Source organism: Rhizobium sp. UBA1881 (assembly GCF_002338015.1).
Classification (GTDB): Bacteria; Pseudomonadota; Alphaproteobacteria; order Rhizobiales; family Rhizobiaceae; genus Rhizobium.
Window position 1 is genome coordinate 109,625 of record NZ_DDHH01000057.1, and the last position, 115,343, is coordinate 224,967.

At 61.3% G+C, this 115,343-nt stretch carries 87 protein-coding genes, 1 pseudogene and 1 riboswitch (2 of these 89 running past the window's edge); of the genes and pseudogenes, 36 read left to right on the top strand and 52 right to left on the bottom strand.

Features of this window, described 5'->3' with window-relative positions; translation table 11 throughout:
- Together B3605_RS05980 and B3605_RS05985 are read left to right on the top strand one after the other, a co-directional pair.
- On the top strand, nucleotides 1-13,139 hold the 3' portion of the coding sequence (locus B3605_RS05980; protein WP_296433290.1) for an Ig-like domain-containing protein. The gene continues 12,055 nt to the left of window position 1, outside the view; only the last 13,139 of its 25,194 coding nucleotides appear in the window; the start codon falls outside the window, past its left edge; the stop codon is at nucleotides 13,137-13,139.
- Between the two features lie 160 nt (nucleotides 13,140-13,299).
- Nucleotides 13,300-15,192, top strand: coding sequence for a diguanylate cyclase (locus tag B3605_RS05985; protein ID WP_113168259.1), 1,893 nt, complete (start codon nucleotides 13,300-13,302; stop codon nucleotides 15,190-15,192).
- Between the two features lie 230 nt (nucleotides 15,193-15,422).
- Here B3605_RS05985 and B3605_RS05990 read toward each other — a convergent pair whose 3' ends face one another.
- From B3605_RS05990 to B3605_RS06025, 8 genes are all read right to left on the bottom strand, one after another.
- Complete coding sequence (locus B3605_RS05990) at nucleotides 15,423-15,662, bottom strand: hypothetical protein (protein WP_112943403.1); 240 nt, start codon at nucleotides 15,660-15,662, stop codon at nucleotides 15,423-15,425.
- A 52-nt stretch (nucleotides 15,663-15,714) separates the two neighbouring features.
- Complete coding sequence (locus B3605_RS05995) at nucleotides 15,715-16,062, bottom strand: CAP-Gly domain protein (RefSeq protein WP_112436629.1); 348 nt, start codon at nucleotides 16,060-16,062, stop codon at nucleotides 15,715-15,717.
- A 22-nt stretch (nucleotides 16,063-16,084) separates the two neighbouring features.
- A complete protein-coding gene (locus B3605_RS06000; RefSeq protein WP_113168258.1) occupies nucleotides 16,085-16,408 on the bottom strand; it encodes a helix-turn-helix domain-containing protein in 324 nt (107 codons plus the stop codon).
- A 49-nt stretch (nucleotides 16,409-16,457) separates the two neighbouring features.
- Nucleotides 16,458-17,444, bottom strand: coding sequence for a Gfo/Idh/MocA family protein (locus tag B3605_RS06005; protein WP_113168257.1), 987 nt, complete (start codon nucleotides 17,442-17,444; stop codon nucleotides 16,458-16,460).
- Between the two features lie 367 nt (nucleotides 17,445-17,811).
- Complete coding sequence (locus B3605_RS06010; protein WP_113009151.1) at nucleotides 17,812-18,837, bottom strand: hydroxyacid dehydrogenase; 1,026 nt, start codon at nucleotides 18,835-18,837, stop codon at nucleotides 17,812-17,814.
- Nucleotides 18,838-19,006: 169 nt separating this feature from the next.
- On the bottom strand, nucleotides 19,007-20,149 hold the full coding sequence (locus B3605_RS06015; protein WP_113009007.1) for a M24 family metallopeptidase: 1,143 nt from the start codon (nucleotides 20,147-20,149) through the stop codon (nucleotides 19,007-19,009).
- Nucleotides 20,150-20,290: 141 nt separating this feature from the next.
- A complete protein-coding gene (locus B3605_RS06020; protein ID WP_296433391.1) occupies nucleotides 20,291-20,929 on the bottom strand; it encodes a response regulator transcription factor in 639 nt (212 codons plus the stop codon).
- Nucleotides 20,930-21,125: 196 nt separating this feature from the next.
- Nucleotides 21,126-21,674, bottom strand: coding sequence for a cupin domain-containing protein (locus tag B3605_RS06025; RefSeq protein WP_112943398.1), 549 nt, complete (start codon nucleotides 21,672-21,674; stop codon nucleotides 21,126-21,128).
- A gap of 149 nt (nucleotides 21,675-21,823) precedes the next feature.
- On the opposite strand from B3605_RS06025, the gene B3605_RS06030 reads away from it, so the two are divergent.
- Nucleotides 21,824-23,158, top strand: coding sequence for an aspartate aminotransferase family protein (locus B3605_RS06030; RefSeq protein ID WP_113168256.1), 1,335 nt, complete (start codon nucleotides 21,824-21,826; stop codon nucleotides 23,156-23,158).
- A gap of 50 nt (nucleotides 23,159-23,208) precedes the next feature.
- Here the strand turns inward: B3605_RS06030 and B3605_RS06035 are convergent, their stop codons facing one another.
- The 8 genes from B3605_RS06035 to B3605_RS06070 form a co-directional block, all read right to left on the bottom strand.
- A complete protein-coding gene (locus B3605_RS06035) occupies nucleotides 23,209-25,506 on the bottom strand; it encodes an FdhF/YdeP family oxidoreductase (protein ID WP_296433292.1) in 2,298 nt (765 codons plus the stop codon).
- Nucleotides 25,507-25,793: 287 nt separating this feature from the next.
- The gene (locus tag B3605_RS06040; protein ID WP_296433293.1) at nucleotides 25,794-26,699 is read right to left on the bottom strand and encodes a Hint domain-containing protein; all 906 of its coding nucleotides are present in this window, start codon (nucleotides 26,697-26,699) and stop codon (nucleotides 25,794-25,796) included.
- Nucleotides 26,700-27,061: 362 nt separating this feature from the next.
- Nucleotides 27,062-28,243 carry a DegT/DnrJ/EryC1/StrS family aminotransferase gene (locus B3605_RS06045; RefSeq protein WP_112943394.1) on the bottom strand — a complete coding sequence of 394 codons (1,182 nt, stop codon included), beginning with the start codon at nucleotides 28,241-28,243 and terminating at the stop codon, nucleotides 27,062-27,064.
- Entirely contained in the window at nucleotides 28,240-29,214 is a 975-nt protein-coding gene (locus B3605_RS06050) for an NAD-dependent epimerase/dehydratase family protein (protein ID WP_113009011.1), read from the bottom strand. Before B3605_RS06050 ends, B3605_RS06045 begins: the two co-directional genes overlap by 4 nt.
- 2 nt (nucleotides 29,215-29,216) lie before the next feature.
- Entirely contained in the window at nucleotides 29,217-29,927 is a 711-nt protein-coding gene (locus B3605_RS06055) for an acyltransferase (RefSeq protein ID WP_113009012.1), read from the bottom strand.
- Entirely contained in the window at nucleotides 29,917-31,023 is a 1,107-nt protein-coding gene (locus tag B3605_RS06060) for a DegT/DnrJ/EryC1/StrS family aminotransferase (RefSeq protein ID WP_113168253.1), read from the bottom strand. The genes B3605_RS06055 and B3605_RS06060 overlap by 11 nt, the downstream gene beginning before the upstream one ends.
- The gene (locus B3605_RS06065) at nucleotides 31,020-32,057 is read right to left on the bottom strand and encodes a Gfo/Idh/MocA family protein (protein WP_296433297.1); all 1,038 of its coding nucleotides are present in this window, start codon (nucleotides 32,055-32,057) and stop codon (nucleotides 31,020-31,022) included. Before B3605_RS06065 ends, B3605_RS06060 begins: the two co-directional genes overlap by 4 nt.
- Nucleotides 32,054-32,560 carry an acyltransferase gene (locus tag B3605_RS06070; RefSeq protein ID WP_112943389.1) on the bottom strand — a complete coding sequence of 169 codons (507 nt, stop codon included), beginning with the start codon at nucleotides 32,558-32,560 and terminating at the stop codon, nucleotides 32,054-32,056. Before B3605_RS06070 ends, B3605_RS06065 begins: the two co-directional genes overlap by 4 nt.
- Nucleotides 32,561-32,872: 312 nt before the next feature.
- Here B3605_RS06070 and B3605_RS06075 point away from each other — a divergent pair, with 312 nt between their 5' ends.
- The gene (locus tag B3605_RS06075) at nucleotides 32,873-34,165 is read left to right on the top strand and encodes a glycosyltransferase family 1 protein (protein ID WP_296433298.1); all 1,293 of its coding nucleotides are present in this window, start codon (nucleotides 32,873-32,875) and stop codon (nucleotides 34,163-34,165) included.
- Between the two features lie 23 nt (nucleotides 34,166-34,188).
- Nucleotides 34,189-35,166, top strand: a complete 978-nt coding sequence (locus B3605_RS06080) for a glycosyltransferase family 2 protein (protein WP_112943388.1) — start codon at nucleotides 34,189-34,191, stop codon at nucleotides 35,164-35,166.
- A 32-nt stretch (nucleotides 35,167-35,198) separates the two neighbouring features.
- Here B3605_RS06080 and B3605_RS06085 read toward each other — a convergent pair whose 3' ends face one another.
- The gene (locus B3605_RS06085; RefSeq protein ID WP_296433299.1) at nucleotides 35,199-36,410 is read right to left on the bottom strand and encodes a polymerase; all 1,212 of its coding nucleotides are present in this window, start codon (nucleotides 36,408-36,410) and stop codon (nucleotides 35,199-35,201) included.
- Between the two features lie 448 nt (nucleotides 36,411-36,858).
- Between B3605_RS06085 and B3605_RS06090 the strand changes: the two genes are divergently transcribed.
- Both B3605_RS06090 and B3605_RS06095 read left to right on the top strand, forming a co-directional pair.
- The gene (locus B3605_RS06090; protein WP_296433300.1) at nucleotides 36,859-38,343 is read left to right on the top strand and encodes a hypothetical protein; all 1,485 of its coding nucleotides are present in this window, start codon (nucleotides 36,859-36,861) and stop codon (nucleotides 38,341-38,343) included.
- A gap of 80 nt (nucleotides 38,344-38,423) precedes the next feature.
- Nucleotides 38,424-39,338, top strand: a complete 915-nt coding sequence (locus tag B3605_RS06095; protein ID WP_296433301.1) for a hypothetical protein — start codon at nucleotides 38,424-38,426, stop codon at nucleotides 39,336-39,338.
- Between the two features lie 152 nt (nucleotides 39,339-39,490).
- Here the strand turns inward: B3605_RS06095 and B3605_RS06100 are convergent, their stop codons facing one another.
- Genes B3605_RS06100 through B3605_RS06120 form a run of 5 tightly spaced genes read right to left on the bottom strand, consistent with a single transcriptional unit; the run spans nucleotide 39,491 to nucleotide 49,276 of the window.
- A complete protein-coding gene (locus tag B3605_RS06100) occupies nucleotides 39,491-40,894 on the bottom strand; it encodes an HlyD family type I secretion periplasmic adaptor subunit (protein ID WP_113168250.1) in 1,404 nt (467 codons plus the stop codon).
- Nucleotides 40,891-43,026, bottom strand: coding sequence for a peptidase domain-containing ABC transporter (locus B3605_RS06105; protein WP_289727785.1), 2,136 nt, complete (start codon nucleotides 43,024-43,026; stop codon nucleotides 40,891-40,893). The genes B3605_RS06100 and B3605_RS06105 overlap by 4 nt, the downstream gene beginning before the upstream one ends.
- A 31-nt stretch (nucleotides 43,027-43,057) precedes the next feature.
- Nucleotides 43,058-43,351, bottom strand: coding sequence for a hypothetical protein (locus B3605_RS06110; protein ID WP_112943385.1), 294 nt, complete (start codon nucleotides 43,349-43,351; stop codon nucleotides 43,058-43,060).
- A gap of 34 nt (nucleotides 43,352-43,385) precedes the next feature.
- The gene (locus tag B3605_RS06115; RefSeq protein WP_296433302.1) at nucleotides 43,386-44,603 is read right to left on the bottom strand and encodes a GTP-binding protein; all 1,218 of its coding nucleotides are present in this window, start codon (nucleotides 44,601-44,603) and stop codon (nucleotides 43,386-43,388) included.
- 8 nt (nucleotides 44,604-44,611) lie between these two features.
- Nucleotides 44,612-49,276, bottom strand: a complete 4,665-nt coding sequence (locus tag B3605_RS06120) for a DUF4082 domain-containing protein (protein WP_296433303.1) — start codon at nucleotides 49,274-49,276, stop codon at nucleotides 44,612-44,614.
- Between the two features lie 16 nt (nucleotides 49,277-49,292).
- Between B3605_RS06120 and B3605_RS06125 the strand changes: the two genes are divergently transcribed.
- Both B3605_RS06125 and B3605_RS06130 read left to right on the top strand, forming a co-directional pair.
- Complete coding sequence (locus tag B3605_RS06125; RefSeq protein WP_296433304.1) at nucleotides 49,293-49,730, top strand: hypothetical protein; 438 nt, start codon at nucleotides 49,293-49,295, stop codon at nucleotides 49,728-49,730.
- 426 nt (nucleotides 49,731-50,156) lie between these two features.
- On the top strand, nucleotides 50,157-51,215 hold the full coding sequence (locus B3605_RS06130; RefSeq protein ID WP_113168246.1) for a DNA topoisomerase IB: 1,059 nt from the start codon (nucleotides 50,157-50,159) through the stop codon (nucleotides 51,213-51,215).
- A gap of 42 nt (nucleotides 51,216-51,257) precedes the next feature.
- Here B3605_RS06130 and treZ read toward each other — a convergent pair whose 3' ends face one another.
- The 3 genes from treZ to B3605_RS06145 all read right to left on the bottom strand — a co-directional run bounded on the left by treZ (nucleotide 51,258) and on the right by B3605_RS06145 (nucleotide 56,478).
- Nucleotides 51,258-53,027, bottom strand: coding sequence for a malto-oligosyltrehalose trehalohydrolase (treZ, locus tag B3605_RS06135; RefSeq protein ID WP_296433392.1), 1,770 nt, complete (start codon nucleotides 53,025-53,027; stop codon nucleotides 51,258-51,260).
- A 123-nt stretch (nucleotides 53,028-53,150) separates the two neighbouring features.
- The gene (gene treY, locus B3605_RS06140) at nucleotides 53,151-55,616 is read right to left on the bottom strand and encodes a malto-oligosyltrehalose synthase (protein WP_113168244.1); all 2,466 of its coding nucleotides are present in this window, start codon (nucleotides 55,614-55,616) and stop codon (nucleotides 53,151-53,153) included.
- A gap of 85 nt (nucleotides 55,617-55,701) precedes the next feature.
- Nucleotides 55,702-56,478 (bottom strand): endonuclease/exonuclease/phosphatase family protein, encoded by a 777-nt coding sequence (locus tag B3605_RS06145; RefSeq protein ID WP_296433305.1) that lies wholly within the window; start codon nucleotides 56,476-56,478, stop codon nucleotides 55,702-55,704.
- A gap of 45 nt (nucleotides 56,479-56,523) precedes the next feature.
- Here B3605_RS06145 and B3605_RS06150 point away from each other — a divergent pair, with 45 nt between their 5' ends.
- Entirely contained in the window at nucleotides 56,524-57,495 is a 972-nt protein-coding gene (locus B3605_RS06150; protein WP_113168243.1) for a lysylphosphatidylglycerol synthase domain-containing protein, read from the top strand.
- On the opposite strand, the gene B3605_RS06155 is transcribed toward B3605_RS06150, so the two are convergent.
- Nucleotides 57,445-58,980: a phospholipase D-like domain-containing protein gene (locus tag B3605_RS06155; protein ID WP_296433306.1), complete on the bottom strand. Its 1,536-nt coding sequence runs from the start codon at nucleotides 58,978-58,980 to the stop codon at nucleotides 57,445-57,447. The two genes, B3605_RS06150 and B3605_RS06155, sit on opposite strands and share 51 nt — an antisense overlap.
- Nucleotides 58,981-59,170: 190 nt before the next feature.
- Between B3605_RS06155 and B3605_RS06160 the strand changes: the two genes are divergently transcribed.
- Together B3605_RS06160 and B3605_RS06165 are read left to right on the top strand one after the other, a co-directional pair.
- Nucleotides 59,171-59,428, top strand: coding sequence for a YMGG-like glycine zipper-containing protein (locus B3605_RS06160; RefSeq protein ID WP_111560741.1), 258 nt, complete (start codon nucleotides 59,171-59,173; stop codon nucleotides 59,426-59,428).
- Between the two features lie 161 nt (nucleotides 59,429-59,589).
- Nucleotides 59,590-60,117, top strand: a complete 528-nt coding sequence (locus B3605_RS06165; protein WP_183794315.1) for a hypothetical protein — start codon at nucleotides 59,590-59,592, stop codon at nucleotides 60,115-60,117.
- A gap of 72 nt (nucleotides 60,118-60,189) precedes the next feature.
- Here the strand turns inward: B3605_RS06165 and B3605_RS06170 are convergent, their stop codons facing one another.
- The 5 genes and pseudogenes from B3605_RS06170 to B3605_RS06190 all read right to left on the bottom strand — a co-directional run bounded on the left by B3605_RS06170 (nucleotide 60,190) and on the right by B3605_RS06190 (nucleotide 66,161).
- Nucleotides 60,190-61,704, bottom strand: a complete 1,515-nt coding sequence (locus B3605_RS06170) for an ABC transporter substrate-binding protein (protein ID WP_296433307.1) — start codon at nucleotides 61,702-61,704, stop codon at nucleotides 60,190-60,192.
- An 18-nt stretch (nucleotides 61,705-61,722) separates the two neighbouring features.
- Nucleotides 61,723-63,435 (bottom strand): dipeptide ABC transporter ATP-binding protein, encoded by a 1,713-nt coding sequence (locus tag B3605_RS06175; RefSeq protein WP_113168239.1) that lies wholly within the window; start codon nucleotides 63,433-63,435, stop codon nucleotides 61,723-61,725.
- Nucleotides 63,432-64,283, bottom strand: a complete 852-nt coding sequence (locus tag B3605_RS06180; RefSeq protein ID WP_112820095.1) for an ABC transporter permease — start codon at nucleotides 64,281-64,283, stop codon at nucleotides 63,432-63,434. Before B3605_RS06180 ends, B3605_RS06175 begins: the two co-directional genes overlap by 4 nt.
- Nucleotides 64,280-65,218 carry an ABC transporter permease gene (locus B3605_RS06185; RefSeq protein WP_113168238.1) on the bottom strand — a complete coding sequence of 313 codons (939 nt, stop codon included), beginning with the start codon at nucleotides 65,216-65,218 and terminating at the stop codon, nucleotides 64,280-64,282. The genes B3605_RS06180 and B3605_RS06185 overlap by 4 nt, the downstream gene beginning before the upstream one ends.
- A 51-nt stretch (nucleotides 65,219-65,269) precedes the next feature.
- Nucleotides 65,270-66,161, bottom strand: a pseudogene (locus B3605_RS06190) (proline iminopeptidase-family hydrolase).
- Between the two features lie 124 nt (nucleotides 66,162-66,285).
- Between B3605_RS06190 and B3605_RS06195 the strand changes: the two are divergent.
- The gene (locus B3605_RS06195; protein ID WP_112943372.1) at nucleotides 66,286-67,068 is read left to right on the top strand and encodes a helix-turn-helix transcriptional regulator; all 783 of its coding nucleotides are present in this window, start codon (nucleotides 66,286-66,288) and stop codon (nucleotides 67,066-67,068) included.
- Between the two features lie 53 nt (nucleotides 67,069-67,121).
- Entirely contained in the window at nucleotides 67,122-68,036 is a 915-nt protein-coding gene (locus tag B3605_RS06200) for a proline iminopeptidase-family hydrolase (RefSeq protein WP_162735404.1), read from the top strand.
- An 89-nt stretch (nucleotides 68,037-68,125) separates the two neighbouring features.
- Here B3605_RS06200 and B3605_RS06205 read toward each other — a convergent pair whose 3' ends face one another.
- Genes B3605_RS06205 through B3605_RS06225 form a run of 5 tightly spaced genes read right to left on the bottom strand, consistent with a single transcriptional unit; the run spans nucleotide 68,126 to nucleotide 73,013 of the window.
- Nucleotides 68,126-69,586, bottom strand: a complete 1,461-nt coding sequence (locus B3605_RS06205; protein WP_113168236.1) for an aldo/keto reductase — start codon at nucleotides 69,584-69,586, stop codon at nucleotides 68,126-68,128.
- A 4-nt stretch (nucleotides 69,587-69,590) separates the two neighbouring features.
- On the bottom strand, nucleotides 69,591-70,562 hold the full coding sequence (locus B3605_RS06210; protein WP_113168235.1) for a branched-chain amino acid ABC transporter permease: 972 nt from the start codon (nucleotides 70,560-70,562) through the stop codon (nucleotides 69,591-69,593).
- Entirely contained in the window at nucleotides 70,559-71,470 is a 912-nt protein-coding gene (locus B3605_RS06215) for a branched-chain amino acid ABC transporter permease (RefSeq protein WP_112943369.1), read from the bottom strand. Before B3605_RS06215 ends, B3605_RS06210 begins: the two co-directional genes overlap by 4 nt.
- On the bottom strand, nucleotides 71,467-72,207 hold the full coding sequence (locus B3605_RS06220) for an ABC transporter ATP-binding protein (RefSeq protein ID WP_113168234.1): 741 nt from the start codon (nucleotides 72,205-72,207) through the stop codon (nucleotides 71,467-71,469). Before B3605_RS06220 ends, B3605_RS06215 begins: the two co-directional genes overlap by 4 nt.
- Nucleotides 72,204-73,013, bottom strand: coding sequence for an ABC transporter ATP-binding protein (locus B3605_RS06225; protein WP_112943367.1), 810 nt, complete (start codon nucleotides 73,011-73,013; stop codon nucleotides 72,204-72,206). Before B3605_RS06225 ends, B3605_RS06220 begins: the two co-directional genes overlap by 4 nt.
- Nucleotides 73,014-73,113: 100 nt before the next feature.
- Here B3605_RS06225 and B3605_RS06230 point away from each other — a divergent pair, with 100 nt between their 5' ends.
- The 11 genes from B3605_RS06230 (at nucleotide 73,114) to eutC (ending at nucleotide 83,650) form a co-directional block, all read left to right on the top strand.
- Complete coding sequence (locus tag B3605_RS06230) at nucleotides 73,114-73,884, top strand: GntR family transcriptional regulator (protein WP_113168233.1); 771 nt, start codon at nucleotides 73,114-73,116, stop codon at nucleotides 73,882-73,884.
- A complete protein-coding gene (locus B3605_RS06235; RefSeq protein ID WP_112943365.1) occupies nucleotides 73,877-74,227 on the top strand; it encodes a TIGR04076 family protein in 351 nt (116 codons plus the stop codon). Before B3605_RS06230 ends, B3605_RS06235 begins: the two co-directional genes overlap by 8 nt.
- Before the next feature lie 10 nt (nucleotides 74,228-74,237).
- Nucleotides 74,238-75,290, top strand: a complete 1,053-nt coding sequence (locus B3605_RS06240; protein ID WP_296433321.1) for an aldo/keto reductase — start codon at nucleotides 74,238-74,240, stop codon at nucleotides 75,288-75,290.
- A gap of 23 nt (nucleotides 75,291-75,313) precedes the next feature.
- Complete coding sequence (locus B3605_RS06245) at nucleotides 75,314-76,546, top strand: ABC transporter substrate-binding protein (RefSeq protein WP_296433394.1); 1,233 nt, start codon at nucleotides 75,314-75,316, stop codon at nucleotides 76,544-76,546.
- A 117-nt stretch (nucleotides 76,547-76,663) separates the two neighbouring features.
- Complete coding sequence (locus B3605_RS06250) at nucleotides 76,664-77,050, top strand: c-type cytochrome (RefSeq protein ID WP_112820082.1); 387 nt, start codon at nucleotides 76,664-76,666, stop codon at nucleotides 77,048-77,050.
- A 48-nt stretch (nucleotides 77,051-77,098) separates the two neighbouring features.
- Nucleotides 77,099-77,337: riboswitch (cobalamin riboswitch) on the top strand.
- 245 nt (nucleotides 77,338-77,582) lie between these two features.
- The gene (locus tag B3605_RS06255) at nucleotides 77,583-78,614 is read left to right on the top strand and encodes an ABC transporter substrate-binding protein (protein WP_112820081.1); all 1,032 of its coding nucleotides are present in this window, start codon (nucleotides 77,583-77,585) and stop codon (nucleotides 78,612-78,614) included.
- 41 nt (nucleotides 78,615-78,655) lie between these two features.
- Nucleotides 78,656-79,651 (top strand): FecCD family ABC transporter permease, encoded by a 996-nt coding sequence (locus B3605_RS06260; RefSeq protein ID WP_409457173.1) that lies wholly within the window; start codon nucleotides 78,656-78,658, stop codon nucleotides 79,649-79,651.
- Complete coding sequence (locus tag B3605_RS06265) at nucleotides 79,648-80,418, top strand: ABC transporter ATP-binding protein (protein WP_113009038.1); 771 nt, start codon at nucleotides 79,648-79,650, stop codon at nucleotides 80,416-80,418. The genes B3605_RS06260 and B3605_RS06265 overlap by 4 nt, the downstream gene beginning before the upstream one ends.
- A gap of 12 nt (nucleotides 80,419-80,430) precedes the next feature.
- On the top strand, nucleotides 80,431-81,228 hold the full coding sequence (locus tag B3605_RS06270; protein ID WP_409457174.1) for a class I SAM-dependent methyltransferase: 798 nt from the start codon (nucleotides 80,431-80,433) through the stop codon (nucleotides 81,226-81,228).
- A gap of 258 nt (nucleotides 81,229-81,486) precedes the next feature.
- Nucleotides 81,487-82,872 (top strand): ethanolamine ammonia-lyase subunit EutB, encoded by a 1,386-nt coding sequence (locus B3605_RS06275; RefSeq protein ID WP_113168229.1) that lies wholly within the window; start codon nucleotides 81,487-81,489, stop codon nucleotides 82,870-82,872.
- Nucleotides 82,865-83,650: an ethanolamine ammonia-lyase subunit EutC gene (eutC, locus tag B3605_RS06280; RefSeq protein ID WP_113168228.1), complete on the top strand. Its 786-nt coding sequence runs from the start codon at nucleotides 82,865-82,867 to the stop codon at nucleotides 83,648-83,650. The genes B3605_RS06275 and eutC overlap by 8 nt, the downstream gene beginning before the upstream one ends.
- Before the next feature lie 6 nt (nucleotides 83,651-83,656).
- Here eutC and B3605_RS06285 read toward each other — a convergent pair whose 3' ends face one another.
- The 12 genes from B3605_RS06285 to B3605_RS06340 form a co-directional block, all read right to left on the bottom strand.
- Nucleotides 83,657-85,312, bottom strand: coding sequence for a GMC family oxidoreductase (locus B3605_RS06285; protein WP_113168227.1), 1,656 nt, complete (start codon nucleotides 85,310-85,312; stop codon nucleotides 83,657-83,659).
- Nucleotides 85,313-85,325: 13 nt separating this feature from the next.
- Nucleotides 85,326-86,105 (bottom strand): 3-ketoacyl-ACP reductase, encoded by a 780-nt coding sequence (locus tag B3605_RS06290; protein WP_112820068.1) that lies wholly within the window; start codon nucleotides 86,103-86,105, stop codon nucleotides 85,326-85,328.
- The gene (locus B3605_RS06295; RefSeq protein ID WP_296433332.1) at nucleotides 86,102-87,607 is read right to left on the bottom strand and encodes an FAD-dependent oxidoreductase; all 1,506 of its coding nucleotides are present in this window, start codon (nucleotides 87,605-87,607) and stop codon (nucleotides 86,102-86,104) included. Before B3605_RS06295 ends, B3605_RS06290 begins: the two co-directional genes overlap by 4 nt.
- 20 nt (nucleotides 87,608-87,627) lie before the next feature.
- Nucleotides 87,628-88,743, bottom strand: a complete 1,116-nt coding sequence (locus B3605_RS06300) for an ABC transporter ATP-binding protein (protein WP_112943352.1) — start codon at nucleotides 88,741-88,743, stop codon at nucleotides 87,628-87,630.
- Nucleotides 88,744-88,747: 4 nt separating this feature from the next.
- Complete coding sequence (locus B3605_RS06305) at nucleotides 88,748-89,683, bottom strand: carbohydrate ABC transporter permease (RefSeq protein ID WP_113168225.1); 936 nt, start codon at nucleotides 89,681-89,683, stop codon at nucleotides 88,748-88,750.
- A complete protein-coding gene (locus B3605_RS06310) occupies nucleotides 89,680-90,633 on the bottom strand; it encodes a carbohydrate ABC transporter permease (protein WP_112436635.1) in 954 nt (317 codons plus the stop codon). Before B3605_RS06310 ends, B3605_RS06305 begins: the two co-directional genes overlap by 4 nt.
- A gap of 85 nt (nucleotides 90,634-90,718) precedes the next feature.
- Nucleotides 90,719-91,981 carry an ABC transporter substrate-binding protein gene (locus B3605_RS06315; RefSeq protein ID WP_018896757.1) on the bottom strand — a complete coding sequence of 421 codons (1,263 nt, stop codon included), beginning with the start codon at nucleotides 91,979-91,981 and terminating at the stop codon, nucleotides 90,719-90,721.
- Nucleotides 91,982-92,085: 104 nt separating this feature from the next.
- Nucleotides 92,086-93,600, bottom strand: a complete 1,515-nt coding sequence (locus B3605_RS06320; RefSeq protein WP_296433338.1) for an aldehyde dehydrogenase family protein — start codon at nucleotides 93,598-93,600, stop codon at nucleotides 92,086-92,088.
- Nucleotides 93,594-94,373: an enoyl-CoA hydratase/isomerase family protein gene (locus B3605_RS06325; RefSeq protein ID WP_112943350.1), complete on the bottom strand. Its 780-nt coding sequence runs from the start codon at nucleotides 94,371-94,373 to the stop codon at nucleotides 93,594-93,596. Before B3605_RS06325 ends, B3605_RS06320 begins: the two co-directional genes overlap by 7 nt.
- Entirely contained in the window at nucleotides 94,366-95,979 is a 1,614-nt protein-coding gene (locus B3605_RS06330) for an acyl CoA:acetate/3-ketoacid CoA transferase (protein ID WP_113168223.1), read from the bottom strand. Before B3605_RS06330 ends, B3605_RS06325 begins: the two co-directional genes overlap by 8 nt.
- Before the next feature lie 5 nt (nucleotides 95,980-95,984).
- Nucleotides 95,985-96,989 carry a Gfo/Idh/MocA family protein gene (locus tag B3605_RS06335; protein ID WP_112943348.1) on the bottom strand — a complete coding sequence of 335 codons (1,005 nt, stop codon included), beginning with the start codon at nucleotides 96,987-96,989 and terminating at the stop codon, nucleotides 95,985-95,987.
- Nucleotides 96,986-98,032 carry a LacI family DNA-binding transcriptional regulator gene (locus tag B3605_RS06340; protein ID WP_112943347.1) on the bottom strand — a complete coding sequence of 349 codons (1,047 nt, stop codon included), beginning with the start codon at nucleotides 98,030-98,032 and terminating at the stop codon, nucleotides 96,986-96,988. The genes B3605_RS06335 and B3605_RS06340 overlap by 4 nt, the downstream gene beginning before the upstream one ends.
- A 75-nt stretch (nucleotides 98,033-98,107) precedes the next feature.
- Here B3605_RS06340 and B3605_RS06345 point away from each other — a divergent pair, with 75 nt between their 5' ends.
- Both B3605_RS06345 and B3605_RS06350 read left to right on the top strand, forming a co-directional pair.
- Nucleotides 98,108-98,293, top strand: a complete 186-nt coding sequence (locus B3605_RS06345; protein WP_296433342.1) for a hypothetical protein — start codon at nucleotides 98,108-98,110, stop codon at nucleotides 98,291-98,293.
- A 10-nt stretch (nucleotides 98,294-98,303) separates the two neighbouring features.
- A complete protein-coding gene (locus tag B3605_RS06350) occupies nucleotides 98,304-99,470 on the top strand; it encodes a dihydrodipicolinate synthase family protein (protein WP_113168220.1) in 1,167 nt (388 codons plus the stop codon).
- A 96-nt stretch (nucleotides 99,471-99,566) separates the two neighbouring features.
- Here the strand turns inward: B3605_RS06350 and B3605_RS06355 are convergent, their stop codons facing one another.
- Nucleotides 99,567-101,060, bottom strand: coding sequence for a DegQ family serine endoprotease (locus tag B3605_RS06355; protein WP_112943345.1), 1,494 nt, complete (start codon nucleotides 101,058-101,060; stop codon nucleotides 99,567-99,569).
- 513 nt (nucleotides 101,061-101,573) lie between these two features.
- Between B3605_RS06355 and B3605_RS06360 the strand changes: the two genes are divergently transcribed.
- The 3 genes from B3605_RS06360 to B3605_RS06370 all read left to right on the top strand — a co-directional run bounded on the left by B3605_RS06360 (nucleotide 101,574) and on the right by B3605_RS06370 (nucleotide 104,005).
- Nucleotides 101,574-102,365 carry a DeoR/GlpR family DNA-binding transcription regulator gene (locus B3605_RS06360; protein ID WP_112943344.1) on the top strand — a complete coding sequence of 264 codons (792 nt, stop codon included), beginning with the start codon at nucleotides 101,574-101,576 and terminating at the stop codon, nucleotides 102,363-102,365.
- Between the two features lie 39 nt (nucleotides 102,366-102,404).
- Nucleotides 102,405-102,863, top strand: a complete 459-nt coding sequence (locus B3605_RS06365; RefSeq protein WP_112943343.1) for a YbaK/EbsC family protein — start codon at nucleotides 102,405-102,407, stop codon at nucleotides 102,861-102,863.
- A 107-nt stretch (nucleotides 102,864-102,970) separates the two neighbouring features.
- Nucleotides 102,971-104,005, top strand: a complete 1,035-nt coding sequence (locus tag B3605_RS06370; RefSeq protein ID WP_113198568.1) for a Tim44 domain-containing protein — start codon at nucleotides 102,971-102,973, stop codon at nucleotides 104,003-104,005.
- A 24-nt stretch (nucleotides 104,006-104,029) separates the two neighbouring features.
- On the opposite strand, the gene B3605_RS06375 is transcribed toward B3605_RS06370, so the two are convergent.
- A complete protein-coding gene (locus tag B3605_RS06375) occupies nucleotides 104,030-104,701 on the bottom strand; it encodes a J domain-containing protein (RefSeq protein WP_112943599.1) in 672 nt (223 codons plus the stop codon).
- A gap of 349 nt (nucleotides 104,702-105,050) precedes the next feature.
- Here B3605_RS06375 and panC point away from each other — a divergent pair, with 349 nt between their 5' ends.
- The 5 genes from panC to B3605_RS06400 all read left to right on the top strand — a co-directional run bounded on the left by panC (nucleotide 105,051) and on the right by B3605_RS06400 (nucleotide 112,275).
- Nucleotides 105,051-105,920 carry a pantoate--beta-alanine ligase gene (panC, locus tag B3605_RS06380; protein WP_296433346.1) on the top strand — a complete coding sequence of 290 codons (870 nt, stop codon included), beginning with the start codon at nucleotides 105,051-105,053 and terminating at the stop codon, nucleotides 105,918-105,920.
- A complete protein-coding gene (panB, locus tag B3605_RS06385; protein WP_296433348.1) occupies nucleotides 105,920-106,741 on the top strand; it encodes a 3-methyl-2-oxobutanoate hydroxymethyltransferase in 822 nt (273 codons plus the stop codon). Before panC ends, panB begins: the two co-directional genes overlap by 1 nt.
- 304 nt (nucleotides 106,742-107,045) lie before the next feature.
- Nucleotides 107,046-108,119: an efflux RND transporter periplasmic adaptor subunit gene (locus tag B3605_RS06390; RefSeq protein ID WP_296433350.1), complete on the top strand. Its 1,074-nt coding sequence runs from the start codon at nucleotides 107,046-107,048 to the stop codon at nucleotides 108,117-108,119.
- Nucleotides 108,119-109,195: an efflux RND transporter periplasmic adaptor subunit gene (locus B3605_RS06395; protein WP_112943338.1), complete on the top strand. Its 1,077-nt coding sequence runs from the start codon at nucleotides 108,119-108,121 to the stop codon at nucleotides 109,193-109,195. Before B3605_RS06390 ends, B3605_RS06395 begins: the two co-directional genes overlap by 1 nt.
- Entirely contained in the window at nucleotides 109,192-112,275 is a 3,084-nt protein-coding gene (locus B3605_RS06400; RefSeq protein ID WP_113168216.1) for an efflux RND transporter permease subunit, read from the top strand. Before B3605_RS06395 ends, B3605_RS06400 begins: the two co-directional genes overlap by 4 nt.
- Here the strand turns inward: B3605_RS06400 and B3605_RS06405 are convergent, their stop codons facing one another.
- Both B3605_RS06405 and B3605_RS06410 read right to left on the bottom strand, forming a co-directional pair.
- The gene (locus B3605_RS06405; RefSeq protein WP_296433352.1) at nucleotides 112,276-113,484 is read right to left on the bottom strand and encodes a TIGR03862 family flavoprotein; all 1,209 of its coding nucleotides are present in this window, start codon (nucleotides 113,482-113,484) and stop codon (nucleotides 112,276-112,278) included.
- A gap of 140 nt (nucleotides 113,485-113,624) precedes the next feature.
- On the bottom strand, nucleotides 113,625-113,828 hold the full coding sequence (locus tag B3605_RS06410; protein WP_112943335.1) for a DUF2735 domain-containing protein: 204 nt from the start codon (nucleotides 113,826-113,828) through the stop codon (nucleotides 113,625-113,627).
- Nucleotides 113,829-114,309: 481 nt separating this feature from the next.
- On the opposite strand from B3605_RS06410, the gene B3605_RS06415 reads away from it, so the two are divergent.
- A protein-coding gene (locus B3605_RS06415) for a glutamine synthetase beta-grasp domain-containing protein (RefSeq protein WP_112820026.1) crosses the window boundary here: on the top strand, nucleotides 114,310-115,343 show its 5' portion. 7 nt of this gene lie beyond the right edge of the window; only the first 1,034 of its 1,041 coding nucleotides appear in the window; it begins with the start codon at nucleotides 114,310-114,312; its stop codon lies off the right edge, out of view.

The window sequence follows — 115,343 nt, forward strand, 5'->3', positions numbered from 1 at the left end:
TCACCGGCGGCAGCGTCAGGCTCAATGCGAACGGCACTCTGACCTTCACGCCGGCTGCCAACTACAACGGCACCCCATCCTTCACCTACACCATTTCAGACGGCAATGGCGGCACCGCGACGGCCACCGTCAATGGGACCGTCACGCCGGTCAACGACGCGCCCGTCGCCTCCGATACCACCGTCTCGGTCGATGAAGATGGGGTGATCTCAAGCACACTGCCGACGGCAACCGACGTCGACGGCGATGCGATCACCTATGCCGTCGGCAGTACCACGCCGGCCCATGGCACTGTCGTCGTCAATCCGAATGGCACCTACAGCTACACGCCATCGGCCAATTTCAACGGCACCGACCGGTTCACCTATGTCGTCAGCGACGGCAAGGGTGGCAGCAACGAGTATACGGTCACGGTCAATGTCGCGAGCGTCAACGATGTGCCGGTCGGTTCTCCGCTTCCGGCCCGGTCGGGCGCCGATGGCGCCGCCGTTACCTTCGATGTCTCCGGTTTCTTTACGGATGCCGACAACGACACGCTGACCTATTCGGCAAGCGGTCTTCCGATTGGACTGTCCATCAACGCGGCCGGTGTGGTGACCGGAACGATCGATCGCCAGGCGAGCGTCGGCGGGCCTACTGGCAATGGCGTCTACACCGTGACCATCAGCGTCAATGACGGCCATGGCGGCACGGCCAGCCAGAGCTTCTCCTTCTCGGTCAGCAACCCGCCGCCGGTTGCGGTCAATGATGCGGTCACCGCGACCGAGGATACGCCGCTCACCTTCAATGTGCTCGATGGTTCGGAGAGCGGCGGCGTGCCGGACAGCGATCCCGATGGAGATCCGCTGACGGTTACGGCGGCCAGCGCCGCCAACGGCACGGTGACGCTCGGCTCCGGCGGCCAGATCACCTATCAGCCGAATGCCAATTTCAACGGCACCGATACGATCACCTACACGATCTCCGACGGAAACGGCGGAACAGCGACCGCGACGGTCACCGTCACGGTACTCGCCGTCAACGACGCGCCGGTCGGCCAGCCCATCGCCGACCGTACGAGAAACGACGGCGATACCGACAGTCTCAATATCTCCGCCTTCTTCTCGGATGCCGACGGCGATCCGCTCACCTACGCCGCGAGCGGCCTGCCCGTGGGGCTCACCATCGATCCGGCCACCGGCCTGGTCTCCGGCCGCATTGCGCCGGAAGCTTCGGGCCCGACCGGCGAGGCTGTCTATACGGTGACGGTCACAGCATCGGACGGCAAGGGCGGCACGACCTCGGTCACCTTCCACTACACCATCCTCAACCTGCCGCCGATCGCGCGCGACGATTTCGCGACCACCAACGAAGACACGCCCGTCGATATCGACGTGCTCGCCAATGACGGCGATCCGGATGGCGACAATGACGAGGTCATCCGCGTCAACAACGTGGTGCTGCAGCTGAACGGCCCGGCGGTGGCGACGACCAACGGCACGGTTCGACTGGTCGCCGGCCCAACCGATCGGCCGCTGCTACGCTTCACGCCGAACGCAAACTACAACGGCCAGGAAAGCTTCAGCTACTCGATCGACGACGGCAATGGCGGCGTCGATACCGCGACGGTGACCATCACGATCATCCCGCAGAACGACGCGCCCGAGGGGACCAACCCGATACCGGATCGCGTGCGTGCCGATGGCCAGCAGCTGATCTATCGCGTCTCTGATTTCTTCGACGATCCCGATGGCGATACGCTGAATTACACGATCACGGGCCTGCCTGCCGGCTTGAGCTTCGACGCGGCAACCGGCCTCATCTTCGGCACGATCGATCACAACGCCAGCCAGGGCGGCGCCTCGGGCTTCTACCAGATCACGGTCACGGCGCATGACGGGCCAAACGGGACAGGTGCGTCCGTGTCCCAGACCTTCGAGCTCCAGGTGACCAATCCGGGCCCGACCGCCGTCAACGACAATCTCGCGATCAACGAAGATCAATCCGCGACATTCAACGTCATCACCGGCGCTGGAACGGCGAGCGGCACCGCCGGCGCGGACACCGACCCGGATGGCGATACGCTGAGCCTGATTGCTGCCTCAGCCGGCCACGGGACGCTGACCTTCGCGGCGAACGGTGCGATCACCTATGTCCCGGCTGCCGATTTCAACGGTACCGACACGATCATCTACACGATCTCCGACGGGCAGGGCGGCGTCTCGACGGCGACGGTCACGATCACGATCAATGCCGTCAACGACGCGCCCGATGTCAGTGGTCCGCTTCCGGCCCAGATGGACAGCGACGGCCAGACCGTCTCCTTCGACGCCGGCGTCTATTTCTCCGATCGCGATGGCGATACGCTGAGCTATGCTGCGACCGATCTCCCGCCCGGCCTGCAGATCGACGCCGCGACCGGCGTGATCTCTGGTCCGCTTCCGAACAACGCCTCGCGTCCCGAACCCTATGTCGCGACGATCACAGTATCGGACGGACATGGCGGCACGATTTCGCGGACGATTACCTGGATCATCAGCAACTTCCCGCCCAAGGCGTTCAGCGATGTCCTCTCGGTTGGTCAAAACACCAGCGGCGTCGGCAATGCGCTGACCAATGATACGGACCCCGATGGCGACGCCCTGACCATCGATCGGATCAACGGCCAGGCAGGCAGTGTCGGCCAGCCGGTCGCCGGATCGAATGGCGGTACCTTCACCGTCAGCGCCACGGGTGGCTACACCTTCAACCCGGGCACCGATTTCGCCGATCTCGGCGCCGGCGAGACCCGCACGACGTCGGTCACCTACCGCGTGACGGATGCCGATGGCGAAAGCGATACGGCGACGATCACCGTCAGCGTCACCGGCATCAACGACAATCCGACGGCAACGCCCATCCCCGCGGTGACACTCGCCGATGGCCAGTCGCTCGATGGAAAGCCGATAGATGTCAGCGATTTCTTCAGCGACATCGACGGCGATACGCTGACCTTTACGGCATCCGGCCTGCCGGCAGGCCTGTCGATGGACGCGAATGGGGTTATCACCGGCACGATCGCCGCCGACGCGTCGAAGGGTGGCCCGATCTATACGGTGGCAGTAGTGGCGGACGACGGCCAGGGCGGCACGTTCAGGACAACCTTCAATCTCACCGTCACCAATCCGGCTCCGACCGCGGTCAACGATACGGCGACCACGACCGAGGACGTGCCCCTTCTCAACATCAACGTGCTTGGAAACGATACCGATCCTGACGGCGACGTGCTGATGATCGATCCTGCTTTCCCGCCGCAGGCCGGCCACGGCACGGTGACGGTCAACAGCGATGGAACGCTGAACTATACGCCCGCAAAAGATTTCAACGGCATCGACACGGTGGTCTACCGCGTGACCGACGGTCAGGGCGGTCTCAGCACCGGCGTGCTGACCATCACGGTCGGTGCCCAGAATGACGCGCCGATCGAAACCCCGATCGCCGATATGGAGCGCAATGACGGCGATACGATCAGCTTCGACATTTCGAGCTATTTCGCCGATCCCGAGGGCGGCGTACTGACATACGACGTGCAAGGCCTGCCACCGGGCCTGACCTTCGATCCGGCGACCGGCATCATCAGCGGCCGGATCAGCGCCGGCGCATCCGGCCCGATGGGCCTCTCCAACTACCTGGTCAAGGTCATCGCGACCGACGACGGCGGCCTCACCGCCGAATCCGATTTCACCTATGTTATCCGCAACATCGCGCCCGACGCGATGAACGACACGGCAAGAACGCTGGAAGACCAGCCTGTCGATATCGACGTGCTCGCAAATGATGTCGACACCGACGGCGATGCCAGGAGCATAGTTCTCGTCAACGGCGTCAACCTGAGCGTCGATGGCGCGGCCGTTCCGATTTCCAACGGCTCGGTGCAGCTCGTGCTGGTCAACGGCGCGCAAGTACTGCGTTTCACGCCTGCGGCCAACTACGCCGGCACCGCCTCGTTCACCTACACGATCAGCGACGGCAATGGCGGCAGCGACACGGCGACGGTGACCGTCACGGTCGATCCCGTAAACGATGCGCCCGTGGCGACCCCGATCCCCGATCGCGCACAGGCAGATGGCTCAGCCGTCAGCTTCGACGTCAGGGGCTTCTTCAGCGATGTCGATGGCGATACGCTGGCGATCGCAGTCAATGGCCTGCCCCCCGGCCTGGGCTTCGATCCGGCCACCGGTCTTATCAGTGGCACGCTGGATGCCAATGCATCGACGGGCAGCCCATACACTGTCGTGGTATCCGCCGACGATGGCCATGGCGGCCAGGTCTCGACGCAGTTCGTCTTCTCCGTCAGCAACCCGGCGCCGATCGCCGCCAATGACGCTGTCGCGACCAATGAAGATACCGCCGTTACCTTCAATCCGATCACCGGTGTCGGTACGGCCGGCGGCGGCGTGGATGTCGATCCAGACGGCGATCCGCTGACGATCGTGGCGATCGACGGCCAGCCGATTGCCATCAATGGCACGGTTGCCGTCGCGGGCGGCGTCATCCGCCTCAACGGCGACGGATCGCTGACCTTCACGCCGGCGGCCGATTTCAACGGCACTGTGCCGGTAACCTACCGCATCAGCGACGGCAATGGCGGCTTTGCGGAAGCATCGATCGTCATCACCGTCGCGGCGGTGAACGATGTCGGTGTCGTCGATCTCAACGGCGCCGGCGCGGGCGTCGACATCGCCGTCTCCTTCAACGAGGGTGATGCGCCGGTCGCGATCGCCAGCGGCGACGCAACCGTGTTCGATGTCGAGAACGGCATCACGTCGCTGAACCTCGCGCTTGGCGGCTTTGCCAATGCAGGTTCCGAGATCATCCACCTGAACGGCTCCGTCGACATCGTCTACGGTACGGCCAACACCGGCACGATCATCTTCGGCGGCACGACCTTCCGCTTTAGCTATGACGGCGCCAATGCGCTCGCCATCACCAATGCGGCTGGCGGCACGATGGGCAATGCGGCGACCAGCGCCCTGCTGCGCGCCATTCAATATGAAAACAGAAGTGACAACCCGACTACGGGGGATCGCACCGTCTCGATCACGGTGACGGACGATGGCGGCGCGACGTCGGCAGCGGCGGTCGCGACGATCTCGATCGGTGCCGTCAACGATGCGCCCGTCGCCGTCGATGACACGGCAACCACGGATGAGGACACCGCGATTGTCGGCGCCGTGCCCGGCGTGCTCGGCAACGATACAGACGCTGACGGTGACGCACTCGTCGTCTCGGCTGTAGGCAATGGCGCGCCCGGCGCTGCGGTCGCCGGCTCGACGGGCGGCAGCTTCGTGATCAACGCCGACGGCAGCTATCGCTTCGATCCCGGCGCTGATTTCCAGAGCCTCAAGGCCGGCGAAACACGGGTTACCTCGGTCACCTACGCGGTATCTGACGGCCACGGCGGCACTGCGAACGCCACGCTGTCGGTCACTGTCGTCGGCGTCAACGACGCGCCGATCGGAAGTGATGGGAGCTTCCAGACCGCCGAGGATACGGTCGCGACCGGCTTCCTGCCCACAGCAAGCGATCCCGATGGCGATGCGCTGACCTATGCCATCGCCACGCCGCCGGCCAATGGGGTGGTCACGATCAGCGCCGACGGCAGCTATCGCTACACGCCGCCAGCCAACTTCAACGGCAGCGACAGCTTCACGTATAGCGTTTCCGACGGTCGCTCGACGGTCACCTACACGATCGCCGTCACGGTCACGCCGGTCGACGACGCGCCGGTGGGTACGCCGATTGCCAACCAAGCCTATCAGGATGCGCAGACCATCAGCCTCGATGTCTCGGGCAACTTCAGCGATATCGATACGCCCAGCCTGACCTTCACCGCGACGGGCCTGCCGACAGGTCTCTCGATCTCGTCGCAGGGCTTCATCACCGGAACGGTCGACCGCGACGCGTCGCAGCTCAATGGCGGCGTTTACTCGGTCACGGTCTCCGCCAGCGACGGCACCAGCTCGGCGAACCAGACCTTCATCATCACGGTCACCAACCCCGCGCCCATCGCCCGCGACGATGCCGCCAGCACCGGCGAGAACGTTGATATCGCCGGCTCGGTCTTCGCCGACAACGGCAATGGCGCGGACAGCGATCCGGATGGCGACACGATCGTGGTCAGCGCCGTCAACGGCGTTGCCGGCAATGTCGGCGCGTCTATCGCAGGTTCTGCGGGCGGGCGGTTCGTGATCGGCACAGATGGTAGCTACACATTTGTGCCGGGCACCGACTTCGACAATCTGAAGGCCGGCGAACAACGCACGACCAGCATCACTTACACCATCTCCGACGGGCAGGGCGGCACATCGACCGCGACCTTCACGGTGACGGTATCTGGCGCCAACGATCTCCCCGTCGGCTCCGACATCGCGGTCGCGACCGCCGAGGACACGGCCCTCAGCGGCCAGCTGCCGGCGGCGACCGATGTGGATGGCGATCCGCTGACCTATGGGGTCGGCAGCCAGCCCGGGCATGGCAGCGTCACGATCGACCCGACTGGCGCCTACGTCTATACGCCGACTGCGGACTTCAACGGTGCTGACAGCTTCACCTATACGATCTCTGATGGAACCGCCGTCGTTACGCATACGGTGACCGTGACAGTCAACCCGGTCAATGATGCGCCGGTTCTGCAGGATGTCGCGGTCTCGATGAATGAAGACGGCACGGCGACGGGCCAGATCGTTGCCACCGACATCGACGATGCGCCGGCCACGCTGGTCTATGGTCTTCAGACCGCAGCCGCGAGCGGGACCGCCGTCGTCAACCCCGACGGCACCTACAGCTATATCCCCAATCCCAATTTCAACGGCACTGACAGCTTTGTCGTGGTCGTCACGGACCCCAGTGGCGCCACCGCCACGGCAACGATCACGATCACGGTCGGCGCGGTCAACGATCCGCCCGTAGCTGTCGACGATACCGCCGCGACCACCGAAAACACCGCGATCTCAGGCAATGTGATCGTCGGCGGGCCAGGTGCCGACAGCGATCCGGATGGCGACACGCTGACCGTTGTCGGCGTCGGCGCGGCCACCGGTAATGTCGGGGTAGCAATCCCCGGCCAGGGCGGCGGCAGCTTCCTGATTGCCGCCGACGGCTCCTATACATTCGACCCCGGCACCGACTTCGACGGCCTTGCCGCAGGTGCGACAGCGACGACATCAGCGAGCTACACGATCTCCGATGGCCATGGCGGCGTGGCCACTGCGACGCTGACGGTCACCGTCACCGGCCTCAACGACGCGCCGAATGCGCCGGCCTTGCCGCCACAGGCAAGCCTTGACGGCGCAGCCATCGTGCTGCCTGTTGGTGCTCAGTTCACCGATGTCGATGGCGATCCGCTGACCTTCGATATCACCGGACTACCGCCGGGCCTCGTCTACAACGCCCAGACCGGCGAGATCACGGGCAACATCCTGCCGAACGCCTCCGGTGCGACCGGCAGCGCGGTCTACAATGTCACGATTACGGCGAGAGACGGCCTCGGCGGCGAAGCGGTTCGCAGTTTTGCCTGGACGGTGACGAACCCGGTGCCGGACGCGGTCAACGATCTCTTCACGATGAACGAAGGCGGCCAGTTGAGCGGCTCGGTTCTCGTCGCCAACGGCAATGGCCCCGACACCGATCCCGATAATGATCCGCTCACCGTTTCGCTGGTGACGAATACCGCGCATGGCGCCCTCGTGCTCAATCCCGATGGCACCTTCACCTACACGCCGACCGCCGGGTTCAACGGCACTGACAGCTTCGTCTATCGCATCGACGACGGCAATGGCGGCACCGATACGGCGACCGTCACCATCACTATCAATCCGGTCAACGACGCGCCTGTCGCCGTCAACGACAACTTCACTGTCGCCGAAGACGGCCAGGTGGTCGTTCCGGTCCTGGCCAACGACAGCGATCCCGATGGCGATACGCTGACGATAACCGAGATCAACGGTCAGCCGATCAGCGTCGGCGGCAGCGTTGCTCTCGTGTTCGGAACCGTGACGCTGAATTCCGACGGCACGCTGACATTTGCAGCAGCACCTGATTTTTCCGGCAATGCCAGCTTCACCTACACGGTTTCCGACGGAACCCTGAGCGTGCAAGGCACAGTCACCGGCACGGTGACAGGCGTCAACGACGCGCCGGTCAATGGCCTGCCGGCGACCTTCAACGGCACCGAGGATACGGCGCTGCCGCTTGCCGGCCTGTCGATCTCTGATGTCGATGCCGGATCGGGCACGATGACGGTGACGCTCTCGGTCGATGCCGGCACGCTGACGGCTGCCGCCGGCGGCAATGTGGCCGTGACCGGCAACGGTTCGGGCGCGATCACGCTCACAGGCACGCTCGGCGATATCAACGCCTACCTCGCCGGCGCATCGGCCCCGGCCTATCATCCGCTCCTGAATTCGAATGCGCCGGTGACGCTGACCATGGTCACCAGCGACGGCGGCAATAGCGGCGCCGGGGGCGTTCAGGCCGATACCGACCGGGCGACGATCATTCTCGCGCCCGTCAACGACGCCCCTGTCGCGAGCGGCTCGATGATCCAGACGCGGGAAGACGTGCCGGTGTCGGGCGTGGTGGCCGCCACCGATCCGGATGGCGACCCGCTGACTTATGCGGTCGCAACAGGCCCGCGCAACGGCACTGTCGTCATCGACGCCGCTGGGCGCTACCTCTACTCGCCCAACACCGACTTCAACGGCACCGACAGTTTCGACATCAGCGTCAGCGACGGACAGGGCGGTATCACGACCGTCACGATCGCGGTGACTGTGACTCCGGTCAACGACGCGCCCGTCGGTTCGGATGCGACGGCGACGGTGGCCGAGGACCAGACGCTGAACGGCCAGCTGCCGGTCGCGACTGACGTGGACAGCCCCAGCCTGACCTACGGACTTGGCGGGCAGGCGGCACACGGCACGGTGACGGTCAACTCCGACGGCACCTACAGCTACGTGCCGGCCGCGAACTACAATGGTCCCGACAGCTTCACCTACACCGTCTCCGACGGCCAGGCGACCTCGACCTACACGATCTCGATTACCGTGACCGCGGTCAACGACGCGCCGGTGAGCTCGGGAACCTCGATCTCCACCGAGGAGGATGAAACCGTCACCGGCCAGCTGCCCCCGGCCACCGACGCCGATGGCGACCCGATCACCTACGGGCTCACCGCGCAGGCCTCCAACGGCACCGTGGTGATCAACCCCAACGGCAGCTACAGCTATACGCCGGCGCCCGGCTATAACGGCTCCGACAGTTTCAGCTTCAGCGTCTCGGATGGCACCGATTCCACGACCTATGTGGTCAATGTCACCGTGGGCGCAGTCAACGATCCGCCAAGCGGCTCCAACGCCGCGATCACCGTAGCGGAAGACGGCTTGGCCAGTGGAATGCTGCCGCTTGCAACCGATCCGGACGGTGACGCGCTCACCTATGGGCTGGGCGCGCCTGCCGCGCACGGCACGGTCACCGTCAACACCGACGGCACCTACACCTATCGTCCGAATGCCAACTACAACGGCACCGACAGCTTCACCTACACCGTCTCCGACGGCATCGATCAATCGACCTATACGGTCTCTATCACCGTGACGCCTGTCAATGACGCCCCGGTCGGATCGAACACCGCGATTACCGTCTCCGAGGACATACCCTTCGACGGCGTGTTGCCGGCCGCCAGCGATGTCGATGGGGATCCGGTTCGCTACGCCGTTGGCACCCAGCCGATGCATGGTTCGGTGACCGTCAATCCCGACGGCACTTATCGATACGAGCCGGCAGCCGACTACAACGGCGCCGACAGCTTCACCTATCAGGTGACCGATGGCCAGGCGGTCTCGACCTACACAGTCGCGATCACGGTGACCGCGGTCAACGACGCGCCTGTTGGCAGCAATGTGTCGATCTCTCTCGATGAAGACGGCTCCGCGTCGGGAACGCTGCCACGCGCGGTGGATGCCGATGGCGATCCGCTGACCTATCTGCTGCAGAACGGACCGAGCCACGGCGTCGCCACCGTGGCTGCGGATGGCAGCTACACCTATGTCCCCGCCGCCAATTTCTCCGGGACGGACACGTTCACCTACGCGGTGTCCGACGGCACTGTGCTGTCCGTCTACACCGTGACGGTGAACGTCGGTGCCGAAAACGATGCGCCGACGGGCTCGGATCTGGCAATCAGCATCTCCGAGGACACGAGCTTTACCGGCTCGCTTCCATCAGCCTCCGATGCGGATGGAGACACCATCGTCTACGGCCTCGGCACGCCGGCGGCCCATGGGGCCGTGACGGTCAATCCCGACGGCACCTTCAGCTACGTGCCGCAGGCAAACTATGCCGGGCCGGACCAGTTCACCTACACCTTGTTCGATGGAACCGTAACGGTGTCCTATACCGTTACAATCGACGTTCAGAATGTGAACGACGCGCCGATCGGCTCCGATACAGCCATCTCGCTTGCCGAGGATACGACCTTCTCAGGTCAGCTTCCGCCGGCCGTCGATCCTGACGGCGATCCAGTCACCTACGCTCTCGCCGGCGCGGCAAGCCACGGGACCGTCAGCATTAATGCCAACGGGACCTACAGCTACACCCCCGACAGCAATTTCAACGGCACCGACAGCTTCAGCTATTCCGTCAGCGACGGCACGGCGACCAACGTCTACCGCGTCTCGGTGACCGTCAGCTCCGTCAACGATGCGCCGATCGGATCCGACGCGTCAATCTCGGCGCAGCAGGGCACGGTCGCGACCGGCAATCTGCCGCCGGCCTATGATATCGAGGGAAGCCCGGTCACCTATGGACTGGGCGCGCAGGCCGCGCACGGCACCGTGGTGATCGGAGCAAACGGCAGCTACTCGTATCAGCCAAACAGTGGCTTCAGCGGCAGCGATCAGTTCACCTACACGGTCTCCGACGGAACGGCGGTATCGATCTACACCGTCACCGTCTCGGTCGGCGCCGTCAACAGCGCGCCCACGGGGCAAGACACGACGCTGACCGTTTCCGAGGATACGCCGTTTACCGGCCAACTGCCCGTCGCGACCGATGCGGATGGCGACGCGCTGACCTACGGCCTTGCCGCCGGACCGGCGCATGGCGTCGTTACTGTTTCGGCGAGCGGGCAATATTCCTTCATGCCCGATCGCAATTTCAACGGCACCGATCAGTTCAGCTACTCGGTGAGCGATGGCCGGGCGACCGTTGTCTACCGCGTGTTCGTTACGGTCACGCCCGTCAACGACACCCCCGTCGGGTCCGATACCGCGATCTCGCTCGCCGAGGATACGACCTTCACCGGGCGGCTGCCGACGGCATCCGACGCCGATGGCGATGCCATCACCTATGGTCTGGCGGCCGCTGCCGGCCACGGGACGGTCAGCATCAATGCCGATGGAACGTACAGCTACACGCCCAACGGCAATTTCAATGGCACCGACCAATTCAGCTATTCGGTGAGCGACGGCACGGTCACCAACATCTATCGCGTGACCGTGACCGTCACCGCCGTCAACGATGCTCCCGTCGGTTCGGATACATCGATCTCCGTGCAGGAGGGAACCGTTGCCACCGGCACCCTGCCGCCAGCCACCGATGTCGAGGGATCACCGGTCACTTATGGTCTCGGTGCTAATCCCGTCCACGGCACCGTTACCATCGATCCGAACGGCAACTACACCTACCAGCCCGACGCTGGCTTCAGCGGCGCCGATCAGTTCACCTATACGGTGTCCGACGGCACGGCGACCTCGGTTTACACCGTGACGGTTTCCATTGGCGCGGCCAATGGTGCCCCCGTCGGCAGTGATACGACGCTGACGATTGCCGAAGATACGACGTTTACCGGCACGCTTCCCGCCGCCACCGACCCCGATGGCGATCCGCTGAGCTACGCGGTTGCGGCCGGGCCTGCCCACGGCGTCGTCACGATCACCGCCGACGGCCGATATGTCTTCACGCCGAACGGCAATTTCAACGGCACGGACCAGTTCAGCTATTCGGTGAGCGATGGTCGTGCGACGGTCGTCTACCGCGTGTTCGTCACGGTCACGCCCGTCAACGACGCACCTGTCGGGTCCGGCACGGCGATCGCGGTCGGGCGCGATCAGACCGTCACAGGCACCTTGCCGCCGGCCTTCGATGTCGAGGGATCGCCGATCACCTACCAGCTTGGATCGGCCGCAGCCCACGGCATCGTCACGGTCAATCCGGGTGGCAGCTACAGCTACACGCCGACAGCCGGCTATGAGGGTGGCGACAGCTTCACCTTCACGGTCTCCGACGGCGACGCGACATCGACCTACACGGTCACGATTGCCGTGGGTGCTGCCGTGCCGCCGACAGAACCTCCGCCGGAAACACCGCCCGGCGAACGTCCGCCGCTCGAAAGGGATCCGCCGGTCGTGTTCCCCATCGATGCGAACGATCCCGGCGCGCCTGATTTCGGTGACGAGACCGAGGAGATTGGTGGCGCATCGAAGGAGATCATGGACGATCTCGGCGCTATATCGGATGATATCACGGTGGATGGTCCGATCGACGCAGTCGTCAACGCCGCTCAGCCTCTGAACGGCATCGGCTCTTTGCCGCGCCACGGCGCGGTGCTGCATGCCGTGCGTCAGATCTCCGAATGGATCGAAAGCGGACGTCGTCTCGACGATATCCACATCGGCTTCTTCAAGGGAGGATCGAATATTCACATCGCCGGATCGGGTGACGATAGCACCTGGTTCACGGTCGATACGATCTTCAACGAGAACTTCCTCTACATCCTGCCCGCCTATGGCAGCCAGACCGAGAAGACGAGCTTCAGCGTGACGCTATCCGATGGGCGCGCGCTGCCGGACTGGATGACGGTGACGCATGGCGGCATGATTATCGGCCGCCCGCCCGTCGGCGCCGTATCGATCGACATCCGCGTATGGGGCACCTCGCGCGACGGTACGGTCAGCGACACGCTGCGCATCGACCTGCAGACGGGAACAGTGCTCGACCATGTCAGGGACCGGCGCGCCGAACTGGGGCCGGGGGCGTTGTTCTCCAGCCAAATGTTGGCCCAGGCGAACATAAACAGCGGGCAAGGCGACCGGCTCTGGAGCGCGCTGCGCGGTCAATGATACCGACTGCGGCGACGCTGCGCCGTCTCCTCGAGCCTTCTAGCGCCGGCCGGATGAGCTTGCTGGCGAGGCGAGAAGCTGCCGCTGCGGATTAAAGGGACGGAAAGAAAATTGATGTAGTTGGGTTCTCTATTGTCCTGAGTTCCAGACCAGACCATCGATGAACGCAACTTGGCAGATACTGCTCGGAAACCTCGCCGTCACCGCGCTAGCAATATCGCTGTGGTCGCACGCCTATTATCACACGCGTGTCTTTTCCGAACGTCGGCGCAGCCAGGCGTTCGGTATCGCCATGGGTCTTGGCGCAATTTGTTCGATGATGCTGGCGGTGCCGCTGGATCAAGGCGTTTTCGTCGATCTCCGTTACACGCTGGTGGCGGTGTCGGCCCTGTTTGGCGGCCCCTTCTCCGTGCTCTTGACGATCGTGATTGCGTCGGTGTTTCGCTTTTCTGAGGGTGGAGCGGGTGCGGTCGATGGCGTGATCAGCATATGCGTCGTCGGTTTTGTCGGGCTCTGCGGCTATCTGATCGTGAGAAGGCGCAAGGTCAGGCTGGCCGATGCAGCCGTGCTTGGGATCGCGGTATCGGCCACGCTGCTGGTGGTCATGTCCGTGCTGACGTCGCAGGCCAATGCGCGAGCCGTCGAGCTCGTCGGGTTCCCGATCACGGTTCTCAATTTCCTCAGCATCATGATCGCTGCCTTTGTCCTGATCCAGTTCGAAAGAATGGCGCATGACCGCGATATCCTGTCGGCAGCGCTGACGCAGACGCCCGACTTTCACTACGTGAAGAACCGGGAAGGCAAGTTCGTCATCGTCAACAAGAACGTTGCCGAGCACCACCACTTTCCCTCGCCGGCGGCCATGGTCGGCGCGTCCGATTTCCAGCTCGCCACCCAGCGCCGCGCCGAAATGCTCTATGCCGAAGAGCAAGCCTTGATGGAGAGCGGGCAGTCGCAGCTGGACAAGATCGAATATCTGAGCGAAGGCGGCCGCGATCGCTGCTATTCGACATCGAAGGTGCCGCTACGCGACCGGACCGGTGCTGTCATCGGGCTTGCGGGCGCGACGCGCGATGTGACCGAGGAACGGAAGATCGAGCAGGAACTGCGCGAGAGCAAGGATCTGCTGTCGCTCGCCATGGCCGGGATGTCGGATGGTTTCGCGATGTTCGACCGAACAGGCACGCTTGTTTTCAGCAACACGCAATATGCGGCGTTGTTCCCGCTGTCGGGCGAGGCCCGCGTGCCCGGAACGAATATCAGGGATATCCTCAAGAAAGTCGTGGAATCGAACGAGCGACGGGATTTCCGTCAAGAGATTACCGATGCCTGGTTGTCGGAAGCAGCCGCTGCGTTGTTCTTCGACAAGGAAGAATACATCGAACTCTATGACGGGCGTTGGCTCAGCCTGCGCACCCGCGTCGCCGATAATGGCATGGCGCTTGTTGCGGTCTCAGACATCACGACGATGAAGCAGGCCGAGTTCGCGCTCAGGACAGTCGCCGAGCAGATGAAGAGCCTCGCCGAGACCGACGCCCTGACCGGGCTTCTCAACCGCCGGGCCTTCGACCACGCGATGTCGGTTGCGGTCGAGCGAAGCCGCCTGGAGCGCCGGCCGATGGCGGTGCTGATGATCGACGTCGACCGCTTCAAGGCCTACAACGACACCTACGGCCATCCAGAAGGCGACGCGTGCCTGAAGGCGATCGCCGATTGCCTGCGCCGCACGATGAACCGCCCGCAGGATGTGCTCGCGCGGTTCGGCGGCGAGGAATTCGTCGTTCTGCTGCCCGATACCGATGGGACCAAGGCGCTGGCGTTGGCGGAGCAGTTCCGCAGCACCCTGCTGGCGCGGGCGATCGCTCACTCTGGCAGCGAGTACGGCGTGGTGACTGCCAGCATCGGTATTTCGGCCAAATCTAGCTGGAAGCAACAGATAAGCGCTGCCGAGTTTATTCTCGAGGCCGATCAGGGCCTGTATCAGGCCAAGCGCGATGGCCGCAATCAGGCTGTCGCCTGGAACCCGCCAAGGACGAGCAGAGCGGCGCGGTAGCTGTTTCCACCGCTGCTGCGGCCTCCACTGCGCACGTTTTCAGCCAATCCGGTAAAGAAAAAGGCCGGGGCGAAACCGCACCGACCTTCCTCGACCCGTCTCGACAACGACTGCCAGTACCTCCGTGGTCAGCCGTCAGAGACGAATTATGTAAGTTGAGTGTAACGCAACTTCTGGGAAGTTCAAGCGCCATTTATGGGTTCGTTTTGCGCGAAGACTACCTATTTCGGTCAGCCTGAAACGATTGCGGACAGCCGATCGAGATCGACAAGCTTGATTTCAAGCGGGACGGGATCAGTCTGGGCGACGCGAAACCACTCGGCTGCCTCGCGCACCCGTTCGCCGTGCGGCTGGGGATAGGCGCCAAGCCGGATGACCCACTCCCTGACCGTTTCACGCTCCATGCGGCCTGCCAGATAGCGTGCGTGAACGGTCTTTGCGGAGGCGACGAGGTCGGAAACGCTGTTCAAGAATTGTCCTCAAATAGATGGATCGGTTCGATGAGGCCCGATGGTATCTGGCTCAGACCTCTTCCTTCTTCTTGACCTTCACCTTCGGCTCCACCGGCGCATCCGGCGTGGGGGCAAGCAGCTTGCGCAGCGATGAGATCTTGTCCTTGACCAGCGGGCGGAAGCGCGTCGCGCGAAATGGCATGTCGGCCGCGCCGTAGCCCTCCGGGCCATCATCGTTGCCGCGATGCAGTTCTTCCAGCTTCACGCCGAAGAAGGTGCCGTCGATATAGTGCGTGTATTCGCCGACCCAGCGCAGCGTGTAGATCTCGCCCTTGCGAATACCCTGGTCGATGCTGACATGCTTGAACGTGTCATCGATGCATACGACCTTCTGGCCGACATGAAAGTCGTAGCTCATCTCACAAACCTCAACCTCAACTTCACCCGCCGGCACCGGGAGGTGCGTCGTTCTTCATGAATTCCGGATATTGAACAACTTCCGTCTCGACCGTGTCGAACGACTTGCCCGCCGATTGCGCCAGCCGCACGCCCGGCCCGCCTGATATCAATTCTCCGTCCGCTTCGAAGATGATGCCCGAGGCTTTTAGCGCGTGCTTGATTGCGCGCAATGTGCTGCCAGCGCTTTCGGCCCCGCGCTCGATACGGTCGAGATCCGCTACGGAGATACCGGCGGCCTCGGCCAATTCAGCTTGCTGGAGGCCGAGCATTGCGCGGGCGCCACGTATCTGTGCTGACGTTATCATGATGATTTTGTATAACCGGATCGATCTCTTTCTCAAGCTGGACGACGGCTCAAGTCCGGCAGCACCGCTCCCATTCGGTCAGCAATTGCATGATTTCGATGGAATCGGAAAGGCGCGGCGAGGGGCGGGGCGCCTGCTTCAGCCCCTTGCGCAGGCAGTCTTCGACGAGGCGGACCTGGTGGCCGAAGGCGTCGTGGTCCGACGGAACGACGATGCGTTCCGTGGGCAGGCCGTATTCCTCGATCTCCAGCAGATTGTCGCCGGCAACGGGCAGCCAGGGATTGCTGAGGAAGCGGATCGAGGCGCGGTCGCCGCGCACGGTGAAGTCGAACGCCATGCCATAGCTGTCCGTCGATTGCAGCGTCGCCAAAATGCCCGAGCCGAAGCGGGCGGTGAGCGCAGCGTCACAGATGTTGCCGTCGTGGCGCGACCGGTTGCCGTGTCCCGAGATCACGCGATCCCCGAAGGCGTCGGCGCCGAAAGCCGTTTGGATGACGTAGTGCATCAGCGAAGCCGGATAGCAGCCGAGATTATAGAGCGTTCCGCGGCCCGCGGGATTGACGACCCGCCAGATATCGGCGGCATAGGCGCCCGAAATCGAGCGAATGGCGCCGAGACGGCCGGATCGGATGATGTTGCCAAGCTCGGCGATGACAGGATGGCTGAGATACATCAGCCCTTCGAGGAAGAAAATGTCGGCCTGCTCGACAGCGGCGGCAAGCGCATGCGCTTCTTCCATCGTCGTGGCCAGCGATTTCTCCGACAGCACCGGCTTGCCGCGAGCAGCCGCCTTGATGACGGCGTCGTGGTGCACATTGTTAGGCAGGCCAACGTAGATCACGTCGATATAGGGATCGTCGACAAGCGCATCGATGCTGGAATGCCTGACGGAGATGCCGTAGCGGTCGGCAAAGGCTGCGAGGCGCTCACGATCGCGACCGAAGACCGCGCCGATCACCGATCCGTCGCTGCCATTGATGGCCTCTGCCATTGTGTTCGAGATGAAGCTCGTTCCGAGAATTCCCCAGCGCAGCATTCCGTGTCGCCTTTCACCAGCATTTCCGCGTGACTGCTGGTTCTATAGCTGGATCGGTCGATCAGTACAGGGGCTTCGTGCTCCGACGGCCATATCGAGAGCTCCGCGCCAAGCGCATGGCGCATGGCTGCCTTGCACAAACTTGCCTACCGTTTAGGCGCGCGGGTGTGTATATACATATCCATCGAAGCGATGCATCCTCCTCCCGCAGAGCTTCGAGTTTGCAAGTGCCTCACTCCTCCTCCCAGAGGGACTTGCGCGAACAGTAGCACTCCTCCTCCCAGCTGCTGTTCATTTGTTTTAAAAAGCCTGTCGCACCTCCTCCCGCGACAGGCTTTTTTATTTTCTGCTCTATCCCAAGGCCATCTCAGGACACCGACACAGGTTTCGAGCGCAAGCGGCTCGCCGTTGCCGGGTCCGCACGCCGGCAAAGCTGGGGCGGCAGACCTTTCATGATGAGTTCGGCATCGGCGACGGCCATCGTGCCGAGTTCGTAGAAGGCATCGCGGGTGCCACCGGTGCGATGCGCCGAGAGCAGCAAGCCCGGCAAACCGCGCACGGGGTCGTCGGCCGCCACAGGCTCTTCCGGAAAGACATCGGTCGCGGCGATGATGTGGCCGGATTTCACTGCCTCCAGCATCGCGGGAAAATCGACCACCGCTGCGCGGCTCATCAAGAGAAAGGCGGCGCCCGGCCTCATCAACTGGAACTCGCGACGGCCGATGAAGCCCTCGTTCTCGCTGGTCACACTGGCGAAGACGAAAACCACCTGGCTCTCGCTCAACGTCTCGTCCAGGCCCGATGGCACGCAGTCCAGCCGCTCGACGATCTCTTTGGGCAGCCATGGGTCGAACACGCGCACCGTGTTCTTGAACGGACGAACGAGATCGCGCAGCTGCCTGCCGAGATCGCCGAAGCCGATGATCCCGACCGGCGCGCCGGCGAAACGAAAGACGCCGTCGTTGCCGGCCAGCCCATATTCTTCGGTTCCCGCCCGGAAATCGCGGTCGGCCCGGGTGATGCCGCGGGCAAGATTGAGCGCCATGCCGAGTGCCGCCTCAGCCACGGGCGATGCGAAGGCCGATGCCGGGGTGATCACCCAGATGCCGCGTTCCACACAGGCCTGGTAGTCAATATTCGCCATGAAGTTGGATTCGACGTTGATGATGGCCTTTAGCTTCGGCGCCCGGTCCAACCGCTCGCGCGGCATGTCGGTCTGCCCGAAGATCAGCACCGTCTCGGGAAGCAATGCGTCGACCTGCTCAGCCGGCATCTGCCGATCTTCGCAGATCACCAGCTCGCCGAGATTTTCCAGCCGGCGGCGAACATCCGGCTTCATGATCAGATCGAGCGTTCGTGGCAAAGGGTCCACCAGAACAATATTGCGGCTCATCACATCCTCCTCCATTCCCTGAGAGCAAGACTTATCAGCAAATGCCGCTTGTAACAGGGGGCTTCGAGCCTGGCGCTGTAACACTGACGAAAGGCCGCTGCGCGGGCAGCGGACTTTGATTTTCATGTCGGGTAGGGCCCGACAGCTCAGTCAGGCGATGTCGTGCATCTCACGCAAACGGCTCCGTCGGGCTCTTGCCCGGCTGCGTGAACCATGCGGCGCCGGTCTCGGTCATGTGGATATGATCTTCAAGACGGATCCCGTAGCGGCCGGGGAAAACGATCATCGGTTCGTTCGAGAAGCACATGCCGGGTTCAAGTGCCGTCTTATTGCCGCGAACGACATAGGGCTCTTCGTGGATTTCCAGGCCGAGACCATGGCCGGCTCTGTGAGGCAAGCCAGGCAGCGCGTAATCAGGCCCAAGCCCATGGCGAACGATGACCGCGCGGGCCGAGTCATCCAGGCTGGAGCAGGCAGCTCCGAGCTTGGCCGCGTCGAAAACGGCCTGCTGCGCCTCGCGCTCGATCGCCCAGGCGCGGGCAAAGTCCGCATCCGGCTCGTCCAGAACATAGGTGCGCGTCAGATCGGAATGATAGCCGTCGATACGGCATCCGGTGTCGACCAGAATGACATCGCCGGCTGCATAGGTCTGCTCGCCGTCGGCGCCATGCGGCAGCGAGGTCGCTTCGCCGAAGGAGACAATGCAAAAGGTCGATCCACTATCGGCGCCGAGGGCACGGTGCTGTTCGTCGATATAGCGCACGACATCCGATGCCAGGACGCCGGGTTTGATATACGTGTACGCGCGGCGGTGGACTTCAAGCGTCAGGTTCATCGCGTATTGGATGATGCCGATTTCGGCCGCGGACTTGCGTAGGCGAATATCGCGGATCAGTCGCGCGCCATCGACAAGGCGCTCCGCGCCGAGCTCCTTGGCAAGTGCGTGATAGACGAACAGCGGCAAGGCGTCATCGAGCGCCACGCGGCCTTCCGCCGAAAGCAAGCCGGCTACGGTTTCGGCGCTGTTCTCGTCTTCCTCCCAGGTCACGATTGCGCCGTCGAGCTTTGGCAGACTGTCGACGCGGCTGCGCTCGAAACCCGGCACGATGTAGAAGAGGTCAGCCTGCGTGATCAGCGCGCCGACCAGTCGTTCGCTCTGGTGCCAGACAAGGCCGGTGAAATAGCGCAGGCTCTCCGTCGAGCCGAGGAGCACGGCGTCCACGCCGGCGGCACCCATGCGGCTGCGCAGCGTCGAAAGCCGCTCGCGGCGCTCTGTTTCGGGAATGGGGGAGGGGCGGGGTGTGGCCGACATGGCTATTCCTCTTGATATCGATCCGCTGCTTGACGACGCACATGCGCCGCCGTGTCAGCAATCAAGTCGCAGCTTGATCGCGCGCAGCTAGTCCTGCTCCTGCCGTCAAGTCAATCGGGAGGGGGTTGCCCCGATAGGTCCTTACGGCTGGCGAGTGGCCAGAAGCTCGACCTTGCGTACGAGGTCGGCGACCGAACGGACATCCATCTTGCGCATGACGTTGCCGCGGTGAAGCTTGACGGTTATCTCGCTGATGCCGAGATCATAGGCGATCTGCTTGTTCATCAGCCCCTTGCTGACAGCCATCATCACCTCACGCTCGCGCGGCGTCAGCGTGTCGGCCAAAGTGACGACTGCGTCACCCTCCGCGCTCTCGCTACGTTGCACCGCGTCGCGCTCGATCGCCGTGGAGACAGCATCGAGCAGGTCCTGGTCGCGAAACGGCTTTACCAGAAAATCCACGGCACCGGCCTTCATCGCCCTGACGCTCATTGGAATATCGCCGAAACCCGTCATGAAGACAATCGGCAGCCTGCTTCCCAAGCGCTCCAGTTGCCCCTGGAAATCGAGGCCGCTCAGCCCTGGCAAGCGAACATCGAGCAGGATGCACCCTGGCCGCTTGAGGTCCGCCCCCGCAAGCAGGGCGGCTGGGCTGTCGAAAGCGGAAACATCGATCCGGACCGAATGAAAGAGATCGACGAGTGCTTCGCGCACGGAGATGTCGTCGTCGACGATCAGTACCATGGGAAATACTGGCTGCACCATGGTCGCTCGTCGCATGTCACTCACGGCGTTTCTCCAGAGTTGAGTCATTTCGCAGTGCCTCCCTCATCACTCCGCTTTGAATGCGGGTGGGCACTTCGCTGCACGTTGTGCCCGCATCCGCGACCGTAAGCAACATAGCCAGACATGAAGATCGGCCACACTATACTTAGGTTTGGGGTCTTGATAGCCACCACGCTCGCGATTGGCGTGGTTAGAACGTCGGTGGCGTGCAGGCGCTGATAACCTCGCAGGGGACCGGTCCGACGCATCGGAAGCGATGCGGGCGCCTGCTCTCGAAGTAGTAGGCATCACCGGGGCCAAGGATCCGGCGCTCGTCCTCGACCGTTATTTCCATGCGGCCTGAAAGCACAATGCCGCCTTCTTCGCCTTCATGGACGAGCATGACCTTTCCAGTGTCGGCGCCCGGTTGGTAGCATTCTTTCAGGATCTGTAGCTGGCGGCCGAACAGGCTCTCGCCGATCTGCCGGTAGGAAATCGGGCCCTTGCCGATCTCGACCAGCTCTTCGGCGGCGTAAAAGGCCTTGCGCGACTTCTGCGGTTCGAAGGCAAAGAACTCGGCCAATCCGATCGGGATTCCATCCAGAATGCGCTTCAGGGCGCCCACCGATGGGTTGGAGGAATTGGATTCGATGAGCGAAATGGTGGAGTTGGTGACCCCCGCCCGCTTCGCCAATTCGCGTTGCGAAAGATTGTGAAGCATGCGCAAATGGCGCAGGCGTTGGCCGATATCGACGGACATGGTGTTTCCAAGGTTTCGAGTGTTCGAAATATAACAACATTCGATTTCGAATTCCATGATTTTCAATGAGTTGGAAGCATCCAGAAAAGGGCTTGTTCGAGAATCTGAATTGGCCGATCACTTCATCATCACCATTCCGGAGAGACCTTATGGACCAGATCAGCAAAGCAAACAGCCCGTCGCTCGATAACTTCTGGATGCCGTTCACGGCCAACCGCCAGTTTAAGGCAGCCCCCCGCCTGCTCGCCTCCGCCGAGGGCATGTATTACACCGATGTCGACGGCAACAAGGTACTGGATGGGACCGCCGGTCTGTGGTGCGTGAACGCGGGCCACGCCCGCAAGAGGATTGCCGAGGCGGTCGAGCGTCAGCTGATGACCATGGATTTCGCCCCCACCTTCCAGATGGGCCATCAGATTGCTTTCGATTTCGCCGAGCGGCTGGCCAAGATTGCCCCCGGTGGCGCGAGCGCGCAGCTTGATCGGGTGTTCTTCACCGGGTCTGGTTCTGAATCCGTCGACACCGCGCTGAAGATTGCCATCGCTTATCAGCGCGCCATCGGACAGGGCACCCGCAGCCGTATCATCGGGCGCGAAAAGGGCTATCATGGTGTTGGCTTCGGCGGTATTTCCGTCGGCGGCCTCGTCAACAACCGTCGCGTCTTCCCGCAGATCCCGGCCGATCACATGCGCCATACTCTTGACGTCGAGCACAACGCCTTCAGCAAGGGCCTGCCGGCCCATGGCATCGAGCTCGCCGAAGATCTCGAGCGTCTGGTTGCCCTGCATGGCGCCGAGACCATCGCGGCCGTCATCGTCGAGCCGATGTCCGGTTCCGCTGGCGTTATCCTTCCACCGAAGGGCTATCTCGAACGCTTGCGCGCGATCGCCGATAAGTACGGCATCCTGCTGATCTTCGACGAAGTCATCACCGGCTTTGGACGCCTTGGTACGCCGTTCGCGACCGATTACTTTGGCGTGGTGCCGGATCTAGTGACGACGGCTAAGGGCCTGACGAATGGCGCGATCCCGATGGGTGCTGTGTTTGCAAGCCGCAAGGTCTATGACGCGATGATGACCGGTCCGGAAAATGCCATCGAACTCTTCCACGGCTACACCTACTCCGGCCACCCGGTTGCAAGCGCCGCCGGCATCGCCACACTCGAGATTTACGAGGAAGAGGGCCTGCTGACGCGCGGCGCCGGTCTGGCGGAGACTTGGCAGGAAGCACTTCACTCACTGAAGGGCCTGCCGAATGTCGTCGACATCCGCAACCTAGGCCTAGTCGGCGCCATCGAGCTCTCGTCGCGTGAAGGTGCTGTCGGCGCCCGCGCCTATGACGTCTTCGTCGATTGCTTCAAGAAGGGTCTGCTGATCCGCGTCACCGGCGACACCATCGCGCTTTCGCCGCCGCTGATCGTCGAAAAGGATCAGATCGAGACCATTGTCTCGATCATCGGCGATGCGCTGAAGCGCGCAGCCTGATCAATATGTTTCGGGCCTCGTTTTGACGAGGCCCGAAACACAAATCGTGCCTACTGAGTGGTCACGCCAGTGACCGTCACCGGAACGCCCTTGTAGGCGGGTGTGCCAGAAATGCGGTCATAGGCGGAGAGCGCGATCAGCGCGTTCATCTCAGGATAATAGCCGGCGATCGATCCTCGTGGAATATCGTACTCGATCGCGGTCAGCCCGCGCGCGCTGCGCGACTTTCCATCCGTCGACGGTAGGGCGACGACATTGATAATGTCGCCATCCGACAATCCGCGTTTCGCGAGGTCGTCCTTATTCATGAAGATGACGTCACGGCGACCAAAAACGCCGCGATAGCGATCATCCATACCATAGATCGTCGTGTTGTACTGGTCGTGGCTGCGAAGCGTGGTCAGGACAAGCGCGTCCGGATTTTTCACCAACGGGTCCTCATGCAGGCCGCGGCCGATGAGGAAAGTAGCCTTGCCGCTTTCCGTCTTCCAGCGACGCTCAGACGCCGGTACGTCCAGCCGGAAGCCGCCGCGGACGCGCACACGCTTGTTGAAGTCGAAGAAATCGGGAAAGACGATTTCGATCTTGTCGCGTATCCTGTCGTAATCTGCGACCATGCCATCCCAATCGATGCCATGGCGATCTCCGAGCGTCGCCTTGGCGATGCCGGCGACGATTGCGGGCTCGGATTTCAGCATCTCGCTCGGCGGGTTCAGGAAGCCGCGCGACGCATGCACCATCGACATGGAGTCCTCGACGGTCACCGATTGCGGGCCCGACGCTTGCGTGTCGAGATCGGTGCGGCCGAGGCAGGGTAGAATGATGGAGGTCTTGGCAATCAGCAAATGCGAGCGGTTGAGCTTGGTCGTGATGTGCGCCGCAAGGTCAAGCTTGCGCATCGCCTCGAATGTGAAGTCGGTGTCGGACATGGCGACGGCCAGATTGCCGCCGAGGCAGATCAACGCCTTGGACCTACCCTCCATGATTGCTTCGACGGATTCAATCGCATTGTGTCCCTTCATGTCGGTCGGGCGGAAGCCGAAGGCCTTCTCCATTCCGTCGATCAGCGCCTTGTTGGGAATCTCGGTAATGCCGACGGTGCGGTCGCCCTGAACGTTGGAATGGCCGCGCAGAGGGCAGATGCCGGCGCCGCGGCGCCCGATATTGCCGCGCAACATCAGTAGATTGGCGAGCTGTTGCACATTACCGGTGCCGTTGCTGTGCTGAGTGATGCCCATGCCATAGCAAACGATCACGCTCTTGGCCTTCACATAGACCTCGGCGGCACTCTTCAGAGCCTCTCGCGTGAGACCGGATACAGTGATGATGCTGTCCCAGCTGGTGTTGTCTATATCCTCGCGTAGCGCCTCGAGACCGATCGTGTGTTCGGCGACGAAGGCGCGGTCGAGCACGCCTATACCGCCGGCGGATAGATCTGCATCATCGATCTCGAATACGCACTTCATCAAGCCCTTAAGTGCCGCGAGATCGCCGCCGGTGCGCACCTGATGATAGGCCGACGCAATCCGTGTCGACGACAGCGTCGCCATTTCGACCGGATCCTGCGGCGAGGCGAATTTCTCGAGCGCGCGCTCTTTCAGCGGATTGAAGACCATGATCGGTACGCCGCGCCGTGATGCCTCGTGGAGCGTCGCCATCATGCGCGGATGGTTTGTACCCGGATTGTGACCGAAGCTGAAGATCGCATCCGTGTGGTCGAAATCCTCGAGGAGAACCGTGCCCTTGCCGACGCCGATTGATTTCGGCAGGCCGACACTGGTTGCCTCATGGCACATATTCGAGCAGTCGGGAAAATTGTTGGTGCCATAGGCGCGCACCATTAGCTGGTAAAGAAAGGCAGCCTCGTTAGACGCGCGCCCCGATGTATAGAACTCGGCCTGATGCGGATCCTCCAAGCGATTGAGTTCCGCGCCGATGCGCGCGAAGGCATCGTCCCATTCGATCACCTCATAGCGATCGGTCTCGGCATTGTAGATCATCGGGTGCGTTAGGCGGCCCTCGTCCTCGAGACTGTGGTCGTTCCATCCCCACAATTCCGAGACTGTATGCTCTGCAAAGAAGCTCGGATCGACACGCTTTGCAGTCGATTCCCAAGTGATGGCTTTGGCGCCATTTTCACAGAACTCAAAGGACGAAGTGTGCTTGGGATCCGGCCACGCGCAACCCGGACAATCGAAGCCTTCGGGCTTGTTGGCTTTCAGCAGTGTTGCGGCCCCCTGGGCAACGACCTGTTGATGGGCAAGTGTCTTGGCGACAGCACGCAGCGCGCCCCATCCGCCGGCCGGTGCGTCGTACTTCTCAATTCCCTCAGGCCGCTTCTTCGCCATGTTCAAACGTCTCCACATACCGTCTAGCCAGCATAACATCTCTCGATGCCGCACTGCACTATACCGAAGCATAGGAGGTTGCCATAGCTCTGAAGGCTCAGCCTGATGCCGCAAGATGCGCTTAGTGGACTATACGAGACATGCGAGGGCACGCGAAACGTCGGCGCGACGCGTTGGCCGTGACTACGCGGACGCGAAGCCAAGGATCATGTGTGATCAAAAAAAACGGACTGGCGCAGCAACGCACCAATCCGCAATGGATAGCCTTAATTGCCGGGCGGCGGTTATCAGTCGACCAGTGCGCCGATGCGGCTTGATATGCGTCGCGAAACGTCCTTGAACGGATCACGCATCGGAACGATGGGCGAAACGCTGAGCAATAGAAGCGCCTTCAGATGCTGTCTTCCGCTTTCTTCGCCGACCACCGGGGCATAAGGCATCATACTCGGGCGGCGCCCAGCCGGATAGAGCTTCTCGAGTTCGACGAAGTTGTCGAAACTCTCGTAGTCGCTGCCACGCAGCTGGAAAGTCTCGACCGGCGTGCCAGCGGCGATTACCACGTCATGGCTGTCGAGCAGCACGTTGTAGTATTCGATCGTTTGACTGTCATGAGGTACGGTCGATATGATCGAGCTGCCGTTGACCAGATCCTTTGCGCGGACCAGAGCGCCATCGACGTAAAGGGCGTGGCCAGCGGAGATGTAGAGATCCTGGCTCGGCATGCCGTCATCCAGCGCGCCCTTCGAGATGCGCACCGGCATGACCGTCGGATGCCAGGAGGACACGCTCTTGCGGAATGTCTGGCGGCCGATCCAGCGGATTGGCTTGGCTTCGCCAGAGATCGTTTCGACGAGATCGCCAAGGTGCAGATCCTCGATCGCGACTTCGCCTGATGGTGTCGCAATCAGGGTGCCGCGCAGGAGGCACTTCGCACCGCCGTCGCCGCCCCCGGAGTTTCCTCCGCCGGAATGGCCACCGCCACCGCCACCGTCGTGGCCCCCACCGCCACCGCCACCATGTCCGCCTCCGCGGCCGCCGCCCCAATTACGTCCCATTGCCTTTGCGGGCGAAGAGGCTATTGCCATGGTCGCAACAGCGATTCCGGCAACTCTTGCGCTCGTAGCTGCCGCTACACCGAGAAAATGTCGGCGTGCACGGTTAGAGGGTGTTTCTTCCGGGTCCATCGATGACATCATGCGCTCCGTCTTTTGGGTTACACCTGTCTATTTATGATTGCCGTTAACCATCCTACACCAACTTCATCCGCGATAAACTCAGCCGAATAGGTTCGAAGCTACTCAAATAGCAGTAGTCAATACAGCTTCCCGAAGATCGAGCGAATGTGGAGATTTGGACAATCCTTGGGCGAGATTTGTCGATTTCTCTTTAAGGAAAGGAATGCTCGCCCCTCGCAAATTGCCGTCGCTTCTCCAGTAATCTGCTACCTTGGGTACAGATTTCAGGCGCAAGTTTCTGCGCGGGGTGAAGCATGGCATGCCGTCGCTTGCCTTGCTTTGCCATTGTCCAATTGGAAGTGATGGTTTTGTAGTGCTTGTCAGCCTACCTTTGCGATCACAGGCTCGCACCGCAGGCGGCTGGCTGCAATGGCATCAACGACAGCGTCGAGTTCTCCGTCGGTCATCTGCACGAACAGTGGCAGGATTACGGTCCGGTTCTGGGCGCTGACGCTGTTTGTCAGATCACCCGAAACCCTGTGCGAGTTCTCCGCCGCGTAGGCCGGTTCGAGATGGCTGTTCATAATGCCGCGTCGCGTCGAGATACCCTGATCGAGCAGCCCCTGCATGAGCTCCAGCTGATCCAACTGATCAGGCAGCGTCATGCAATAGCTCTGCCAGTTGCTTCGTGCCCAGTCCGGCTCGACCGGAGCGCTCATACCGTCTAGCTTGCCGAGGGCCTGCGAGTAGGCGGCGGCGAGCGCGCGTCTCTTGGCGACGATCTCCGGCAGTCGTTTCAACTGCTCGCGCCCAACAGCTGCCTGCATGTCCGTCATCCGGTAGTTGAAGCCGACTTCCGGGTAGCTTTCGTAGATCACCTGCTTCGAGCCGTGGCGCACGCTATCGGTAACGCTCATGCTGTGCTGGCGCCAGAGGCGAAACTTCCGGTCATATTCCGGGTTCGCCGTTGTCAGCATGCCGCCATCGCCCGTGGTTACCACCTTGCGAGGATGGAACGAAAAGCAGGCGATATCGCCATGCGGCTTCCCGATCTTCTCCCAGCGACCCTTCCACAGGATTTCGCTGCCCGTTGCGCAGGCGGCATCCTCAATAACCGGAATGGCGTGCCGCTCGGCAACTTCGACGATGCGGCTCAGATCGCACGGCATGCCGAGCTGGTGCACACAGATAATCGCTTTGGTGCGCGGCGTGATCGCTGCTTTGATAAGCTCGGGGTCGATGTTGAATCCATCAGCCTCGATATCGATGAAGACAGGCGTTGCGTTGCAATAGCGGATCGCATTGGCGGTCGCTATGAAGGAGTGGCTGACGGTAATGACTTCGTCGCCGGCTTCGACGCCGACCGCCAGCAGAGCCAGATGCAGTGCCGTCGTGCAGTTTGAGACCGCGCAGGCGTGCGAGGCGCCGACGAAATCGGCGAATTCACGTTCGAAGGCGGCGACTTCCGGGCCTTGCGTGACCCAGCCAGAGAGGATGACACGACGGACCGCCTCGACTTCCTGCTCGTCGAGAACAGGTTTTGCAACAGGAATTTGGCTCATGCCGCTTCTCCGGTGCTCTGCATCTTCTCATGCCGCCACCAGGCGACGAGATCGCTCAGCCCTTGCTCCATGCTGATTTCGGACTTGAAGCCGAGCATGGTCTCGGCCTTGACCGTAGAGGCAAGACGACGAGGAACGGCATTGACCTTGCGCGCTGGCCCGTATTGCACATCCATCGACGCGCCCATGACCTTCATCAGCAGTTGCGCGAGGTCGCGCAGGCTGGTCTCTTCGCCGCTTGCCACGTTGAACACTTCGTCGGTGACGTCAGACTTCGCCGCAAGCAGGTTCACGCGGGCGATATCGTGTACATGCACGAAATCCATGGTGGACAGGCCGTCGCCGTGAATGATGGGTGGCTGGCCGTTGGCGATGCGCTCCATCCAGCGGATCAGAACCTCTGTATAGACGCCATGCACATCCATGCGCGGCCCGTAGACATTGAAATAGCGAAGCGCGACGTAGCGCAGGCCATACATCTCGGCAAAGCTTCTGAGGAGACCCTCGTTGAAGGCTTTGGCGGCGCCATAGATCGTGCGGTTGTTATAGGGGTGGTGGTCCTCGGTGGTCGGGAAACTCTCGGCAAGGCCGAGCACGGAGGCGGACGATGCCGCGACAACCTTGGAAACTTTCGCTTCCACAGCCGCCTCGAGTACATCGAACGTGCCGCCGGCGAGAACGTCGAAGGCCAGACGCGGCTCTTCGGCGCATTGGGTGATGCGGATGGCCGCCTGGTGAAACACAGTGTCGATACCGGCGAATGTTTCCTTTAGGAGCTTGCGGTCGCGGATATCCCCGTCGATGATCGTGACGGGCGCTGCCTTGATCGCATCGGCCAGATTTTCCCGGCGGCCACGCCCGAAGTTGTCGATGATGACGATCTCGCGGGGTTCTTCCAGCGCAACGAGGTCCGCGATATGCGAGCCGATGAGGCCTGCGCCGCCGGTGATCAGAATTCGCTGGTTCTTCATGACTACTCCACGCTTTTTACAGTTGAGGGATCGGAGTCTTCGCGCCACCGGATGAATTTGGCCGGCACGCCGGCGACGACCGAGAACGGTTCCACATCCGCCACGACAACAGCGCCGGCGCCAACAATCGCGCCCTTGCCGACGGTAACGCCGGGCAAGATGGTGGCATTGGTGCCGATATCGGCCCAGGCGCCGATGCGTACCGGCTTGATTTCGAGATCGGTGCGGATGATTGGCACGTCAACCGGAAGGGCGGTATGGCTGGAGCCAAGAACCTTGGCGCCTGGCCCCCAGCCGACGCATTCCTCAAGAACGAGGTTGCGCGCGTCGAAATACGCCTGCGGGCCGATCCACGTATTGTCGCCGATCTTGCAGGTGCCGTCGAAACGTCCCTGGATGTAGGCCTGGGCGCCGATGAAAACGCCGTTTCCGATTTCGAAGGTTTCCGGATGCTTGAAACCGACGCCGCTACCGACCTGCAGGCCCGAGCCGCAGGAGCGCGTGAAGCTGTTCCAGATGACCTTGCGCATGAAGGCGTCGACGAAGCCATCGCCATTGGCGAAGCGCGCGTAGAGTTCCACCAGTCCCGCCAGCCCGTATGTCTGGCGCAGTTCCTTGGCGAGCTCGCTCTGATAGAGCGGATCGGACGCGTTTTCCTTCAGGCCGTGTACCGATTGGACAAGCCGGACGAGGGGGGCTGGGTCAGCTGACATAGGCGTCCTGCTCCACCGCGGCCACGACCTCTTCGACCTGGCGCATCGTCAGCTCCGGATAGATCGGTAGCGAAAGCACTTCGCGCGCCGCCGCTTCCGAAACCGGGAAGTCACCGACCTGGTAGCCGAGATCGGCATGCGCTTCCTGCAGGTGGACCGGCACGGGATAGTGCAAGCCAGTATGGATACCTTCGTCGCGCAACGCCTGTTGCAGATGATCGCGATCAGGGGTGCGCACCGCATAGACGTGGTAGACATGGCGGCGGTCGCTTGCGGCAACCGGCGCCTGAACGCTTCTCGATCCGGCAAGCAGCGCCGAATAGCGCGCGGCGCGCGTGCGGCGGGCTTCCGTCCAGTCTTCGAGATATCGCAGCTTGATCCTGAGGATGGCGCCCTGGATTTCGTCCATCCGGTAGTTGTAGCCCTTCATCACGTGGTGATAGCGCTTCTCCTGGCCCCAATCGCGCAGCATGCGCATCGCCTTGGCCTGCTCGTCGTCATTGGTGACGATGATGCCGCCTTCGCCGCAGGCGCCGAGGTTTTTGCCCGGGTAGAAGCTGAAGCTGCCGGAGATCCCGATGCTGCCGGCGCGCTTGCCCTTATATTCGGCGCCATGTGCCTGGCAGGCGTCCTCGATAATGGGCAGGCCATATTTGTCGGCGATCGCCTGAATGGCATCCATATCGGCCATCTGGCCATAGAGATGAACCGGCACGATCGCCTTGGTCTTGCGGGTAATCGCAGCTTCCAGCTTCGCCGGGTCCATGGTGAGCGTCACCGGCTCCACATCGACGAAAACCGGCCGGGCGCCCGTGTAGCAGATGGCGGCGGTGGTCGCGACGAAGGTCAGCGATACCGTGATGACCTCATCATCAGGCCCGACGCCGGCTGCGAGCAGCGACAGGTGCAACGCGCTGGTGCCGGTGTTGACGGCAATGGCGTGTTTCGTGCCGCAATAGCGCGCGAATTCCTCTTCGAAGCGCGCGACTTCCTCGCCGAGCACATAGTGGCCGGAAGCAAGAACGCGGAGAACCGCGGCATCGACATCGTCCTTGATCGACGCGTATTGAGCCTTCAGGTCGAGCAACGGGATCATGCTATCAGCCTTGCCTGTTCGAGTTCAATCACACGGCCGCGCTGGGCAAGCGATTGCGTCGCGGCTTCGAGAATGCGCACCACGCGCAGGCCGGCGTGGCCATCGGCGAGCGGTTGCGTCTTGTTGGTGACGCAATCGACGAACTGCTTAAGCTCGCGGCCGAGCGCTTCCGTCATGTCGAGCTGCGGCGCATACATGTCACCAGTGCGGTAGCCGACACGCATCTCGTAGACCTTGTCTCCGTTCGGCTCTGCATTGCCGTTCAGTGTAATGCCTTTGTCGTACACCTTGATCTTTTCACTGGGCTCGAGATCGTCATAGACGATCATCTTGTTGCTGCCACCAATCAGTGTGCGGCGAACCTTCACCGGCGCCAGCCAGTTCACGTGGATATGCGCGATCAGCTTGCTCTCGAAAAACAGAGTCAGATAGGCGATATTCTCTGGCTCGCCGGCCACATGCCCCATGCCGGTGGCCGAAACCGCGACCGGCTTCTCCGGCAGGACATAGTCCATGATCGAAAGGTCATGCACTGCCAGATCCCAAACGACGCTGACATCGTGCTGGAAGAGGCCCAGATTGACGCGCACTGAATCGTAATAATAGACGTCGCCGAGGCCCGTTTCGATGATTTCCCGCATTTTGCGGACGGCGCCGGTGTGGATGAAGGTGTGGTCTACTGCGAGGATCAGGCCTCGGCGGGTGGCTTCTTCCACCATGCGCCGCGCCTCTTCCGAGGTCGAGGCCATCGGCTTTTCGACGAACACGTGCTTGCCGGCCATCATTGCCTGCATGGCGAGCTTGTAATGGGCGAAAACAGGTGTGGCGATCGCAATCGCATCGACGCGGGGGTCGCGCAGGACCTCGTCGAAATTATCGGTGATCTGGACCGTCGGATAGCGCATCTGCACGGCACCTAGCCGGTCCTTTTTCAAATCGCAGACCCACAGCAGCTGCGCGCCGGGTGTCTCCGCGAAATTTCGGACCAGATTGGGTCCCCAATAGCCATAACCGACGACGGCAATACCAATCATCGTGCCCTCCCAGATGACAGAATTTCGACTGGAGCGTCCTTGGCGCGGCCAATGATCCGCGCAGGCACGCCTGCTGCAATTGCGTAGTCAGGAACATCCTTTGTCACGACCGCGCCGGCGCCAATCTGCGCGCCCTCGCCGATTGTGATGCCTGCGACGATGGTCGCGTTGCTGCCGATCGAGGCATAGCGTTTCACAACCGTGGGGACGACAGCCCAGTCGGCGTCCGACTGAAGTGAGCCATCGAGATTGACGGCGCGAGGCTGAAGATCATTCGTGAACATCACGCCATGGCCGATAAACACCCCATCCTCGATCGTCACGCCCTCGCAAACGAAGGAGTGGCTGGAGATCTTGCAGTTTACACCGATGGCGGCGTTCTTCTGGATCTCGACGAAGGTTCCGACACGTGTGCCCGAGCCGATTGAGCAGCCATAGAGATTGACTAGGTCTGGGTGATGAATGACGACATTGTCACCCAGCGTTACGCTCGAAGCAATCATGCCCTGATGTCCTCACTCTACTCTGAACTACGTCGGCTTAACGCACAAAAGAGAGCGCCGACGGACGACTTTCGCCACTCAAGAGAAAGCTTTTCGTCGGCAGAGTAAAGGAATCAAAATGCGGTATATGCCTAATCGAAAGGCGTATTTATTTTGAAATTATTGCTTCGTCATACTGAGTTGCGAAAGTAATTTCGGTGTTTATATTTGCGGCTAATAGGGTGCCTCGGTGGAAACGGTATGGTAGCCGTCTGCGTGACGCAACCAGGAGAGCGGCGACATGCTGTGCGTACGAACGAAAGGATCGGGCTTTTGCTGACGAAGGTTCCGGTTGCGGCAAACGGTAAGTCCAATAGCTTGCCTAGGCGGGCTGCAGCTACACTGAAGGGGATTGGTGCTCAATTCGATCGCCGAGGAAGGCAACTCAGCCACATCATGCTGCGTGAAGGTTGGGGTACCCTAGCTACGCGCGCTCGATCAAAGCTATCCGACTGGATAAAGCCAAAAGGTTTCATCTGGCATGTTTTTCCGCAAGACGTTTTGAATGCCGACTTCACGCGACCGGCGATCTTTGCTGTTCCGGCGGTTGAAGACGGTGCGCCGATCGCGATCAATTGGATCGTTGGCCCCGCTGGTCCTGGATCGGGAGGTCACACGACAATATTTCGCATGGTTAATTATCTGCAACGGATCGGCTACGACAATAGCGTCTATTTCTACGATCCATATGGCGGGGATCATAAGTATTACGAAAGTATTGCTCGTTCGAGCTATGGTGTTACTTGCAAGATTGGCAAGTTTGGCCCCGATATGAGGGATGCCCACGCGGTCGTGGCAACCCATTGGCCATCGGCTTATGCCATGTTCAACATTCGGACGGCTGGCAAACGCTTTTACTTCGTTCAGGATTATGAGCCGTCCTTTTACCCTATCGGCACTAACAGCGCATTGGCGGAAAGCACTTATAGAATGGGATTTCATGGCCTCACCGCGGGCCGATGGCTAACCGAGAAGTTGGCGGCGGAGTTCGGAATGGAATCAGACTGGTTTCCCTTCGGCTGTGACACAAGCCGCTATCGATTCAATCCGTCATCAAAGAGAAATGGTGTCGCGTTCTACGCGCGCGCCGGCACGCCGCGTCGCGCTGTCGAGCTTGGTCTCCTCGCGCTTGAAGTATTTGCCAAGCGTCACCCCGAGATCGAACTTCACCTTTTCGGTGAGGATCTCGGTATGCTTCCCTTCCGATACACCAACCATGGACTGGTGTCCCCCGACAAGCTGGGCGACATCTATAACCGGTGCTTCGCGGGTTTGACATTATCACTCACGAACGTATCGCTCGTTCCGCACGAGATGCTTGCATGCGGCTGCATTCCCGTAGTCAACGACGCCGATCACAATCGCATGGTGTTGGACAACGCGCATGTGCGCTACGCGTCGCTTTCCCCGCATTCTCTCGCAGAGGCGCTGGAAGCGATCGTGGCGATGCCGAATTTTCAATCGGAGGCCAAACGCGCGGCTGACAGTGTCAACTCGACATCCTGGGATCTGGCGGGAGCCGCGATCGATAAGGCCTTGCAGCGCGCGCTCAAGGGTAACGCGTAGCGTCTATTTTTCGGGGGGGAACCGTGACACTAACTGTTGACGTTGCAATTCCATGTTATCGATACGGACACTTCCTGCGGGAGTGTGTCCAAAGCGTACTCTCACAGGAAGGCATTCAGGCCCGCGTGCTTATTCTAGACGATTGCTCGCCTGATAATACCGCAGAGGTGGGACGACAACTGGCCGAGAGCGATCCACGGGTCGAGTACCGCTACCACACGGAAAATAAGGGACATATTGCAACGTATAACGAGGGCATTGATTGGGCCTCAGGTGATCTCTTTCTGCTGCTCTCGGCCGACGATTACCTCGCGCCGGGAGCTCTGTCTCGCGTCGCTCAGCTTTTTGAAGCAAACGAAGATATGAGTTTCGTGTTCGGCAATGCCAGTTTGGTTTTCGACAATGGGATGCAAGAACTAAGAGAGCCCTTCGCTGGGAAGCGTAAGAGGCAGAGCGAAATCTTTTCGTGCCTGGATTTCGTCAAAGCAATGAGCGGCCAGAACATCGTTCCGACCCCCACTGCGGTTGTCAGGACAAGTGCACAAAAGCACGTCGGCGGATATTGCCAGGCTCTGCCTCACGCTGGAGATATGGCGATGTGGCTGCGTTTAGCGGCTACCGGCCCAGTTGGTTTTATTAATGCTACGCAAGCAGTCTACCGAATGCATTCCAGCAACATGTCACGTTCGTACTCGGCTGCCAGACTGCCTGATGTTCAACAAAGACGCGCTGCGATCGATCACTTTCTGGAATACAGTGCTCCGGAGCTGAAAAATCCGCGTCTGTTCAAGACGCTTCTCTTTCAGGCCTTAGGCCGCAACTCGATTTATCAGGCGGGCGAGGCCTTCAATGAAGGTGATATCGCAACGGCAAACCGTTTATCGGATTTGGCAAAGGAACTTTATCCGGACGTTTGGCGCTCGCGCGCTTGGCTTCGCTACTTGGCAAACAGAGCGCTTGGTCCGCGAGTGTGGCAGGTTCTGCGCTCCATGCGAGGATGAAACCTAGCTCCCAGCCAAGGTGTGCCAGCTTTTCAGGTGCGGGCTCGACGGAAACTGCTTTTTTGCGCCCGCCCAACGTCGTTTTGTTCCTCGGTCCTGGCATCCAACAACCAGACGCCTGCGCCGCTGAGAAAGAAAAGCCAGGCGTAGGTTGCACCCCAAAAATGCACAGTCGATCCCACGAAAACGAACGTCGCCATGCACATAAGGTAGGCGGTGCGGCATGAGCTGGCGCGCTGATCCAGTCCCTTTCTCAGCGCTATCGCAAACCAAAGCGATATCCATGACAAGCACATCAGTACGAAAGCCGGTAGGCCGTAACGCATTGCGGTTAGAAGCCAGAAATTGTCGACGCTATCGCTTGCCATCCAACTCGGTCGCTCCCAGTCACTAAGCCCGATTCCGAAAAGCTGATGATTTCCGACCGAGGCCGAACCATAATTCCATATCCAGATTCGATACCATCCCGTTTGCTGTTCGAAGGTGAAGTGCGAGATGTAGAACTGGATGGGCGTCTGATTGGAACCAAACTCAATCACCAGGTAGCCCATAAGGGCAAAACCCCACAGCAGTTTCCATCTCGCCTGAAAGCTGCCTAGCGTCTTGTCCCATGCCAAGAGTGCCAATTGAAAGAAGACGCCGGCGATCGGAGCTGAAGACATGGACATGATCGTTGTTCCAACGACGAGGCAGGCCAGAAGGCGACGAGTGGCTGCCTTGTCGCTGGAGGCAAGTGCGGTGAGTGCCAGCATGCTGCCGCAAAATACGCCAAACAAAATGGAATGGCTAAAGGGTCCCTGAACACGCCAAAGCCCCATGCGAGGCAACATTTTTGTCACGTCGACCGTGGGGAATATCGCTCCAAACGCAACCAAAAGCGGCTTCTGGCCGGTCAGCCATTCGTAAAGGGCGAAGGGAGCCAAGCATGCTAGCAGCTTGACAACGAAGACGATCATATTGCGGAAATCGTCGGGTGTACGAATGTGGCAGCGCGCCAGCAAATAGGCGCCCGCTCCGTCGATAAGCATCATTCCGCCGGACTGCGTAGCGACACCCACACCATGTGCGACGCCGAGGGCCACAGTTACCCAAACACAGTAGAGGAAGAGACCTATATCGGCGATCCTAACTGGCCCGGCTCGACCTTGCGCCAGCTTTACGACGTCAGGTAGCAGCGTGAAAATCAGGACGAGGCGATAGACGGAAACGTTAAGTGGTCCGAGCGGGATGATCCACGGGATCATAAGTCCGATTAGAAACAGCTTAACCCCAACCGCTAGATGGGTTGTCGACGAGGAGACGTCGGATCGTTGACGCGTTGCGGCGCGAGGCAGCTGCTGGCGTAGGTGGTTCTGGCCTGTGATTGCTACTCTCCGGACCTCTGATGCTAAACGCGGCTGGATACTGGCAACTTTGTATTTAGACATCGCGATATCCGGAAAGACGCTAGGAGGTTACCGTTTATCCGCTTGGCTGAAAGCCATGACGAATTGAGCCGCAACTGGCCCGTAACTCATAATAATCAAAGTCCGGTGAATGCGCGACTAATCCTTCCGGTATACTTTGGCATCGTCCGAATAGACGAGGAATGATGCGCTTACCTGCGTTATTTATATAAGATAATCTTTCTTTGATTATTTTGAGTTCGGTCGGACCACCAACGCCCGTGCAATCGCGGCAAAGGAACCTCAGATGCTGCCTGGACACGACAAGCTTGACGGACAGTTCTTTATTTCGGCAGGGCCAACTGCGTGCCCGCTGGGCTGGCGGCTCCACACGCTTGATGGTCTGTGCGTGGCTGTGGCACAGGAAATGCGAGTTCTCCCGGTCCTCGACGCAAACGGCGACCAAATCGGTTTCATGCTCGGGACACCGATCGACCTCGATAAGGGTGTAATCGTTGACCGAGAATATCATTTGGACGGCGTACTCGGTGACGTGCAATCCCTTGACGCTCTTATCGAACGGAATGTCTATCGCCTGACCGGGAGTTTCCTGTTCATCATGAGCGTTGGCGGTATCAAACGTCTTTACCTTGATGCCAACGGCAGTCTTTCCGTCGTTTATGACAGTGAACGGAAGCTGGCGGGTGCGACCGCAGCTGTTCTCTTGGACCCCGCCGCATACGCAGCGCGCTTTCGCGCGAGGCTTTACAAGGCACTAGACGTCGAAAATGCCGGTTGGTTCACAGCTGGCATGACTGCGCACGAAGGAATTTCGCGTCTGCTGTGCAACCATTATCTTGATCTTTGCACGTGGACGACGAAGCGCCATTGGCCGTTTGCTGAAATTGAGACCGCCAAGGATCCGTTGGCGGCTTGCCTTCGGATGTGTGATCGTATCAGCAGGACGACGGCGGTTCTTGCCAAGGCGGGAAAGACAACCATTGCGCTGACGGCAGGCAATGATTCACGTCTTCTTCTGGCATGCGCACGATCCATGATCGCAGATGTCTCTTTTGCGACGGTTGCCGCACCGACCGCAGACATCGATGTCGCGTGTGCCACGCGCTTGGCGCGCGAGTTTGGTCTAGAGCACGACGTTCTTCCCTACCGGGAGGCAACGCGGGCTGAGGCAGATCTGTGGCTCCTTCGAGCTGGACATTGTGTTGGTGGCAACAACGTCAAGATGCATCCGAGCGTCAAGCCTCTGGAAGGGCAATACTTCATTGGCGGCCTGGGTGGAGAAGTTGGCCGCGGTTTCCTTTGGCTGAACGCCGAAAAGGACACCGTGATTGACGCAAGAGGCCTTATAAGCAGATTGAAGCTGTCACCCACTGTCGAGGTCTTGCGAGCTGTAGAAGAGTGGCTCGCACCTGTTTCCCATCTCGACGCCTTCCTCATCCTGGATCTCGCCTATATCGAGCTGCGAATGAGCGCATGGGGTTTCTGCGATTCATACGTCAAACCGAGGCACTGTGAGATAAATCCTATGATCTCCAGGGAAAATTATACGGAGATGTTGTCTCTGCCTCCGGCGATGCGTCGCAAAGGCGACATATACTCGAAGGTAATCGCGCTTCTTTGGCGTGAGATATCCGAAATTCCGGTCAACAGATATGGAAACTACCGCGATATATTGCGGCCCGCAACGGAGGCAATAAGGAATCCAAAGCGCGCATCCAGAAAGATCAGACAGATTGTTGGCTCATGGCGGTCAAGGGTTGTCGCTACCTGATTCCAAGCTCTGCAGTCCTCTGACGTTAGTTTTTCCCTTATATCGCAACTGCCGATCTCGTCGGTGATGGAGAACTTAGTATGGCTACGATATCGACCAGCCGCTCAAATCGGACGGTAGGACGGCGGCCGGCGGCCGTGTGGATCGTTACTGCCTCCATTGCGGCGAGCCTCTCCGTTGATGTTGCAGTCGCGCATGCGGCCGAACCGCGACCTGTCGATGTCAAGACGTTCCCTGGGCCTCATAATACGGGTGTGCCGAAGGGTACCGAGCTTACACCCTACGATGGGCCGTGTGACATTACCCAGCCCAACACTGTTATTGATGCACGGATTGTCGGCTGCCCATTGGTCGTGAAAGCTCCGGGTGTCGTTATCACCAGAAGCAAGACGGGGCGCATTGACGTCGACACGCCGGGTGCATCGTTGACGATCGAGGATAGCCTTGTAGACGGTGGTAAATGGCAGGGACCGGCGATCGGCTTTTCAAACGTTACTGTGCGCCGGTCCGACGTCAGGGGCGGGCAGACAAGTGTCCAGTGCACGCCCAATTGTCTCGTCGAAGATTCATGGTTGCATGGGCAATATCTTCAGCCCGGTCAGCCGCAGCATTTGGGTGGCTTTCTTTCAAACGGCTGGGGAGACGTAACACTTCGGCACAACACAATTACCTGCGATGTCGAGGACATTGGCGACGGCGGTTGTTCGGGATCCGCCCAGATCTACGGGGATTTTTCGGAGCTCACCCGATTCACATTCGAACGAAATCTCTTCCAAGAAACCCCTGGAGGCTTTTGCACATCATTCGGATACAATCCGACAAAGCCGTTTGGTTCCAATCCGACGTTTATCGTCGTGAAGGACAACGTCTGGCAGCGCGGAAAAAACGGGAAGTGCGCAGCCTTCGGCCCGACGACTTCATTCGCCGCCGGTGGAGAGGGCAATGTCTGGACCGGTAATACTTGGGATGACGGCACAGCGTTGGAAGCGCGCTAAAACAGCGCTGATTTTCGTGCATCACACTTCCGCTCGATGAGCCAACACTATCCGGCTTGCCCTATGCCGGATAGTGTCGCCTTGTCATGCTCGTACGATCTGCAACAGTCGACGTGCAGGTAAGCCAGACACTGGGAGAAAGGGAGCCTTAATCAAGGCTCCCGAATCGCCGTGTCCAGTCCTTTCAGCAGCGGATACAAGAAATACGAAATCACGGTCCGCTGTCCGACCATGATCTCGGCCGAGACCGCCATACCAGGAAGTAGCCGGACTGGGTCCTTGTCCGTGCCGAGGCTCTTGTCAGCTAGGAGAACACGGGCCTTGAAGAAAGGCTGGTTCGACTGCGTGGCGACGGCGTCCTGCTGGGTCGGAGTGAAGGTGTCGCGACTGATCGTTCGCACAGTTCCCGACGCCGTACCGTACTTCTGGAAGGGATAGGCGTCGAATTTGATGCGCGCTTGCGTATCGGTCTCTATACGGCCGATATCGCGTGAATTGACGGATACTTCGGCCTCAAGCGGCACGTTCAGGGGAACGAGGGTGACGATAGGTTCGGCCTCCTTGACGACCGAGCCGACTGAGCGCTGCGCCAGATCGAGCACTACGGCATCCGCGGGCGCGGTCAAGATCACCATGTTTCGCCGCAGTTCCATCTTCTTCAGCTCTTCGCCGGCCGTGTCGCGCTGGCTTCTGAGATCGACGAGCTGCTCCATCGATGCGCGGCGGAAGTCCTCGATAAAGGCCTGGCGATCGGCCTCCAGCTTCGCGTAGGCATGCTCCGCTTCATCGGCGCGACCCTTTACGGTCGACAAACTTGCCTCGACGTCAAGCCGGGCGTCGCGAGACGCAAGCAGCGTGATGAGCGACCCGCTCTCGCGGTCATAGAGGCGTTCGCGGGTGGCTTCGATCCGAGCTAGGTTCTCGCGACGATCGACAAGCACTGCTTGTTGTGCCTTGCTGGCGGCGATCGTCGCGGCCTGACCGGCGAGTTGCTGCTGGAAGTTCTGCAGTTGCGCTGTGTAGAACGCACGGCGTTGTCCGAACAGCTGTGCCTGCAAGATCTCGTTTTGCGTCGCCCCGGCGATGGACGAGTAATCGACACCGGACAGCTCCGCTTCGATACGCTTTACCTGCGCGTCGAGTGCGGCGAACTTCGCAGTCAATTGATCCACGTCCGCCTGGCTGAAGGTCGCGTCGAGCGTTGCCAGCGTCTGGCCGCTATGTACGAGATCGCCGGCCTTCACGTCGATCGTTCGTACGATCGAGGTTTCGAGCGGCTGAACCACGATCGTTGGCTGCGTCGTCACGAGCTTTCCTGGCGCGATCACCACTTCGTCGATCGATGACACCGAAGCCCATATGATCGCCGAGACGATTAACGCGGTGATGCAGTAGAGCGTCATGCGCGCGACGCGCGGTGGAGCACGCTCCTCGAGTTCCACGGCATCGGATTGGAACTCAGCGATGACAGGAGAGAATCCCCCGCGCGAGGCTAGCTGATTGTCGTCCGGTTTGACCGGAACGGGAAGGTTTGGCTTTCCAGCGTGGGCGTTCATGCTACCTGCCTCATCTGCTGCGACCAAAGATGACGATAGGTCATGCAGCGCGTTACGAGCTGATCGTGGCGGCCGATGTCGGCGATCTTGCCGCGTTCCACCACGAGAATGGCATCGGCGTCGACAAGCGTGGAGAGCCGGTGCGAGACGATGATCACTGTCCGACCGGCCGCGATCTGGCTAAGATTCTGCCGGATGATAGCTTCGCTGTCGGGGTCGAGCGCACTCGTTGCCTCATCGAAGATCAGCAGTTTGGGATCCGTGATCAGAGCGCGCGCGATCGCTAGTCGCTGCTTCTGCCCGCCGGAAAGGTTCGCGGCGTTCTCCTCAAGCATGGTCTCGAAGCCACGCGGCAGGCGCTCAATGAACTCCTCTGCGCCGGCGATGCGCGCGACCTCGATAATCTCCTCGATGCTGGCATCCGGCTTTGCGGCCGCGATGTTTTCGCGAACGGTGCCCTTGAACAGGAAGTTGTCCTGCAGCACTACGCCGATGCTGGTTCTCAGGTGCACGAGGTCGATCTCGCGGCTGTCGTAGCCATCGACGCGAACGAGGCCCTGCTGGCTTTGATACAATCCCTGGATCAGGCGCGTGATCGTCGTCTTGCCAGAGCCGCTCTTGCCGACGACACCGAAAACGGACCCCTCAGGAATGCTGAACGTGACATCGTCGAGCGCCGGCGCGCCATCGGGCGCGTAGCGGAAGGTGACCTTGTCGAAATCGATGCGTCCGCGAAGCTGCGGGCGGATGCCGCGACCGCGGCCGAATTGTTCCGGACGCTGATTCATAATCTCGCCGAGCATTCGAACAGAGAGCGCGACTTCCTGGTATTCGTGCACCATTGTCACGATTTGCACCAGCGGCCCGGAGACGCGGCCAGCCAGCATGTTGAACGCAACGAGTGCGCCGACCGTCATTGAGCCATTGAATACGTCGAGGGCGCCAAGACCTATGATCGCCACGCCCATCAGCTTTTCCAGAAGACCGGTGAGCGACTGAGCGACCGTGGAGATCTTGTCGACGCGGAACCGCACGGAGATCGCCTGCGCTGAGTGGTCGTCCCACACCTTGCGCTGGCGGGGCTCCAGGGCAAGCGACTTAACGGTGCGCATGCCGTGCACGGTTTCGACCAAGAGCGCTTGTCGATCGCCTTCGGCCTTGTAGAGCGCCTGCAGACGTCGCTGGAACGGGCCGACTAGCAGCATCACCACGAGCCCGACGAGAGCGGCAAAGCCGAGCACCACAAAGGTCAGCTTCACGCTGTAAAGGAGCAGGATCGGGATGAAGACAAGCAGCGAAAGCCCATCGAGAAGCGTGAGGAAAAGACGCCCGGTAAGAAATTCACGAATGCGCCCAGTCTGCTGCATATGCTTGACGATAACGCCGGCGGATGCCTGTTCGAATAGCGCGATGGGAAGATTGAGCAGGTGTCCAAATGTGCGGGTGGCAATGCGGATGTCGATCCGGTTCGTCGCGTAAAGCAGAAGATAGCGTCTGAGGAAGCTGAAAGTTGCGTCGAAGATCAGGGCGACGGCGATGCCGATCGTCAGCACCGTCAGCGTGGCGTAGCTTTGGTGCACCAGCACCTTGTCGATGACCAGCTGAAAGAACATCGGGGTGGTCAATCCGAGGCCATAAAGAACAAAGGCGGCAAGCGCGACATCACGGAAGAAGCTGCGCTGCTTGATGACTTCAGGAATGAACCAGCGGAAGCCGAACGGTTGGTCGTCGTCGCCCATGCGATGGTTGCGCTTCATCAGGACGACGGAACCGCGCCACGATTTGGTGAACTGCTCTTCGCTCAGCAAAATGAATTCAGGCCGGGCCGCTAGTGGGTCGAGGACGCGCACTTGCTTTTCATCGCTATCGATTGCGCCGGCCACTACAACCCAGTTGCCGTTCTCAAGTTCGGCAAGAATGGGATAGGCATTGCCCAGCTGGAAGAGCGATGGCCAGGTGAGCGTAAGGTTCTTGGCCTTCAGCCCGGCGTCTTTCGCCATGCGCAGAAGCTGGCGCATGGCGACAGGTTCCTCCCCTACAGCATAGTCATGCTGTAGGCGCTCAGGTGAGAGGTCGACGCCGTGGTGACGCGCGACGAGAGCAAGACAGTGGAGATTGGTGTGCAAAAACATACGCGTGGCCCACCCGGAATAGCGATAGCGTTCAGTTGAAATTCGGCGAAGCGTTCTGCGACTGAGCCGCATCCGCCGCTGGAGTCTGAATGTCGCTGATGCGGCGGACGGCGCCTGCCTCAACGAGACCGCCGAGCGCTTTCTGCATCAGATCCACCGCGTTCGCGAATGCCTCGACAGGCATAATGATGCGCTGGCGGAATTCAGGCTTCGGATTGTTGCTTGCATCACGTTCCGTTGCCGAAAGCGACATCAGGTCGATCCTGACAATCGTTCCAGTTACCGTGATTTCGCCGATGCCATCAGAATAAAGTTCGCTGCTCATTGTATGCCCTCTGGTTTGGTTGTTTCAGAATGTGTCAAGCATGGCCGTGTTGCCACGCTGGAAAGGGATCGTGCATGCCCTGTGCCAAATGCTGATCGAAGCCGGTATCGTTGCCAACGAGGCAGTCGTCGAGCGCTGCGCAGACTACCTCCTGATCAAGACCTGCGCCGATGAAGACGAGTTCCTGGCGGCGGTCACCCCATATCTCGTTCCAGTGCTTGTCCAGTAGCTGCCGGAATTGCGGGTAGCGTGGCCATTGCGCCTTTGGCACCGTCGCCCACCAATAGCCCTTGGCGGTAATCTGGCGCTGAACGCCGGCAATCGAAAGCTGGCCTATTTCCGAGGGCCGGGTCGCGAGCCAGAAATGGCCCTTCGCGCGGATCAGCCCCGGCCATTCTATAGCCAGAAAACGCTCCAGCTTCACCGGATCGAATGGCCGGCGTGCGCGGTAGACGAAACTTGAAATGCCATATTCTTCCGTCTCCGGTACATGGTCGCCCCATCCATAGAGCTCCTTGTGCCACAGCGGATGGCGCGCAGATTTCGCTTCGCTAAACAGGCGGGTGTCGAGGATCGAGCCCAGCGGCAGGTCGCCGAAATCCGTCTCGACCACGCGCGCGTCCGGGTTCAGCGACGCCACGATCTGCCGTATCATGATGCGCGTTGCCGCATCGACCTCCGAGATTTTGTTGATCACGATGACGTCGGCGAATTCGATCTGGTCGACGAGAAGGTCGATCAGTGAGCGGTTGTCCTCTGCATCGCGGACCTCGCCACGATCGCTAAGGAAATCCGTGCTGGAAAAGTCAGCCAAGAGATTGGCCGCATCGACGACTGACACCATCGTGTCCAGTCGGGCGGTATCGCAGAGCGCTGCGCCGCTTTCGTCGCGAAACGAGAAGGTGGCGGCGATCGGCAGCGGCTCGGCAATACCGGTGCCTTCGATCAGCAGGTAGTCGAAGCGACCCTCGGCGGCGAGCCGGCGGACCTCCGTCAACAGGTCGTCGCGCAGCGTGCAACAGATGCAGCCGTTGCTGAGCTCCACCAGCGTTTCGTTCGTGCGCGACAGGTTGGCGTTGCCCCGAACAAGGTCGGCGTCGATGTTGACCTCGCTCATGTCGTTGACGATGACCGCCACGCGGCGTCCCTCGCGATTGCGCAGGACATGATTGAGCAGGGTGGTTTTGCCGGCGCCGAGGAAGCCCGCCAAAACCGTTACCGGAAGCCTGTTGTCGCTTGCGCCCCGTTTCATGCTCGTTCCTAAGCCGCCAGCTGCGGCCGAAAGGCCACGTCGACGTAGTAGTTGGTGCTGTTATAGGTGCTGGTCGGGAACAGCCCGGCCGTACCATAGGCATAGACGCCATTGCCGCCGCTGAGAGCGGATGACATCGCCTCGAGATTGCCGTTGGAAACGCTGTTGTCGAAGTATCCGCTGGTTGCCGAGTAGTTTCCATTGGCGCTGTAGGATACGACGTAAGTCGTGTTCGCGGAGACCGCCACTTGGTTCGAAAGCGTGACGGACTGCCAACCGCTGGCGCTTTCGTTTGTGAAGGTTGCGCTTGCAAGCAGATCGCCGGTCGCTGTCCAGAGATAGCCGGTATGGGTGCCGGTGTTCGTCGCGCCCTTGTAGAAGCTGATGCCAGTGATCCAACCTGCGGTGTCGGCCTGGAATTTCATTCCGAGATTAACAGGCGAATTGTCGTTGACCGAAACAACCGTCGGAGTTGCGTTTGCGGCAAAGACGCTTTGCGTGGGTGCCGTCGATTGCGGATTGACGGTCACCGACACCTGCGCCGACGCCGTTCCGCCTGCTCCGTCAGAAATTGCGTAAGAGAAGCTCGCCGAACCTGAATAGCCTGCCGTCGGCGTGAACGTGATGGCGTTCGTCTGGCTGTCGAAGGTGACGGTGCCGTTCACGGCGTTGCTGACGCTGGTGACAGACAGCGTGTTGCCATCAGCATCCGTGTCGTTGGCAAGCAGGGCCGCTGCCTGGATCGTAAGCGTGGCGCCCGGTGTTGTCGAAAAGCCTGTGTCGTCCACCGCGAGCGGCGCGGTGTTGGCCACCGTTGGTGTGCTGCTCTGATAGACGACGTCAACCCAGTAGTTTGTCGCATTGTAGCTTGCCGTTGGGAACAGGCTTGTCGAGCCATAGGAATAGACGCCGTTACTGCCGTTTGGCACCGTCAGCCCGCCATTCGAATAGTCGGCCGTGAAATAGTTCGGCGTGGCTGCATAATATCCGTTGGAGTGGTAGCTAGCGACGTAGGTCGTGCCTGCGGTGATGGTGATCGGTGCACTGAGCGTGACCGTTTGCCACCCGCTCGCCGTCTCGTTGGTAAAGACCGCAGAGGCGAGCAAGGTGCCCGTGCTGCTCCAGAGCGAACCGACATGGGTTCCGGTATCCTGAGCGCTCTTGTAATAGCGCAGAGCGGTGATCTGCCCGCCGGCGGACGCCACGAACCTGACGCCGAGTTCGACGGAGCTCGAATCGCTGTCGGCGGCGATCGTGGGCGTCTGCGAAGATGAGAACAAGCTCGATGTCGTCGGTGGGGTGTTTGGCTGGCTGACCGTCAGGTTTACTTGCGCCGATGCCGTGCCGCCGCGCCCGTCCGAGATCGTGTAGGTGAAGCTTGCGGCGCCTACATAGCCGCTCGCTGCCGTGAAGATCACGGAATTCGTCTGGCTGTTGAAAGTAACGATGCCGTTCGCCGCCGCGCTCACGCCCGTTATCGAAAGCAAATCTCCGTCCGCGTCAGTGTCGTTTGCAAGAAGCGTGGCAGCGGCGATCGATAGGGCGGTGTTTGAATAGGCCTGGAGCCCGTTGTCGTTTGCGGCGACCGGTGCCGTATTGCTGACCGTCGACTGGTTGAAGACGACATCCACCCAGTAGTTCGATGCCTGATAGCTGGAGGTCGGGAAAAGCGAACTCGCACCGTAGCTGTAAAGGCCATTGCCACCGCTTGCGGCACTTGAAAGCCCGGTTAGAACGCCGTTGGTGTGATCGGTCGAGAAGTAATTCGTGGTCGCGACGTAGGAGCCGGTCGTATGATACGACGCAATGTAGGTGACGCCGGCGGCAATCTGGATCGCGCTGCTGAACGTCGCGGTTTGCCAGCCGCTCAGCGATTCATTGGCGAAGTTTACAGTCCCGACGAGCTGCCCGTCTGCGGTCCAGATTGATCCGGTATGAGCGCCGGTATCGCCGGCGGCCTTATAGAAGCTGATGCCGGTGATCGTGCCACTCGCGGATGAGACAAACTTCATTCCGAGTTCCACCGGCGTCGTATCGTGAATTGCCGAGCCGGTCGGTCCTTCGGCGGCGGTAAACAGCCCGACGCCTGCGGGCCCCTCTTGCACCGTCAGGCTGACATTGCCCTGGCTGGTACCATTGCGTCCGTCCGACAAAGTGTAGGTAAACGTCGCAGGGCCGGTGTAGCCAGCGGTCGGCGTGAACACCACTGTTCCGGTCTGGGTGTTCAAAGATACCGTCCCGTTCACGGCATTGCCGACTGCGGTTATCGTCAGAGCGTCGCCATTCGCATCGGTGTCGTTTGCGGTCAGAGCCGCGATCGACAGCGTCAGGGAACCGTTGCGCCCGATCGTGAAACCGCCGTCGTCGTTGGCGACAGGGGCGGTGTTGGCGCCAGCGTCGAACACGACGTCGACCCAGTAGTTCGAGCCGCTTGGATTGAGGGTCGGGAAAACGGAGGTGGGGCTGTAAGAATAAACACCGCCTCCATCGACGGTCTTCAAGAGGCCGTTGCTATATGTCGATCCGAAGTAATTCTCTGTGACTGAGAAATAGCCGTTGCTGTGGTACGAGGCGGTATACGTCGTTCCCGCCGTGATCTGCACGGGGCTCGAGAACATCACGGTTTGCCAGCCCGAGAGAGACTCGTTCGTGGAAATACCGGTTGCGAGGAGCGTGCCATCGGCGTTCCAGAGGCTGACGACGTGTTCGCCGATGTTATAGAAGCCCTTGTAGAAGCGGATGCCCTGCACGAAACCGCCCGTGGTCGATTGGAAGCGGACACCAAGCTCGACCGGATCACGGTCGATAGCCGTTTCGGTCGTAGGCTTCGATGCAAGCGTCCAGAGACCTTGCGTCTGGGGCAACGAAACAGTCACCTGGGTGCCGGCTGATGGAGCCTCCAGATTGACACTGTCATCCACCGCCCGTGACATGATCGTGTAAGTGCCGCTTGCCTGGACGACCCAATTGTAGCTCCAGTTTTCCCGACCGGTGGCCTTGAACCAGTGCTGCCCGCCATCGGTCGAGACTTCGACACCGGCGATGATGCCGCCGCCGAAATCCATTGCGGTTCCAGTCACAGTGACGTGCTGGCCTTCGAGGAAACTGCCGCCGAGTGTCGGTGAAGTGATGGTCGAGGTTGGCTTGAGATTATCTGTCGATTGTGTGGCGAGAACCAAGCTGGCGTCGAGCGTCGTCGGCTGGATGCCCATGTCGGCGAACATATTGACCATGGCCTGCTGGACATTCGGATCGGTCGGCGTGGCGGGACCCTCGTGATCGGCGTTCAAACCCCATGACCAGAATACAGTTCCAGCCCCGAAGACCAGCGCGCCGCTTTCGGCGCGATACATGGTCAGACTGTGCGTCGCGATCGCGCTACCAACGGTCGTTCCGTAGTCTCGCAGGTAGGTGTCTACGGATACGCTGGAGAGCGACAGATTGATCAGGCCCGCCGGCCGGAAGCCGTTCTCCACGTCGGAATCCCACTCGTAGCCGAGAAGGTTCTGCACCAAGCTGTAGGTTTCACCCGGCTGCAGGTTGGCAACGTCGGTGTTGCGCCAGAAGCGCAGTTGCGAATAGTCGTAAGGGATGGTGATCGTATCCTGCCGGTAGCTGTCTACGGTGAACATCGTGCCCGTCAGCGAATTCTCCGGCTCCTGGCCCGGATCGGCATAGCGTGGATCACGCCAAGTGCCGGTGCCGATACTGCTCGGGTCGCTGCTGGTTCCCCATGTCTCCTTGTAGCAGACCATCGTGCGATAAGGCGTGCCGTTGCCGTCAATGCTGGTTTCCCAGCGGATCTTCCAATAGACCTCGTTTCCGCTCCAGAAGGCAAGGTTGACGCCGCTGTCGCGCGCCGCTTCCACGTTGGCGCGCTGCTCGGCCGACCAGTATTCGTCGTGGCCGACGGACAGGAATGCGTCGTGGTTCAGGAGTAGGCTGCCGCTTCGGGCTGAATCGACGCCAGAGATGTAGGAAACGTCGTAGCCGTTTTGCTCTAGCCAAGAGATTGCGGAGGCTTCGACACCGAAGATGTAATCGTGACTGCCGCCGACCGGGCTGGTGTTGGTGATGATCGGTCGGTTGTAGCTGACCGCCGAAGCGCGGCCGATCGCTGTCAGGCCACAGCTGCAATTCGGAGGCAGATAGCCAATCATGTCGGCAGGATCGACGGGCACTTCGCCGTAGTAGAGGCTAGCGCCGCCCCAGGCGTTGTAAGCCTGCCATGTCGTGTCCGACGTCTGGAAGACGATATCGCTCGCTGAGGCGTCATCGCGCACGATAAACGGGATGATGCCGGCGTCCTCGACACCATCTTCGCGAACGAGCTTGGCGAAGTAGACGCCAGATACAGCGTCTGCTGGAATCTCCCAGCTGGCCGACACCGACCAGTTACCGCAGTCGATCAGGCCAAGCGACATGTCAACGATCGGGTGTGGCTGGATCTGAGCGGTCGTTAGAGATTTGTCGATGGACGCGACCTTGCGGGCTCCATCACCGCCGTAATAGCCCATGCGATAGATATCGATGCGGTAGTGCGTCGAATCCGTCGCGATCTTGAAATCGACGGTCTGCCCGATGTTGGAGCTGATCTCGGTAGCGAAGCCCTGAATGGTGCCATTGCCGTCTCCTTCGAGCGCCCATTCGCTACGCGCCGTGCCTTGCTTCATGTTCTCAAGAGCGATCTTGTTCGGCGTGGCCGCAACGGCCGCCGGTGCCATCAGCGCGGTTGTCGTCGCGGTCGGCTCGCTTGTGCTTTCTGCCGATGCCACAGCCGTTGATGCCGCCGTCGCAGAGGCCGTACGCAAGACCGCTAAAGCGGTGGGAGCGACAGCCTCAACTGACGAGGTGGAGGCATCGACCGATGACGAAGGAGCGCTGCTGTTTGGAAGAACTATGCTCGCGCTTGCTGTCGCGAGGCGGGCGGGCATAGGAGCCGCATCCGCCGGCAAAACCGTCCGTGGCTCGTTGGTCGACATTGTCGCCGTGGACGTGTCGATGAGCGCTGAGGTCGCCGAGGTTGTGGTCGAAGCGGCATCACTAGCGGAACTGAATGTAGCTGCGGTGGTTGTCGCAGCACCATTCGCGGATACCTGGAACGCCGTGGCCGTTGTGTTCGGTTGAGCACTTGTAGCATCTGAAGCGGTGGGCGCAGCGCCAGTACTCCAGGTTTGGGCCGCGGCATAGACTGTCGTGGCCCCGCCGAACGCACTGAGATAACTGTTATTACGACCGCGTACTTTAATCATCTGCCACACATCCCCTGACGAGTGGCCATGGTGCCATCTTTCGTTCTGCAGGAAACGACGGCAATCAGTGGTACGCAGAAAAGCGGTTTGTACTTCGTTTTGATTACTTAGCGCGAGCGTTATGTTCGGATTCTGCTCGAATATCTGCGTCAATACGTCTTTGTTGCTTTGTATCTCGCATCGACCGCCATTGAGCGATGCAAATAGCGGCCGCCAGATCGACCAAATGCACCATGCACAATTCATTGAACAGCTCAGGTCGTGAAGGGAACTGGATCCCTGATCACGGGGTTACTGCCCCATGGACCAGACGATCAAGCAACCGGATTTCCCTGTCGCGGCATTGGCCTCGTCTCGACTGGTTTACACCACGGATATCGAGAGTGGCATCACGCGTAAGGCAGGAAAAAATGGTTTCCTCTACTACGCTCCCGATGGCGGCAGGATCACGGATAGCGCGGAAATTTTGCGGCTGAATAAATTAGCGATTCCGCCGGCCTATGTCGACGTTCGCATATCGCCCAATCCTCTCTCGCATCTGCAGGCGATCGGCATCGATGTGCGAGGGCGGAGGCAGTATCGCTATCATCCGGAATGGCATTCGGAGCGGGCACGTGCCAAGTTCGACCAGCTACTCGACTTCGGTGAGCGCCTGCCTGAAATACGAGCGCGAGTAGACACCGATTTGCGAGCCCGCGCGCCGACGATGGACAAGGCACTGGCCACCGTCGTCTGGATGCTCGACAATCTCTACATCCGCATCGGGAATGCGGCATACGCTGAGGATAACGGCTCCTTCGGCCTGACGACCTTGCGCCGCCGACACGTCAAGATCGACGGCTCCAAGGTGAAGTTCCGCTTTAAGGGAAAATCCGGCAAGGAGTGGAACCTGGTGCACACGGATAGGCGCATCGCGCGCGTTGTCCGCAGCCTGCAGGAATTACCGGGACAACAATTGTTCCAGTATGTCTGCGAAGACGGGACCCGCCGGCAAATATCGTCGCAGGACGTCAACGAGTATATCCGGGATGTATCCGGCGCCGAGTTCAGCTCCCGCCAGTTCCGGACATGGGGCGCGACCTGCGCGGCCGTCACTGCCTTTACACCCCTGGAGGTTGCCGCCACCGAGGCCGCGCTCGCGCGACAAATGAACGAAGTGATCGACGCCATTGCCGCCATGCTCGTCAATACGCGCGCGGTGTGCCGCTCGTCCTACATTCATCCCGCTGTGTTCGACGAGTTCAAGGCCGGCAGATTGGGCCAGCTGTTGCGCGCGAGGCCGACACGAAGCAAGCGACTGCTGAAATGGATGGATGCGGAAGAGGCCCGTGTGCTGGGTTGGCTGAAATCCTTGCCTTGAAAGGCTGCGTCTTCGGCCTATGGAAAGCCTGATAATGGTTCGTCACTCGCGGCTTACGCTCCAGCAGACTGACCACGGCGACAGGTTACTGCCAGATGACGCGTCAAGGCCGAAGATTGCCTCTGCCCCATCCGTCATCGGGTCCATCGCAATCGTTTCCTCTCCAAGGTTCGCCCGCAGGCACAACCGGCCGCCGCTCGCCAACGACCAATCGGCGGCGACGGCCGAAAAGTCCGATCCGGCGACGATTTCGCCGCGGCGCATCCCTGCCAGAAGCGGGACGATCTTCTTGTGGCGGATCGCAAGCAGCGAGGCGTAGAAGTCGCGCATGTCGGCGCAGTGGGGATCGGTGACGGCAGACCAATCGAGCTTGGCCATCTCGAACGTCGATGGCGCGGTCGGGTCCAGCAGATCATCCGTATCGAAGCCCGGCAGTCGCGAGAGCTCCTCGCGGCGCCCTTTTCGCACCATCTCGTTCAGCTCTTCATTGAGGTCGCAGAAATAGGGGAATGCGTCGCGCGCCCCCCATTCCTCACCCATGAACAACATCGGTATTTGCGGCGCGAGCAGATAGACCGCTGCCATCGACTTTATGACGTGAACGGGCTGCGCGGCGATGATCCGGTCGCCCATCGCCCGGTTGCCGATCTGGTCATGGTTCTGGATGAAGGAGACTAACGCCGTAGGCGGCAGTTCGCTCGTGCTCTTGCCCCGGTTTTCGCCGCGATAGGGCATGTGCTGGCCCTGAAATACAAAGCCTTCCGCGAGCGAACGCGCAAGCGCTTCGCCATTATCAGCGTAATCGGCGTAATAGCCGAAGCGCTCGCCGGTGGCGGCGATGTGCAGCGTGTGGTGGATGTCGTCGTTCCATTGTGCCGTGAACAGACCTGTTTTGCCATCGCTCATGCGCTTCAGGAGATCGCTGTCGTTTTCCTCGTTCTCGACAATCAGGTGAACATGGCGAACGCCAGCGGCGGCGCGCACGCGCCGTGCGAGTTCCAGCAGCAGATGTTCCTCGCTGTCGTCATTGATGGCGTGAACGGCATCCAGTCGCAGCCCGTCGAGCCTGAAGACGGTGATCCAGTAGATGGCGTTCTGAATGACAAATTCGCGCATCGGCCGCGCCATCGCACCATCATAATCGATGCCTTTGCCCCACGGTGTCTTGTGCCGGTCGGTGAACAGCGGCGCATAGAGGGGCAGATAATTGCCGTCGGGGCCGAAGTGATTGTAGACGACGTCAAGGAAGACCGAGATTCCGCGTTCGTGGGCAGCATCGATGAGCGCCATTAGATACTCGGGCCTGCCATAGCTGCCGTCGGGCGCATAGGGCAGCACACCGTCGTAGTCCCAGCCATAACGTCCCGGAAAATCGGCAACGGGCATGAGCTGGATCGCCGTCACGCCTAGCCGCGCGAGATGATCGAGACGCCCGATTGCCGCGAGGAAGGTGCCCTCTTCGGTGAAGGTGCCGACGTGCAGTTCGTAGAGGACGGTTTCTTCCCACGGGCGCCCAGGCCAGGTTTCGGCTTTCCAGTAGTGGTCCGTGAGATCGACGACCTCGCTGAACCCGTGCACATCGTGCGGCTGAAAGCGTGAGGCCGGATCGGGCACCTGCAGGCCTTCGGGAAGAACAAACCGGTAAAGCGCGCCTGCGCCGACGCCGGCGACCTCCACCTCGTGCCAGCCGTCGGCGAGTTGGCGCATGGGTCGGGGTTCCTGGTCTTCCAGCTTCAGGCGGACGCTGTCGAGAAGAGGCGCCCAAAGGCGGAAAACCACGCCCCTGTCGGAAATGACGGGTCCGAATTGCATATCAGTCACGCGAGGCCTTTCGACAAATGGGATTGGCTGCACTCAACGCGGGCGCGGGCGAAAAGTTCGCGACCGACGGAGTGGCGGTTTGTCACGGTTGAGTTATCCATACCGCTGAACAGGTCACTCAACTTGCAGCAAAGCGACCGGTCGCCTTCCCAGGAGCTTCGCCACGGGGATCGACGCGGCGGTGTCGATCGACCGCTCAGTCAGGAGATCACGTATCGAACCCTGTAGCCCCGCGGGCAGGATGATGGCGGTGTCGTCCCAGAATTCGGGGCCGGCAAAGAGCTTTCCAGGCTCCAGCTGCCCCATCATCATGCGCGGGGTCACCGTGATGGTGAACGTATCGCGCAGCCGCCGAGCGTATGCGATGACATGGCGACGGCGGCTGCCCGTCACCGACACAGGCACATAATCTCCCTCGGCAAACAGGGCAGGCAGGCGTTTGCGCAGATTGAGGCCAATCTGGATTATGCGCTGTTTGAGTGCTGGAACGGTCAGCTCCGAAATCGGGTCCCGCGTTGCCAGCAGGCGGGCGAGTTCCGCCGTGTTGATCTGGCGCCGGTTGTCAGGATCGACGAGGCTGAAGTCGCAAGCTTCCGAGCCCTGATAGATATCGGGCACGCCGGGGGCCGTCAGCTTGATCAGCGTTTGCGACAGGCTGTTCAGGTAGCCTGCGGCCATCACTGGCCGGAGCGTTTCGGCGAAGTCCTCGTGGAAGGTCAGGCTGGCGGAGGCGGTGAGCGCGGCCGCATAGCTCTTGACTGCCTTCTCGTATTGTTCGTGCGGCGCATTCCAGTCCGTCACAAGCTTTGCCTCGCGCACTGCCTTCTCGGCATAGGCGACGAAACGATCTGTCAGTGCTCCGGCAGCGCCATCGCGAAACTCCTCCGGCCATATGCCGGCCAATGCCTGGTAGAGCATCCATTCGACATTGGCGTCGGGCGTCAGGCCTGCCGGCAACTCGGTCAGGTGGCCGCGGTTCATGTCACGCCAGCGTTCTACCCCTAGCCGCCATACATCAGGTTCCTCGCTCAGAACGTAAAGGCGGGCGCGGGCGTCCTCGCCGCGCTTGGTGTCGTGGGTGGAGGTGGCCGACAGGCCGTTTGGCTGCTGCTTTGCCCTTTGCTGCATCAACTCATGAAATGCATCGACGCCGCCCGCCGGCCGACCCGGCTCGCCGCCGACTTCGTTGGCGCCAAGAAGCAAGTTGTGGCGATAAAACAGTGTGTCTTCCATGGCCTTGGCCATGATCGGGCCACTCAACTGCTGGAAGCGTCGCTGGAATTCTTCTGTGCGAGGGCCGCCATCGAGGAGCATCGCTACGGCGTCCAACGCATCGCGGTCTCCGGTTTGCTGCGCGGCATCGCCAACGGCCTGCTCAATGAGCAGGCGATCGCTGTCCGACAATTTTCCGGCACGGCCATAGGTGCGATAGAAGGGAAACGCGACGAGCAGTTCCTTGATGGCGGATGCAAGCCGCTGTTCGTCCTGATCGGCCAGAAGCGAATGCGCGATCGCCACAAGCCGATTTGTCTCGCCCTCGAAGTTGCGCTCGACCATCAGCAACTTTGCCTGGCGTAGACCTGTGGTGAAATCGGCCGCATCCGGCGAGAGATTGGCATAGGCATGGCGAAATTCGCGCATGCCATCGGGATCGATGAAGAGATTGCTGAGCGCCGAGATGAACTCGTATCCGGTTGTGCCTTCGATCGGCCAGTCGGCCGGCAGTGTCTCTCCATGCCCGACAATCTTCTCGGCGACGATATAAATCTCGGGGCCCACGGTCGCACGCAGGCGGTCGAGATAGGCAGAGGGATCGGCGAGCCCGTCAATGTGATCGAGCCGCAGCCCCTGCACGTGGCCGGCGCGCACCAAGTCGAGCACCAGCGCATGGCTGTCGGCAAAGACGTGCTCGTCCTCGACACGCAGCCCAACCAGTCCGGTGACTTCGAAGAAGCGCCGATAGCTGAGCGTCTTCGCGGCATCCTGCCAGAAAGTCAGCTGCCAGGATTGCTGATCGTGAACGCTCGATATCTGCGAGCGATCTTTCAGGTCGCCTGATAATGGCGCGGTGCTATCCAGGTTGAGCGGCAATCGGGTCTCGAAATAGGCGAGCGACCAATCGCCGGTTTGCGGATCGCGTTGCAACTCGAACTCGCCATCGGCGAGTGCGTCGTTGAAGCTCTTTCCGAGGATCGGCAGCGTCAGCCGCTGGTTCCAATCGATATCGAAATGATCAGCATATTTGCTGTCCGCGCCAAATTTCAGAACATCCGCCCACCAGGCGTTCTCGGTCGAGGCCGCCATGTGGTTCGGCACGATGTCGAGGATCAGGCCGAGGCGCTCGGCTTTCAGTGCGGCGCTCAGGCGCTCGAAGCCCTCGCGTCCGCCGATCGCGGGATCGATCTCGTTGCAATCGGTGACGTCGTAGCCATGCGTCGATCCCGAGGTGGCAGTGAAGATCGGCGATGCATAAAGATGGCTGATGCCGAGTGATTTCAGGCAGGGGATGAAATCGATGGCAGTGTCGAAGGTCATGCCATCTCGAAATTGCAGCCTGTAGGTCGATGTCGGTATGTGCATCTGTCGCCTCTGGTGGGATCGCGACACAGCAACAGCGCCAGCGCGCCTTTTGTTCCCATGCAATTTCCTGACACGTTCGAGGCGGTTAGAATTTCAGAGTGATCAGCAACGGCCGGTGATCAGAGGCGCGCTTTGCCAGCGGCGTGGAGATTACACTGGCGGCGCTGACTTTGAGGTCGTACGATAGAAACACGTGATCGATCCGCAGCAGTGGAAAGCGGGACGGAAAAGTCGGCCTCGGGCGTTCCGCCATGTTCAGCTGAGCGTCGCGAAACAGGCCGGCCAACATCGTGTAGGCCGGCGATGACGCTCGTGCATTGAGGTCGCCGCAGATAACGCACGGTGCCGCGTGAAAATCCGGGCTCCCGATCCACTCGTCCGAGAGCAGCGTCCGCACCTGCTTTATACGGTCGATGTTGCGCAGGCCGAGATGGGTGTTCAGCACGTTGAGCTTTCGTCCACCTGCATCCACCTGCGTCCAGATCGCCCCCCGCGTCTCGCCGACCGAGGGCAGGGGGCCGGCCTTCATCAGCCGTGTCGGCAGGGCGGTCAGTATGGCATCGCCGTACTTTTCTTCCTGCACATTAAGAGCCGGGTGAAAATGGGCCTCCATCTTCAAAAGGGTTGCGATCATATGCGCCTGGTCGATGCCGCCGGTTCGCTTGCGGCCGACATCGAGCTCTTGAAGCGCGATGATGTCGGCACCCGATTGCGCGATCACGTCGGCGACCCTGCCAGGGTCGAGCAGCCGGTCAGTGCCGATGCAGCTGTGCACATTGTAGGTGAGGATTCTCAGTTCCCGGTCTTCATTTCGGTGCGAAGTGTCTGTCGATGCGCTCATCGACAGGGAACCCGATTTCATCCTGTTTCGTTCCATTACTGAAAGATCAATCGGAATGGAATCTTCATGTCGGCGAAGCGTGTCCTCATCAATACAACCCTGGCTCTCGGACTGCTTCTCGCGGCCTATCTCCTCTATAAGGTCTTCAGTCGCTATTCGATCGATGAGATCACGCGGTCAATCGCCGCCATCCCCGTCTCACGGCTGTTGTACGGCCTGGGCTTCGCAACACTCTCGTACCTGTGCCTGACGGGCTTCGATTGGATGGGGCTGCGGTACGCGGGAAAGCCGTTGAGCTATCCGAAGGCGGCGATTGCCTCCTTCACCGGTCTTTCCATCGGCCACAATCTCGGCGTCGCCGCCTTGAGCAGCGGCGCGGTTCGCTATCGCTATTATGCGCGTTGGGGCCTGAGTGCCGAGGAAGTGGCGAAGGTCATCCTGTTTTGCGGCATCACCGTGGGCATCGGGCTCTCGGTCCTTGCGGGGCTGGCGCTCCTGATCAATCCAAGCGATGCGGCAAACTTGCTCGCCATGAGCGCCGATGGTCTGTTCATGCTGGCCCTGGCCTGCCTTGCCCTCCCAGCCGCCTATGTCCTTCTCGCCGCGACTGTTCGTGCGCCGTTGCGCCTGTGGAAGTGGAGCTTCGAGATGCCGCGTCTCGAGCTTGCAATCGGTCAGGTCGTCATCGGCACGCTAAACTTCGTTTTTGTCGCCGCCTGCCTTCACCAGATGTTAGCGGCGCAGGGCGATGTCAGCTTCGTGCAGACGGCGACGGCCTTCGTGCTCGCCAACATCGCCATCCTCCTTACCCATGTGCCGGGTGGCCTCGGCGTGCTTGAGGCCACAGTCAGCCATGTCCTGCCGGGTGCGGCGTCGATCGGCGCGCTGGTGGCGTTTCGCGTGATCTACTTCATCGTGCCGCTGTTGATCGGCATTCCCGTCTTGGCGATCAGCGAGGTGGTGCTGCGCAAGCGCGGCAAGGCGGTATCAGAAGATCGCGGCGGCCAGCCGTCCGACGCGCAGGCGCAGCTTCTGTAGCGGCCAGTAGGGGCGTCGCGGGTCGACGAGCGTGGTGCCCGTCAGCGGCGATGTCTCTCCTTTGGAGACATCGATCGCGAAGTGCCTCAGCCCACGCTTGCCAACATTCAGCGCGTCCACCGCGGCATTCAGCGACCGCATGCTGCGTTCGGTCTCGCGCACGGTCTCCGGCGTCGTCTCCAGATGCTCCGCCAGCAGCCGGTAGCGCAGCGTTGAAATTGCCTCACGATGTGCGTCGGTCGAGGCTTCAATCGCCAGATCGCATTCCGTATCCAGCCCCTCGGAGCGGTTGTTCAGGTTGGATGAGCCGATGCGAATGAAATGGTCGTCGACGATCAGTAGCTTGGAGTGGATGACCAGCTCCTTCTCGCCGCCCTGCTTGTCGGGCACCACGGCATACATGACCCGCAGCCGGTCATATTGGTCGATGCGCTTCAGCCGGCGGATCAGTCTGTCGCGGTTGTTGCCCATCGTTAGTTTTTCGAGAAAACCGTGCGAACTCTTGGTGACGAGAACGGTGACCTCCGGGCCGTCGCTCTCCTTCAATCGCTTGGCAATGGTGCGGGCGACGCCGAAAGACGCGAGATACTGGGTCTCGATGTAAATCAGCCTGCGCGCGGCCTTGATTGCATCGCGTGTCAGGCGAAAGGCTTCGTAGTGGCCGCGCTTGCCGATCAGTCCGGGCTCCGTCAGCGCGATCGCGGCGGTTGCGTCCGCAAGGTCGGCGCTGACGCTTGCCGGCCATGAGGCGCCGCCTGCTGGCGCCGGCGCCGGGCGCTCGCCCGTGGCACGCTTCCATCGCCTGCGGGCGACATCGCCGATCAGCTGGGCCGCGTGGCCGGATACCATCGACTGCAAGTCGTGCACGGGATCATAAGGCGTACCATCCGGCGATTTCCGCAGCGTGCTGGTCATCTTGTGATCCGGCTCGTCCCATCGTCTGGCGGTCAAGTCGATACCGCCGAGGAAAGCCAGATTGTCGTCGATCGAGACGAGCTTCTGGTGATGGCAGCCGCGGATCGGGTGGCGCAGATCGAAGCGCATGCTGATCTGCGGGTGGGCGGAGAATTCGCTCTCGCGGAAGAGACGCAGCGATTTACCGGAATAGATCGGCCCCATGCCCCATACCAGTATGCGGATGCGCAGATCCGGCTTCTCATCGGCGAGCGACAGGAGAAGCTCACCAAGCGTTTCGGAGCTTTGATGGGGTCTGAGCCTGATATCCGGGTTGAAGTCCCAGCCGACGATCCAGATCGTATGAACGGCCTTGCGAAGCGCCTGGTCAAGCGCCAGAAAATAGGCGGCGCCATCGATCAGGAAAGCGGCCTTCTCTACCTTGCCGACCTGCCAAGCGTTGCGTCGCTGCCGAATGATGCCGCCCGGCAAAGCGGGAAGAGAAGCTTCTGTTTTGCGGGTTGCGCGTTTCAGGAACTCGGTTGCCTTAGACGCCTTCAGTCGATCGGCGATGGGATGGAATTCTGTCATTCTGCTGTCCGGCGCCCCGCTTGATATTTGACGTGGCCGTAACGCTTGAAGGGGTGACTTGTTCCGTCATCGTGCACCGTATTTTCCGGGGTCGTGCCGGGCTGTCGTGCGTGGCGCGAAAACGATCGTGGAACGAAAAGCCACGTCAATTGTTTACTTCACGGTAGAGGATGAGCCGAGGAGTGAAATAATGATCAGAGCTATTCTGTTGGTAACCGCAGTGGCAGGCAGTCTTGCGTCGTGCACCGCGACCGAACAAGGCACGGCGATTGGTGCGGGGACCGGCGCTGTCATCGGTGGCGTGGCAACCAACAGCTGGGGCGGCGCGGCCGTCGGTGCTGTCGCCGGTGGTGCGGTGGGTGCCTTGATCGGCCAATCGCAGGAACGTCGCGGCTACTGCGTCTATCGCGACCGCTATGGCCGCACCTACGAGGCACGTTGCCGCTAACCGGTTGATCCGGGCGGATTGGATCTTCGACGCACGTGATGCCTGCCGGCATCGCGCGCGTTGAATCTTGTGCAATCGTCGCAAACATGATGCCAGCGCCATGATGCCGACCCATTCTTTTGCTGATGAGAAAGCGTCGGCAACGCGTCTTGGGCGAGCGCATGAATTGGATAAATCGTTACATTGATGAACCGCTGCTGCACGGCGCCGCAACGGTCATGAAACTCTGGCACGGCCGCACAGGCCAGCGACCTGATCTTCTCGAACCGGTCTGGAACCTGCTCTCCATCGCGTTTCTGCTCATCGCGGCCATGCAATGCTTGGCGGGCGAAGCGCTGTGGCTGAGCGAGGCTGCGCTCGTCATGCTCGCGCTGCCATCCGCGCTGAAGCTCTACAAGGCAAGCGCGGCATCGGCCGATTATGATTTGAAAGACTACAAGGCCCTGCGCGCCACCGCCTTGCAGAAGCGCGAGAACGAGTGGGCTCTTAGGCTCGCGGTGCTCGTTGGCGCGCTGGTTCTGCCGCTCGCAAAGCCTGTCGACGATATCACGAGCGCCTATTTCATGCTGGGAGCCTGCCTCTGGTTCTCGCTGACGGCGCCTGCGAGGTTCTATTTGAACGCGGCCGAGCCGCCGGCGCCGGATAAGGGCGATCGTCTTGTTCGCCCCGCACTGGGTTCGGCGGCGTAACTCCTGATACCGAACGGCTGCTGCAGGAACCTACAGCGGCCGTCATTCTTTAAGAGCTAAGCTCCACCGATCTCAGTTCTTGACCGTGTCTTCGAGGAAGAAGCGGCCAAGCGGGTTCTGGTAGAAATTCTCGATGTTCTTGCGCGAGACGTTGATGTACGGGCTGTAGTAGAGGTCGATCCAGTTGACATCTTCCTTGGCCATCTTCTGGATATCGACATACATCGCTTCGCGCTTCTTCGGATCGAGCTCCAGGCGCGCCTTGGCGACTAGGTCCTTTACCGCATCACTCTTGTAGTTGGTCATGTAATTGTTGTTGCTGTCATGGCCAAGCACGAAGGTGGTCTTCTGGTCCGGGTCGAGAATGTCGTTGGTCCAGTAGTTAACCGAAATGTCGTAGTCGCCGGCAACGGTCATGTCCCATTCCTGGCTGGCATCGACCTTCTGTAGGTTGGCGGTGATGCCTGCCTTCTGTAGCTGCTGCTGCAGGAGAACAGCGATCTGTTCGTCGACTTCATCGCCTGCGCGCACGAGGTAGTTGAGCGTCAGGCTTGGCTCGCCGGCGGCCGCCAGCATTTCCTTTGCCTTGGCCGGATCGTAGGGCCGCTGCAGGTTGTCAGCGTAATGATAGAGCGCGCCCTTCGGAATGTAGGAGTTGGCAACCGTGCCCTGACCGAAGGTGACGGCGTCGACGATCGCCTTCTTGTCGATCGCCATGTCGAGCGCCTGACGCACTTCCTTCTTTCCAAGCGCACCATGCGCGTGGTTGATCAGCAGGTGGTCTTCGCGGGTCGAGGCGTCGATATCGACGTTGAGGTTCGGGTCCTTCTTCATCTCCTCGACGCGCGAGAAGGGCACGAAGATTGCCGTGTCGAGCTGGCCGGCTTGGACGTTCAGCATGCGCGTATTGTCGTCGGGAACGGAAACCCACTCGACGCCATCGAGCTTGACGCGGTCTGCTTCCCAGAAGTTGGGGTTCTTCTTCAGGATGACGCGGTCGCCGCGGCGCCATTCCTCGACGGTGAAAGCGCCCGACGCGATCGGCTTTTCAGCGTAGGCGTCTGGTCCCAGCGTTTCCATTCCCTTCTTGGAGATGACCGATGCGTTGGGCAAGGCCAGCGTCGACAGGAAGGGTGCGGAACGGTTCTTCAGTTTGATCGTGAGCGTATGCGCGTCGGTGGCAACAGCCGTGTCGATGACCTTGTAGGAATCGCCCCACAGCGAAGCGGCATCGTCGCGGATGCGCAGCAGACTATAGGCCGCGTCTTCGGCGGTCAGCGGCGAGCCGTCGGAAAACTTCGCGTCACGGAGCTTGAAGGTGTAGGTGAGGCCGTCGTCGGAGGTCGTCCAGCTCTCGGCTAGACCGGGCTCCAGTTTGGTGCCGGTCTTGTCGACGCGCACGAGGACGTCATAGACGTTGGAGAAGACCCAGTTGTCGATGTTCTGCGCCGTCTTGATGGGATCGAACGTCGTCGAATCCTCGCGGCGCCCGATCGTCAGCACACCGGCTGCTTCCGCATAGCTGGCGCTCAGTGTCAGGCCGGCCATGATGGCTGCGAGGCCTACGGTTTTCCATCTGTTTTTCATCTCTGTGTTCCCTTGTTGTTATCGCGAATGTTTCTTCGGTTGCGGCGGTATGAAGTTGTTCTCGCGCTCGGCGGCGGAGGCGTCGCCGAGGAGGCGCTTGTCGGGGTCGATGTCGGGAATGGCGGCGATCAGTGCCGCGGTATAGGCGTGCTGCGGTCGCGCGAAGACGTCGGCCGAACGCCCCTCCTCGACGATCTCGCCGCGATACATGACCACGACGCGTTCACAGAGATTGCGGACGATGGCGAGGTCATGCGCGATGAAGAGGAGCGTCAGCTGCATCTTCGCTTTCAGCTCCTGGAACAGCTCAACGATCTGCGCCTGAATGGTGACGTCGAGAGCAGCCACGCACTCATCGGCGATGATCATCTTCGGGTCGACGGCCAGCGCGCGCGCGATACCGGCGCGCTGGCACTGACCGCCGCTCATGCTGCGCGGCTTGCGGCCGGCGAATTCTCGCTCAAGGCCGACGAGGTCGAGCAGTTCGTTTATACGTTCGGGAATGGCCGAAGAGGCGACCTTGCCCTGGACTTTCAGGACCTCCGACAGCGTCTGCCCGATCGTCATGCGCGGGTTTAGTGCGTTGAACGGGTCCTGAAACACCATCGCGGCCTCGCGGCGAATTCTCGCTAAGCCCGCCGTCCTCTGCTGCGCGAGATCGATGCCGTCGAAGGTGACATGTCCTGACGACAGCGGCGTCAAGCCGAGGATGGCGCGCGCCAGCGTACTCTTGCCGCTGCCGGATTCGCCGACGATGCCGACGCTTTCACCAGGCATGACCCGCAGGCTGACACCCGCCACCGCGCTGACCGTCTTTGCACTGCCCTTGAATAGGCTGCCGCCAGTATTGAAGCGGACATGCAGGTCGTCGATTTCCAAGAGCGGCGGGACCGCATGTCTTGCCGGCTCGGTTGCCGCCGGTGGTGCCGCTGCCTCCTCGGGCATCGATGGGTGGCTGGCGATCAGGCTCACCGTGTAGGGGTGCTGCGGATGCGTCAGGATCGCCCGCTTCGGTCCCTGTTCCAGAAGCTGGCCGCCGCGCAGAACGGCGATGCGATCGCAGGTCTGGGCGACGATACCGAGGTCGTGGGTAATCAGGATGATCGACAGGCCGCGCTTGTCGCGGATATCCATGAGCAGCCGCAGGATCTGCGCCTGGATGGTCACGTCGAGAGCGGTGGTCGGCTCGTCGGCAATCAGGATCTTGGGATTGCACGACAGGGCCACGCCGATCATTGCACGCTGTCGCATGCCGCCGGAAAACTCGTGCGGATAGCTGTCATACTGTCTGACCGGATCGGGAAAGCCGACCTGCTTCAGGATTTCGATCGCGGTAGCGCGCGCATCCTGAGCATTCAGCCCCTGATGATAGCGGATGCCTTCGGTGATCTGATCGCCGATCCGCATGACGGGGTCGAGATGGCTTGTCGGGTTCTGGAAGACCATGCCGATCTCGCCGCCGCGTACGGCAAGCATATCCGCATCGCTAATCCCGGTCAGATCGCGGCCCTCTAGCAGCACCTGCCCCCCATCGATCTTCAAGATGGAAGAGGGCAGCAGCCGTATCAGCGAGCGGCAGAACAGGCTCTTGCCGGAGCCGCTTTCACCGACGAGCCCGAGGATTTCACCCTGACCGAGATCGAGCGACACGCCGTCGATTAACGTGCGAACGGTCTCGTCGCCATGGGCTTTGACCGTCAGGTCGCGAACGGAAAGAAGGGGAGCGCTCATTCGTGGACCCCGAGAATTTCGCCGAGCGCATCGCCGAGCATGCTGAAACCGAAAGCGAAGACGACGATCGACAGGCCCGGGAAGAGCGTGATCCACCACGCCGTGGTGATGAAGCTCTGGCCCTCGGCCACCATCACACCCCATTCGGCGATCGGCGGCTGAACGCCAAGTCCGAGATAGCTGACCGCGGCGCCGCTCAGGAGCACGAGCACGGCATCGGACATCGAGAACACGATCGAGCCGGCAATGGCGTTCGGCAGAAGATGGCGGAACATGATGCGGAAGCGGCTGAAACCGAGGCTGACGGCGGCCACCGCGTAGTCGCTCTTCTTCAGCACCAGCATCTGCGCGCGGATGAGCCGCGCATAAGAGACCCAGCCGACCAGTGCCATGGCGATGTAGAAGCTGCTGAGCCCCGGTCCGAGGATCGCGATGATAGAAAGCATCAGCACCAGGAATGGGAAGGCCAGGATGATGTCGACGAGCCGCATGAACAGCGCATCGACAATGCCGCCGAAAAAGCCGGCGATGGTGCCGACCGTCGTGCCGATGACGAAGGGGAAGACCACGCCGATGATGGCGATCTGCAAGTCGATCCGGGTTCCCCAGATGACTCGCGAGAGGATATCGCGGCCGAAATTGTCGGTGCCGAAGGGATGCAGCAGCGACGGCGCCTGCAGGCGGACATCTGCGTTCTGGAAGATCGGATCATAGGGCGCGATCAGCGGCGCGCCGATGGCAAGGATCAGAAAAACCAGCAGGATGCCGGCGCCGACGCAAAGCGCCGGGCGCTTGCCGATGAATTTCCGCCAGCTGAAGGATGGGGGAGAAGATATGATGGCACTCATAGCGTCACCCTGGGATCGACGGTGACGGTGACGATGTCGGCGATGAAATTGATGAGAACGGTGGCGCAGGCAAACACCATGGCCACGCCCTGCACGACCATATAGTCGCGCGAGAAGATGGCGCGCACCAGAAGCTGTCCCATGCCAGGCAAAGCGAAGACGCTTTCCACGACAACGGTGCCGCCGATCAGCCAACCGATATTGACTGCCAAAAGGTTGATGGTTGGTACCAGCGAGTTCGGCAGAACGTGCTTCCAGAAGACGATGCCCTCAGGCATGCCACGCGCGCGCGCCGCCGTTGCGACATCCGATTTCAGCCCCTCGATCATCGCGGCCCGCAGGCTGCGCGTCAGGACGGTGGAAAGCGACAGTGCGATCGTCAGGCTGGGAAGCACTAGGTGAGCGAGCTTTTCACTGAGCGTGGCGCCGTATCCGGAGACGGGGAAGATGCCGAGTTGCACGCTGAAGACGATGATCAGCATCAAACCGAGCCAGAACGGCGGGAAGCCGATGCCGAAGGTGGAAATCACCCGTACCGCATGGTCTGCCGCATCGCCTCGATTGCGCGCCGCGACGGCGGCCATAGGTACGGCAATCAGCACGGAAAGGATCACGCTTGCGAGCACCAGCGCGACGGTGGGTTCGATGCGCGTCAGGATCAGCTTCAGCACGTCGATCTTGTAAAGAATGGATTTTCCCATCTCGCCATTGGCGAGATTGCGCAGGAAGTAGAAATACTGCAGCCACATCGGTTCATCGAGGCCATATTGCGCCCGGATATTGGCAATCGCCGCAGGCGTTGCGCGAGTTCCAAGAATGTTGCGCGCGGGGTCGCCGGGGATCAGCCGGACCAGAATGAAGGTGATGACGCTGATGCCGAAAATGACGGGCAGAAACTGCAGCGGACGCGTGAGAACAAATCTATAGCGATGCATTGTGGCGATCGCCCCTTTCCATCCGCATGATGCTTGTTGGCTTTCTATGCATCAGCTTGCCTTGTGCCGCGATAGAAAGTCCAGCAGGGCCGGGTAATAATCGCCGGGGTTCTCGTAGAAGGGCATGTGGCTGGCGTTTGCGAAGACTTTCAGCTCGGCGTTCGGCAGCGCAAGCTTCATGCGCAGCGCGCAGGCCGGCGTCAGTTCGTCATGCTCGCCGGTGGTGATCAGCGTGGGGACGGTAACGCGAGGCAGGTCTGGGATGCGGTTCCAGTCCTTGAGGTTGCCGATATAGAGAAACTCGTTCGGTCCCTGCATCGTGCCGTAGGGTCCCATGTTCCAATCGTCGAGCGAGCGGCGGACCGGGGCTGGCCATTCCGGCAGGCGACAGACGTGGCGATAGTTGAGAATTGTTACGGCGGCCTGGTATTCCGGGTGGTCGTATGTGCCCTGCGCCTCGTGCTTCTGCAACATTGCCACCGTCTCGGGACCGAGTGCTGCGCGCAGCCGTTCAAGCTCCAGAATGAGATGCGGCATGTCTGCGACGGTATCCTCGAGGATCAGCGTCTGCAGGTTCTCGGGGTAGGTGAGCGCGTAGTCGATCGCCAGCCAGCCGCCCCAGGAATGGCCGAGCATATGCACCTTGCCGAGACCGAGCGCCTTGCGCACGGTTTCCGTCTCCTCGACGTAGCGTCCGATGGTCCAGAGTGCTGCGTCATCCGGCCGGTCAGACGCGCCGGTTCCCAGCTGGTCGAAGGCGACGACGCGGTAACCCTTGTCGATCAGACAGGAGTGCGCTTCACGCAGATAATCGCAGGGGGAGGCCGGGTCCGCCATTCAGGCAGAGGACCGTTTCGCTGCCGCTTCCGAAGCTATAGGCGACAACCTTGAAGCCATCGACCTCGATGTCGTATCGCTGGTCCGGCTCGATTTCACGCCACATTGATGTCTCCGGCAAAAGATTCTTCTTGCTCATTAATTGGGCAAGGCTAAATTTTTATCCCAAACAGCGTTTCGCGCCAGCTATAAGAAGTGATAGGTGGCGCTTCGCTCACCGGGAGCAGGCCATGCTTGATGATATCCGCGCGATCAAAACACAATTCACCGATCACCAGACTTTGGATGGGCGTATCGATCAAGTCTTCGAGGAAATGAAGACACTCGGCTTCGAGGCGTTGATCTATGACTACACGCCGATCCCCTACGATCTGGACGGCGAGATCATGATCCCCTCGCTCTTGAAGCTGCGCAACATTTCCGACGACATGCACGACTATTGGTTCAATCGCGGTTATTTCCGGATCGATCCGGTTCAGCAGGTGGCGCTGCGCACGTCGACGCCGTTCTTCTGGAATTACGATGCCAATGCCGAAACGCTGATCAACCGCTTCATGGGCGAGAATACCGAGCCGGTGGCGCGCTATCTCAGCGAGCGAGACATGTCGACGGGCGTGACGGTGCCGATCCACATGCCGCGCGGCGACTACGCGACCGTCACCGGCATCCGCTACGGTCGCGAGAAGGGCTTCCAGAAGCAGGCTTTGCGCTATATCGCCGATTTCAACCTACTGGCCCACGTCTTCCACGAGGCGGCCTTTCCGCTGTTCGACGCGGACGCCTGCAGCGCCGGCAAGGCGCGACTGACCGAGCGGGAGCGCGAGTGCCTGCGTTACTCGGCGGAGGGGCTTTCAGCCAAGGAGATCGCCCGCATCATCGAGCGCTCGGTGCCAACTGTCGTCATGCACCTCAATGCCGCCGCCAAGAAACTCGGCGCCAAGAACCGCACGCAGGCCGTGGTCCGCGCCACGCACTACCGGCTGCTCGAAGACCGGCCATCCTATAACTTGTGATAGCTGCCGCCGTTTCAGCAGCCACGTTATGGTTTTCCATCGAATACCCAAAGATGGAGCTATCAGTGACCGCTGTCACGTCGAAGGAAGACTACCTGCCGTTTCGCGATTACCGCACCTGGTATCGCATCACCGGTTCACTCGACAGCGGCAAGCTGCCGCTGGTCGTGGCCCATGGCGGGCCTGGCTGCACCCATGATTATGTCGATTCCTTCAAGGGTATTGCCGCGCTCGATGGCCGCGCCGTCATCCACTACGACCAGCTCGGAAACGGCAACTCGACGCGCCTGCCGGAAAAGGGTCCGGATTTCTGGACGCCGGCACTGTTCCTTGAGGAACTCGATGCGCTGCTCACTCATATCGGCATTGCCGATCGCTACGCTTTCCTCGGCCAGTCGTGGGGTGGCATGCTGGGTGCCGAACATGCCGTTCGCAAGCCGAAGGGCCTGAAGGCTCTGGTGATCGCCAACTCTCCGGCCAACATGCACACCTGGGTTTCCGAGGCCAATCGCCTGCGCGAGGAGTTACCCACAGAGGTGCAGGACACGCTCTTGAAGCACGAGCAGGCAGGAACGCTGACCGATCCTGAATACATCACAGCATCAAGGGTCTTCTACGACCGCCATGTCTGCCGTGTCTCGCCATGGCCCGCCGAAGTCGCGCGGACCTTCGCGATCATGGACGAGGACAACACCGTCTACCGCAACATGAACGGCCCGACTGAATTCCACGTTATCGGCACGATGAAAGACTGGACGATCGAGGACCGGTTGAGCCGGATCGAAGCGCCGACGTTGCTGATTTCAGGCAAGTACGATGAAGCGACGCCGCTCGTCGTCAAGCCCTATCTTGATAGCGTTCCCGGCTGCGAGTGGGTGCTCTTCGAACGGTCGAGCCACATGCCGCATGTCGAGGAGAAGGAACTCTGCCTCGCCACCGTCTCGGCGTTCCTGTCGCGGCACGACTGAAGATGTGAGCTAGCGCGTTCACGACAGCTGTCGCTGCCCCTCGTGGGCAGCGCTTTTATGACAAGGTCACGCCGGAGCGCGCGACGCCATCAATCGCAGATCGCTTCCGCCTCGATCTCGACCTCGTATTCGCCGACCAGATTGCCGGCCTCGATCAGCGTGTTGGCCGGCAAAACATCAGCGAAAGCCCGTCCATGCGCGCGAGACACCGGCTCCCACTGACTGGCATCACGCAGATAGATGCGCGTCCTGACGACGTCTTCCATCTTGCCGCCGAGCGCCGATATCGAAGCCGCGATCTTGTCGAGTATGTAGGTCGCCTGCGCGCCGGCGTCGCCCGATGCCACGCAGCGGTTCGTGCCATGCGTCGCGGTCGTGCCGGAAACGAGGATACGGTCTCCTACCCTGACGGCGCGGCTATAGCCGGCGATCGGCTCCCAGATGCTGCCGGACGAGACACGCGAACGGCCCGGACGACCGGGCACGGGCTGAGCCGTGTAGACGGATGGAATGGCATCCAGATGGTGGCTGAGATCGCCGGAGGCGGTTAGGAATGGCGGCTTGCGATACTCGTCGCCGCAGTCGCCGGGAATGGGCTGCGTCTTGGCGAAGGCGGTGTTCAGTGCGGCGTGATCCTCTTCGTCGAGGGCGAAGGAGAAGACGTTGAGATTGTCGCCGCGATGCTCGTTTTCGCCGATGCGCGCGCCGACGATTGTGGCAGCGACGGCGTCGTGTTCTAGAACCCAGCGGCTCGCGACGTTGGAGATCGAGACGCCATGCTTGGTCGCGATGGTTGCGGCGGCGCTGAGAATGCCCTGAAAGGCTTCCCAGCCGCCGGCGGTGTCGATGAAGCGCTTGTATTTCGAGCGGCTCCAATCGGTGATCGATGTCGGCTCGGGCTGGCCCAGCCATTTCTCGGAGAGGAAGCCGCCGCACAGCGTCCCATAGGCGAGAAGCTTGACGCCGCTTTCGGCACAGAGCTTCGAGAGCGCACCCGCGGCTCGGCGGTCGACCAGCGAGAACGAGACCTGATTGCTGGCGATCTCGATGCCGTCTGCAAGCGCCAGCGCCAGATGTCCGGTATCGAAATTGGTGAGACCGAGCGCGCCGATCAGGCCTTCCTCGCGCAGGCGCTGCATCTCGTGCAGGGCGTCGAGCCATGCCGGATGCTCGAAACTCCACCAATGGAATTGCAGAAGATCGACCTTGTCGACACCAAGCCGCATCAACCGCTCCTCGACGCCGCGGCGCACGACATCAGCCGTCATCGGTCCCGGCTCCGGGCACCATTTGGTGAAGGCGACGGGCCGCTGGCCATCCCGGTAGCGCGAGAGCAGTCGCCCCGTGATCAGTTCCGCCGAGCCATAGTGATCGGCCATGTCGAACGTGTCGAAGCCGCCACGCGCATAGGCCTGCAGCACATCGGCGCCCTTGTCGGGATCGATCACCGTGCCGTTCTTCTCGATGTCGGCCACCTGCCAGAGACCGCAGACGATGCGGCTGATGGAGAGATCCTTGGTGAGCGCTATGCGTGGGGGCGTGGTGGACATGTTTCTATTCCCTGGATGTCTGTTTGCGCTTGCCGGTCAGCGAGGCCAGCGCGCTGGAAGCGCCGAGAATGCCGCGGGGGCGCAGGAGCAGGATGAGGCACAGCCCGACGCCGATCATGACGATCTGCAGCGATGCCGCACGGGCCTGCTGTTCGGGCGGCACGAAGGCGGAGACGGCGGCGGCCGACAGCGCCCACAGACCCCAGACCAGCACCGCGCCGAGAATGGCGCCGCGATTGTTGCCGGAGCCGCCGACGATCAGCATCGCCCAGACTTGAAAGGTCAGGATCGGCAAATAGTTGTCGGGCGCGATGAAGCCGATGAAATGTCCTTGCGCGGCACCCGCCAGCCCCATGATGGCGCCGCCGATGGTGAAGGCTTGCAGGCGAAAGCGGATCGGCCGCTTGCCAAGCGCCTGTGCCGCACTCTCATCTTCGCGGATCGCGCGCAGCACGCGGCCCCAGGGACTCTTGGAGAGATGCTGGAGCGCCAGATAGAGCGCCAGCACGACTGCCACCATCAGCGAGAGATTGGAGAGAGAAAATGCCAGCGGATCAGCAGCGAGGCTGCCGAAGGGGCGGGGAATGAAGCCGATGCCGAAAGCGCCGCCGGTCAGCGGCTGCAGGTTGAGCACGCAAAGCTGCACCGTGACCGCAACGCCGAAGGTGGCGATGGCGAGATAGTCGGATCGCAGCCGAATGGTCAGCGCGCCTACCAGCCAGGCGGCGAGGCCCGCGAACAGCGCGCCGCCGAGCCAGCCGATGGCGATCGGCATGTCGAAACCGCCGAAGCGGCCGGGCGTATCCGGCGTCGTCAAAAGTGCGGATACGTAAGCGCCGATCGCGACGAAGGCGGCGATGCCGACGTTGAAGAGGCCGGTCTGGCCCCACTGCACATTGAGCCCGAGGCACATGATGGCATAGGTGAGCGCCATCGTGAGGAAGAAGGCGACGTAAGCGATCAGATCGAGGCTCATGCCGTTCTCCCGAACAAGCCGCGCGGGCGAAAAAGCAAGACCGCCACAAGGATTACGAAGGAGACCGCCGCTCGCCACTCGGCGCCAACGATCTGCACGGCTGCCGCTTCCGACAGGCCGACGATCAATCCAGCGATCATCGCGCCAGGAACGCTGCCAATCCCGCCGAGGATCGCGGCTGCAAACAGCGGCAGCAGCAGGTCGTGTCCGAGATAGGGGCGGATTTGGACGAGGAGCCCGGTCATGATGCCGGCGATGCAGGCGAGGGCAGCGCCGACGAACCAGACGACGCGGATCACACGGCGCACGTCCACACCAGCGATGCCCGCTAGAGCCGGGTTTTCGCTGACGGCGCGCATCGAGCGGCCGATATCGGTGCGGGTCATCAGCAGGTGGATGGCGACGACCGCGACCAATGACAGGCCGAGCGACAGGAGCTGGTCCGGCGTGGCGCGCAGGCCGCCGCCGATCTTCACGGCGATCTGCAGAGATTTGGTGTAATAGGCGGGCTTGGAGGTGAAGATGAATTCGAGCAGGCTGCGAAGCGCAAGCGAGGCGCCGAAGCTCGCCATGACGAGGATGATGATTGCGCCGCCGCGCGCCCGCAGGCGTCCGAACAGCACCGCATCCACGGCGAGCGCAAGCAAGCCGGTGAGCAGGATCGCGATGGCGGCTGCGAGCGGCAGCGACCAGCCGAAGGAGAATGGGCCGATCGGTTTGGTCAGCGACGTGGACAAGAACCCGAGGCCGCCGCTGACGGCGAGCGCCAGATAGGCGCCCCAGGAAAGCATCTCGCCATGCGCAAAATTGGCGAAGCGCAGGATCGAATAGGTGAGCGTGACGCCGATGGCGCCAAGGCCGATCATCGCGCCGGCGACGAGGCCGTCCATGAGAAATTGCGGGTTCATGGTGCCTCCGACGCCTGCTTGGTGGTGCCGAGATAGAGCTTGGCGATCAGCGGATCGCCGAGCAGTGAAGAGGCCTCGCCCTCGTGCCTGATCCGGCCTTCGACTAGGATGACGGCGCGGCTGGCGATCGCGAGCGCCGCCTTGACGTTCTGCTCGACGAGAATGACCGTGACGCCGCCGGCGTTGATCTCCTTCAACATCGAAAACACCTCGCCGACGATTTTCGGCGACAAGCCGGCAGAGGGTTCGTCAAGGATGAGCACGGAGGGATCGACGATCAGCGCACGAGCGACGGCCAGCATCTGCCGCTGCCCGCCCGATAGCGCGCCGGCCAAGCGCGAGGGCTTGCTGGCGAGATCGGGAAAGCGACGGTAGAGTGCGGCGATCCTGTCTGACCGCTGCTCCTTCGGCAGGACGGCTGCGGCAAGCTGCAGGTTTTCGTGGATGGTCAGCGTCGCGAAGATGTTTTCCGTCTGCGGCACAAAGGCGAGGCCTTCGGCGATCTTGCGGTGGGACGCGACGCGGGTGATCTCCCGCGCGTCGAGCAGGACGCTTCCCGAGTGTATCGGCACCACGCCGGCGATCGCCTTGACGAAGGTCGACTTCCCGGCCCCGTTCGGCCCGAGCAGGACCAACAGCTCTCCGGGCGCCACCGAGAGATCAACGCCGCGCACGATCGGCAGGTCGGGTTCGTACCCGGCGACCAGCGCGCGGGTTTCAAGCGCCGGCGCGGTCATGCCGCCGCTCCGAGGTAGGCTTCGATGACATCCGGATTTGAGGCGACGGCGGCAGGCGTGCCCTCGGCCAGCGGCTTGCCGAGCGCCATGGCGACGACGCGCGAGCAGAGCCGTGACACCATATCCATATTGTGTTCGATCAGCAGGATCGACTTGCCCTGCGCATTGAGCTCCAGCACGCGCTCCATGATCGTTTCCAACAGCGCCGGGTTGACGCCCGCCGCCGGCTCGTCGAGCAGGATCGCCTGCGGATCGGCCATCAGGATGCGTGCGAGTTCGAGCAGCTTGCGCTGCCCGCCGGACAGTACCTTGGCAGGTTGTCCCTCGAGGCCCGACAAGGTGACGAACTCCAGCAGCGCGCGCGCCTTATCGGTCGCCAATCGTTCCTGCTGCCTGACATGACCGAAGCGCAGGAAGTTGGCGAACAGCCGCTCGCCGTCCTGCGCCTGCGCGCCGACGAGCACATTCTCCAGCACGGTCATCTCGAGAAACGGCTTCGGGATCTGGAAGGTGCGGCCGACGCCGCGGCCAATTCTCTGCTCCGGACTTTCCTGCGAGACCTCGCGGCCGCCGATCCAGATCTCGCCAGATGTGGGCTTGAGGCTACCGGCGATCAGATTGAACAGCGTCGTCTTGCCGGCGCCGTTCGGGCCGATGAGACCGATCAACTCGCCTTTGTTGAGCCTCAGCGACATGCCGCCAACGGCCACATTGCCCTGAAACGACTTCACCAGCTCGCGCGCGTCGATCACGGCTTTGGCGGGTTCTGCCGCTTTCGGTGGGGCGTCTGGCACTGGCAAAGGCATGGAGGAAAGAAGTCTCTTGATTTGATTGGTGATGTTTGATCAAACTTCACCCCATGGTGAAAAGCAACCGAAAAAAGTGGCGTTCCACGGGGGAGACTTGATGGGAGACCCCTCTGCAGGAGCCCGTGCGAGGAAGCCGGCCGATGGCGGTCACGACCGTGACGAAGCGCTGTCGCCGGTCGGGCGCGAAACGTTGCAGGACCGCGTCTACGCTCAGCTGCGCAATTCGCTGATCAACGGTATGTTCGATGCCGGCGACGTGCTGCGCATCGTCGATCTGGCCGAGCGCCTGCAGACCAGCACCATGCCGGTGCGCGAGGCGCTTGGCCGTCTCGTGTCCGAACAGGCGCTGGAATCGCTGCCCAATCGCTCGGTGCGCGTGCCGCTCATCACCCGCGAACGTCTTGACGATCTCGCCCGCGCCCGCATCCTGATCGAGGGCCAGATGGTGGCGCTGGCGCTGCCCAATCTGAAGGATGACGATTTTGCCGTGCTGAAGCAGATCAATATCGACTGCGATCTCGCATTCGAGCAGCATGGCAAGGACATTGGCCATGTCACCTCGGCGCTGAACCAGCAATTCCATTTCCACATCTATCATGCGGCTTGCTCGCAGGTGCTGATCCCTATCGTCGAGAGCCTGTGGCTCCAATCAGGCGCGATCATTCGCAAGGCCGCGCATATTCACGACGAACAGGGCGGACTTGCCGCCACCAATCATCATTGGGCGCTGATCGATGCGCTGGAAAAGCGCGATGCCGAGGCCGCGATGCAATCGCTTTCCAACGACATCAGCCGCTCCTTCGATCTCATCCGCGGGCGGCTGGATGCCGAACCCGACGGCAATGCATCGGGAGACCACCATGCCTGAACCCATCGACGACGGCTTCGACCTGTTTGATCTGAGGGTCGACGTGATCATCCCCGAAGGCGGCGCGGTTTACTGCGGCGCAAAGCCGGGCGATCATTTCGAGCTCAAGGGCGAAATGCTGCATCTGCCGGAGGGGCAGGGGATCTCGATCTACTCGCTCTCCTCCGTCCTGCCGCTGCTCGCGGCAAAGCAACGCCCGACCGATCGCAACGACTGGATGACGACGGACGCCGACATCGCTTGCCCGGACCCGAATTGCTCGACACGGCTGAGGATCACTCGCACGGGTATCCGCCGTTTCAGCCATGCCGCCACCACGGCGGTTCCTTTGAATGACGAATAGGCCGAAAGATATGCAGCGCATCACCATCGCCCCCGGTTACGAAATCTCCCGCGTCATCCGCGGCGGCTGGCAGTTGGCCGGTGGGCACGGCGCGATCGATGGCGACAGCGCCGTCGAGGACATGATCGCATTCGCTGATGCGGGGATTACCACCTTCGACTGCGCCGATATCTATACCGGTGTCGAGGAGCTGATCGGCCGTTTCCGCGTCGCCTACAAGAACCTGCGCGGAGAAGAGGCCCTGTCGCGCATCCGCGTCCACACCAAGTTCGTGCCCGATCTGACGGTGCTGCCAAACATCAGCAAGGCTTATGTCGAAGGCGTCATCGATACTTCGCGCAAGCGGCTCAACCTCGATTGCCTCGATCTCGTGCAGTTCCACTGGTGGGCCTATGATATCGAGGGCTGGCTGGAGACGGCGGGCTGGCTGAAGGAGCTGCATGAGGCCGGCAAGATCGGCAAGATCAGCGGCACCAATTTCGACACGGATCATATCGAGGCGATCATCGGCTCGGGCGTGCCCTTTACCTCGTTGCAGCTGCAATATTCGCTGCTCGACCGGCGGCCGGAAAAGCGCATGGTTGCGCTTGCTCAGGAAAAGAACTTCGCGCTGTTGTGCTACGGCACCGTGGCCGGCGGCTTCCTCGGCGATCGCTGGCTCGGACAAACGGAGCCGGAGCATCCGCTCGAAAACCGCTCGCTGACGAAATACAAGCTGATCATCGATGATTTCGGCGGCTGGGACCTGTTCCAGGCCCTGCTGTCGACGCTGCGCGGGATCGCCGACCGGCACGACACCGATATCGCCACGATCGCAAGCGCCGCCATGCTGACCAAGGCAGGCGTCGCGGCCGTCATCGTCGGCGCCCGCAACAGGGAGCATTTGAAGTCCAATCTAGCCATCGCCGATATCGCGCTCAGCGAAACGGATAGAGCCGAGATCGACGCGATCCTTACGCAATCGAAGCCGCTCGACGGCGACGTTTATACGCTGGAGCGGGACAGGGAAGGCCGCCACGGCAGCATCATGAAGTACAATCTCAACAAAGGGGAACAAAAATGAGAACGACATTCCTGCTTTCCGCCATGGTCGCTGCCCTTGCTGCGTCCACGGCGCCGACGTTCGGGGCCGATTGCGACATCACCGTCGGCCTCGTCATGGAACTTACCGGCCCGGCCGGTGAATATGGCCAGGCGGGCGCGAAGTCCGTTGAGATGGCCTTCCGCGACATCAACGATGCCGGTGGCGTCAATGGCTGCAAGATCGTTGCAGACACGCGCGACAGCCAGAGCCAGGGCAACGTCGCCGTCGATCAGGCGACCCAGCTCGTCAACATCAAGAAGGTGCCGGTCATCATCGGCGGTATCATCTCGTCGGTATCGATCCCGATCCTGACATCGGTGACGGCGCCGGCCGGCGTCGTGCAGGTCTCGCCCGCATCCTCTTCGCCGACGCTGACCGAGCTTGGTCGCAGCGGCAAGACCAACGGCGTCTTCTTCCGCACCATCACGTCCGACGCGTTGCAGGGGACGGCCGCCGCGAAGTTCGCGATGGATCAGGGCTTGAAAAAGATCGCGATCATCAACGTCAACAACGACTTCGGCGTCAACATGGTCAAGGAGTTTGCGACCGCATACCAGAAGCTCGGCGGCACGATCACATCGACGACACCCTATAACGAGAAGCAGTCGAGCTACGCGTCCGAAGCCAGCGCCGCCATGGCTGGTGAGCCCGATGCGCTCTATCTCGTCAGCACCCCCGTCGATGGCGCGACCATCGCCCGCGCCTGGGTTTCCGGCGGTGGCAAGCAGACCTTCCTGCTGAATGACGGCATGAACTCCAAGGACTTCATCGAGAGCGTCGGCGCGCAGTATCTGGAGAACGCCTACGGCACCTCCTCGGGCACCAGCCCGACGGCGTCGACCGAATATTTCACCGGCAACTACGAAGCCTTCTCCGGCGGCATCTCGCCTTCGGCCCCGGCCGCCGACCGCTCTTATGACGCGGGTGCGATCGTGGCGCTGGCCATTGCCAAGGCCGGCAAGGCCGATGCGGCCGCCATCAAGGCAGCCATGCCGGAAGTTGTCGCCGAGGGCGGCACGCCCATCCATGCCGGCAAGGAAGAGTTCGCCAAGGCGCTGCAGCTCATCAAGGACGGCAAGCCGGTGAAGTATGAAGGTGTCATCGGCCCTGTCAGCTTCGACAAGTACGGCGATATCACCGGCCCGTTCCGCCTGTGGAAGATCAGCAATGGCGAGGTGACGACGGTCGGCGAATTGAGCGCCGAAGAGGTCACCAAGATCAAGACCGCGCAGTAGAAGCGCCAGGCGACATGGGGGATGTGCTCCCATGTCGCACCAGTCTGGTCTGGGCGCCTATGTGCTTTGTTGGCTAAGCAGATGCATTTGGCAAACACAACGACAGGCCATCGACATATGAAAAAGCGCTCAATCCTTCCGTCGATCTGTTCGATCGCGAGCCTGCTCGTGACGACATCCGCGGCATCCGCCGAGGATGTCGAGCATGGACGGCGGGTGTTCAGGCTGTGCGTTGCCTGTCACACGGTCGATTCCGATCGCAACGGTTTCGGCCCGCATCTGAAGGGTGTCGTCGGCCGTCCAGCCGGAAGCTTGCCCGACTACCGATATTCCGAAGCGATGAAGACGGCCGGTGCCGGCGGACTTGTCTGGGACGAGGCGGCGCTCTCGGAATTTCTATCAAACCCCAAGAAGAAAGTGCCGGGAACGAAGATGAGCTTCGGCGGCCTATGGACGACATCGGAGATCACCGACCTGATCGGCTATCTCCGAGCCAATCCCTAGACGCGCCAAATGTCGGTCCGCCACGGCTTGACGCCTCGGCGCCGGATCGCCTAAGTCACACCTGATGGTTCCCGAAGGGATGACTTCCGACGGGATTAATAGGGAACACGGTGCGGACGACCCGAATGGGGCCAAGACCGTGGCTGCCCCCGCAACTGTAAGCGGATTGCCTGATGTTCTTGTGGTGTTCGTCTCGAACGCCATGCCACTGCGAAGCTCTTCGTGGGAAGGCAGATGTCAGGTGCATATTCGCAAGCCAGGAGACCTGCCGTCAAAACAGTGTCCACCATCCCGGACGGGGTTGTCCGGAGAGGAGCATCATATGATGGTTTTTGACGTCAGCCGCTGGCGCGGCCCCGCTTTATTCCCCTCCACAAATCTCATGTCCGTGATCCAACGATAGTTTTCGCCGCCGCATGATTTCAGGCGAGCGCTCTGCTGTGTCGTCCTGCATCATCCGCGGCGGTCCCCGCGTCGAGTTTCACAGCCGCGGCCAGTCGGCTGCGGGCTTCAGTCATACATGAGGACCAATATGAACCGCATCATCCTGCGAACCGCGCTGCTTTCGATCGCGACGGCTTGCACCTTTACCACCTTTCTCCCCGCCGCCCATGCAGCGGCAACGACCTACCCGCTGACGATCACCAATTGCGGCCAGCAGGTGACATTCGACAGCGCGCCGAAGAAGACGGTGTCGATCGGCCAGGGCATGACCGAAATTCTCTACTCGCTCGGCCTTGCCGACAAGATCGTAGGCACGGCGGTCTGGGTCGGGCCGGTGCTGCCCGCCTATGCCGAGGTCAACAAAGGGATCAAGCGGCTGGCCGACAATGATCCGAGTTTCGAATCCGTCGTCGGCCAGGAGCCGGACTTGGTTGCGGCCGAGTTCGAATGGCATGTCGGCACGCAAGGCTCGGTCGGCAAGCGCGAGCAGTTCGCCGGTCTTGGCATCAAGACCTATGTCTCGCCGGCTGATTGCGTCGCGAAGGTCAACACCGATGGTGGCGACGGCGTGCGCAGTGAGCTCTTCACCATGGAGCTGATTTACCAGGAGATCGCCGAACTGGCGGAGATCTACGATATCCAGGATCGCGGCGCGGCCCTGATCGCTGACTTGAAGAAGCGCGAAGCGGATGCCGTGGCATCGCTTGGCGGGTCGGCAAAGGATCTGCCTGTCGCCTTCTGGTTTTCCAGCAAGGAAGTGCAGGGCGATGCCTTTATCGCCGGCAAGAACAGCGCTCCGGCCTATATTCTGAAAACGCTCGGCGCCCGCAACGTCGTCAGCACCGAGGAAGAGTGGCCGTTGGTCGGTTGGGAAACGATCGCGCAGGCCAACCCTGCAGTCATCGTCATCGCCACCATGGACCGTCGCCGCTACGCTGCCGACGATCCGAAGGTTAAGATCGACTTCCTTGAAAAGGACCCGGTCACCAGCCAGCTCGATGCCGTCAAGAACAGGCACTTCGTCGAGATGGATGCGCAGTCGATGAACCCGACGATCCGTACCATCGACGGCCTGGAACGCCTTGCCGCCGGCATCAAGTCCTTCGGTCTTTCCAAGTGAGGCACGCGTCGATAGCCCACCGAGGATGGAGAGCGCTGCTCGTGCTCTTCGTCCTTGCCGTCGTGGCATTGGGCTTTGTCATCAGTCTCGCCGTGTCTATCGGCGAGATCTCCATTCCTGTCGACACGACGGCCAAGGCCGTTGCGAACCGCTTGCTTGGCACCGGCTTTGAACTCAGCCGCATCCATGAAGGCATCATCTGGGATTATCGCCTGAGCCGCGCGCTTGTCGCCGCCAGCGCCGGAGCGGCTCTTGCGCTATGCGGCGCGGTGCTGCAGGCGTTGCTGCGCAATCCGCTGGCCGAGCCCTATGTACTCGGCATCTCGGCCGGCGCGTCTACCGGGGCCGTCGCCGTCATGATCCTCGGTTTCGGCTATGGCGTGTTGACGCTTTCCGCCGGCGCTTTCGTCGGCGCGGTCGCGGCGTTCCTGCTGGTGTCTTTGCTGGCGGTGGGCTCCGGCGGCGGGACGGACCGTATCATCCTCGCAGGTGTCGCCGGTTCGCAGCTCTTCAACGCGCTGACGTCCTATATCGTCACGACATCGGCAAATGCCGAGCAGGCGCGCGGCGTCATGTTCTGGCTGCTCGGCAGCCTTTCCGGCGTACGCTGGACGGATGTCTATCTTGCCGCTCCCGTTGCAATCGCCGGCTTTCTCGTCTGCATGCTTTACGCCCGCGCGCTCGATGCCTTCACTTTCGGTACCGATGCTGCGGCGGCGCTCGGCATTCCGGTCGCTGGTATCCGGATCGTGCTGCTTGCGCTCACGGCGCTGCTTACCGCGACGATGGTCAGCATCGTCGGCTCGATCGGCTTCGTCGGGCTGGTCATTCCGCATGCGGCGCGTTTCGTGGTCGGGCCGGGGCATGGGCGCCTGTTACCGGCAACGGCGATATCCGGAGCGATCTTCATGGTGGTCGCCGATATCGTCTCGCGCGTCATCATCCCGCAGCAGGTGTTGCCGATCGGCGTGGTCACCGCGCTCTTCGGCGCGCCGGCATTCGCGCTCATTCTCTACAAGGCGAGGCGGCCCGCATGAGCATTTCCATCAGCGATGTGCACTGGGCAACGTCAGGCGTGCTTGTTGTCAAGGGCATAAGTCTCGAGGTCCCCACCGGCCAGACGCTGGGCCTAATCGGGCCGAACGGTTCGGGAAAGTCCAGCCTGCTGCGGTTGATCGGCGGGCTGCGAAAGGTGAAGAGCGGTGTCATTGCACTCGGCGATACCGGCATCGACACGCTGGCACGCCGCGACATTGCCCGGCGTGTTGCCTTTGTCGAGCAGCAGGCCACGACGGAAACACAGGTGACGGTCACTGAGGTCGTCCGTCTCGGGCGCACGCCACATCGCGGTCCGTTGGCGCCGTGGAGCGCCAATGATGAAGAAGCGGTCGAGAATGCGCTGCGGCAGGTGGGCATGGTCGAGAAGGCGCGGCAGCTCTGGCATACGCTGTCGGGCGGCGAGCGGCAGCGGGTGCATATCGCCCGCGCGCTGGCGCAGACGCCGACCGAGCTTCTGCTCGACGAGCCGACCAATCACCTCGACATCCAGCATCAGCTCGAAATCCTGTCGCTGGTTGCCAAGCTGCCGGTCACCTGCATCGTTGCGCTGCATGATCTGAACCTCGCCGCCATGTTTTGCGACAGGATTGCTGTGCTTAGCCAGGGTCGGCTTGTTGCGGTCGGACCGGCGGACGAGGTATTGACCGAAGGCTTGATCGCCGATGTGTTCGGAGTGCGCGCCCATATCGAGCGCTCGCCGCATCATGGTCGGCAGCATATCCATTTTCTTGGCTGTATTTCTTGAGGTTCGATGTCCATTAGACAAACCAATTTCGATTTGAAGGAAGAGATCCGGGACTACTGGTCCAAGCGCTCGCAGACTTTCGATCTTGCCTTCGGCCACAGGATACCGCGTGGACCGGAGTTCGACGCCTGGCAGCAGCCGATGCGCGATCATCTGGGGCCGGCGTCGTTGCGTGTCCTCGAACTTGCCTGTGGAACCGGCGAGGTCACGGCGGTGATCCACGATCTCGGCCATGATGTGACCGCGCTGGATTTCTCCGAGGCCATGCTGTCAATCGCCAAGGCCAAGCATACCGGCAAGGAACGGTTGCGCTTTGTGCTGGCAGACGCTGAAAATCCGATGGAGCCGGATGGCCGCTACGATGCCATCATCTGCCGGCATCTGGTGTGGACGCTGACCGATCCCGCAAAGGCATTCGGCGAGTGGCATCGCGTGCTGAAGCCGGGTGGCACGCTATTGGTCTTCGACGGCGACTGGGCGAAGCCGACAAGGCTCGGCCGCGCCGCAGCATGGCTCATCCGCCGGATCGATCGTTTCTGCGGCGCGGATCGGCATTATGATGGCGCGATGAGCGAGCGCCATTCGGCGATCATGTCCGCGCTCCCCTTCGGCGCCGGCCTGCGGCCAGATGATCTTATTCCGCAATTGACGCAGGCCGGCTTCATAGGTTTCGAGATCGCGTCGCATGGACCGATCGCGAAGGCGCAGCGGCGCGGCGCCAATCTGCGTAACCGGCTTCGGACGCTGGTCTATCGGCGCTTCATTCTCGTGGCCAAATCCGCCGGCGTCTCGCAAGGTGAAGAGGCCTGATCTATCGCGCAAAGGCGGTGGATTTGATGCCGTCGGCGAATTTTGCAGCCTGTTGCCATCGCAGCATGTTGACGTGATCGGCTAGACGAGGTCATCTGCGCATAACGGCATGGCGCTCATGCTTGCGGTGATCGGCACGGGAGGCCGGATCACCGTCTCAAAAGGCCGAGCGCCGGCAGTCTCAAGGGAGGAATACGCCTGTCAGTCAGCCCGATTGGATCGGGTGGGCTGAGACCCTTGAACGCTAGGACTCCCACAATGGCATACAGCACGACGATCGAACGAACGCGCTTCGGCTTTCGCGATCTCAAGGACCTCCTCGCAAAAGCGACGCCGGAACGCTCCGGCGATCAGCTCGCGGGTATCGCGGCGAGCGGACCGGTCGAGCGGCTCGCAGCCCAGATGGCACTTGCCGATCTGCCACTGAAGGCTTTTCTCGCCGAAGAAGTCATTCCATCGGAGATCGACGAGGTCTCGACGCTGATTTCAAGGCAGTTCGACGCGCAAGCTTTCGCGCCGATCAGTTCGTTCACTGTGGGCGAGTTTCGCGAGTGGTTGCTGAAGCCGGAAACGGATCAGCGGGCACTCGAGGCGGTCACCTATGGCATCACGCCGGAAATGCTGGCGGCCGTCTCGAAAATCATGCGGCTGCAGGATCTGATCGCCGTCGCCGCCAAACGGCAGGTCGTCACGCGCTTTCGCAACACGCTGGGCCTGACCGGCCGCTTGTCGACCCGCAACCAGCCGAACCATCCGACCGACGACAGCCGCGGCATTGCCGCTTCGGCGATCGACGGTCTATTGATGGGCTCCGGCGACGCCGTCATCGGCGTCAATCCGGCGACTGATAGTGTTGAGGACTATGTGCGGATCGTCTCGCTGCTCGACGAAATCCGCGAGCGCCTCGCCATACCCACCCAGACATGCTGTCTCGGCCACGTTACCACAGCCATCCGTGCGGTTGAAGCGCGAGCGCCGGTTGATCTGATGTTCCAGTCGGTTGCGGGATCGCAGAAGGCCAATGAAGGCTTCGGCATCGATCTCGCGCTGCTGAAGGAGGCGCAGGATGCCGGACTATCGCTGAAGCGCGGCATGCCGGGCGCCAACCTGATGTACTTCGAAACCGGGCAGGGAGCAGCACTCTCGGCCGACGCGCATTTCGGCGTCGACCAGCAGACGATGGAGACGAGAGCCTATGCCGTCGCGCGCGAGTTCGATCCGCTGCTCGTCAACACCGTGGTCGGCTTCATCGGGCCTGAATATCTCTTCAACGGGAAACAGATCATCCGCGCCGGCATCGAGGATCATTTCTGCGGCAAGCTGCTCGGCCTGCCGATGGGCGTCGACGTTTGCTACACCAACCATGCCGATGCCGATCAGGAAGACATGGATACGCTGTTGACGCTGCTCTGCGCGGCAAACGTCAATTTCGTCATCACCGTACCCGGCGCCGACGACATCATGCTGAACTACCAGTCGCTGTCCCACCACGACGCCGTCTTCTGCCGCGAGACCCTTGGGCGCCCGCCGGCGCCGGAGTTCGAGACGTGGCTTCGCGATGTCGGACTGACCAATGAAGCCGGCGCGCTGTCCGGTGCGCCTGCCATGCTGACCGATTACCTGTCGAGGGCCGTTCTTGTCTAAATCCACCGCCACCGAACTAAGAGCCGATCTCCAGCCGGCCACCGTCGATTTGTCCGAGATGACCGATGCGCGTGTCGCGCTCGGGCGCTTCGGATCCGGCGCGCCGACCAAGGCGCAGCTGGCCTTCCTGCTTGATCATGCCCGGGCCCGCGAAGCTGTATGGTCGACGGTCGACGAAGATCGGCTGAAGAGCGACCTCATGGCGCTCGGGCTGGATGTCGTCTCTGTGGAAAGCATGGCCGAGGATCGCGGCAGCTATCTGCGCCGGCCTGATCTTGGCCGCAAGTTGTCGCGCGCTTCGGTCGAGCGACTGCATGCTCTGCCATCTGAGGCCAAAGGCTGCGATGTCGTCATCACTATAGCCGACGGCCTCTCGTCGAGTGCGGTCGATATCAATGCGATCTCGCTCGTGCGCGAGCTTTTTGGCCTTCTGAGCCGCGCCGGCTCGTCGATCGGCCCGGTTGCCGTCGCGCGGCAGGCGCGGGTGGCGCTTGCCGACGAGATCGGCGAAATTCTCGGTGCGCGGATGACAATCGTGCTGATCGGCGAGAGGCCCGGTCTCTCCGCGGCCGACAGTCTCGGCGCCTATATCACCTACGAGCCATCCGTTGGCACGCCGGATTCCCGGCGCAACTGCGTCTCAAACATGCGCGAGGGTGGCCTGTCGATGGAGCAGGCGGCGAAGACCATTGCCGGTCTCATCGCCGACATGACGAAGACAGGTGTCAGCGGCGTCAGCCTGAAGGAAGCGCTGGTCAGGTTGCCCAGCGCTTCGTAATCGGCTTCACCGGATGGCCGCCCGTGCGCGCGGTCGCGTGTCGTTGCGCTCGTGCTCGAAGATGGCGCCGGGAAGCGGCAGCTTGCCTCGAATGATGTCCGAGCCCTTCTCGCCCACCATGATGGTCGGCGCGTTGGTGTTGCAGGAGGGTACGCGCGGCATGACGGACGAATCACAGACGCGCAGGCCTTCCAGCCCGTGCACCTTGAGATCGAGCCCTACGACCGCGTCGGCGCCCGTGCCCATCTTGCACGTGCCGACGGGGTGGTGATCGGTCTTGGCGTTGGCGCAGCCGTAGTCGAAAAGTTCGTCGTCGGTCATCACCTTCGGTCCCGGCAGCCGCTCGGCCAGGACGAATGGCTTCAGCGCCGCCTGCTGCATGATTTCTCGCGCGATCTTCAGGCCTTCGAGCGACATCGTCCGGTCATGCGGGTCGGACCAGTAGTTCGGATCGATCAGCGGCGCTGCCGCCGGATCCGATGATTTGAGCCTGACAGTGCCGCGCGAGCGAGGATGTAGATAGGCCGAGTTCAGCGTCACGCCGGCGTTCTTCAGCCGCTCCACGCCCGCCTCGATGCCCGAACCGAGCCCGAGGTGGAACTGGATGTCGGGGGAACGCGCATGCGGGTCCGCATACCAGAAGCCACCCGTCTCGAAGAGCGAGGACGCAACCGGGCCGGTGCGGAAGAGAATGTACTCCAGCCCCGCCCAAACGGTCCGGTGCAGTTTGGCGACGCCGTCATAAGTGTGGTCGCCGGTGCACTCGCAAATGACGAAGAGGTCGAGGTGGTCCTGCAGGTTGCCGCCGACGCCGGGGAGATCGTGGTGAACCTTGACGCCGACCGATGTCAGATGGTCGGCCGGACCGATGCCGGATTGCAGCAGGAGTTTCGGCGAGCCGATCGCGCCTGATGACACCAGCACTTCGCGCTCGGCGCGGATCACCTCAGAGCCCTTGTCCGTCACCACTTCGACGCCGACGGCCCGCGTTCCCTCGATCACGATCCTGCTCACGCGGGCGCCGGTGCGGATGGTCAGGTTCTTTCGGCCCTTGATGGGCGAGAGATAGGCGAGTGACGCGGATGAGCGGCGGCGGTTGCGCTGGGTCAGCTGGTAGAAGCCGACACCCGCCTGCTGCTTGCCGTTGAAATCGTGATTGTAGGGAATGCCGAGCTCCTGGCCGGCGCGGATATAGGCGTCGCAGATCGGTAGCGCTGAGACAGGCATTGAGACGCCGAGCGGCCCGCCATAGGCGTGGTAGTCGTCGGCGAAGCGCTGGTTGTCCTCGGCACGCTTGAAGTAAGGCAGGATCGAGCGATAGTCCCAGCCCTCGCAGCCATCCTTGCCGGCCCAGAGATCATAGTCGGCGGCATTGCCCCGGGTATAGAGCTGGGCATTGATCGAGGAGCCGCCGCCGATCACCTTTGCCTGCGTATAGCGCAGCACCCGGCCTTTCATATGTTTCTGCGGAACCGTTTCCCATCCCCAGCTGGCCACGCCCTTGGTCATCTTGGCAAAGCCGGCCGGCATGTGAAACAGCGGGTTCCAGTCACCGCCACCGGCTTCCAGAAGAAGCACACTGACATCTGGATCTTCGCTCAGCCTGCTGGCGAGCACGCAGCCGGCGGGACCCGCGCCCGTTATGATGTAGTCAAAGCCCATTGGTTCTATCCTGTCACAAGCGGGGAATGGAAAGGCCGCCATCGGCGTCGATGACGGTGCCGGTCGCAAAGGCGAAGGCGCCGGAGGCAAGGGCCGAGCAAATCCGGCCGATATCGTCGGCCTCGCCCCAGCGCTTCATCGGCACAAGGCCGCCTTCGATCAGCGCGTCGTATTTCGAGGTCACGCCTGCCGTCATATCGGTGCGGATGATGCCCGGCCGGAGTTCGAAGACGGAGATGCCCGATTCTGCCAGGCGCAGCGCGAGCCCTTGAGAGAAGGCGGCAAGCCCCGCCTTGCTGATGCAATAGTCCAGGCGCTCCGGAGAGCTTGCCTCGGCCGATACCGAGGTGATGTTGATGATCGAACGCGGGTGCGGCTTGTCGCCGGAAACAAGCATCGCCTTCACCACCGCCTGGGTGAAGAACACGGTGCCGCGCAGGTTCGTGGCCATGATCGCGTCGAAATTGTCAGCCGTCAGCCCGAGGAAATCGCCCCTGACCACGGCCGCCATGCCCGCATTGTTGACCAGGCAATCGATGCGACCGAAGGCCTGGAGGATCGCGTGAACCGTTTCCTCGTGCTTCTCGACGGCCGAAATATCGGCCTGCAGGTAGATCGCGTCGGCACCGTGTTGTTTCAGCTGCGCAACGGTCTCGTCCGCGGTCTCCACGGCGCCGACGCCTGTTATCACGACATTGAAGCCTGATTTCGCCAGCGCGCCGGCAATGCCCAGCCCGATGCCGCGACGGCCGCCGGTGACCACGGCTACGGGCTTGTCCGAATGCGTCGTCATGCTCTCAAATCCTTTGATGCAATGTGGTCGGCAACGCGCAATGCCTGGCTCGCCACCGTCAAGGCCGGATTGACGGCTGCCGAAGTCGGCAGGAAGCTCGCATCGACGACGAAGAGGTTCTGGTGATCGAAGGCACGGCAGTAGATGTCGAGCGGAGCCGACGCCGGATCGCGACCGATCCTGATGGTTCCGCACTGGTGTGAGGGCGTGCGCTTGTCGAATGGCCGGCTGAGCACCAGCGGGAAGCCGATCGACTTCAGGATGTCCTTGAGCTTGGAGACCAGCGAGAGATGGGCATCCCAATTGGTGCGATGCCATTTCAAGACGATGTGCTCGCCATCGACCATCACCCGGCTTTCCGGATTGGGAACGTCTTCGCTCATGGCGTAGAAATCGATCGCATGGCCGGTGATCCGATTGAGCAGCCATTCCGGGACATTCGGCAGCGAGCCCTTCAATACCTTGCCGGAGATGCGGCCGAGCAGCTGGACGTTGCCAAGCGGCGGTCCGCCATTGCCGTCGGACAGATAGAAATCATTGAAGGCGAAGGTCTTCTGGTAGATCGAGGTGTTGCGATATCGCGGCGAGACGCCGATCACGGCCGAGGAATTGTGGTTCATGAAGTTGCGCCCGACCTGGCCCGAGGAATTGGCGAGCCCCTCGGGAAACCGGTCACTTGCCGAGCGAAGCAATAGCACGGCGGACTGCACAGCGCCGGCACTGAGGATCACGAGCTTTGGATGAAGCGTGCGGGCTTCGCTACCCTGACGGTAGGTGACGCCTGAAATGCGTCCGTCCGCATCCGCTTCCAATTTGATGACGGGAGAGTTGGTCTGAAGGCGGACATTGTCGTGTTTCAGGGCCTGCGACAGGGCAGCTGTTTCCGCGTCCATCTTGCCGTCGTCGGAGTTCGGATGTGCGTCCCATGGGGTTGGCGCCTTCGCCAGCCACTTGTCGATATCGACACCCAAGGGGAGCGAGAAAGGGTGCAGACCCTTCGCCTTCAGCCGCGCCCTGACGTCGGCGATGGCAGGTTCTTCGCGCACCGGCGGGTAGTCATAAGGTGTCGAATGCGCCGGCTCCGTCGGGTCATCACCGAGCGCGCCGCGCACCCGGTACAGTTTCTCGGCGCGGCCATACCACGGTTCAAGTTCCTCATAGGGGAATGGCCATGCGGGTGACACGCCTTCGCGGTGATGGATCTCTTCGAAATCCTCGCGGCGGTAGCGCGAGAGCACGGCGCCGAAGAATTTCGAATTGCCGCCGACATTGTAGTAGTTGCCGGGATTGAAGCCGGTGCCATCGGCCTCGTACCAGGTTTCCTTCGGGCGGAAATGGCCGCGCTGGAAGATCGCCCGCTGGTCGCGGTTGACCGGGTGGTCGGCGATCCGTTCGCCGGCTTCGAGAATGAGGATCTCGGTGCCGGTGGGAGCAAGTCCGGCAGCGACGGTCGCGCCACCGATGCCCGAGCCGATGATGACGATATCAGGTGTTCTGTTCATATTGCTGTCCCGCCGTCAGATCACGCGATCCGCGCCTGGCTCTGCGGGTCGAAGAAGACAACCTTGTCGAGGTTGAATGCCAGTCGCGCGTTCTGGCCGGGCTGAATGCGGGCATCGGCGCGCAGCCGCGCAACGACTTCCTTGCCGCCCAGTTTCGTCACCGCGAAGGTGTCGGACCCGGCCGGTTCGACGACGTCGATCAGGCAATCGCCCTCGGCGAGTGCGCGGGCGTTGCGGTCGGCGCCATCGGGGTCGGTCAGCGCTTCCGGCCGGATGCCGAAGACAATCTGCCGGCCGGCATGCGCCTGCAACGCTTCGTGGCCCGGCGCGATCGGCAGGCGGATGGGCTCGCCGCTGGGACGGGCGAGCGAGACAGAGAGGCCCGTCGCGCCCTGTTCGATGGTGCCGGAGAGGAGGTTCATGGCCGGAGAGCCCATGAAGTCGGCGACGAACATGTTGGCGGGGTTGTTGTAGATTTCTGCCGGCGTGCCGAACTGCTGCACCTCACCGTCCTTCATCACGGCGATCTTGGTCGCCAGCGTCATCGCCTCGATCTGGTCGTGCGTGACGTAGACGATCGTCTTGCCGGTCGCCTGATGCAGTCGCTTGATTTCGATGCGCATATCGACCCGCAGCTTGGCGTCCAGGTTGGAGAGCGGCTCGTCGAACAGGAAGAGCTTGGGATCGCGCACCAGCGCGCGGCCCATGGCGACACGCTGCCGCTGGCCGCCGGAAAGCTGGCTCGGCTTGCGGTCCAACAGATGGCCGATCTGCAGCACCTTGGCCACCTTGTCGATCGCCGCCTTGCGCTCGTCCGCTGGCACACCGCGCATTTCCATGCCGAAGGAGATATTTCCTGACACCGTCATGTTCGGATAGAGCGCGTAGCTCTGGAACACCATGGCGATGTCGCGCTTGGAAGGATGCAGATCGGAAATGCTGCGGCCATCGACGCTGATGTCGCCCTCTGTGATGGCTTCCAGCCCTGCGATGGTATTGAGCAGCGTGGACTTGCCGCAGCCCGACGGGCCGACCAGCACTAGGAAACCGCCTTTTTCCAGCTCAAGATCGATGCCCTTGAGGATTTCCAGTGCGCCGAAACGCTTTCTGAGGCCTGAGATTTCGAGAAAAGCCATGGGATTATCCTTTGACCGCGCCCGCCATCAGACCGCGAACGAAGTAGCGGCCGGCGAGGATGTAGACGAGAAGCGTGGGCATGGCGGCGATCATCGCCGCGGCCATGTTGACATTGTATTCGACCACACCGGTCGAGGTGTTGACGACGTTGTTCAGCGCCACCGTCATCGGCATGGACTCGCCGGTTCCCGCATAGGCGGATGCGAACAAGAAGTCGTTCCAGATGTTGGTGAACTGGTAGATCACGGTCACGACGATGATCGGCAGCGAGTTCGGCAGCATGATGCGGCGGAAGATCTGGAAGAAGCTCGCGCCATCCACCTGCGCCGCGCGCACCAGTTCGGTCGGAAATGCCTCGTAGTAGTTGCGGAAGAACAGCGTCGTGAAGCCGAGACCGTAGACAACGTGGACGATAACCAGATTGACCGTCGGATTGCCGAAGCCGAGCGACATGCCAATATCATTGGTGAGCATGTTGCCGAAGCGGCCGAGGCTGCCGAGAATGGTCGCCATCGGCAAAAGCACCGACTGGAACGGAATGAAGCAGGCAAAGAGCATCAGGCCGAAGACCAGCGTATGGCCGGGGAAGCGCCACTTGGTGAGCACGTAGCCGTTCAGCGCGCCGAGGATGGTCGAGATCGCGACGGCGGGAACGACCATCTTGATCGAGTTCCAGAAGTAGCCCTTGATGCCGGCGCAGGTGAGGCCGACGCAGGTTTCGCCCCAGGCCTTGATCCATGGCTCGAAGGTCGGCGCCGACGGTAGCGACAACATGTTGCCGCCCTGGATCTCGTCCATCGTCTTGAACGAGGTGACCAACATGACGAAGAGCGGCATCAGGTAGATGATCGCGAAGATCGCGAGTACGCCGTAGATGAAGATGCGGTTGAACATCCGCATGCGTGCCATGTGGGAGGCATCCGATGTGACCGTGCTCATCGTGATTTCTCCCGCAGTTCCGAATAGAGATAGGGAATGATGATGGCCGAGATGGTCATCAGCATGATCACGGCGCTGGCCGAGCCGACGGCCATCTCGTTGCGCTTGAAGGTGTATTCATACATGAAGTTGGACGGCAGCCAGGCAGAGCCGCCAGGGCCGCCCGAGGTCAGCGCGACCACCAGGTCGTAGGACTTGATCGCCATGTGCGCGAGCACGATGAAGGCCGACAGGAAGACGGGCCTCAGAAGCGGAATGATGATGCGGCGGTAGAGCTGCACCGTCGAGGCGCCGTCGATCTGCGCCGCCTTCATGATCTCGCTGTCGATGCCGCGAAGGCCCGCCAGGAACATCGCCATGACGAAGCCCGAGGCCTGCCAGACGCCGGCGATGACAACGGTGTAGATCACGAAGTCCTTGTTCTTGATCCAGTCGAAGTGAAAGCTCGTCCAGCCGAAATGGTGCAACGTCTGCTCCAGCCCGAGGCCCGGATCGAGAAACCATTTCCAGGCAACGCCGGTGACGATGAAGGAGAGCGCCATCGGATAGAGGAAGATCGGCCGCAGAATGCCTTCGCCGCGGATCTTCTGGTCGAGCAGGATGGCGAGCAGCAGCCCGAGGCCCAGGCAGATCGCGATATAGAGGAAGCCGAAGATCCCCATATTGGTGATCGACGTGTACCAGGACGATGGCGGATCGCTCTCGAAGGTCCAGCGCCAGAGCCGTTGATAGGCGCGAGGCCCGGTCAGCGCGTAGGACGGAAAGGTCTTTGAATTGGTGAAGGACAGATAGACCGTCCAGAGGATGAAGCCGTAGACGAAGACCAGCGTGATGGCAAAGCTCGGCGCGAGCACGATTTTCGGCAGCGCGTCCTGCAGCCAGCCGCGCAAGGAAAACGACGTTCCGCGCTGCGCTGTGACTTCTGGTTTGGTGGTAGCGATAGTGCTCATAACATTCATCCCCCTCCCAAGGGTGACGTTGGCAGTCGATATCTTCCCCGCCATCTGAGGCGGGGAAGACCATGCTTGGAGCCGATTACTTGGCGTCGTCGATTGCCTTCACGAGCTCTTCGACAGCCTGGTCGGAGGTTTTGATCTGGCCGTGAACGAACTTCGAGACGACGTCCTTGTAGGCGTTGGCAACGGCCGGAGGCGCGCCATAGCCCTGTGCCAGCGAGCCGAACAGCGTGCCGCCTTCGTTGGCTGCCTTCAGGTCGGCGATGCCCTTCTTGCCGCAGGCGTCGAAGTCGGTATCCGGCACGTCGGTACGGGCAGGGACCGAGCCCTTGACGACGTTGAACGCCGACTGGAAGCTCTTCGACAGCGTTGCTGTCGCAAGCGCCACCTGGGCGGCCTTGCGATCGTCGGGAACGTTGAACATGCCGAACATGTCGGAGTTGTAGATCACGCTGCCGTCGGTGCCCGGGAAGCGGTAGCAAAGGAAGTCGGTGTCAGGGGTCTTCTTGGCGGCGACGAATTCGCCCTTGGCCCAGTCACCCATGACCTGCACCAGCGCATCACCCTTGATGACCATGGCGGTCGCAAGGTTCCAGTCACGGCCGGAGAAGTTCGGATCGACATACTTGATCAGCGTGGCCAGGTTGTCGAACGACTTCTTCATCGTGTCGGACTTCAGCGACTCCTCGTCGAGTTCGTTGAAGGCCTTCTTGTAGAACTCCGGTCCGCCGGTCGAGAGCACGACGCTGTCGAACATAGTGGCTTCCTGCCAGTTCTGACCGCCGAGGGCGAGCGGCGTGACGCCGGCGGCCTTGGCCTTGTCGAGCAGGGCAACGAGGTCTTCGAAGGTCTTAGGCTGCGTGCCGCCGATCTTGTCCATCACGGCCTTGTTGATCCAGAGCCAGTTGACGGAGTGAACGTTGACGGGAGCTGCGACCCACTTGCCGTCATAGACGGAGAACTTCTGCAGCGCTGCCGGAACAGACTTGTCCCAGCCTTCCTTCTTCGCGGTTTCGGTGAGATCGCCCATCACACCTGCTTGCGCGTAGTCGAGAACGGTGTAGCCGAGCATCTGCGAAGCGGTCGGGTAGGTGCCTGCCGCAACCATCGCCTTCAGCGCGGTCATCGCGGCGTCACCGCCACCACCGGCGACGGGCACGTCTTTCCAAGCGTAGCCTTCCTTCGCCAGATCGCCCTTCAGCACGTTGAGCGCGGCGGCTTCGCCACCCGACGTCCACCAATGCAGCATCTGCACTTCCTTGACATCGGCAGCGCGGGCCAAACCACCCACGGCACCAACTGCCAATGCGACCACGGCGGTCGCCGTTAGAAATCTGCGCATTTGAAAACCTCCCGTTTTCAAGTTCGCGAAACGAGACCCATTCTCGTTCCGTATCCCCCGCCCTCCTCGAGCGTGGTTTCTGCAGACCGGCTCCCCGCCGGCTGTCAGTTCCTGGGCATCCACCAGTTTGTGCGGCTGCCGATATGCATGTTGAGCGTCTTCGTCTCGGTGTAATCCTCCACCGCATGGCGGCCGAGTTCGCGCCCGAGGCCGGACTGCTTGTATCCCCCGAACGGCAGCTCCGATGCGCCGTCCATGAATGTGTTCATCCAGACGGTTCCCGCACGTACTCTACGCCCGATTGTCAGGCATGTATCGAAATCCTTGCTCCAGACGCCGGCCGAGAGGCCGTAATCGATGGAATTGGCGATCTCGATCGCCTCCTCGGTGGTCTCGAAGGTGAGGACAGAGAGGACGGGCCCGAACACCTCCTCGCGCGCGACCGTCATCCCCGGCGTGACCTGAGAGAGAATGGTCGGTGCCATGAACTGGCCCATGCCCAGGTCCAGCGCCCCGCCGCCATGGGCGACTTCGGCGCCGGCGCTTTTTGCCGCCGCGACGTAGCCGGCGATCTTGTCGAAGTGCTGCGGCGTGATGATCGCGCCAACTTGCGTGGTCGGATCCAGGGGGTCGCCGACCTTTACAAGCTTGGCAAGCGCCGCCACGCGCGCGACCACGTCGCTCGCGATGGATTTGTGCAGGATCAGCCGCGAGCCTGCATTGCAGCATTCGCCGGCGTTGAAATAGGCGCCGAACACGGCCGCGTCGATGAAGGCGTCTAGGTCGGCATCGGGGAACACGATCTGCGGGTTCTTGCCGCCGAGTTCCAGCGAGACCTTCTTGAGCGTTTGCGCCGCATTGGTCATCGTCAGCTTACCAACGCCGGTCGAACCCGTGAAAGAAACCATATCGACGTCGGGGTGTGCAGTCATGATCGCGCCAACTTCGGCGCCCGTGCCGGTCACGATGTTGACGACGCCATCGGGGACGCCGGCTTCCTGCAGGATTTCGCCGAGCACGATCGTCGAGCCCGAGGTCAGTTCCGACGGCTTGACCACGCAAGTGCAGCCTGCCGCAAGCGCGAAGGGCAGTTTCTGGCCGACGATCAGGAACGGGAAATTCCACGGCGTGATGATCGAGACGACACCGATCGCCTCGCGCAGCACGACACCGAGTGTGCCGTCGCCGAGCGTGTTGTAGCTTTCGCCATGCAGGTCGCGGGCAAGGGCGGCGGCATAGCGCCAGATATCGACCGATCCTGCGATCTCGCTCTTGACCTGAGAGATCGGCTTGCCGGCCTCGATCGCATCGAGATAGGCAAGCTCATCGGCCCTGGCGGCGATGAGATCGGCGGCCTTGAGCAGGATCGCGGAGCGCTCCGATGCCGTCATGCGCGGCCAAGGGCCGGTGTCGAACGCCTTGCGCGCGGCTGCAATCGCGCGCTCGGCGTCCGCCTTGGAACCAGTCTGAAAGCGGCTGACGACGACGCCGTGGCTCGGCGCGACACGCTCGATCGGTGCGGCATTGCCGGCGATCCATTTGCCGTCAATCAGCATCTTGAAGTCACGAACCGTCTGATTGGCGAGCGCCTTTGGGGTGACCAGAACCGTCATTACCATTCTCCCTTGAACTGTGCCGGGCGCTTCTCGCTGAACGCGGTCACGCCTTCCTTGAGGTCGCCGGTTTTGGCGACCAGAATCGAGCCGAGCGCTTCAACCGCCGTACCGTTGTCCTCGCCATTTGCCGATGCGATCATAAGCTTTGTGATCTCGAGTGCCGCCGGTCCGCGTGTCGCGACGCGGCGTGCGTAGTCACGTGCCGCGTCGACAGCGGTGCCGGTGGCCACGACCATGTCGACCATGCCGGACTGGCGGGCTTCCTCGGCCGTGAAGATCTCGCCGCCCAGCGCCATCCTGCGCACTATCTGCGCGCCGAACCGCTTGACGAGACGCTGCGTGCCCGACCAGCCGGGGATCATTCCAAGGCCCGTTTCCGGAAGGCCGATCTTGATCTGCTCTTCGGCGATCCTGATGTCGGCAAGGCCTGCCAACTCGAGCCCGCCGCCGAGCGCGTGGCCGTTCAGCGCGGCGATCAGGGGTACGCGAAGCGTGGCGAGACGCTCGAAGACACGATGGCCGTAGCGCACCCAGGCGTGCCCGAACTCCTGCGGCGCCATGTGCCCCCAGGCCTTGATATCGCCGCCCGCCGAGAAGGCCTTGCCTTCGCCGGTGAGGATGGCGACATGCACATCCGGATTGGCTTCCACCGCGTCGGCGGCTTCCGACAGAGCCTTCAGCATGTCGAGGTCGAGCGCATTCAGCTTCTCGGGCCGTGATACGGTCATGATAGCGAGAGAGCGGTCGATGTCGATGCGCACGGTTCCGCTAGTCATGGAAGGTGCCCTCCAGAACGCGGGCACTTTTTACCGGCAGCGACAATCCGATCGGCCCTTCGGCAAAGAGCCCGGCGTCCATCACCTTGAGTTCCTTGGCGACCAAGAGGGGGAACTCCGATTGTTCCAGAATATGCGTCTGCAGGTCGATGCCGGGTGCGATTTCGGTGAGGACGATCCCGTCGGCGGTGAGCTTCATTACGCAGCGCTCGGTCACATAGGTGATGTCCTGGCCCTGCTCGATCGCCCGGCGGCCGGAGAAGGTCACGTGTTCGACCTCGTTGACCAGCTTCTTCAGCTTGCCTTCCTTCTCGATGACAAGCTTGCCATCGGCGATGCTGAGCTTGGCGCCTGCATTGAACATGCCGGAGAAGACAATCTTGCGGGCACGTGCGGTGATATCGACGAAGCCGCCGGCTCCGGCCGTCACATGCGGACGGAAGGAGAGCTTGGAGACGTTGACCGAGCCATCCCGGCCGATCTCCAGGAAGGACAACAGCGACGCGTCGAAACCGCCACCCTGGAAATAGGTGAACTGGTAGGGCGATGTCATGTAGGCATCGGCGTTCGAGGCGCAGCCAAAGGCGAAGTCGAGCAGCGGAACGCCCCCGACCGCACCTTGCTCGATCACCCAGGTGACCGACCCGTGCTGGCCCTCTTCCATCAGGATGCGGGGCACATTCGCCGAGATGCCAAAGCCGAGATTGACGCAGCTGTTGGCCTGAAGCTCCTGCGCGACGCGACGCGCAATTACCTTCTGGATGTTGAATTCGGGCACGCGGAACGTATCGAGCGGGCGGAAGATTTCGCCTGAAATCGCAGGATCGTAGAGCGTCTGTGTCGTCTGCTTCTGCTCTGGGTCGACAATGATGTAGTCCACGAGCATACCCGGCACGCGCACGTCATGTGGCTTCAGCGAGCCCTGCTTGGTGATGCGCTTCACCTGCGCGATGACGATGCCACCATTGTTGCGCGCGGCGAGGGCTTGGTCTAGCCCGCCGAGATAGGCGCCCTCGTGCTCATAGGTCAGGTTGCCGTGCTCGTCAGCCGTCGTTGCTCTGATGATCGTGACATCGGGCGTGATGGCCGGAAAATACAGCCAGTCGTCTCCCTCGAAAGAGACGCGCTTGACCACGGGTGTTTCCTGAGCGGCGGCGTTCATCGCGCAGCCCTGACGCTTCGGGTCCACGAATGTGTCCATCCCCACTTTCGTCAGAACGCCGGGTCGCTTGGCGGCCGCCTCGCGGTGCATGTCGAACATCACGCCGGAGGGGATGTTATAGGCCGGGATCTCGTTGCCGGTAATCATTTGCCAGATCAGCGGTGGTTCGGCGGTCGACGGGCCGGAGGGGTAGGAGCCACCGATGATCCGCTTCAGGAGACCCTTGCGCGCGATGTGGTCGATGCCTTTGATCCCGCTCATGTCGCCGGCGGCGATCGGGTGCAGCGTGGTGATGTCGCGCGGATGGCCTGTTGCTTCGAAGCGCTCGCCGATCGCTTTAAGCATCAGGTCGGGGCAGCCCAGGCCGCTGGACGAGGAGACCGAAACAACGGCGCCGTCGGGGATCAGGTCAGCAGCTTGCGATGGGGTGACGTGCTTGTTCATCTCTCTCAAAGTCCTGTCTTGACCGGCACCGCAGCACCCGTGCGCGCGGCTTGCGCAACCGCGAGACCCGTCGCCAGCGACCATATGCCATCCTTGGCCGTTGCTGACGGCTTTCCATTGCCGGCGACGGCGGCGTGAAATGCGGTGAGCGCGGTCTCGTATAGATTGCCGCCGGTGACTGACAGAGACCGCTCGCCGTCTGCGGTCCGCAAGGTGACGGTGCCATCTGGCCGCTGGGTCATGACATTGCGGCCGATCAGCGAGCCCTCTGTGCCGTGCACCTCCAAACCGGTCTCGGCGTATTTCGTGGTGAAGCCGTCGTGGAACTGGGCGATGATATCGTCCTCGAAGCGCATGACGCCCATGACGGCGTCCTCTAGACCTTCTTTGCCCATGCCGCCGGCCTGCGAAAATGCGATCACCTCGACGGGGTTTCGTCCGAGCACGTAGCGCAGCGTGTCCGTGTCATGGACGGTGATGTCGAGAATGACCCCGCCGCCGGCCTGCGGCTTGTCGAGCCGCCAGCCCTGCAGATGCGGCGGCAGGTAAACAGCGTGGAACACGCGTGCCGAGAGCGGCTTTCCGATCTGGCCGGCCGCGATTGCGTCACGCATCGCAGTATGGGTCGAGGCATTGCGCAGGTGGTGGTTCGTGGCGAGAACGACGCCCGCTTCATCTGCAGCCTTGGTCATCGCATGAGCATCCTCGAGAGAAAGCGCCAGTGGCTTTTCGCAGAGAATATGCTTTCCCGCGCGCGCGGCGGCAGTTGCCTGGGCGCTGTGCAGCTCGTTGGTGGTCGAAATATAGACAGCATCGATCTCGGGGTCGGAGAGGAGAGCATCGAGATCGGAGACGTGCTTGCCGATATTATTCTCGGCGGCATAGGAGCGGGCGCGCTCCGGGCTGGTGCTCATGATGGAGACGACCTCGCCGCCAGTGGCGCGAATTGCTCCAATCACCCATTCGCGCGCAATCGTACTCGCGCCGATGAGACCCCAACGAACCGTCATGCCATTTTCCTCCCAGGCTTGTTCATCGCCGCGCCGCAGCTTTCGCGCACGATCAGGCGCACCGAGCTCACGGCTGATTCCGCTTCTGGCTTTCCAGCGTTGATCTGCTTCAGCAGCATCTGTGCGGCGCGTTGGCCGATCCCCTGCGGATCGACCGAGATGGTGGTCAGTGCCGGCACCGTGGTCTTTGCCTCGATCACGTCGTCGAAGCCGACGACGGCGAAGTTCTTGCCGGGCTCGATGCGGCGCGCTCTCAGCCCGTCGCAGACGCCGAAGGCAACCGCATCATTAAAACAGACGGCGGCCGTTGGCGGATCTGGCATGGCCATAGCGCGTGCAAGCGCATCGACGCCGCCAGCGCGCGATGGCGCGGACGAGACGACAAGCTCCTCTTGGAAGCCGGTGCCGGTTTTCGACATGGCGTCGCGATAGCCACCCAGGCGCTCGTCGAAGACGGCGGTGTCCGGAAAGCCCCCGACGAATGCAATGCGGCTGTGGCCGAGCGCTGCCAGATGCTCGACGGCGGCAAAGGTGCCGGCATGATTGTCAGAGACGAGCGACGACACCTTGGCGCCGGGGATGTTGCGAACGACGAGCACGACCGGAATGCCGGCCATGACAAGCGGCTTCAAGTCGAGCGCTTCGGTGCCGCGCGCCGGCGAGATGATCAGGCCCGAGACGCCATGCTCGCGCATCGAGGCTATGACTTCGCGCTGGCGATCGATGCTCTCGCTGGTGTTTGACAGGAATTGCACGAAGCCGGCCGACTGCACGACCGTGTCGACGCCCACGGCAAGTTCGGCGAAGAAGCTATTGGTGAGGTCGTTGACGACGATGCCGATGATCTTCGATCGCGCATTCGCCTGGCGAAGGTTCGCCGCGCCGCGATTATAAACATAGCCCAGCTCCCGCATGACGGCGTTGACCTTCGTACGGGTGCTCTCATTCACCAGGGGCGAGGCTTGCAGCACCAACGAGACGGTCGACTTGGAAACGCCGGCAGCCTTCGCGATGTCGATGACGGTGACCCGTCCCTTGCCCATGAATGTCCTCCCTCAGCCAGCGCCTTTTTTTCCTGTTAATAATTGGAACGTTCCAACTTTGTCAAGCGGAGTTAATTGGTCGACGCCGATGCTCCCGGTGGAATTCACGGGAAAGTATCTGTTGCGATGCAAAATGGCGGAAAACAACTGATTTCGTCACTTGCTGGCGTGCTGGAAGCGACAGGTGGCGCGTGCTTCCCATGGGATAAAACAGGCTTGCAATTTGGAACGATCCAAATTATTGCATTGTCCACGTCTTGAGGAGGACCCCATGAGCTTGACCTTGAATCTGCCTGACGCCGATGGTGCTGTTCGCGAATATCGCCTCGTCGGAACCCCGATCGAGCGGCCGTCGAAGCCACCGGTATTCAATCGGATTGCCTATGCTGCGGCCCACGTCGTCTCCGATCCGCGCCGGGATTTCGATCCCTGGGGCAAGCCGGCGATCGACTGGGATACGACGATCGGTTTCAGGCGCCATCTCTGGAGCCTAGGCTTCAAGATCGCCGAAGCCATGGACACCTCGCAGCGCGGGATGGGGCTTGATTGGGCAGGTGCGCAGGAGCTCATTCGCCGGTCGCTGGAAGAGGCGCGCCATGTCGATGGTGCCGATCTTGCCTGCGGCGCTGGCACAGACCATCTAGCGGCCGCCGATGCGCGCTCGCTGGATGACGTCATCAAGGCCTACGAAACGCAGATCGAGTTCGTGGAAAAACACGGTGGTCGCGCCATCATGATGGCGAGCCGCGCGCTTGCCCGCGTCGCCAAATCACCTGACGATTACATCAAGGTCTACAGCCGCATTCTCTCGCAGGCGAAGGACAAGGTTGTCCTGCACTGGCTGGGTGACATGTTCGATCCGAACCTTGCCGGCTATTGGGGAAGCGTTGATTTCGAGCCAGCACTCAAATGCGCGCTTGATATCATCAATGAAAACCGGAGCAAGGTCGAAGGTATCAAGATCTCGTTGCTCGACAACGCCAAGGAAGTGCAGCTTCGCGACCGTCTTCCAGAGGCGGTAATGTGCTTCACCGGTGACGACTTCAATTACGCTGAATTGATCGAGGGTGATGGCAAACGCTACAGCCACGCGCTTCTCGGTATTTTCGACGCCGTGGCGCCGTCTGCCTCCAAGGCGCTCGCGTCGCTGGCGGCGGGTGATACCACGACCTTCCGCTCCGTGATCGAGCCAACGGTGCCGCTGTCGCGCAAGATCTTCGAGGCGCCCACGCAATACTACAAGGCAGGCGTGGTCTTCCTGGCGTGGCTGAACGGCCACCAACGCCATTTCAGCCTGCCCGCCGGCATGCAATCGGCGCGCGGCATCAATCACTATGCGGATATCTTCCGCCTAGCCGACAAGGCAAATGTGCTCGATCGGCCGGAGTTGGCGGCTGAGCGCATGAAGAACTTCGTCGGCGTCTTCGGCGTGCAATAAGCCAGGCGGAAAGCCGCCTGGCTTATGATGATCGGCATAGTCCTGTCTCAAATTAATAAAAGGACCGGCGTGTGGTGACGCCGGTCCTCCCGAACGCTAGGCCGCAGCGAAGGGAACAGCCACGAAGGTCTTGTTGCCGCCTCGCTGTACGAGGAGCAGCACGGACTTCTTCTCGGTCTTTGCTGCATCCGCCACCGCGTTCTTAGCTTCACTCGCGTCGTGAACGGTCTTATCGTTCACCGACAGGATGATGTCTCCGGTCTGTAGGCCGGCCTTCGCGGCGGGCTTGTCCGGCGACACGTTGGCGATGACCGCGCCCTCGATTTTCTGCGACAGGCCAAGCTGTGCGCGGATATCGGGGGTGAGGTCGGCAAGTGCAACGCCGATCCTCGGCCCGCTCTGAGCATGCTTTTCGGTGCCGCCTGCGCTTGCGAGCTGCTGTCCGTCATCGCCACCGCCGATCGAGACCTTCAAGTCGACGCTCTTGCCGCCGCGCCAGACCGTGACGGTCTGTTTGTCGCCAGGCGACAGATCTGCCACCAGGCGCGAGAGATCCTTCGGCGATGTCACGCTGTCGCTTCCGACGTTCGTGACGACGTCGCCAGCCTTGAGACCAGCCTTGGCAGCGGGTGAGCCTTCCGAGACGTCGGCGACGAGCGCGCCTTGCGGCTTGGCAAGACCGATCGCATCGGCGACATCCTGTGTGACGCCCTGGATCTGAACGCCGAGATAGCCGTGCTCGATGGAGCCGTTCTTCTGCAGCTTGGCGACGATCGTCTTGGCTTCATCCGATGGGATCGCGAAGCCGACACCGACGCTGCCGCCGTTCGGCGAATAGATGGCGGTGTTGATGCCGACGACATGACCGTCGCGATCAACGAGCGGACCGCCCGAATTGCCGTGGTTGATCGGCGCATCGATCTGGATGAAGTCGTCATATGGGCCGCTGTGCAGATCGCGGCCGCGTGCCGAGACGATGCCGGCCGTCACGGTCGTGCCGATGCCGAAGGGGTTGCCGATCGCCAGAATCTGGTCGCCGAGCTTCAGCTTGCCGGAATCGCCCCAGGCGATGGTCGGCAGGGCCTTCGGGGCCTCGATCTTGACCACGGCCAAATCGGCCTTAGCGTCGGCGCCGATCAGCTTGCCGGGCAGTTCCGTGCCGTCGTCGAGCGTTACCTTGATATCGGTGGCGTTGGCGATGACGTGGTTGTTGGTGACGATGTAGCCGTCCGGGCTGACGATGAAGCCGGAGCCGAGGGCCTGCGCATGCTCACCCGATTGCGGTGCCTGATGCGGCACTGGAATCCCCTGCTGCTCGAAGAACTGCTTGAACTGCTGCTGCATCTCGGAATTGTCGGTGCTGTCATCGGCGCCCGATGCCTTCATCGTCGTCACGATGGTCACCACGGCCGGCTTGTCGGCATCGACGACATCGGCAAAAGAACCGCTGCCGTTGGGGGAGGTGGCGACCGACGCCGGCGACGCTACGGCCGGTGACGTTTCGAACGCATAAGGAAGCGAGGCCGCGCCAACGATGATTGCCGCACCGAGAAGGGCTGCTGACCGGCGGCGATTGAGGATGTTTGACATGATGTCTGTCCTTTATATGTGTTGCTCGATCGCGTGATGGCTTTCACCAGTAGTAGACGCGTGAGATACATATCTGCCGACCAGGATGTATTTTCAAATTAAATATAGATTAGGTAATTGTTACGTTTTCGTCATTTATTACAAGAGTTTAATGATGTGACGCCTAGTATATGTCGCGCGCGCGAATGCGACGACTATCGCAGGCCGAATGCTCTTCTCCGGCCGGTCTATGGGTGGTTTTAAGGGGGGATTTCGACCGCGATCGGCCATGCTTTGTCCTCGGACAAGCTGCCGATCGCGGAAGAGCCTTGGGAGGCATTGCGTGGTCCGCCGCAGGGCTGGGACGCGGGGCTTCCCTAGCGCGGCACCATCGGCGCGTCGATACACACTAAAGTGACCCAAGCCGCGAATTTTGTTATGAACGAAACTCATCATCGTCATTTTGCGCGCTGGCTTGTGCTCTGTTATGGGTATTCGGGCAGAAAACGAAACTGAAGCGAAAGCACTCGCACTATGTTCCTTAGCGACCGTCAAACCGAAATCGTCGATATGGCCAAGTCGAAAGGCCGGATATTCGTCGAGGATCTGGCAGCACATTTCTCCGTGACGCCGCAAACCATTCGCAAGGATCTCAACGACATCTGCGATGCCCAGATTTTGACCCGAGTGCATGGTGGCGCGGTCTTCCCGAGCGGTACGGAGAACGTCAAATACGAAGCGCGACGTCAGATCGCCTCGAGCGAAAAGCAGGCCATCGGCCTGGCTGCCGCCAGCCTCATTCCCAACAACGCGTCGTTGTTCATCAATATCGGCACGACAACCGAGGCCGTCGGTGAAGCCCTCATCAATCATCACGAGCTCATGGTGATCACCAACAACATCAACGTCGCCAACCGGCTGAGGTTGCTGCCGGCCATCGAGGTTGTGATTGCCGGTGGCGTGGTGCGCAGCGCCGATGGCGGCATCGTCGGCGAGGCGGCGGTCGATTTCATCCGGCAGTTCAAGGTTGATTACGCCGTGATCGGCGCCTCCGCGCTCGATGAGGATGGTGCGCTTCTCGATTACGATTTCCGCGAGGTGAAGGTGGCACAGGCGATCATCGCAAATGCCCGCCATGTCATCCTGGTCGCCGATTCCACCAAGTTTGAGCGCACGGCGCCGGTCAGGATCGCCCAGCTCTCCCAGGTGCACACCTTTATTACCGATCGTTGCCCGGTTCCATCCGTGCGGCAGTTCTGTCTTGAGAACGATGTCCGGCTGATTGAGACCAGCACGCAAAGCCAGCCGCAGACTGAGCTGGCGTGACACGCTTTCCAGTGTTCCCACCAAGGATGATTGTTGCCCATGAGCCTAGAGACCGTCCGTGCATTTCTCAGCGCATCCGCTCCCGATATCGAGATCGTCGAAACCGAAATGAGTTCTGCGACCGTCGCGCAGGCGGCCGAGGCGCATGGGGTCGATCCGGCGCAGATCGCCAAGACGATCTGCCTGCGTCTCGATGACGCGCCGATCCTGGTCGTCGCGGGCGGTCTGGCGCGGCTGGACAATCGCAAGTTCAAGGATACGTTCGGCACCAAGGCGCGGCTGCTGAATGCCGAAGAGGTCGTCGCGGCGACCAGTCACCCTGTTGGCGGGGTTTGTCCGTTCGGGCTTCCGTCGCCGCTGCGCATTTATTGCGACGTTTCCCTCAAGCAATTTGAAGAGGTGGTGCCTGCCGCGGGATCGACGAATTCGGCTGTCCGGATCGCCACGGATCGCCTGGCGGAGTTGACCAAGGCGACCTGGGTCGACGTTTGCCAATAGGCAGATACACGAACAATTGAACCAGATTCAACGCAAAGCTTAAAACGCAGAAAAAGAAACCTATATAAGAAGGCGAAACTCAACTGTTGCCATATGGGAGACTTTAGATGCCTCGTGCCGTTTCACGTTTTGCCAAGGTTGCGGCGATCGCCGCCCTGACAGGCGTTACCGTATTTGCGTCCATCGGCGATGCGGATGCGCGGCGGGCAGGAAGCTCCGGTTTCGGTAGCCGCGGTACACGCACGTTCCAGGCGCCGCCTGTCACCCGCACCGCGCCGGCCCCTGCCGCTCCGATGGATCGTTCGATGAGCCAGCGCCCTGAAACCAACGCGCCTGGCGCCGCGACGCAGCCGGCCTTCGGTGGTGCTCAGCAGCGTGGTGGCCTGTTTGGCGGCTTCGGCCGGTCGATGATCGGCGGCCTGGTTGCTGGCGGCTTGCTCGGCATGCTGCTTGGTCACGGGTTCGGCGGCGGCTTTGGCTTCCTCGGCATGCTCTTGCAGTTCGCTCTGATCGCCGGCGCCGTCATGCTCGCCGTCCGTTTCTTCGCCAATCGCGGTCAGCAGCCGGCCTATGGCTCGGCGCGTTCGAGCGGCGTCAGCCCGATGGCATCGAACGGCAACTCGTCTTTCCGCATTCCGAGCATCGGCTCCGGTGCAGCCGGCTTTGGCCTCGGCGGCTCGAATGCCGCTCCGCAACCGCCGCGCAACGATCAGCCGAGCGACGAAATCGGGATTAAGCCTGACGACCTTGACCGGTTCGAACGGCTCCTGACCGAGGTTCAGACGGCCTACGGTGCCGAGGACTACGGCACGCTGCGCAAGCTGACCACGCCGGAAGCCATGTCCTATCTCGCCGAGGAACTGGGCGAAAACGCTTCCAACGGCGTTCGCAACCAGGTCAGCGACGTCAAGCTGCTGCAGGGCGATGTCGCCGAAGCCTGGCGTGAAGACGGTTCCGATTACGCAACGCTTGCCATGCGCTATCAGTCCATCGATGCTGTCGTCGAGCGTGATGGGGGTCGGGTGGTCAGCGGCGACACGCGCTCGCCGACTGAGAGCACCGAGGTCTGGACCTTCGTGCGCAAATCCGGCACTGACTGGAAGCTTGCGGCAATCCAGGGCACCGAACAGCGCGCTGCCTGATATCCATGTCGTTAACGTCCTGCTTCAGCCCTCCTGAGCTGCGGCAGGCACGACCCAAAGCGGTCGATCTTCGCGACGCGGCGCGGCAATTGTTGGAGCGGCTTCCTCTTCTGTGAGGAGGCCCTCTTCATTTTCGCTGACGTCGACTTCATACGCATAGTCGTAAAGCATCTCGCAGGCGCGTTCGCTGGCCTTGATCTTGGCCTCCGTCTCGCTGATCGCAGAGGCGATGGCCTTGACGCGGGCGCGTAGCATCGAGCCGAGAATGTCGGTCGAAGGTCGCTTTTCTAGGCGTTCCAGATGATGCTCGATACGCGCGGCGTGGCGCTCGAGTTCGCGCTTTGAAAAGCGCGCCTTGCGCATGTCCTCTGAGAGATCGTCGCGCATGCGCGCGAGCGGATCGAAGGTGCCGGGCTCGCGCTCATCCAGCGTCAACTCATTGACGAGTTTCTCGATGACGATCAGCGCCTGCAGATCGACGGGATCGGCGAGTTCGACGTCATAGCCGGTATCGTCGAACACCTTGCGGCGAACGGGATCCAGCAGCAGTTCATAGGCCTTTTGCACCCGCCCGAATGCGTTGGGATCGCCACCGGAATCCGGATGCGTCGACTTCGCGCGCCTACGGTAGGCAGATTTGATCTGGTCATCGCTCGCGTCCCTGCGGACACCGAGAATCTCGTATGGATTGGTCACTGTCCCTCCGCTGCTGTCGGACATCGTCGTGACACCCGTGAAGGGCATTCGTCTATCGATGCCGTTCTTCTACCATCACTGGGGCAGAGTTTGGACAAAAGAATACATAGTTTGCGTGAACGCCCGGATTGGCTGAAGGCATCCACCGTCTGTCCACAGTTTGATTGGACTTACCTGCTTGCCACATCGTTTTCCGCTCGGAAATCAGATCCATAGGAAAATCGGATGCCGAAGGAATACTTAATCGATATAATGCCGGCGCTTGCGTTGACGCTGTCAGTCAAATCGAGTTCTATCCGCCACCTTCTTGCACTAGCTCTGCTGGTGGAGAGCTTCGGAGGACGGTTTCGTGCGTATTATCAAATCGATAGCGGATCTTAGGGCGTGCCTGAGGATCGATCGACGTGAGGGCAAAAAGATCGGTCTGGTGCCGACCATGGGCTTTCTGCATGTCGGTCACATGGAACTCGTCTCGCGCGCCAAGGCTGAAAACGACTTGACCGTGGTGTCGATTTTCGTCAATCCGCTGCAGTTCGGCGCCAACGAGGATCTTGCGCGTTATCCGCGCGATCTCGAGCGGGATTCTGCGCTTCTAAAGAATGCCGGCGTCGACTTTCTGTTTGCGCCCGAGGTGACGGACATGTATCCGCACCCGATGCTGACGGTTGTCGATGTGCCGGAGATTGGCCGGCAGTTGGAGGGCGAGGTTCGCCCAGGTCATTTTGCCGGTGTCGCGACTGTCGTCACCAAGCTCTTCAATATTGTCCAGCCGCATGCCGCCTATTTCGGCGAGAAGGATTACCAGCAGGTCGTGGTGATCAAGCGGATGGTCGAGGATCTCGCGCAACCCGTCAATGTGGTCGCAGTGCCGACCGTGCGCGAGGCCGATGGCCTGGCCTGCTCCTCCCGAAATGTCTACCTGAGCGAGACGGAGCGCGCCGCTGCCGTCATCGTGCCGCGGACGCTCGACGAAGCGGCCCGGCTCTACGCCGGAGGCTGTAATGACCCCGCGCAATTGGAAGCCGCTTTGAACCGCTTTGTCGCATCCGAACCGCTCGCAAGCGCTGAGGTCGTCGCCGTCAGGCATCCCGAAACACTCGAACCGCTGACCTCGCTGCAATCGGCGCCGGCACTCGTGGCACTTTTCGTGCGCATCGGCAGCACGCGGCTGCTCGATAATCGCGTCATTGGCCTGACAGCGCAGTCGAGGACCGCCTGATGAGCGCGCAGGGCAAGCAAAAGCGACTGACCACGGCCTCGATCCGCTCGATGAAGGGAGGAGATCGCGTCGTTTGCCTCACCGCCTACACAACGCCGATTGCGCGCCTTCTGGATCCGCATTGCGATCTGCTTTTGGTCGGCGATTCCCTGGGCATGGTGCTTTATGGTATGGAGACGACGGTCGGCGTCACGCTCGACATGATGATCGCTCACGGCCGCGCGGTCATGCGCGGCACGTCGCACGCGTGCGTCATCGTCGATTTGCCGTTCGGCAGCTACCAGGAATCCAAGGAGCAAGCCTACCGCAATGCCGTCCGCATCCTGCAGGAAACAGGCTGCGACGGGGTCAAACTCGAGGGTGGCGAGGAGATGGCCGAGACAGTCGCCTTCATGACATCGCGCGGCGTGCCCGTCTTCGCTCATATCGGGTTGATGCCCCAGCTGGTCAACACGGCTGGCGGCTTCCGGTCGCTGGGGCACTCGGAGCAGGAGGTGACGAAGATCCGCCGCGATGCGGCGGCGGTGGCCGATGCGGGCGCCTTTGCCGTCGTCATAGAGGGAACAGTCGAACCGCTGGCGCGCGAGATCACGGCATCTCTTTCCATTCCCACCATCGGCATCGGCGCGTCTGTCGCCTGCGATGGCCAGGTGCTGGTGTCGGATGATATGCTGGGCTTGTTCAGCGATTTCAAGCCGCGCTTTGTCAAGCGCTTTGCCGAGCTCGGTCCGCTCGTGTCGCAGGCGGTGGAGACCTATGCCGAAGACGTCCGCGCCGGCCGCTTTCCGGGCGTGGAACACACCTTCCAGCCACGTAAGTGAACGCGTGCGCCTTTTGCACGCTTGAGCGATCTTTCGTCGCGGGCCTTCCGCGGAAATTGCATCTTTGCGGAAGTGCGCTACAGTCAGCATGCTTCATGTGCAAGTCGCTTCCTGATGATGTCACAGGTCGTGTTCTGGTGAAGCAATGACGGTGTGATGTCGATCCCGGTGCGTTCGCAGCGATTATAAGACTTTTTAGGAGTGAATTCATTGCTGTAGCCTTAGGCCATCCGCCGACAGGTCCTCAGCGCCAATAAGGCCTACTCAGCTTGCGTCAGTTTTGGAATTCGGGGGAACTCCTAAGATGCACATCAAGACGTTCAGCCTGCTTCTTCTATGCCTCTCGTTCACCTCCTGCCAAAGAGGAGGCGGCGAGCCCGCCGAACTGACCATTCCAGTGCATGCGGAGCCGGTCGCGTTTCAGGATTTCCGCTACAGCATCAAGCTCACCGGCGCGATCGCCGCCCATATTGAATCCAATCTCTCGTTTCGCGTCAGCGGCAAGGTCACCGAGTGGACCGCCGATGTCGGCGCGCACGTGACCGCCGGGCAGGTGATCGCGCGGGTCGATCCGCAGCAGCAAAAGGCCGATGTTGAGGCCGCGCAGGCCGCGCTCGTTGCAGCGCAGGCCGATGTCGAGCAGGCGACCTCGGAGTTCGAGCGGCGCAAGACGCTGCTTGCCAGCGGTTCGATCTCTAAGGAATCCTACGATCAGGCAGCAACCGCCCTCGATACGTCGAAAGGTTCGCTCGACAACGCCAAGGCGCAGCTCGGCACGACCAAGGATGCGCTTGGCTATACAGAGCTGAAGACGGATGCCGATGGCATTATCACCGCCCGCAATGTCGAAGTCGGCCAAGTGATGCAGGCTGCGCAGACGGCGTTCACCCTGGCGCAGGACGGGCCGCGCGACGCGGTGTTTTACATCTACGAGACGCTGCTGCAGTCAAAACCCGATGCGCCGAGGGTCGAAATCGCGCTCGTCAGCGATCCTAATGTCACTGCCTTCGGGAAGGTCAGCGAGATCTCGCCGACGATCGACACCTCCACCGGCACCGTGCGCGTCAAGATCACGCTCGAAGAGACGCCACCGAGGATGACGCTGGGGGCACCGGTAACGGGCTTCGCGCAATCGGCGCCGACGAAGATGATCATCCTGCCCTGGACCGCATTGTTTGCCATTGACGGCAAACCGGCGGTCTGGATCATCGATCCGAAGGATGAAACCGTCAGCCTGAAGCCGGTCAAGGTCGCGACCTACGAGACCGGCCGCGTGATCATATCGGGCGGGCTCGATGCCGGCGAAATGGTCGTAACCGATGGGGGCAAGATGCTGCGACCGGGTCAGAAGGTGACGGTCGAAGGAGGGCAGAGCTGATGCGGCGGTCTTCTATCCCGAAGCTTCTTGTCATCCCCATGATCATAGCGCTCAGCGCATGCAGCGAAGAAAAGGAGAGCGCGCCCCCGATAAGGCCGGTCCTGTCTAGCATCGTCGAGCTATCGGACTTGCCGACCCCGAGCTTTGCCGGAACGGTCGCGCCGAAGACGGAGACACCGCTCGGCTTTCGCGTCGGTGGGCTGATGGTGGCACGCGACGTCAACACGGGCGATGTCGTGACGAAGGGCGAGCTACTGGCCTCCCTTGAGCCGACTTCGCTGGAGCTTGCGGTCAGATCGGCACAGGCGCAGCTAGCCAATGCGCAGGCGCAGCTAGCCAATGCGAGATCCACCGAAGAACGTGCCCGCGCCACCTTCCAGGGCGGAACGGCTACTAAGTCCAGCCTCGAGAGCAGCGTTCAGGCGACCCAGACCGCGCAGTCGGCCGTTGTGCAGGCACAGACCACGCTCGACAAGTCGAACGAGGATCTCTCCTACGCGCAGCTTCTCGCGACCTTCGACGGGGTCGTGACCGCCACCTCCGTCGAAGTCGGGCAGGTGGTATCGGCTGGCGAATCCGTGCTGACGGTCGCCATGCCCGGCGAACGCGATGCGGTCATTGACATTCCCGAGGGCGAACTGATCCCCGCGATAGGGGATGCCTATTCCATCCTGCTTCAGATCAATCCATCGATCACGTCGGCAGGTGTGGTGCGCGAGGTGGCGCCGACAGCAGATGCCGCCACACGCACCCGCCGCGTTAAGATAGCGCTGCAGAACCCGCCGGATGCCTTCAGGATAGGAACAACAATCACGGCTATCCGGCAGGCCCGCGATATCAAAAAGCTCTTCGTGCCGGCTTCGGCAGTCCTCAATCAGGACGGCAAGACCCTGGTCTGGATTGTTGATGAGAAAGCCGAAACCGTTCGATCCCAGGAGGTGAAGCTGCGTGACAAGACGTCGGCGCATCCGGAGGTCGTCTCGGGTCTGGAGCCGGGGACACGCGTCGTCATCGCCGGCGTTCATAGCTTGAAAGAGGGGCAGAAGATCAAGGTCGAGGGTGGTGCGCGCTCATGAACAAGTTCAACCTCTCCGACTGGGCGCTCGAACACAGGTCGATGATCTGGTACTTCATGATCGTCTTCGCACTGCTCGGGATTTTCTCCTACATGAACCTCGGGCGCGAGGAAGATCCGAACTTCACCATCAAGACGATGACGATCTCCACGCAGTGGCCCGGCGCTTCCGCCGAGGAGACCACGAGGCAGGTCACCGAACGCATCGAGCGCAAGCTCGAGGAATTGGATTCGCTCGACTATACCAATTCGCTGACGATTGCGGGCCAGACGACGGTGTTTGTTTATCTGAAAGATTCCACCAAAGCACGCGATGTGCCTGGGATCTGGGTGAACGTTCGTAACATGATCAGCGATATCGAAGGGCAATTTCCCTCGGGCGTGCAAGCGCCTACCTTCAACGATCGCTTCGGCGACGTTTTCGGTAACATCTACGCCTTCACCGCCGACGGATACACGCAGCGCCAGCTGCGTGACTATGTTGAGAGCGTGCGCCGTAGTATCCTGACTGTCCCCAATGTTGGGAAGGTTGATCTCGTCGGGGCGCAGGACGAGGTAATCTTCCTCGAATTCTCGACCCGCCAACTCGCAGCGCTCGGCATCAGCCAGGCTGATGTCCTCAACACGTTGCAATCGCAGAACGCGATCACGCCATCGGGCGTGCTGCAGGCACAAGGCGAGCGTGTCAGCCTGCGTGTCAGCGGCCAGTTCACCTCGGAAGACAGTCTGCGCAGCGTCAATCTGCAGGTCAACAACCGCTTCTTCCGGCTGAGCGACATCGCGACCATCACGCGCGGCTATACGGATCCGCCCACGGCTCTCTTTCGCGTTAACGGCATGCCGGCGATTGCACTGGCCATCGGCATGAAGCAGGGCGCCAATCTGCTTGAGTTCGGCAAGGCGCTGCAGACCGAGTTGCGCAAGGTCCATGCGACGCTGCCGATCGGCATTGAGCCACATCTCGTCGCCGACCAGCCTGTTATCGTCGAAGAGGCGGTGTCGGGGTTCACGCGAGCGCTGGCGGAAGCGATCATAATCGTGCTCTTGGTGAGCTTCGTCAGTCTCGGCTGGCGTGCCGGGCTGGTGGTCGCCTTCGCGATCCCACTGACCTTGGCAATCACCTTCGTCTTCATGGAATATGACGGCATCTCGCTGCAGCGCATCTCGCTTGGCGCACTGATCATCGCGCTTGGCTTGCTTGTCGATGACGCGATGATTGCCGTGGAAATGATGGTCGCGCGGCTTGAAGCCGGCGATCCGATCACCAAGGCTGCGACCTACGTATACTCGCATACGGCCTTTCCGATGTTGACGGGAACCTTGGTCACCGTCTCGAGCTTCATGCCTGTCGGGCTCAACAACAGCGCGGCCGGCGAGTTCACCTTCTCGCTTTTTGTTGTCATCGCGGTGTCGCTGGTTGTGTCGTGGATCGTGGCGGTGGTGTTCGCGCCCTTGCTTGGGGTGACCATCCTGCCCAAGACGATGAAGCGGCACGAGGAGAAGAGCGGATGGTTTGCCAACGGCTTCGCGAAGATCCTCGATGTCTGCATGCGCTTCCGCTGGGTTACCATCGCGGCGACGGTCATCGCGTTTGCCTGCGCGGTCTACGGCATGCGCTTCGTCCAGGAGCAGTTCTTTCCGTCGTCCGACCGACTGGAACTGATTGTCGACTTTTCACTACCCAATAACGCCTCGATCAACGAAACCGATCAGCAGATGGCGAAGTTCGAGAAGGAGAAGCTGCAAGGCAATCCCGATATCGAGCGCTGGTCCACCTATGTGGGGCAGGGCGCGCAACGCTTTGTGCTCTCTTTCGACGTGCAGCCGCCGAGCCCGTCTTTTGGTCAGGTGGTGATCATTACCAAGAGCCTTGAAGTACGCGACAAGCTGCGCGTGGATCTTCAGGAGTATCTTACCAAGACCTTCGTCGGCACCGACGCCTATGTGAAGCTGCTCGACATCGGTCCGCCGGTCGGCCGCCCAGTCGCCTATCGTCTCAGCGGTCCTGATATCGAAGGGGTTCGCCAGCGCGCGCTGGAACTCGGCGCGGTCATGAGCCAGAATCGGTCGCTCGGCGATGTAGTTTACGACTGGAACGAGCCGCAGCGTGTCGTCAAGGTCGATGTTCTCCAGGACAAGGCGCGTCAACTCGGCGTCACCTCGGAGGATATAGCGTCGGCACTGAATGGTATTGTCGGCGGCGCGTCAGTAACGCAGGTGCGCGACGATATCTATCTGATCACTGTTCTCGCGCGCGCCCAGGCATCCGAGCGGCGGTCGATCGAGACGTTGCGCGACCTGCAGCTACGCACCAGCAACGGCAACTCTGTTCCCTTGGCGGCGATCGCGAATTTCCGCTACGAGACCGAGCCGCCGAGGATCTGGCGCCGCGACCGCCTGCCGACCGTCACGATCAAGGCCGCCGTTATCGACAACAAGCAGCCGGCGACGGTTGTCGACCAGTTGGCCAAGCCTATCGATGCCTACACCGCCCAACTGCCAACAGGTTTTACTGTCGAGGTGGGCGGCAGCGTGGAACAGAGCGCCAAGAGCCAGGCGCCGATCGCCGCCGTGGTGCCGATGATGCTGTTTACGATGGCGACCATCCTGATGATCCAGTTGCAAAGCTTCTCGCGGCTGTTTCTGGTCTTCGCGGTCGCGCCTTTGGCCCTGATCGGCGTTGTGATCGCGCTATTGTCGAGCGGCGCTCCGATGGGCTTCGTGGCGATCCTTGGCATCCTAGCCTTGATCGGCATCCTGATCCGAAACTCGGTAATTCTTGTTGTGCAGGTGGAGGAACTCAGGCGCGAGGGGCATCATCCATGGGATGCGGTGCGAGAGGCGACGCAGCATCGAATGCGGCCGATCCTGCTGACGGCGGCGGCGGCGAGCCTTGCGCTGATCCCGATTTCACGCGAGGTGTTCTGGGGGCCGATGGCCTATGCCATGATGGGCGGCATCATCGTCGGCACGGTGCTGACGCTGCTCTTCCTGCCTGCGCTATATCTTGCGTGGTTCCGGATCAAGCGGCCGGAAGGCGAGCATGCAATGGAAGGGGAAGTGACTGGAGGCGCAGGTTGATCAGGTCCGCAGCCAGTCTGCGATGCCGCGCGCGGCCGCACGACCGGTCGCGAAGCACGCGGTGAGCAGGTAGCCGCCCGTTGGGGCTTCCCAATCGATCATCTCACCGGCGACGAAAAGGCCGGGGCACTGCTTCAGCATGTAATGCTCGTCGATCCCATCCCATGCGATGCCGCCCGCCGACGAAATGGCTTCGGCGATCGGGCGCGGGGCGACGACGGATATAGGCAGCGCCTTGATCAGCCGCGCTAGCCGCGCAGGGTCGCGCAGGTCGGCATCATCGCCGCATTCGCGAACGAGGTTAGCCTTGACGCCATCAAGGCCGGCGCCTTTGCGCAGTCGGTTGGCGAGGCTCGTCTTGGCGTCCTGCCTGGCGAGATCGCGCTCGATTCGCTCCAGCGTCCGCCCGGGCATCAGGTCGACGATGAGTTCGGCAGGATGTCCAGATGTCAGTGCGTCTCGCAATGCCGCGGCATGGGCGTAAACTAGGCTTCCCTCTATGCCGTGCTGGGTAACGACGAACTCTCCCTGCGTCGATCCCGCTGGAGAGGTTGCCACCACGGATTTGACCGCAGCGCCGGCGAAGCGCTCGCGAAACACGGCGCTCCAGTCGACATCGAAGCCGCAATTGGCTGGTTGGAAATCGTGAACCGTAACGGCCTCATTTCGCAACCAATCGACCCAGCGACCGTCCGAGCCAAGCCGCGGCCAGCTCTGGCCGCCAAGGGCGAGCAGGGCGGCATCGGGCCGCACAACGCGGTCGCCTTCGGTCGTCTCGAACAGATAGCCGCCGTTAGAAAAGCCCTGCCATCGATGCCGCGTCCGGATTGTCACCCCCTGCGCGTCCAGCCGCCTGATCCACGCGCGCAAGAGAGGTGATGCCTTCATCGCCATGGGAAAGACACGTCCGGAGGTTCCCACAAAGGTCTCGGTCTCCAGATTGGCGGCCCATTGCCTGATGTCGTCAGGGCGAAAGGCGTCGAGCGCATCGCGCAACCGACCGTTCGCGCTGCCGAAGCGCGTCGCAAAGCGCAGATAGTCTTCGGAATGAGTGATGTTGAGGCCGGATTTTCCGGCGAGCAGGAATTTTCGGGCGACGGTCGGCATGGCGTCGTAGACCGTGACCCTATGCCCGGCTGAAGACAGGATTTCCGCCGCCATAAGCCCCGCCGGTCCGCCGCCGATGATGGCTACCTCTTTGTCCGACATATATTCGCCCGCAATTGAACTCGCAGGCCCGTCATGACGCGTGCGCTTAATATACGCAACCCCGCGAAGGCGGAGCGGCGTGCAATCACGTTACACGCCGATGCGAACAGGGCGCACCAAACCTCGCCGACAAAAAGCTGTCAGTCGACGAAACGCGGGGTAAAGCGCGGCTGGGCCGAGGCTTCTTCCTCTTTCATGGCGTCTTCGTGGTACCAGCAGCTGTCGTAAACGCAGGGTTCCAGATCTTTTTCCAGATCCACCTTCTGGTGAAGCGGCGATGAAGCGAAGCGCTTCGTGGGGAAAGCGTAGATCGTTGCCGACTCGTGATGCACACCAGTAACCATGTCATGCCTCCAAATTGAGTCCGCCCTAAAGCGTTAAGGGAAACAATAACACAGCTGCACAGAGAATGCGCTATTTGATTGAAAAAAGTGCAACAAATGTTTGAATCGTGTGCAAGTGCAATTTGAGCAGCTTTATATCAGAAATTTGCTGAATACATAAAATATGCATCTGCATAATAAATGCGCAAACTGGGTATTGTGCGGAAAAAACTGACGACGCTGCCGTTCATCTTTTTCCAGCGAGACGTTCGATCGATAGGCGGCGTAAACGCTTGAGTCCACTGGCACTTCAGGGCCCGTACCGATTGCCGGGCGCCTGCCTGAACGGCACTGCATCGGCCCCTTTCCGCGTGGTCTTTTCGCCTCTCGTCGCGAACTGGCACGCTACATGCATACTCTTTGGCATCCCTCCACGGGCAAGGCGGCTTCGGCCGCTGCGTCCCTGGGACCTGCTGACACCTTTGTTTTGAGAGACTCGCAAATGACCAAGTATAAGCTCGAGTACATCTGGCTCGATGGATACACCCCGGTACCGAACCTTCGTGGCAAGACGCAGGTCAAGGAATTTGCAGAATTCCCGACGCTCGAGCAGCTGCCGCTCTGGGGCTTCGATGGCTCCTCCACGATGCAGGCTGAAGGCCGCAGCTCCGATTGCGTGCTGAAGCCCGTCGCCGTTTATCCGGACCCGGCCCGTACCAACGGCGTCCTCGTCATGTGCGAAGTCATGATGCCTGATGGCGTTACCCCGCATGCTTCCAACAGCCGCGCAACCATCCTCGACGACGAAGATGCATGGTTCGGCTTCGAGCAGGAATACTTCTTCTACGAAAACGGCCGTCCGCTCGGCTTCCCGGAGCAGGGCTACCCGGCTCCGCAGGGTCCTTATTATTGCGGCGTCGGCTCCAGCAATGTTGGTCCAGTTGCGCGCGAAATCGTTGAAGAGCACCTCGACCTCTGCCTCGCTGCCGGCATCAACCACGAAGGCATCAACGCCGAGGTGGCCAAGGGCCAGTGGGAATTCCAGATTTTCGGCAAGGGCTCCAAGAAGGCCGCTGACCAGATCTGGATGGCTCGCTACCTGCTGCAGCGCCTGACTGAAAAGTACGGCATCGACATCGAGTATCACTGCAAGCCGCTCGGCGACACCGACTGGAACGGTTCGGGCATGCACTGCAACTTCTCGACCAAGTTCATGCGCGAAGTTGGCGGCAAGGCCTACTTCGAAGCTCTGATGGCGCAGTTCGAAAAGAACCTCGATGCCCACATCGCCGTTTACGGCCCGGACAACGACAAGCGTCTGACCGGCAAGCACGAAACTGCTCCGTGGAACAAGTTCTCCTACGGCGTTGCCGATCGTGGCGCTTCGATCCGCGTTCCGCACTCCTTCGTCAAGAACGACTACAAGGGTTATCTGGAAGATCGCCGCCCGAACTCGCAGGGTTGCCCTTACCAGATCGCTTCCCAGGTTCTGAAGACGATCTCGGAAGTTCCGACGGCTGGTTTCGCTTCGGCTGC

Coding starts and splice junctions, on each gene's coding strand:
- B3605_RS05985 (WP_113168259.1), top strand. CDS start 13,300: ATGAACGCAACTTGGCAGATACTGCTCGGAAACCTCGCCGTCACCGCG.
- B3605_RS05995 (WP_112436629.1), bottom strand. CDS start 16,062: ATGAGCTACGACTTTCATGTCGGCCAGAAGGTCGTATGCATCGATGAC.
- B3605_RS06000 (WP_113168258.1), bottom strand. CDS start 16,408: ATGATAACGTCAGCACAGATACGTGGCGCCCGCGCAATGCTCGGCCTC.
- B3605_RS06005 (WP_113168257.1), bottom strand. CDS start 17,444: ATGCTGCGCTGGGGAATTCTCGGAACGAGCTTCATCTCGAACACAATG.
- B3605_RS06010 (WP_113009151.1), bottom strand. CDS start 18,837: ATGAGCCGCAATATTGTTCTGGTGGACCCTTTGCCACGAACGCTCGAT.
- B3605_RS06015 (WP_113009007.1), bottom strand. CDS start 20,149: ATGTCGGCCACACCCCGCCCCTCCCCCATTCCCGAAACAGAGCGCCGC.
- B3605_RS06020 (WP_296433391.1), bottom strand. CDS start 20,929: ATGCGACGAGCGACCATGGTGCAGCCAGTATTTCCCATGGTACTGATC.
- B3605_RS06025 (WP_112943398.1), bottom strand. CDS start 21,674: ATGTCCGTCGATATCGGCCAACGCCTGCGCCATTTGCGCATGCTTCAC.
- B3605_RS06030 (WP_113168256.1), top strand. CDS start 21,824: ATGGACCAGATCAGCAAAGCAAACAGCCCGTCGCTCGATAACTTCTGG.
- B3605_RS06035 (WP_296433292.1), bottom strand. CDS start 25,506: ATGGCGAAGAAGCGGCCTGAGGGAATTGAGAAGTACGACGCACCGGCC.
- B3605_RS06040 (WP_296433293.1), bottom strand. CDS start 26,699: ATGTCATCGATGGACCCGGAAGAAACACCCTCTAACCGTGCACGCCGA.
- B3605_RS06045 (WP_112943394.1), bottom strand. CDS start 28,243: ATGAGCCAAATTCCTGTTGCAAAACCTGTTCTCGACGAGCAGGAAGTC.
- B3605_RS06050 (WP_113009011.1), bottom strand. CDS start 29,214: ATGAAGAACCAGCGAATTCTGATCACCGGCGGCGCAGGCCTCATCGGC.
- B3605_RS06055 (WP_113009012.1), bottom strand. CDS start 29,927: ATGTCAGCTGACCCAGCCCCCCTCGTCCGGCTTGTCCAATCGGTACAC.
- B3605_RS06060 (WP_113168253.1), bottom strand. CDS start 31,023: ATGATCCCGTTGCTCGACCTGAAGGCTCAATACGCGTCGATCAAGGAC.
- B3605_RS06065 (WP_296433297.1), bottom strand. CDS start 32,057: ATGATTGGTATTGCCGTCGTCGGTTATGGCTATTGGGGACCCAATCTG.
- B3605_RS06070 (WP_112943389.1), bottom strand. CDS start 32,560: ATGATTGCTTCGAGCGTAACGCTGGGTGACAATGTCGTCATTCATCAC.
- B3605_RS06085 (WP_296433299.1), bottom strand. CDS start 36,410: ATGATCCCGTGGATCATCCCGCTCGGACCACTTAACGTTTCCGTCTAT.
- B3605_RS06090 (WP_296433300.1), top strand. CDS start 36,859: ATGCTGCCTGGACACGACAAGCTTGACGGACAGTTCTTTATTTCGGCA.
- B3605_RS06095 (WP_296433301.1), top strand. CDS start 38,424: ATGGCTACGATATCGACCAGCCGCTCAAATCGGACGGTAGGACGGCGG.
- B3605_RS06100 (WP_113168250.1), bottom strand. CDS start 40,894: ATGAACGCCCACGCTGGAAAGCCAAACCTTCCCGTTCCGGTCAAACCG.
- B3605_RS06105 (WP_289727785.1), bottom strand. CDS start 43,026: ATGTTTTTGCACACCAATCTCCACTGTCTTGCTCTCGTCGCGCGTCAC.
- B3605_RS06110 (WP_112943385.1), bottom strand. CDS start 43,351: ATGAGCAGCGAACTTTATTCTGATGGCATCGGCGAAATCACGGTAACT.
- B3605_RS06115 (WP_296433302.1), bottom strand. CDS start 44,603: ATGAAACGGGGCGCAAGCGACAACAGGCTTCCGGTAACGGTTTTGGCG.
- B3605_RS06120 (WP_296433303.1), bottom strand. CDS start 49,276: ATGAAGCAAGGCACGGCGCGTAGCGAATGGGCGCTCGAAGGAGACGGC.
- B3605_RS06130 (WP_113168246.1), top strand. CDS start 50,157: ATGGACCAGACGATCAAGCAACCGGATTTCCCTGTCGCGGCATTGGCC.
- treZ (WP_296433392.1), bottom strand. CDS start 53,027: ATGCAATTCGGACCCGTCATTTCCGACAGGGGCGTGGTTTTCCGCCTT.
- treY (WP_113168244.1), bottom strand. CDS start 55,616: ATGCACATACCGACATCGACCTACAGGCTGCAATTTCGAGATGGCATG.
- B3605_RS06145 (WP_296433305.1), bottom strand. CDS start 56,478: ATGAAATCGGGTTCCCTGTCGATGAGCGCATCGACAGACACTTCGCAC.
- B3605_RS06150 (WP_113168243.1), top strand. CDS start 56,524: ATGTCGGCGAAGCGTGTCCTCATCAATACAACCCTGGCTCTCGGACTG.
- B3605_RS06155 (WP_296433306.1), bottom strand. CDS start 58,980: ATGACAGAATTCCATCCCATCGCCGATCGACTGAAGGCGTCTAAGGCA.
- B3605_RS06160 (WP_111560741.1), top strand. CDS start 59,171: ATGATCAGAGCTATTCTGTTGGTAACCGCAGTGGCAGGCAGTCTTGCG.
- B3605_RS06165 (WP_183794315.1), top strand. CDS start 59,590: ATGAATTGGATAAATCGTTACATTGATGAACCGCTGCTGCACGGCGCC.
- B3605_RS06170 (WP_296433307.1), bottom strand. CDS start 61,704: ATGAAAAACAGATGGAAAACCGTAGGCCTCGCAGCCATCATGGCCGGC.
- B3605_RS06175 (WP_113168239.1), bottom strand. CDS start 63,435: ATGAGCGCTCCCCTTCTTTCCGTTCGCGACCTGACGGTCAAAGCCCAT.
- B3605_RS06180 (WP_112820095.1), bottom strand. CDS start 64,283: ATGAGTGCCATCATATCTTCTCCCCCATCCTTCAGCTGGCGGAAATTC.
- B3605_RS06185 (WP_113168238.1), bottom strand. CDS start 65,218: ATGCATCGCTATAGATTTGTTCTCACGCGTCCGCTGCAGTTTCTGCCC.
- B3605_RS06195 (WP_112943372.1), top strand. CDS start 66,286: ATGCTTGATGATATCCGCGCGATCAAAACACAATTCACCGATCACCAG.
- B3605_RS06200 (WP_162735404.1), top strand. CDS start 67,122: ATGGAGCTATCAGTGACCGCTGTCACGTCGAAGGAAGACTACCTGCCG.
- B3605_RS06205 (WP_113168236.1), bottom strand. CDS start 69,586: ATGTCCACCACGCCCCCACGCATAGCGCTCACCAAGGATCTCTCCATC.
- B3605_RS06210 (WP_113168235.1), bottom strand. CDS start 70,562: ATGAGCCTCGATCTGATCGCTTACGTCGCCTTCTTCCTCACGATGGCG.
- B3605_RS06215 (WP_112943369.1), bottom strand. CDS start 71,470: ATGAACCCGCAATTTCTCATGGACGGCCTCGTCGCCGGCGCGATGATC.
- B3605_RS06220 (WP_113168234.1), bottom strand. CDS start 72,207: ATGACCGCGCCGGCGCTTGAAACCCGCGCGCTGGTCGCCGGGTACGAA.
- B3605_RS06225 (WP_112943367.1), bottom strand. CDS start 73,013: ATGCCTTTGCCAGTGCCAGACGCCCCACCGAAAGCGGCAGAACCCGCC.
- B3605_RS06230 (WP_113168233.1), top strand. CDS start 73,114: ATGGGAGACCCCTCTGCAGGAGCCCGTGCGAGGAAGCCGGCCGATGGC.
- B3605_RS06235 (WP_112943365.1), top strand. CDS start 73,877: ATGCCTGAACCCATCGACGACGGCTTCGACCTGTTTGATCTGAGGGTC.
- B3605_RS06240 (WP_296433321.1), top strand. CDS start 74,238: ATGCAGCGCATCACCATCGCCCCCGGTTACGAAATCTCCCGCGTCATC.
- B3605_RS06245 (WP_296433394.1), top strand. CDS start 75,314: ATGGTCGCTGCCCTTGCTGCGTCCACGGCGCCGACGTTCGGGGCCGAT.
- B3605_RS06250 (WP_112820082.1), top strand. CDS start 76,664: ATGAAAAAGCGCTCAATCCTTCCGTCGATCTGTTCGATCGCGAGCCTG.
- B3605_RS06255 (WP_112820081.1), top strand. CDS start 77,583: ATGAACCGCATCATCCTGCGAACCGCGCTGCTTTCGATCGCGACGGCT.
- B3605_RS06265 (WP_113009038.1), top strand. CDS start 79,648: ATGAGCATTTCCATCAGCGATGTGCACTGGGCAACGTCAGGCGTGCTT.
- B3605_RS06275 (WP_113168229.1), top strand. CDS start 81,487: ATGGCATACAGCACGACGATCGAACGAACGCGCTTCGGCTTTCGCGAT.
- B3605_RS06285 (WP_113168227.1), bottom strand. CDS start 85,312: ATGGGCTTTGACTACATCATAACGGGCGCGGGTCCCGCCGGCTGCGTG.
- B3605_RS06290 (WP_112820068.1), bottom strand. CDS start 86,105: ATGACGACGCATTCGGACAAGCCCGTAGCCGTGGTCACCGGCGGCCGT.
- B3605_RS06295 (WP_296433332.1), bottom strand. CDS start 87,607: ATGAACAGAACACCTGATATCGTCATCATCGGCTCGGGCATCGGTGGC.
- B3605_RS06300 (WP_112943352.1), bottom strand. CDS start 88,743: ATGGCTTTTCTCGAAATCTCAGGCCTCAGAAAGCGTTTCGGCGCACTG.
- B3605_RS06305 (WP_113168225.1), bottom strand. CDS start 89,683: ATGAGCACGGTCACATCGGATGCCTCCCACATGGCACGCATGCGGATG.
- B3605_RS06310 (WP_112436635.1), bottom strand. CDS start 90,633: ATGAGCACTATCGCTACCACCAAACCAGAAGTCACAGCGCAGCGCGGA.
- B3605_RS06315 (WP_018896757.1), bottom strand. CDS start 91,981: ATGCGCAGATTTCTAACGGCGACCGCCGTGGTCGCATTGGCAGTTGGT.
- B3605_RS06320 (WP_296433338.1), bottom strand. CDS start 93,600: ATGGTAATGACGGTTCTGGTCACCCCAAAGGCGCTCGCCAATCAGACG.
- B3605_RS06325 (WP_112943350.1), bottom strand. CDS start 94,373: ATGACTAGCGGAACCGTGCGCATCGACATCGACCGCTCTCTCGCTATC.
- B3605_RS06330 (WP_113168223.1), bottom strand. CDS start 95,979: ATGAACAAGCACGTCACCCCATCGCAAGCTGCTGACCTGATCCCCGAC.
- B3605_RS06335 (WP_112943348.1), bottom strand. CDS start 96,989: ATGACGGTTCGTTGGGGTCTCATCGGCGCGAGTACGATTGCGCGCGAA.
- B3605_RS06340 (WP_112943347.1), bottom strand. CDS start 98,032: ATGGGCAAGGGACGGGTCACCGTCATCGACATCGCGAAGGCTGCCGGC.
- B3605_RS06350 (WP_113168220.1), top strand. CDS start 98,304: ATGAGCTTGACCTTGAATCTGCCTGACGCCGATGGTGCTGTTCGCGAA.
- B3605_RS06355 (WP_112943345.1), bottom strand. CDS start 101,060: ATGTCAAACATCCTCAATCGCCGCCGGTCAGCAGCCCTTCTCGGTGCG.
- B3605_RS06360 (WP_112943344.1), top strand. CDS start 101,574: ATGTTCCTTAGCGACCGTCAAACCGAAATCGTCGATATGGCCAAGTCG.
- B3605_RS06365 (WP_112943343.1), top strand. CDS start 102,405: ATGAGCCTAGAGACCGTCCGTGCATTTCTCAGCGCATCCGCTCCCGAT.
- B3605_RS06370 (WP_113198568.1), top strand. CDS start 102,971: ATGCCTCGTGCCGTTTCACGTTTTGCCAAGGTTGCGGCGATCGCCGCC.
- panB (WP_296433348.1), top strand. CDS start 105,920: ATGAGCGCGCAGGGCAAGCAAAAGCGACTGACCACGGCCTCGATCCGC.
- B3605_RS06390 (WP_296433350.1), top strand. CDS start 107,046: ATGCACATCAAGACGTTCAGCCTGCTTCTTCTATGCCTCTCGTTCACC.
- B3605_RS06395 (WP_112943338.1), top strand. CDS start 108,119: ATGCGGCGGTCTTCTATCCCGAAGCTTCTTGTCATCCCCATGATCATA.
- B3605_RS06400 (WP_113168216.1), top strand. CDS start 109,192: ATGAACAAGTTCAACCTCTCCGACTGGGCGCTCGAACACAGGTCGATG.
- B3605_RS06405 (WP_296433352.1), bottom strand. CDS start 113,484: ATGTCGGACAAAGAGGTAGCCATCATCGGCGGCGGACCGGCGGGGCTT.
- B3605_RS06410 (WP_112943335.1), bottom strand. CDS start 113,828: ATGGTTACTGGTGTGCATCACGAGTCGGCAACGATCTACGCTTTCCCC.